This window comes from Robertmurraya sp. FSL R5-0851 (assembly GCF_038002965.1).
Taxonomy (GTDB): Bacteria; Bacillota; Bacilli; order Bacillales; family Cytobacillaceae; genus Robertmurraya_A; species Robertmurraya_A beringensis.
Genome location: NZ_JBBOOE010000001.1, coordinates 3973128 through 4088470, shown reverse-complemented (window position 1 = coordinate 4088470; position 115343 = coordinate 3973128). Strand labels below are relative to the sequence as shown.

Genomic DNA, 115343 nt, shown 5'->3' with positions numbered 1-115343 from the left:
GGAGAACTTTTCTTATCAAATTGATTCTACCAAAGGGATAGGGACAAAAATCCAGCTGTGTATTAAGGATAGTGGAGGTGACCCGAGATGCTGAAGGTACTCATCACAGATGACGAAAAGCAAGTGCGAATGGGGCTTCGGATGAAGATTGATTGGGAAGAAGAGGGATTTGAAATCATTGGAGAAGCATCTAATGGAAAAGAAGCCTTAGAATGGTTGCGAACGATGAAAACAGACGTTGTCATCACTGATATGAGAATGCCAATTATGGATGGTCTTGAATTGGCAAAATGCTGCTTTGAAGAATTTCCACAGGTGAAAGTGATCGTGCTGTCTGGATACTCTGATTTTGAATACGTCAGAGGTTCCATGCAAAAGGGAGTAAAGGATTATTTATTAAAACCTGTTGCTCCCGATGAACTAGAAGAAGCTTTAAGAAAAATTCGCAAAGAAACAGAAGAAGAGAAGAAAAAGCAGGCAGAAGCTGCCCAAATGAGACATCTCGCCATGAGCCACCTCCAAGAAGTACAAGAACAATATTTGCTTTACCTAGTAAAGGAAGAGTGGACGAAGTCATCAATGGTTAAAGAAAGACTTCGCCAACTTCATTTAGAAGATATGGCAAGTGATAGCAGAGAATTCCGTTTTATAACAGTTGAAATCAGAGATAAAAACGAGCAAGCCCTTCGTTTAAAAGAATTATGGCTCCCTTTTCAAATGATGTGCAAAGAAATCGCACAGAATGAGAAGGGATTGTATCCGTTTTATGATCCTAGTTATGCGAATATGATTCATTTTTTAAAGGTTATAGACAAGGAACAGGATACGCTTCCAAGCCTGGTCCGAGATATTCAGAAAAATGTACAAAATCTACTTCAATTAGAGACCGTGATTGGCTTGGGCAGTGTGGTTGAGGGGGTAGCTAACCTGAAAAATGGGTATATTTCTAGTTTACTAGCTTGGAGCAAGAGCCAATTAGGTCCTCGTTCTCAGATTATAGATGCGTCTCATCTACAGGAAGACGATTTTGAATTTTCGTCAGATATGGAAAGAAAACTGATGAATGCGGTAGAAACGGCCAATTTAGGATTATTTAAGGCAAATCTAGAGACTCTTTTAGGAAGAAACGAAGCTCAGTCCATTATGGCCTTCTCCTTCCTCTCGAACCGGGTACTATTTTTATTAGGATCAGCTGCCCGTAAATATGATATGGAAACAAGCGACGTTCAGAGCATGATGTGGGGTTGTCAGCAAAGTATTTGGGAATTGAATTCTTTCCCTAAAGTGATTGAACAGCTGACAGAGTTAGGTCAACTGATTATTGAAAAAGTAAGAACGGCTCGATTTTCGAATGGAAAATTGATTATTGAGGGTGTTCGTCAGTACTTGGATCAGCATTATGCCAATGAAATCTCTCTTACCTTTTTATCAGAAATGTTTCATATTAATAGCGCTCATTTGTCAGAAACCTTTAAACATCAAGTGGGACAAAATTTTAGCGATTATCTTCTGAATGTAAGAATGGAAAAAGCAAAGGAATTTTTGAAGGACAAGCAGCTTAAGATCATTGATGTGGCCAATTTGGTTGGTTATTCGAACTCTGGTTACTTTAGTACGGTTTTTAAAAAGCATTTTCAGCAAACACCTGCAGATTTTCGTCAGTCATACGAAGAAAAAATAGGAAGGATATGAACAGATGGAAAAACGGATGGTTTACCTTCTATCTTTCGTTATTTTTCTTGCCCTGTTGTTCATTATTCTTTTCCTCCTCCAACCGGATGGAAAAGAAGAGAAAGAGGCACAACCAAAGGCTGGGCAAAAGACCTTGCTAACGTTTTGGAGAAACAGAGGAAATGATGCAGAAAATAAAGCTTATGAAGAATTAGTTTCTTCCTTTGAAAAGGCGAATCCGGATATCGATATTCAGATGAAAACCATTCCTTACAGCGACTATGAAGTGAGACTCCGGACAGAAATTGCAACAGGAACTCCTCCCGATATAATGGCAATAGATAGCCCAACACTTGCCCTTTATGCTAATGCAGGATCGCTCTTATCTATTGATACGTACATGAAAAGTGAGGGAAATATTGAGGACTTCCCAAAGTCTACTTTAAGAGGGTTAAGCTATAATGACCAAATCTATTTAGCCCCCATTGCTGAATCGAGCATTGCTCTCTTTTATAATAAGCATGTTCTGAAAGAAGCAGGGGTTCCTTTCCCATCACCCAATCCGGATGAACCATTAACTTGGGACGAAGTGATTGAGATAGCCAAAAAAGTAACCAATCCGGAAAAAGGGATCATGGGCATTGATCCTGGCCAAGGATTTGGAGAAGGAGAAGCACCTGCCTACTTTAAAATGCCCTTCTTGTGGCAGTTTGGAGCTGATGTGTTGAGTCCAGATGCAACAACAGCAAGTGGATATTTGGATTCAGAGAAGGCAATTGAGGCACTGCAATTATACCAGGATTTCTATCATGAGCAAGGAGTTGCTTCAGTAGAAATGGGAACAGATGACTTTATTAAAGGAAAGCTCGCGATGAGTGTATTAGGATCGTGGACACTTAAGGACTTTGAAAGAAATGCAGATTTTACTCTTGGGGAGGATTTTGGAGTTGCACCATTACCGAAGGGTCCGTATCAGGTGTCTCCTAATGGAGGGTGGGCACTTGGAATCTCGTCGCAGTCCAAATATCCGAACGAAGCATGGAAGTTTATTAAGTACGTAACTGGATACGAGGGAATGAAGAAATATGTCACGATTACAAGTGATCTACCGGCCAGATACTCCGTAGTAAAAGATATCCCGGAACTGAATCAGTATCCATTAAATATTTTTATTGAGCAAACGCTTAGGCACTCACAAAATCGTCCAGTCACTCCAGCCTATCCAGTCGTAAGCAATGCGATTCGAGTTTTATTTGAAGACATTGGTATCGGAGGGAAGGATGTTCATACCTCCGCCAAAGAGGCTGTCGAAAAGATTAATGCAGGGATACAGGAATTTCAGAAACCATAACAGAGGGATCCTCTAGCTATATAAGCTAGGGGATTTTTTCATCTTTGAAAACGATTCCATGTGCCGAAAATTTTAAACATGGAATTCCGAAGAACTCAAAATATCGTCTTTCCTCCTCCTGTTATAGTTAAACCAAGAAAGAAAGCTTGGGCTTGGTGAATGTCATCATAAACAGAAAATGTAACCCCTTACTTTCTTAGGTCTTTAGTAGAAAACTAGATGGGAGGTTATGAAAATGCAGGAATTAATAAAAGCGGAAGCAGGCAAAGAGGCTGTGATGCCCAATCAGGCGGAGAAAAGGGTAACGAAACTAAGCAAGAAATTACATTATATCCGAGAAAACTATTTTCTCTATTTGTTAATTGCGCCCGCTATTATTCTCACGATCATTTTTAAATATATTCCTATGTACGGTGCGATCATTGCTTTTAAAGATTTTAGTACGATCAAAGGAATACTGGGTAGCGAATGGGTTGGCATTGAAAACTTTACAAAGTTTTTGTCCTCACCAAACTTTGGAACGATTTTTATGAGCACACTGAAACTCAGCTTTTATGGGCTAATCCTTGGATTTCCCATACCCATCATCCTCGCGCTTATGTTGAATCAAGTACGACGTGCGGCTATTAAAAAGAATGTTCAGCTTGTCCTGTACGCACCTAATTTTATCTCTGTCGTTGTTATTGTGGGGATGCTTTTTATCTTTTTATCACCAACAGGTCCTATCAATCAGGTGGTCACGATGTTGACAGGGGAGCCGATTGGGTTCTTGTCTGACCCGGATTATTTTAGAAGTATCTATATCCTATCTGGAATCTGGCAAGCGGCCGGCTGGTCATCCATTATTTATGTAGCGGCGCTAGCAAATGTGGATCCTGAATTGCATAATGCTGCTACCCTAGATGGAGCCAATATTATACAAAGAATGATTCATATCGATTTGCCAACCTTAAAGCCATTGATGGCTGTAACGTTCATCTTAGGTGCAGGGGGAATCATGGCGATTGGATTTGAAAAAGCGTATTTGATGCAAACATCGATGAACCTACCAACTTCTGAAATTCTTCCAACCTATGTTTACAAAGTGGGTTTACAAGCAGGCGATTATGCTTACTCAGCAGCAGTTGGGTTATTTAACTCAATCATAAACGTTATCCTTCTAGTTGTTGTGAACTATATCGTAAAGAAACTGAATGAAGGCGAAGGATTATATTAATCAGAAAGGAGTTAGACCAATGAATATCAAGTATACGCGGATGGACCGGATGATATTAACCTTAAATAATATCTTTCTCTTTCTAGCAGTGTTAGTCGTATTGGTTCCTTTAGTGTATGTGGTATTAGCCTCATTTATGGATCCAACTGTTCTATTAAATAAAGGAATCTCTTTTAATCTCTCGGATTGGAGTTTGAAAGGCTATAAGCTCATTCTTGGAAATGATGCCATGCTAAAAGGCTTTATCAATTCGGTTCTGTATTCGGTTGGCTTTGCGGTTGTTACCGTTGTGGTGTCACTGTTTGCAGCCTATCCACTTTCAGTTAACGGATTTGTCGGAAAAAACTTCTTTATGACGATGTTTATCATCACGATGTTTTTTAGCGGTGGATTGATACCAACCTACCTGCTTGTAAAAGACTTAGGGATGTTAAATACGATTTGGGCGATCATTCTTCCAGGTGCCATCAATGTGTGGAATATCATCCTTGCAAGAACGTATTTCAAGGGAATTCCATACGAGCTGCATGAAGCAGCGAAGGTAGATGGGGCTTCTGATTTTCTTATCTTCTTTAAAATTGTACTGCCACTATCCAAACCGATTATTTTCGTTTTAGCCATGTACGCATTCGTAGGACAGTGGAATTCGTACTTTGATGCGATGATTTACTTGGATGACCCCAATCTTCATCCATTGCAGCTTGTATTACGTTCCATATTGATCCAAAACTCAACAGATCCTGGAATGATTAGCGATCAGTTGGCGATGGCTGAACTGAAAAAGCTGTCAGAAATGATTAAATACTCATCAATTGTCATTTCGAGTCTACCGCTTATTGTGATGTATCCATTCTTCCAAAAGTACTTTGAAAAAGGTGTTATGGTCGGTTCATTAAAATAATGAGCCACTAACTATAAAGAATAATGAAAATGCTTACAAATATTCTTAGGAGGTCAATTTTATGAAAAAAGGAAAAAAGATTGCAGCTGCTACCTTAGCTACCCTATTAATAGCTTCTGGATGTAGCAATAAAGGTAGTGAAACCGCATCGAAAGAGTATAACTTAGAGGATGTGAGCTTTCCACTTAAAGAAAAAGTCACACTAAGCTTTATGACCCAAAGCTCACCACTTGCTCCAAAGGATCCGAATGAAAAAGTAATTTATCAACGCCTAGAAGAAGAAACAGGTGTGAATATTAAGTGGAAAAACTACACGTCCGATGTGTTTGTTGAAAAAAGAAATCTTGCGATGGCGAGTGGAGATTTACCAGATGCCATCATTGACGCAGGATATGGAGACTATGATCTTTTAAAACTAGCAAAAGACGGTGCTATTGTACCGGTTGAAGATTTAATTGAGAAGTATATGCCGAATTTGCAAAAGGTTCTTGAAGCAGCACCTGAGTATAAAGCAATGATGACGGCACCAGATGGTCATATATATTCTTTCCCTTGGATCGAAGAGCTTGGTTCTGGAAAAGAAAGCATTCACTCTGTAGATGACCTCCCATGGATTAACGTTGAATGGCTAAACAAATTAGGCCTACAAATGCCAACCACAACAGAAGAGTTAAAAGAAGTATTAATTGCTTTTAAAACACAGGACCCAAATGGAAATGGAAAAGCCGATGAAATTCCGATGTCATTTATTAATAAGCCAGGTGGGGAAGACTTAGCTTTCTTGTTTGGATCTTTCGGCCTTGGTGAGAACTGGGATCATACGGTTGTAACAAACGATGGGGAAGTGGCCTTTACTGCTTCCGATGAAGGGTATAAGGAAGGAATCAAATTTTTAAATGAGTTATACGCAGAAGGGTTAATTGATATTGAAGCGTTTGAGCAAGATTGGAATACGTACATCGCCAAAGGAAAAGACAATCGCTATGGACTTTACTTCACATGGGATAAAGCAAATATTACAGGTATGAACGATAAATACGATGTGATGAAACCACTTGCTGGTCCAGATGGGAATGTGAACGTGGCAAGAACAAATGGTATGGGCTTTGACCGCGGAAGAATGGTGATTACGAGTGCCAATAAAAATCTTGAATTAACAGCGAAGTGGATTGATGAGCTTTATGATCCGATTCAGTCTGTACAAAATAACTGGGGAACATACGGAGATGATAAGCAACAGAACATCTTTGAGTACGACGAAGCAGCGAATATGCTGAAGCATTTACCTTTAGAGGGTACGGCACCAGTAGAGTTAAGACAAAAGACAAATATCGGTGGACCGTTAGCTATTCTTGATGAGTACTACGGTACGGTAACAACAAAGCCAGATGATGCTGCATGGAGATTAGGTTTGTTGAAGGACGTTATGGTTCCACATATGCAAGCCGAAAATATTTATCCAAGAGTGTTCTTCTCAATCGAAGACCTGGATCGTCTAACGGCAATTGAAACAGATCTGTTCGCTTTCGTCATGAGAAAACGGGCAGAGTGGATTCAAAACGGAAAAGTGGAAAAAGAATGGGATAGCTACTTAAAAGAGCTTGACCGACTAGGCTTACAAGATTGGCTAGAAATTAAGCAAGCAGGTTATGACAGAAATCAGTAATGTGCTGAAAATAGGAGCGAGGCTGTAACCTTTTACAGCCTTCTTCTACTTATATTTATAAAAAAAGGAGCGGAAAAAGCATGATTAAAACACGATATAAAGAAAAGCACAGACCTCAATATCATTATTCCCCTGAAGAAAAGTGGATGAATGACCCAAATGGAATGGTGTTCTTTGAAGGAGAATACCATTTGTTCTATCAACATCATCCGTTTGGTACAACATGGGGACCGATGCACTGGGGGCATGCAGTGAGTAAAGATTTGGTTCATTGGGAGCAGCTTCCCATTGCGCTGCATCCGGATGAGCATGGAACGATTTTTTCTGGAAGTGCCGTGGTCGACTGGAATGATACGACGGGCTTCTTTGATGGAAAAGCAGGATTAGTAGCTATTTATACGAGCCATGACACGTATCCGGATTCTGAGAGACCAAGACAACGCCAAAGCCTGGCATACAGCAAGGATAACGGACGAACATGGATAAAATACGAAGGAAATCCCGTGCTTTCAGACGAGGAGATTACTGATTACCGAGATCCAAAGGTATTTTGGCATCCGGAGTCCAACAAATGGGTGATGATTTTAGCAACTGGTCAAACAGTCACCCTGTATACCTCTTGTAATTTAATAGAGTGGGAGTTTGCTAGTGAGTTTGGACATCAAGCAGGGTCACATGATGGAGTGTGGGAATGCCCGGACTTATTCGAACTGCCTGTAGATGGTGACCAAAGCAATACGCGATGGGTCATGCTTGTTAGCATTGGCGATGATCCAGCTTTTCTAGAAGGTTCCCGAACACAATACTTCATTGGACAATTCGATGGAAAGACATTCGTGAATGAACATGGTGATAATACGACTCTTTGGCTTGATTTTGGCAGAGATAACTATGCAGGAGTGAGCTGGTCGGATGTACCTGAGGATGATGGTAGAAGAATTTATATCGGCTGGATGAGCAACTGGCGGTATGCAAACTTACTCCCAACCGAGGGGTGGCGTAGTGCGATGACATTGCCAAGAGAACTTTTCCTCACCACTACTGAATCGGGAGTGCGTGTGGTGCAGAAAGTTGTATCAGAGATTCAAGTATTACGAAATGAGAGTGAAGTTATTGAGGAAGTATTACTTGAACCGAACAACCCCTTTCATTGTGATTTGCTTAGTAGCTTAATGGAAGTGAAGATCTCCTTTGAAAAAAGAGATTCTACTTCGTTTGGAGTGATCTTTGAAAATTCGATTCAGGAAAAAGTCATCATTCAGTATGATGCGGTAGTCGAAAAGCTAACGGTGGACCGGGTGAATGCAGGAATCAAGCATTTCTCTGAATCATTTGCTGCGATACAGGAGGCAATTGTAAAAACAGAGAACAACCAACTACACTTGCAAATTTGGCTAGACACATCTTCCGTAGAGGTATTTGCCAATGATGGAAAGGCTGTTTGCACAAGTCTAGTCTATCCGAATCAACCATATAACAAGATGGTCATTTTTTCAAAGGATGGAATCACCAAAATCTCTTCAGTAGAACTTGCTGAGCTTTCCTCCATTTGGGAGAAATGATGTAAATCGAAAATTAGAGAATGTTGAAAAGGTAGGTTGATGATGTATGACAACCAATTTATCGGTGTTTTGTATCGGGGAATTATTGATTGATTTTTTCTGTACAGATGTGGACGTGGACTTAATAGACGGAAAACATTTCGAAAAGCAGGCTGGTGGTGCACCGGCTAATGTTTGTGCAGCGATCGTGAAGTTAGGGGGAAAAGCTCAGTTTTCTGGCAAGGTAGGAAATGACCCATTTGGATATTTTTTAAAGCAAACGTTAGAGAATGTTCATATAGATACTTCCTTACTTTTATTCGATCAAGCTCATCCAACAACACAGGCGTTTGTTTCCTTAAAGGCAGATGGCGAAAGAGATTTTATTTTTAACCGAGGAGCAGATGCGTTTGTAACAGAGGACGAATTGGATAAAGAGAGCATCATGAAAAATCAAATTCTTCACTTCGGTTCCGCCACTGCCCTGTTAAATGAACCATTCCGATCTACGTATATAGGTCTGATGAGGGACGCAAAGGAAAGAGGAAAGTTTCTATCGTTCGATCCAAACTATAGGTCCTCTTTATGGAGAGGAAGAGTGGCCGATTTTAAGGAGTGGTCAAAGCAAGGAATGTCTATTGCTGACTTTGTAAAAGTGAGTGAGGAAGAATTAAGAATTCTCTCAGAGCTAGACGATGTAAAGGAAGGGATTACGGGTTTGCATCAAATGGGAGTGAAAGTTTTGGCAGTCACCTTAGGGACAGAGGGAACAATGATCTCCAATGGACAAAAGTGTGAGATGGTTCCTAGCATAAAAGTCACTTCCGTTGATTCAACGGGAGCAGGAGATGCTTTTGTAGGAGCAACTCTCTGTCAGTTGTCTAGTTTTGAGAATCCTAAACAGGTTTTAGAAGACTTTGAGCAATTTAAACATGTGATTTCTTTCAGCAATATGGTTGGTGCATTGGTTTGTACCAAGGTCGGAGCTATATCAGCCTTGCCGACCGAGGACGAAGTGAAGGGTTTGATGAGTGAGAAGCAGAAAAAATTCATTTATTTGTAAGAGAGGGGAAAGGATGAAACCAACTTTCATAAAAAAGGCTTCTGTATTTTTTGTAACTGTACTTCTTGCTTCCTTAGTAGGAACTTTTACTATTCACCCTACGGCAGGATGGGCAACCGAATCGAAGGAGGATGCAACCATTTTAGAAAGTGGATTACAAGCCAATACGAATCTAACAGGCTGGCAAGTGAAAGGAAAAGGGACATTAGAAGACACACAACAGGGATTATTGCTGACCTCAGAACCCAATGAGAATGTAATGGCTATCTCAAGTGTTACTTCTCAAGATTTTATTTATGAAGCAGATATAAAAGTTATGGATATGAACGCAGACGCGACGTTAGTTTTTCGTTCCAATGAAGATGGTTGGGACTCCTATATGCTCCAAATTGTGCCGAATGCGGGAATGATTCGACTCCGGGATGCACGTGACGAAACAAGATTAAAAGAAGAATATCCAGTCACACTGCAAGAGGGGGGAATCTATCATCTGAAGGTGAAGGTGGTAGAAGACAATATCAAAGTATATTGGGGTAATAAATATGAGCCCGTTATTGATGTGAACAATGCCTCCTATGAGAAGGGGTTTCTTGGACTGAATGTCTGGGATGGTTCAGCATTGTTTCAAAATGTAAAGGTGAGTGAGCTTTCTACTAATCTAGGTTCTTCTCTTGTTAAGGAAGGGCCCTGGGAACCATCTATTTATGGCTTAAAAGGAAGTGCTGTTGATGGTATAAAAGCGAAAAATGTTTTTCATACAAGTGAAAGTGACTTTGTTCTTGAAGGAAATATTTCCTTTGCTGAGCAACAATCAGAAGCAGCACTCACCTTTCGAACAAATGAACAAGGAACAGAGGGATATGAGGCTGTACTATTTAAGGCAGGAAACACGGTTAAAGCACAATTGAAGAAGATGGATGGTACGATTCTGAAAACCTCTGAAATGGCGTATCCTTCCCAAGAAGGGAGCAAACATCATCTAGAGGTTATTGCGAACGGTGATCAAATCGAGCTGTATGTGGATGGATATTCAGAGTCAGCTGTAACTATTTCAGATAAAACCTATTCAACGGGAATGGTAGGGTTCACGGTAACCTCTGGATCTGCTGCCTTCCAAGATGTGTATGTGGTTCCAACAACAAACTATTATAAAGAAAAATATCGTCCAGATTATCATTATACTCCAGCTCGTGGTTCGGTTAGTGACCCGAATGGGCTTGTTTATTACGAAGGTGAATATCATTTATTTCACCAAGATGGAGGGACTTGGGCTCATGCCGTAAGTACAGATTTGGTGAACTGGAAACGCCTTCCTATTGCGTTACCGTGGAATGATCACGGTCATGTTTGGTCAGGTTCAGCTATTGCGGATACGAGTAATGCTTCCGGTCTTTTCACTCATACGGGTGGAAAAGGGCTAATTGCTTACTACACTTCATTTAATCCGGATGGATGGAATGGAAACCAACGAATTGGTCTAGCGTATAGCACGGATCAGGGGCGAACTTGGAAGTATTCAACGGAACACCCGATTGTCATTGAAAATCCAGGTAAGAATGGGGACGACCCAGGTGGCTGGGACTTCCGTGATCCGAAGGTGGTACGTGATGAAGCCAATAATCGGTGGGTGATGGTTGTATCAGGAGGAGATCATATTCGCTTCTTTACGTCCACCAATTTAATAGATTGGACACTTACGGATAATTTCGGATATGGAGATTATGTTCGTGGTGGTGTGTGGGAATGCCCTGATCTGTTTGAGCTTCAGGTAGAAGGAACAGGAGAGAAAAAGTGGGTTCTTATGATCAGCACGGGAGCAAATCCAAAGACGCAAGGGTCTGATGCAGAATATTTTATCGGACATTTAACGACTGATGGAAAATTCGTCAATGACAATACGGCAGGAAAGGTGCTCAAAACAGATTACGGGAAAGAGTTTTACGCATCCATGTCCTTTGCCAATATGCCAGATAACCGTCGTGTGATGATGGCGTGGATGACAAACTGGGATTATCCATTTGCTTTCCCAACGACCGGTTGGAAGGGGGAGCTGTCGATTCCGAGGGAAGTCAGACTAGTGAATACGGAGGAAGGAATCAGACTTGCACAAGCTCCAATTAAGGAACTGCAGTCCATTCGAAACACTATCTTTGAGACGCAGAACAAAGTTATCCATCCAACCAATGCATCGAACCTGTTAAAAGGACTTTCTTCAGGATCATTTGAGATTGAAGCGGAAATTGAAATACCAACTAATAGCCCTACAACCGAATTTGGTTTTCAAGTTCGTGAAGGTGTGGAAGAAAAAACAGTTGTGGGATACAAAACAGGGGAAAACCTAATGTTTGTTAATCGTGCAGAGTCAGGAGAGACGGATTTCTCTAGCTCATTTTCTACTTTACACGAAGCACCTTTAAAGCCTGAAAAAAAGCGCATCAAACTAAATATTTTTGTAGATGATTCATCCATTGAAGTATTTGCAAATGATGGAAAAGTTGTTTTTTCTGATGTTATTTTTCCTGATCCATCCAGTCGTAGCATGAGCTTTTACACGAAGGGTGGAGAAGTGAATGTACTCTCCTTAAAAGTCCATTCTTTAACTAACACTTGGACGGAAGACAATCCGGGGACTGCAAAAATTTTCATGGATACGAAACAAAGAGAGATGAGCAAGGGGGATGAACTTATCTTATTCGCATCCATGGAGTCTGGAAAAGGAAAAGGTGCGCAGCCAATTAAATGGAAATCTAGCAACCCGAACGTAGTAAAGATTGCCTCCTCAACTAACTCGAAGGTAGTACTTAAAGCCGGTGGGAAAGGAGAAGCGTTTATTACCGCCTTTACCCCAAATGGAAAAACTTCTGAAAGTGTTATTGTGAGGGTATTTGAAGGGGAGTTTTATACGAATCTATCAGGATGGAAGACAGATATCTCTGCTTCCAAATGGACCGTCACAGAAAACGGTATTCGTGGAACGTATACAAGTGATGCCAATTATGTCGCTAGTGAATCGGCTGGAGACTTTACGTATGAAGCTGATATGATGCTGGGTGAATCAGGTGGAGCGGGGTCCATTTTGTTCAGGGCTAGTGAAGACGGAAGAAGCGGATACTACTTCAATCTTGATCCGAATATGAAAGCTTTTCGTCTTTTTTACAAAATAGATGGTCGCTTTGAAGATCGTATGGTCATAGGGAGAGTTCCTGCCTTTATTCAATCTGGAAAAACGTATAAGGTAAAAATTGAAGCAAAAGGCCCTCACATTCTGATCACAGTAGATGGACAAAAAATCATAGATATAAAGGATGGCACCTTTGCAGAAGGACATTTTGGTGTCAATGTATTTGGAGGTCAAGCTTCTTATCAGAATGTGAAAGTTAGCCAAATATCAGAGGCAAACTTAATGAAAACAAGCTTTACAAATAAAGCAACAAATCAAGCCATATATACAGCTTCGTCTCAAAATGGAGAGCCAGTGACTGTATCCGACTCAGATAATGCAACAAATTGGGAGTTGGTTCCAACTGGTGATGAGTATGATTCGTACTCGATCCGAACCGAGGGAGGCAAAGCACTTGATTATGATACCGGCCAAAATAAAATACAGCTATATCATTATCTCGGCTATAATAATCAGCGTTGGATCATTTCAAAAAATGATAACGGTACATGGAGAATTACTTCTGTTCATAACGCAAAGGCACTTGAAGTATCAAAAGAGGGACAGTTGATCCTCAATGATTGGAACCCTGAAGAAGAGGCTCAGCAGTGGATCAGTTCTACTGGGATAAAGTAATAAATCAATAGTATGAATGAAACCGACCTCTTTTCGTAAAGTAGGTCGGTTTTTGTTGGTACATATTTGTTTAGTTTTGATGTCTAAAAGAATTTATAAAAAAAACATTGAAAACGGTTGCGTAATTTAGTATTCTACATGTACAGATATTTCCGAAACGTTTTGGAGGATTGTATGACTACAACAATTAAAGATATAGCAAAAGCAGCTGGAGTATCTGTCACTACAGTTTCCAGAGCATTAAATGGTTATTCGGATGTTAGTGAGAAGACAAGGAAAAAAATTATGACTCTAGCAAAGGAGCTAAATTACAGTCCTAATACTCTCGCTAGGGGACTTGTAATGAATGTCTCCAAAACAATTGGTTTATTAGTATCCGGTTTGAATCGGGAAAGCGAAAAGGACCAGATTATTTTTTCTATCCTATCAGGAATCAACTCTTCTGCGTCAGAAAGTGACTATGATTTAGTGGTTTTTAACACGAATTCTTCCAAGCAACGTGAAAAGACATACACCCAACTTTGTAGAGAAAGAAGGGTAGATGGAGTCATCATTCAAGGAATTAAAACAGACGATCCGTATCTGTTGGAAGTTGTTGAAAGTGATATTCCTTGTGTTTTGGTTGATATTCCTGTTCACTCAGAAAATGTTGGTTATGTTACAACTGATAATGTGGCAGGTGCTAAAAAGGCTGTTGAGCATCTGATCGAGCTTGGCCATCGAAATATCGCTATGGTTAATGGGCACAGTAAAGCTTTTGTTAGCAAAAAACGCTTAGAAGGCTATAAATTGGCATTAGAGGAGTCCAATATCCCAGTTAAGGAAGAGTGGATTTATGATGGGAAGTTTGAAGAACATTCGGCCTCAGTCGTAGCGAAGGAACTTCTAACGAAACATCCAGATATTAGTGCTATATTTTGTGCAAGTGATTTGATGGCATTAGGCGTCATTACGTCAGCGAAAGAATTGGGATTGCGAGTACCAGAGGATGTTTCAATTATGGGATACGATGATATCTTACTTGCTTCTTATGCGACACCGCCTTTAACAACGATTTCTCAAAATTTCTATCAGTTAGGCTTTCAAGCAGGGCAGCTATTAATTAGTATGCTTGATGGAAAATCAGACCCACAGGTTATAACGCTAGGAACGAAACTCATTGTAAGAGAATCAACGATAACAAAAAGCTTCTAGGGGTGGAGTTTTTTGTCCCTATTATCCGAAACGTTTCGGATGAATTATTATTACACAAAATCCGAAACGTTTTGGAAAAATGATGAACATCATAAAGGAGGTCACCATGGATTACCGAGTGATTAAAGAGGACGATTTATTTTTACTAACAGATGAAAAAGGTGATATTCCAGTCGATCACATGTATGGGCTAGGACTGTATACGAAGGACACTCGTTTTCTTAGTAAGCTAAAGTTATTTATTAATGGAGAAGAGCCCATCCTTCTAGCATCAGAGGCTGAGGAAAATTATTTGGCTAAAATCATGTTAACCAACCCACATATAGAAAAAGATGGGGAACTCATACTGTGGCGAGAATCTGTAGAAATTGAAAGAACTCGCTTCATTTCTAAAGGTATTCTTTATGAGACGATTCGTTTGAAAAATTATTTTCCTAAATCTATAGAATTCGATTTATCAGTCGAACTTGATGTCGATTTTAAAGACATGTTTATTGTGAGAGGCTTTCAAACAGGTAAGGTGGGAAAGAGGATTGGCCAGAAAGTGGAAGATCATTCAATGACTTTTTCTTATATGGGAGCAGATGATATTGAACGCCACACAAAAGTCTCCTGGGACAAAACAGCAAAGGAAGTTGATCAAGTTGGGCGTGTAACCTTCCACTTTAACCTAGAGCATGAACAAGAGGAAACGTTACAGTTAATCATTCTTCCAGAAGTGGGGTCACCGTCTAATACACAATTTCTTACAAAGGAAGAAGCCTTGCTACAGTTAAAAGATTCCTATCGTAAGTGGGAAGAGGCTACGACTAAAGTTGAGACAGATTATGTTCCCCTTCAAAAGTTAATTGATCGTGGTATCGGAGATCTTCGGGTTTTGCTTACAGACTTAGGGTACGGCTTATTTCCTGTTGCGGGTCTTCCTTGGTTCGGTGTTCCGTTTGGACGTGATAGTTTAATTGCTGCCCTACAAATGCTTTCTTTTAACCCTGAGATAGCGAAAGGAACACTTCGGACCCTGGCACAATATCAAGGTGCAAAATTAGACCCTTGGAGAGATGAGCAGCCAGGAAAAATCATGCATGAAATCCGATTTGGGGAATTAGCCAACACCAACCAAATTCCATTTACTCCATATTACGGTACCATTGATGCAACACCATTATTCCTTATTCTATTAACGGAATATGTAAACTGGACAGGTGATTTTGAGTTTGTAGAGGAAATGCAGAAAGTGATTGAAAACGCTTTAATTTGGATTGATGAGTATGGAGACCGAGATGGTGATCTATTCGTGGAATATCATCAAGAATCAAGTAAGGGAATTGCGAATCAAGGTTGGAAAGATTCTGGGGACTCCATCGTCCACCGGGATGGAGAGTATGCAAAGACGCCCATTGCTCTTGCTGAAGTACAGGGCTATGTTTACCAAGCAAAGATGGGAATTGCAAATCTTTATGAATCTACCGGTAAAGTGGATATTGCTGCCACTCTTCGAGAACAGGCTCACCAGCTAAAAACAAAGTTTGATCAAGAGTTTTGGATGGAAGATGTAGGTTTCTATGCGATTGCACTAGATGAGAATAAAAAGCAGGTTGGTACGATTACCTCCAACCCAGGACATGTGTTACAAGCAGGGATGATGGATGAAGATCGATCAAAAGCTGTTGTAGATACACTCGTTTCCGAGAAGATGTTTTCAGGATATGGAATCCGTACAATGGGTGAGGGGGAAGCAGGGTATAACCCGATTAGCTATCATGATGGAAGTGTGTGGCCACACGATAACAGCATGATTCTCCTTGGTATGAGTAAAACAGGTTATCAAGAACAAGCCAATAAGGTAATCGATGGGTTAATTTCAGCATCCAACTACTTTGAATATGAACGCCTGCCAGAGCTGTTCTGTGGTTATTCTGACTCATTAGGGAAACCAGTGAAATATCCAGTGGCTTGCTCACCACAAGCATGGGCAGCAGGTACACCACTTGTATTTGTACAAACGCTATTAGGTTTGTTTCCAGATGGTATTAAAAAGGAGATTACTATTTCTCCTAAACTATTAAGCGGGATGAATACTCTAACGGCGAAAAACATTCGTGTTGGAGGAGGAATTCTATCTCTACAGGTTACGAGAAGACAGGACGAAGAATACGAGATTGTTATATTGGAAAATTCATCAGGGTACCAAGCTGTCTGTAAATAGACGTTGATTTTTATTTATTGTCCCTTCAAGGGATTCCTTTTTATTAATAAAAACCTAGATTGAAAGGAGATTTTAAAATGAAATCAAAAAAATGGCTTTCAGCAATTGGTGTTACTTCTTTATTATTGGCAGGGGTATTATCTGGATGTAGTAGCGATGATGCTTCTAGTAAGGAAGGGAATGGGTCTACAGAGGATGGAGAAAAAATCGAGGTTAGCCTTGCTGGTTGGGGTGGAAATCCAACAGAGGAAAAACTATTAAAGCAGACTCTTGAGGATTTTGAAAAGAAACATCCAGATATTGATGTGAAGTACGAAGTGATTTCAGAGCAGTACATGGATGTGATGAAAACACGTTTGGTAGGTGGAGAGGCAGCGGATGTGTTCTATTTAGATGCCTTTGAAGCACCGGCCCTTATTGAAACAGGTGTCATTCAACCGCTTGATGAGTTTATTACAGAAGATTTTGATGTAGAAGATTTTGAGAAACCATTGGCAGAAGCATTCGTGGTTGATGGAAAAACGTATGGTTTCCCAAAAGATTACTCTACTTTGGCCTTATTTTACAACAAAAAGATGTTAGCAGATGCAGGTGTGGAAGTTCCTAAAACGATGGAAGAATTCCGTGAAGCTGCAAAGAAGTTAACTAAAGATGGTGTCTATGGATTCGGAGTTGCTCCTGAATTAGCTCGTATGTATTGGTTAGCAGAGTCCAAAGGGGGAGAAGTGGTAAAGGATAACAAAGCGAACTTTGCTTCCTCTGAGGTGGTTGAAGGCCTTCAGCCAATTATTGAAATGCATAATGTGGATAAAACAGCTGTGGAGCCAAAAGAAGTGGGAGTAAACTGGGGGGGAGAAATATTCGGACAAGAAAAAGCAGCTATGGTTATTGAAGGAAACTGGGCCATTCCATTCCTTGCAGATACTTTCCCTGATGTAGAGTATGGAACAGCTGAACTTCCAGCGGTGGATGGTAAGAAATCGACGATGGCGTACTCTGTTGCTTACGTTATGAATGCTCAATCTGAGAAAAAAGAGGCTGCTTGGAAGCTTATTTCTTACCTCACTGGTAAGGAAGGAATGAAGACTTGGACGAGTAAAGGATATGCTCTTCCAACACGTAAGTCTGTGGCAGCTGAGCTAGGCTATGATAAGGATGAACTTCGTACAGCTCTAGTTGAAGGTGCTTCTTATGCTACTGTTTGGTCAAAAGGTACCAATTTGCCAATTATTATGAACAACTTCAATAATCAGTTCTTAAGTGCGTTCCTAGGTCAGGCTGATCTTGCTGATGCATTGAAGGAAGCAGAAAAACAAGCAAATAGTGAAATTGATGCTAAGTAAGTAAAACAAGTTTCATAGAGGAAGGAGAGTCTTCCTTCCTCTACATTTATAAGTCTGTAGAATTCGTTCTGTTTATGTGCACAAACATAGGTGGAACGAGTTCTGACAGCCAGAACATTCATTTTAAGAAGAAGAAAAGGAGTGGAGTGGGAATGACCAAGATGTTTTCCAGAAAAGCTCTCCGCGAAACAGGACAGGGTTATACCTTTATGTTTCCTGCTTTAATTGTGTTAGGACTTTTTATCATCGGACCAATCTTTTATACTATTTTTCTATCATTTCATAAGGTTCAATTATTAGGAAATGCCACGTTTGATTTTGTTGCATTTGATAATTTTATACGAATCCTGGAGGATACACGGGCAAAAATTGCACTTTGGAACACATTTAAGTACGTTGTCATTGTTGTTCCGTGCCAGACATTTTTAGCGCTAGTATTAGCTGCAACATTAAATGCAGGATTAAAAGGTCAAACATTCTTTCGAATTGTCTACTTTTTACCTACCCTAACATCATCTGCTGTACTTACTTTAATCTTCATGTGGATGTATAACAAAGATGGGTTAATTAATAATATCTTGGATTTCATTGGTCTTCCAACCTATAATTTCTTAGGAGACCCAGCTATTGCCTTGAATGCAATCATGTTTATGAATATATGGTCTACTGCGCCATTTTTTATGGTGATATACTTAGCAGCTCTTCAAGATATTCCAGAATCACTATATGAAGCAGCTAAACTAGATGGAGCCAATGTGCTCCAAAGGTTTTGGAAAATTACCGTTCCTAACTTAAGACCTGTAACATCCTTTGTTGTTATTATGGGCATCATCGGAACGTTTCAGTTATTTGATCAATCGTATATTTTCTCCGCCGGCTCTGGTGGACCGGACAATTCAACTTTAACCGTGGTACTTCTAGTGTACCAATATGCCTTTAAGACGCTCGGAACGATGGGGTACGCAGCAGCGTTAGCATTCCTGTTGGCATTTGTTATTCTAATAGCTACTTTGCTACAACGTAAATTTTCAAAAGAGCGGATTAACCCCCGAATTTTGGACAATAACTCTCTTATTCTTTCATTTCCTCAGTTTTTTATTTTATAGATTTCTTTCATTATTCTTCAAAAAGGCCATGTTGCTTGACATGGAGCCTCTGCGGGCATGATTCTCCTGCCAAGAAGCCAGCTGTTTTACAACATTGGCATCGCCGAACGAGGCTATCATGCCCGCCACTCCAAATCAAGCTGATGCTTTGAATGAATACATCCATTACACCCGAACCTCCTTGATCACCAATGAATCTTGTTTTTGATAGAATTCCTTTGGTGACAAATCTAGTATACTAGAATGCATACGTCTCTCGTTGTAGAACTCCATAAAATTCATGACTTCTTGATATGCTTCTGTGTAGGTTTCAAACTGCCATCTGGATAGGCAATCGTCCTCAAAAATGCGATGGAAAGACTCAATATGAGCATTCATATTTGGTGTTCTTGGTGGAATTCTTTCGTGCTCAATTTTGGAATCTTCACAAAACTTTTCAAAAGTATGGGAAATAAACTGCGGTCCATTGTCTGTTCGGATTACAGGTTTTTCCAATTCATCATATTGTTGGCGTTTTAATAATGCCCTTTTCAGTGTCTGTTTGACATCATCTCCAGTGCAGCTTAATCCCATATGATAGGTAATGATGCCCCTGTCATAAACATCGATGATGGACATGACAAAGAAAAAGCGATCCTCACCTTCGATAAAGCCATATTTAATGTCAGCTTCCCATAGCTGATTAGATCTTGTAATAATGCGATTTCTTGCTAGTTTCCTAGGGTATGAGACTTTCTTTTGGCGCTGTGGGCGTAAGATGCCCAATTCTTTACAAATCCGGTATACTTTTTTCTTGTTAATTTTAAGTTTGTATTTTCGCCTTAAGACCTTAGTGAGTTTGCGATAACCATAGTTATAGCAATCACCGGCAATCTCTTCTAGTAGAAATTCTTTAATCTGTTCGTCTGATATCTTTTGACCGTCCTCTTGGATCGAATAACCTGGTGCTGGACGTCCCTCACTTACTTTTTTCTCCTCAACACGATAATTCTTTTGATAGTAGTATGTGGATCGAGGAATACCTATGATTTTAAGCACCTTTGAAATCGAGTAGCCTTTTTGAATCCATTTGTTAGCTACTTCATGCTTTTCAGCAAGTGAGGGTTTTTCTTTTTTATAAGATCCCTCAGGATCGCTATTTCAAGGTCTTTTTCACCTAATAACATTTTAAGTTTTTCATTTTCTTTGGATAATTCTTTGGAGTCTATATCTGGCAGCACAGCCACATCTACTTCACCAAATTTACCATCTTTGTATTCACGAACCCAGCGACTAACCATATTGGGATTCAGATCATACCGGCGAGCTACAAGGGTATTCTTCCCTGTGTCTTGGGCTTCCTTGATGACTTGTAATTTAAATTCTTTAGAATGTTTTATTCGTTTCATGATGTCAGCCTCCTTGGTACATTAAGCAGTATAATAAATATTACTCTTATTGTCCAAGTTCATTTTGGGGCTTATGAGATGAGCTGTCTGAACGTTTACATCCATTTGGATTCTTTCGCTGTCATCGATCCTATATCGTCAATTTACAAAAAGTACGTGAAGTGATTACTTGGACCAGAAATAGCTACAGTCTCATTCTTGAGGATTCTGAGAAAAGCTCTGTTCCACTATCTAAAGGAAAGTTAAATGAGTTGAAAAATATTATCGGATTTTAACCTTCTATTCCTGTTTAAAAACGGTTTATTGAACTAAAAATATGATCAATTCACCCGAAATTTGATTCCATTCATCCATACTTACACTCCTTTCACCTTGATATTACTGCATTGGTTTAATATTGTAGCTAAACTTGAATCAAGAAAGCGAAAACGTGAGAAGGAGTAATGGAAATGGAAAATGTTATTGTAGTGAAAGAACTTGTTAAATCATTTGAAAACAAGATGGCTTTAAAAAATGTAAATTTTGAAGTAAAAAAAGGAGAAACAATTGGTTTCTTAGGACCAAGTGGTTCTGGTAAAACGACAACGATTAAAATTTTAACAGCCCAACTTCATCCAACAGCTGGAGAGGTTATGGTGTTCGGTCAACCAATCGATAAATTAAAAGATCCAGCTTACATGAAGAGAATCGGAATCTTAACGGATAATAGTGGTCTTTATGATCGACTTAGTATCTACGATAACCTTGCATTATATTGTGATTTATATGAGGTGGACAAAAGCAGAATCAGCGAGGTTCTTGAATCAGTTAATCTAATACAAGATATGAAGAAACGAGTTCAAAACCTATCAAAAGGGATGAAACAACGGGTTACATTGGCAAGAGCTATCTTACATAAACCAGATCTTCTCTTTTTAGACGAACCAACTTCTGCCTTAGATCCAGTTAATACAAAGCATATTCATGCGGGCTTAAAAAAATTAAATAAAGAAGGGACCACCATTTTTCTAACAACCCATGATATGCAGGAGGCAGAAGACCTTTGTGATCGAGTCGCGTTCTTGAATAACGGAGAGATCATGCTACTTGATACACCTCGAAATGTAAGAGCGCAACAAGAAAATTCAACAATTTCCCTTTTATTAAAAGGAAATCGTACAGTGGTTGTTGAGAAAGACGAAGAAGGAGCAAAGGAAATCTACCAATATATGAAAGATGGGCAGATTTTGACGATTCATTCCAATGAGCCGACACTTGGAGATATTTTCGTACAATTAACAGGGAGGAACCTATAATGACATTTTCATTTAAACGAGTAAATGCAATTTTTATAAAGGACTGGAAAGACCTACAAAGGAATTCCTATGTAATTTTCACATTAGCAATCCCTTTAGTTTTTGCGGCATGGTTAGGGAGAATGGGTGAAGAAAATACAGTTTTTAGTACATATCCAATCAATCTTTCTCTTATTATAGCAGGTGCTTTTATTCAAGCTGCAATGGTTGCAGAGGAAAAAGAGAAAAATACATTAAGGGGATTGTTGTTATCGCCTGCCAGTACAGCTGAAATTTTTGTAGGAAAAAGTACATTATCTGCTGTCATGTCCATTGTTGTCATTATTGGATCGATCTTTTTATCAGACTACAAGGTTCCATCCCCACCGTTATTTATAGTAAGTGTTCTATTAGGTTTGGTTTTTTATCTTGCAACTGGAACCATTCTTGGCTTGCTTTCCAGAACAGTGATGGAAACGAGTATTATTGGAATGCCCGTATTGGTGATATTTGGAATGGGTTCTATGTTTAAATCAATGGTGGAAAATAAAACTCTTTTAACGATCATTGATTATTTACCAAATGAGCAACTAAACGCTATTTGGTTTGGTCTAAGCAGCGGAGAAGGATTTAACGGAATTATTGAAAATTTACTTGTGCTGTTGGTGTGGGTAACTATATCAATAGTTATTACAATAGTTATTTATAGAAAACGTAGGATTGATTAAACACAAACTTAGAGTAAGCAATTTCTCAGCAACAAAACAAAAACAGGTAGGAGGAAAAAGAGATAATGAAATTAAGAAGCGTTTTAATGACTGTCGTAGGAGTCCTAATTGGAGTTGCTCTCATTATGGTTTTCAAAAGCTTATAAGGGATGAACGGGTATGGTATTTGAAATATCATAGCTCTAATAAAGCGAAGAAAAAGCCTAAGTTCTCAGGTACTGGGAAATTAGGCTTCTAAAAATTGAAGCCACCTTAACGTTGTAAATCCGCATTTTCCTGACGCTACCCCTAAATGAGATGAAACTAAGATTATTTTCTCGTCACCTCATTAGCTACCTCTTCTAAAACGTAAACATTTACTAGAGAAAGGACTTCCGAAGGCCTACCTGCCAAAAGTATTTCAGTAATAAATTACTATTAAGAGAGAACATAAGCGTGATAGAATAGAAGACGGTAGGTGCCCATCTTCATCTTTCCAAGAAAGGAGGATGGGCTAAGTGAAAAAATCAATATCCAAAAAGAAAAAAACTTCCTTACAGGAAGCCACTGTTTACAACACACGTGCCCAAGGCACAGCTGCCATTTTGACAGCCATAATGCCTTGGGTAATGCTAATTACTTTTTTAGCATTTATCGTGTTTGCACCACAACTTGGAGTTGACCTTAAATCTCTCCAACCTGAATTTATAGCACCAATCATTGCTTCTTTTTTGAAGCAATAACCTAAAACATATTATAAGGATTTATTACCCGAAATATACGAGCCGTAAAGCCATGAAGTACGTTTTGCGTGGACTAGTCACCCACAAAAGGCTGGAAAAGTGGTATGCCCCTGCCAACGAATACACCACTCAAAAAGATGGGAGTATATGAGGCGAACGATCCTCCCTAATATGTTATGGAAAAACGAAAAAAGCCCTCTAGTCAGGAGGACTTTTTTCTTTATTGGTATCTTAGACAATGATACCAACAAGAACACTAGGTAAAACGTGTTCTTCCTAAGTAGGGCTCCGGCAAGAGCTTCTACTTTACTTGTTGGTGGGAATCGAACCCATTTGCCGCCCAACATTCTTGATAATTTGAGCTTTGATTTTCGATGGGGTTCCGGCCCATACGAAATTCGTAACGATGTAATTGCTATACGCGAAGACGACACCACTCGGCTTCGTGAGAAAATCTATATCCACTTTTAGTATAGCACTCGAACGTAAATTGTAAACCATAAAACATATGACATTTGATACCAATAACTTTCGACAAAACGGAACCGTAAAAATATCACCAAGAAAAGCTATGCATTTCAGCATAGCTTTTCTTGGTGATATTGGACTGATTTGTACAAAAAATTAACGAGAGGAGAAGCTACATTTTATTTTTGGTTCCATTCCAACTTAAATTGCCATTAAAATTTTATAATGAATGAGCAAAAGACTTCAGCCTACATGTACTAAAATAGTATTGTGCTGGTAGATTTCATAAGGAGTTTTCAATTAAATCTAAAAGTAAAAGAAGGCAGGGCTTAATTTTGACCTTGCCCTTAATTATAAGATATGAAAAACAATAGTCCTATAAAACGAACCCCGCTATTTTTATACCTTTCAGTCTAATTCATCTAAAACAAACTCAGGAATTTCACTTTTTACAATGCTTTTTATAAAATTTTTATATGGTTTTGATACCAATTTAACGTGTATATCTGTTTTTATAATTTTAAAGTTTTCCCTATCGGAAAGTTTTTCAGATAAAGACATTTGTGCGATAAATTTTTTTGTATATTTAATTACATTATCATATTTTCTATTATCTTTATCAATTAAATATATAAAGTTTTTTTGTTCATTTGTTTCAAAATCAATGTAAATTACAGCGTATCCTATTACTTCTATAGTTCTTCCGTCCCAATATTCATCGAAATTATCCGAATCATTTACTCCTTGAATAAAAAAGAATTCAATATTGCTATTTAAAAATAAACGACTAAATGAATAACATTCGTGTTCTAACATAGTAATTCCTCCTTATATTCAATTAATACTAAAAATAGTAATTTATACCTTTTTTTACCAATATTTGTTGGTTATTCCAATTAATTCTGCTAGAATCATATTATACCAAAAAATGGGAGGTTTAGTAATGAAGAAATTTTTAAGCTTTTTTCTTGCACTAACACTAGTTTTTTCTTTCTCTGTAGTATTATCACCCCAGACAACACATGCTGCTACTGATTATTGTAACACTGGTAATTATCTCGGAGCCTCATATGGATACGGTAATGTTAAAGTAATAAATGGAAATAAAAGTAATGGGGCCTGTCATATTCAGTACTACCATTTGGCTGCTCCAGGTAAAGGATCAGCATCGTTGATGGTCAAAGTAAAAGCCAATTTAGTCGGGATTTAAGCCGTTCAGAAATGGCAACGATTGCTGGAGCAGTTGTTTCTGGTGGAACAAATACTAAATTATCTAATGGTAATTACAAGGCAGAAGCTTTCAATATAAGTGTAAACCAGTATGTTAGAGTAATATATTACAATAAGGTAGAAAATGGTACAACATATAAAATGGTTGTGACTATGTATCCATATAAATAAACAAAAGGATCTTCACTTGAAGATCCTTTTTTCAAACCATTCTTTTAAACTCCGTCCACCTGTTCAATAAAATCATGCCGATGATTCCTAACGTATGTTTTTATTAATTTTGCCTTTGACTCATCTTGTTCCTTAATTTATCCAATAGATTATTTTCTCTCAAATGATGGTATAGTAGTTTATTTACTATTTCATTTAACCTATCATAGCCTTCATTCTCTATAAATAGTTTTAAAAACTCCGAATTTTCTTCACTTAACCTTAATTGGAAATGTCCTAACATTTGATTTGTCTCGAAAATTTCTTCTATCTTCTCATGCCAGATTGTCAAACAATCTGGACAAAATTCCAAATCTCTAAATTCTTCTATATTAGCACAAATATAATCAGTTTCATTTGTCTTTAAAAAAACTTCTCCACACAAGGATTTATCGTGTCTTTCTGTAACTTTACCATCATATCTATGCCAATGATTATTATATTTTAACATCTCATATATTCGACCTTCTACCGGAGTAATTTTAACCATTCTATCTAAAATAACTTGCTGAAACACTTAATCACTTCCCCTTATTGAACTTCCCTCTGATTTTTCAGAACTATTTTCCTTTAATTGTTTTACTAGTCTATAAAAAGTTGTTTTTGATACGTTAGCTTTTTTCATTGCCTCTACAGCAGTAATTTCATTATTGTTCCATTGTTTATAAGCTAATTCAAATTCCGGAGTAATAACGGCTTTTGGACGGCCTAAATGTTTCCCTTTCGCTTTTGCTGCTTCTATACCTTCAGCTTGTCTAATTTTAATATCCAACCGTTCCTTTTCCGCAAAAGCAGCTAATACGGTCAAGATTACACGCTGAATGGCCTGTTTAATAATATCATCCTGTTCATTGGAAGTATTGATCATTGGCTCCTTAATAAACTTTAACTCTACCCCATTTTCTACAAACCACTCATATTCTTTTAAAGTTTCATTCATAGATCTTCCCATTCGTGTAATGGAATCAAAAACTATTTCATCGCCTTCACGAACCAACTGTTTCAATAGTTGGTATTTTGGCCGTTCAAAATTTTTACCACTCATTTTTTCTATAAATACATCTCTTTCTTCAATGCCTTCTTTTTTCATCGTTTCAACTTGTCGTGCCTCGTTTTGATCCTTATCAGAAACACGTATATATGCAAATCGTTTTTTGGCCAAATTTGATCCCTACCTTTACCGTTATATTGTAATTATACACAATTTCGTTTCTAAAGGTATGTCGTATATTAGATACGTTCCAAAAGTAAAAATACCACCTTTAGAAAATATGAAAAACTATATTTTTAATAGGGTTAAAAAGGTACACCTTTTGAAACGATAACTGTTAAAGAAATTAATTGAAAAAAATTGATTCCAAAAAAAAAGAGTTTATACCTGTATAACTCCGCGACTTCAAAAACACATTCGTAGTATCTAGTGATGAAAAAATTTTTTTTAGCCGAAAACCTGTATTTTAACTCGTTCAAACACTTTATCAGGGATAAGTATGTCCCAAGATGAAAAATCAATTGTATTATCAAGTGACCAAATGTCCGAATTGAAAATTGGATGCGTCATAATTATTAGATCACTACTTAAAAATTCTTCCGATTTTCTTCTTATGTAGGTAGAAAGGTGAAATCCAATGATCGTTCTCGCCATCGTAATTGGTAGTTAGAACAGGTTACTACCTCTCTACCAGAATTTTTTTAAATAATTGCCTTATAAGGTACAAGGAGTTTTATAAAATCTCCAAAAAGAATAAACAGAAAGGGTGGTAATATGAGTTATATGATGTTGAATATTGAGTTAAAGAAAACAAAGAAAGGCTTTAGTTTGAAGGTTTCAACCAATATATTTTTATTGGCTCCAATGATTATGTTAATAGGGAATGTAAGTTTAGCTCCTATCATTCAAATTCTGCTTCAAGCATACGAAATATGGGGAAAATGATTTCCCCGTATTTCCGGGGTGGTTGACCATTACAACCATGAATGTTCCTTACAATACTTCCACTCTATTACCATGTTAAGGCTTTTTGTCGAAAATATAGGAGGATCTTTTCATACTACGATCTTTTTCCTCTTTGTGTAAATGAGTCAGGTAAATTGAAGACGGTATTTTTTTAAAAGTCACTTTTCCCATTAAGATATTGGAATAGGTATATTATTCAAATTAATGGATAACCATAATCCTAAACGGAGGTAATAAGATGAAAACACTAAAAAAGATTTCAATTTGTTTATCGTTACTATTTTTTACTTTATGTAACACTGGTTATGCTAATGGAAGTGATAAAGTCCATTCAAAAAAACCTATGACAGTAGAGGAAATATATGAAGTAGAGGGATATACCACCTTTAAAGAGGCAACCAAGGAATTTGAAGAAAGATTTAAATCAAAAATAGAACTTCCTAAAAGTATCCCTTTTAAAGTTAAATATAAGTACGGAAAGTTCGAAGAAAAAAATTCAAAAGTAACGTATGAGTATTCAGGTGAGGATTTTTCAGGTGATTTTCTCAGTGTTGTAGTTACTTTAAAGACATTAGGTAAGTTTAAAGGAGGATACACTTTTCATACAAAAAATGGTACAGAAGTATACATTAATGAAAATCCTCATCCGGACCTACATACAATGCTGTCCTTTAAAAAGGGGAACCTTTATTATTATATAGTTTTGCACTTCCATAACAAAGACCTTGAAAAAGAGAAAATACTTGAAATAGCTAATTCATTAAGTATATAAAAAATATGTTAAAGAAATGTTAGCATTTATCAACCACCGTAAAAATACAATTTTTTCATTACAAATAAAGGACAGTGTTTACCTGTCCTTTATACTATATTTTATTCTTTTAACCAACCAAAAGCGTACGATCTTCCTTGTGATGAGTCTCCACTTTGAAGTACAACAGCATAGTTACCAGATTCACTTACTGGGAAGTAGAAAGTTTTATCCCCACCAAAGGGTACAATTTGACTTGCAACTTTTGTCAATGGGCTAGTTCTCCAGAGGTTAACCGATACTTGAAATTGACCTAGGGTAGAATAATTATTTTTTGCCCCATAGGTAATTACACTGCCCTTAGAAAAATATAAACTAGTAGTACTTGCAGCCTGGTCTCCCCGTTCCAAATATACACCACGGCATTGTAATACCCCAGTAGTACAATCAGTTGTACGTGCAGCATGTGAATTAATTGGAGCTATACACAGAGTTAAACCTAATAAAACTGAAGAAATTAGTAACTTAATTGAAAACTTTTTTCCGAAAACCATCATAACTCCCGACCTCCAACTTATCAGTTTATACAAATTATAGATTATTATTACATTTTATTCCATGTGCATATTTTCTAGCATACAAAATGATCATAAAGACTTAGAGGTGTGACGATAAATATCATTCTATTATCCTAGTTATTATTTGGAGAGATAGTAAAGATATTCTCTTAAAGAAAAGTGGGCCTGAGCTAAGAATACCATCATTCGTATAGTTCGCTTAATATAAAAAAGCCTTGTTATATAAAAGAATGTAGCGAGGCTTAATAATTTTATTTAGTTTTGAAACGAATATTGAACAAAACAAAAGCCGAGTATTCCTTAGCTTAGGAAAACTCGGCTTTTTTATGTCGAAATTTACTTAGAGTATGTTTTACGCTTTTTGTTGGTAGGACCCCTACAAGGAGTTAAGAACAATTTTTAATAAAAACATAATATTTCTTCGTTTAACCTATTGTAATTATATTAAAATAATTCAGAATATTATATACAATATAATCTAAATATAGTAATATTATCAACATCATCAAAGATTTAACATAAAATCCATTTGATGGGAGGTGATTTAAATGTCGGTAGATATGCAAAAAGTTGTATCTCGCTTGCAAACAGATTTAAACTTTGCAGCAGAATTCCTTGATAATTCTGTTGAGGCACTTAAAAGTTACAATCTTCTGTCGCATGAGTATAGTGCATTAGTAAGCCGAAACTCAATTGATCTCCAAAAATTAGGATTTGAACAGAGTGTGGTTTCTGCAGCACTTTCAGGTGCTCATAGTTCTACTTGTCCTAAATAGTAAGGTGGATTAGGGATGCTGAAATATTGGGCATCTCTAATTTTAATAAAAGGAGACTAAAAATGGATATAAGTGAATTTATTAAACCATCAATGCTACTCCCTTCTATTAGTCCTAATAAAGATTTGATAGCTTTTTATTATGACGAAAGTGGAGTCTTTGAACTCTATATATATAATTTGAAAAATAAAGTAATAAAAAAAATATCCTCAGGACATGTACCTACAAACCCAGAATATCCTCCTTGTTGGTGTACTTCAAATAATGTAATCTACCTTTTCAATGATGAAACTTCAGTATTGTACTCTTTTGACATACTTCAATTGACAGTTCAAGAAGAATTAAGTAGTCCATATAATTTTTTTCCGATTGATGTAAATGATAGTGGAACAATTCTAATGCTTATGGGGTATGTAACAAATCGGGTGAATTTATGGACCTTCAACTTAATTGAAAAAAAATTAAGACAAATAACAAATTCAGTGTTACCTATATCAAATGGGAAATTTATGAAGGGTATGGATGGTTGGATTATATACACAGCTAGTCTAAATAATAATCACGGACAAGGTATATTGATCTATAGCCTAACTGAGGAACGAGATTATCTTTTATATTCTTCTGAAAAAAATTCCAGTGAATTGTTTATAGACTTTTCTCAGGATAATAAAAGTATAATTTTTAATAGTTCAGGTGGAGAATATGTATTCCCAGGCATTCTAGATTTAGAAAGTGGGAACGTTAAATTATTTAATAATTTAGAATTAGATTTAAGTGGTGTTTGCATGAGCAGAAATTTTTTAATATCTGTTTCTACAAATAAAGCAACATCAGAGATTGTTTTAATAAATATTGAAAATGGCGAACTAAGACGACCTAACATCCCAGTAGGTGTTATTCATTGGATAGCTCTCACTAATGAAGAACATGATTTATTAATAAGTATGTCAACTGTCGACAATCCTCCTAAACTATTCAATTATAACCTAATTGAAAACTCAATTGTTGAATTGGTAGAAAACAAAAACTTAGTAATACACAATAATAGGGTAAATAAGGAGCATATCTATTATGAATCCCTTGATGGGCTTAAAATACCAGCAATAGTAAACTACAATTCAAACGAAGTGGCAAATGCACCAGCAGTTCTAATGTTACATGGTGGTCCACATTCACAATGGCTTATGAACTATAATCCTTTGGTTAACTATTTAGTTAATTTAAACATTATTGTTTTACAGTTAAATGTTAGAGGAAGTACAGGATATGGTTCAAGTTTTAAACACGCTCTTATGAAGTGGGGTTCAGATGATGTCTTTGATGTATTTCATGGTTATGATTACTTATTAAAAAATTGGAAAGTTAACAAGAATAGTATCTTTGTTTTAGGGTACAGCTACGGGGCATATTTGGCTATGAAAACTGCACTCCAATACCCTAGCTTATGGAAAGGTGTCATAAATTGGGCTGGATTCATAGATCTAGAAAGAATGTATAGAACATCTGGCGCTAGAATATTATTAGAAAAAATATCTGATACAGATAAATTAGAAGAGTTGAGTGCAATTAAAGATATTAAGCATTTAGAAACTCCTCTTCTTATAATACACGGTGCAAAAGATAACCATTGTCCTATAGAGCAAGCATATATTCTTAAGGAAGAACTAGAAAAATACAATAAAATTTTCTACTATGAAGAATTTAGGACTCTAGGTCACTATTTTTATTCTGAATTTAATGGATTAGAAATTTATAAAAAAATTGGAGAATTCATAAAGGAGAGGTTAAATGAGGAATGAGAGCTGTCTACATGAAGTAGAAATGAAACAGAAACTAAATAATTTTACAAAGAACTATAATCAAAATTCTTCTTTAACCCCTAGTGATTGGTTAAGATATTACGACTTCATAGTTTCTTCATTTCAGGTGCCCCAAGGTATACGACCAACTGTTTCAGAATTAGCATCTCTGTTTAGGAATTTAGGGATTGAAAAACCTGGTTCCTTAGCAATGATTTATGCACACGGTTTATATATACTTGCACGTTCAAATAACCTTGAAATTTTTAAAGGGGGATTTAACTATTAAATGGTTATGAATGAATATAGTTTACTTGAACTAGAGACAATATTTAATAATTTTATTAATGATTTTAATTTAGAACGAAGTACCGACACTATTTGGTTATATCCAAAAGATATAAGATTTGATTATTTACCTAGCCAAGGATTTAAACTACATATATCCGCAACAATTATAAACTGCATAGATATAGCTCAAATTGTACTTCCCTACTTTCATGAATACAATATCCCTTACAAGATAATTTCAAGTATAGAAGAACTTCTTATGTTGAACAGAGGATTATATGGTTATTCACAAATTGGGAAGTTTATAACAGTTTACCCCGAAGACCCAGGAATGGCTATAAACCTTTCTACTATTCTTGATCAAAGGACTAAAGTTTTTAGTGGGCCAAAAATTCCATCAGACAAACCATGTTTTCCTCAAAGCCTTATATTCTATCGATATGGTGAAATAAGAGGAAATGAAGAAAACAGAAAGATACCGAAGAATCACTTAGTAATGCCAAATGGAAGCCTTGTCGAAGACACAAGGAGTAGTGGCCTTGCTGTTCCTGATTGGGTAATAAATCCATTTGAGAAATATGAAGAAAATAGTATTGACCAATTACCCAAAAATTATGTTGTTATAGAAGTTTTGAGAAAGCGTGGTAAAGGTGGCGTTTATAGAGTTATTGATTTGTCTACAGATGATAAAAAGGTAAAAATTTTAAAAGAGGGACTCTTCCAAGGAGAAGTCGAAGTTACTGGGACAGATGCTAGAACTCGATTACAATGGGAAGTGAAATTATTGGATAAACTCTCCAAATCAAACAATATATTTCCACATGTCTACGAAACTTTTTATATGAATGATAATTTTTATGTTGTAATGGAAGATAAAGGTCATAAGTCTTTAAAACAATTAGTTAAAGAAAATAAAAATTTTGAAATAAAAGATATTTTAAATTTAATGATTACCATAACGGAACAACTTGTTAAACTTCATGCTGATGGAATAATTCTAAGGGACTTGTCATTGGACAATATAGTTCTAAATGATAAAGGAGAATGTTTTGTAATAGACCTTGAATTCGCCTATAAAAAAACAGAAGGTCCCCCTTTGATAGCAGTGGGAACACCAGGTTTCTGTCCTAAAAGGATCTACAGTTTAAAACAAACAGTTGTCCCACCAGATTTAAGTCACGATATTTATGCTATTGGTTCTATGATTCATATCCTTATAATGCCGTCTAAATATATGGAATTCTTAGAATTGAGTTTAGATTCAGTAATAGATAAGAAGATTATATTAGAAGCATGGAATAGAGGAGTTCTTCCTCCTTTCATCCCTAGTAAATTAAAAAACCTAATATCTAAAAGTACCTCTGAGGATCATGAGTATAGGTATCATAACACCGAAACTTTTCTTAGTGATTTAATTGATATCAGAAAGGAGTTGGTATAGTTGAATAAAAATCAGTGGGTTATTCAAACTAATAATTTAGGTAAACAATATAATAGTGAGAATTGGGCAATTAGGGGAATAAATATTACTTTAAAAAAAGGTGAATTTGTTGCTCTTATCGGTTCTAACGGAGCAGGTAAATCAACCTTTATTCACAGTATATGCGGTTTATTGGAGCCTACTGTAGGGGAAGTTTACTATAACTCTGAACAAATAGACAACAAGAATCCTTTTTACAATATTGGTTGGAGCAGTCAAAGACAAGTTATAGATTGGTATCTTTCAGTCTATGATAATGTCTTTTTAGGAGCAAGATTAGCTGGATATTCAAAAGCAGCTGCCCATGAAAAGACATTAGAGAGCCTAGAACTAGTTGGCCTAAAAGAGTATACTTATCGGCAACCTGATGCTTTATCGGGTGGTCAACAACAAAGGGTTCAGATAGCCCGTTCTCTTGTTCATAATCCCTTTGTAATAATATTAGATGAGCCTACAACTGGGTTAGATGCAGAATCCTCTGAAAAATTATTGAGTTATCTTCATCTAAGGTCTCGCGAGGGTGCTCTTGTTGTAGTTTCTTCTCACGACTTAGCTCTTTTGGAAACATATTGTGATAGAGTACTCCTACTATCAGATGGAACGATACTAGCTTCAGAAAATAAAGAGGAATTTCTGACCCGCTTTGCTGGTGAAGAAATCATTTGTATAGATTATGAGGGAGAAATAAATAAAATTTTATTGGATACCATTAAGGCAAATTGCATTAGTATTATAGCTAATTATCCATTAGAAATTAAAGTTAGGAGAGGATTTTCGATAGGCGATATTATTTCTATCTTAGAAGGTCATGTCCGGGTTATTGATGTTAAAAGAAACCTTCCTGGTTTAAGAGAAGCATATTTGTCCTTTACTAAAAAGAAGGGAGTTGTGTAAAAATGAAAACCGAAAAAAATATGAATACCACTTTAAACTTGATACCAGATAGAGTCAGAAAGTCTAATAGTTTTATGTTTTCAAAATTACTAGTAATAGCTGAAATTGAATTTAAAGCTTATATTAATAACATTAAATCAAGTTATGGACAACTCTTAGAACCAATTATTTACATGGTTTTTCTTATGGCAGGTTTAAGAGGTATTAATCAATATGTTACTATTGAAGATGGATCACAAGTTGATTTTATGCAGTTTGCCCTTCCTGGAATACTAGCTATGATGATAATTAAATTTATGGCACATACAATTTATCGCTCTACAATTGATAAGAGATGGGGGTTGCTTGCCCTCAAATTTATAAATGGTGTTTCTCCTCTAACATATATTCTGGGTATGACAATTTATCCAGCAATTATGTTTCTAGTTCAAGGAACAGTAGTAAGCTTATTACTATTACTATATGGTATTACATTCTCAGTTTGGAATTATATTCTTATGATGGTAATAGGTTTATTCTGTATTAGTTTTTGGTGTTCCTTAGGAATTGTAATAACAACACGAATTGATAATTATCAACAAAGAGACATGCTTGTTGGATTATTAATACTTCCTTTAATTATGACTGCACCTAATTTTTATTCTTTGTATACAGCACCAACATATAGTCAGGTTGTAGCTTATTTTAATCCAGTTACATATCAAGTGTCTGCTATGAGAAGTATTTTTTTAGAATCTCCATCATTATTAATGATAAGTATTTCTATTATAATTTCTTTGATTATGGTTTTTGTTGCATCTTTCTTAATTAGAAATGCCGAATTAATTAGTAACGAAAGATGAATTCATACCATAATATATTCGTCAAATTGATTGTACTTATTAATTAGTAAGATGAAAATATATTAATAAGATTGATGCTCATTAATTAGTAGGGTGATACTATGAAAAAAATAGATATAGCAAAGAATTTATTAATAAGTAATAAAGACATGTTAAGCTGCCCAAAATGTCATAGTAACATGTTTATTAAGAATCCTTATAGCTTAATATGTCAAAATAACCATTGTTTCGATTTATCTAAACGTGGTTATGTGAATTTTCTACTAGGTTCAGTTAAAGTAAACTATAATAAAGAGATGCTGAATTCCAGATATATAGTGTCTCAATATGGGTTCTTTAACCCAATTATAGATAAAATAACTCAACTCATAAGGAAAAAAATAAATACTAGCAAAAATTCACAGGTTAGAATCTTAGATGCAGGATGCGGAGAAGGATACCACTTATCAAGCATTATAAAAAATTTAAAAAGTGGTGGTAATTATAACTTACAAGGAATTGGAATTGATATCTCCAAAGATGGTATTTCCATTGCTTCTTCACACAGCAAGGAAATTATATGGTGTGTTGGAGATCTAGCAAATACTCCATATAAAAATGGTCAATTCGACATTATTACTAATATCTTTTCACCATCTAATTATTTTGAATTTAACAGGATTCTCAGAGACGATGGACTGGTAATTAAAGTAGTACCAGGGTCCAATTATCTAATAGAGTTACGAAATGGTTTTTATCAAGGTGAGAAGGATAACTATTCTAACGAAAATGTACTCCAAAAATTCAAAGAAAATTTCCATGTGCTATATAGTGAACATATACATCATAAAACATATGTAGAAAAAAAATATATCAAAGATTTCATTAAAATGACCCCCCTGTCTTGGGGGAGCTCTAACGAAAGCATAGTTCAATTTCTAAACCAGGATTCCTTGAAGTTGTCTGTTGACTTCATAATTCTTGTTGGTATAAAACAATCTAAAGATCAGCCTGAAAACAAGCAATTCCTTGAATATTATAAATCTGAATACCATCATTCGTAGAGTTCGCATAATATACAAAAAAAGCCTTGTTACATAAAAGAATGTAGCAAGGCTTTTTTTATTTAATTTAGTCCAACATTTTTATGAATGTAAATATCTTTTTCTTTTCAATACTTTCGATAAATATATCAATTTCTTCATATAGTTCAATACTAACATCTAAAAAGGACATATAGTCTTTAACTAATTCTGATAATAATTCTTCTTTATTGTTATCCTTATCTTTTATATAAATCCCTTGGATAATTGAAAAATCATCATTGTATAAGAGATAAACAGAACTAATTAAATCGTAAGCCCCCAATCAAACAACGCATATAAACCTGCAGCTCCTCTTGGTACGATACATGTATCAATTAAAGGAGGTGCTTTTTCTTATGCCAAAACAAAAATTAACGATCGTCCCCGTTTCACTCCACGCTGAAAATAAAGATTTCGTTACACCCACTTCTCCAACTCCATCAAATAGCGTTTGCACGATCAAAACGGCAAACGTTGAAATATCCTTCTTCAACGGCGTAGATGAGCGCATCATTCAGGCCGTTATGAGGGAGTTGAAGAGCAATGAAGCATGATTATACAAGCGTGAAAAATATCTATATCATTTGTGGGAGAACCGATATGCGAAGAGGTATTGACGGATTGGCCACACTGATTCAGGATTCTTTCGAACTGGATCCGTACAGTGATTCGATTTTCTTATTTTCCGGGTGGAGTAAAGATCGCTATAAATGTTTGTACTTCGACGGTGATGGCTTTGCCATGCTTTATAAACGTTTGGATAAAGGTAAACTGCAATGGCCTAAGGACGAAAATGAAGTACGCAAACTTTCTCAGCAGGAGGTTCGATGGCTCCTTGAGGGATTATCCTTACAGCAGCCAAAGGCGATCCAACCATCATCAAAAGGTGTATTCTAAATTCAGTAAGCTACCAATTTTATCTTTATTCTACTGTTCGAGCTGGTTATAATAAAAAAGACCGAAACTGAACGAATAGTGGTGAATGATATGGCGAACGCTTCTTCTACGAATGAAAAATTAATCCAACTGCTCGAAGAGCAATTGGCTCATTCGAATCAACAAAACAAAAACTTATCAAAACAAATTGAAGCGTTAACCGAGCAAGTTCGCCATTTAACTAAGCTTTTATATGGATCAAAAACCGAACAATCGAAGTACAATACACCGGATGGGCAAGTGTCACTATTTGAAGATGATCCGTCTTTTAATGATCCTGAGCCCCCAGGAGAACAAAGCCAACAGACGATTTCTTACACTGTTGTACGAAATATTCAAAAGAAAAAACGAAATGATTCATTACATGATGACATCGAAGTAGAAACAATTCACTATTATCCTGAAAACACGCTATGTGACTGTTGCCAGGGACAAATGATTGAAATTGGCAGTACAATTGTACGAGAAGAGGCAGAATTTATTCCCGCAAAAATGAAGAAAATTCAACACGTTGAACACGCTCTTGGATGTATAGACTGTAAAGGCGATACATTTCACAAGGCGCAAATAAAACGTGGTAAAGCACCACAGCCTCCTATTCAACGAAGCATCGCAAGTCCTAGCGTACTTGCCAAAGTAATATATGATAAATTTTCACAATACCTACCACTTTACCGTCAGGTAAAGGAATGGGACCGTTATGGCCTGAATACCAATGACAAGAACCTTTCCAATTGGGTCATTCGTGCATCACACGATTGGTTAATGCCTATTTACGAACGAATGAAGCGAGTGATGATGGCTAAATCTCTATTGCATGTTGACGAAACTTATAGCCAAATCATCAACCGATCTGACGGAAAATCTGGTCAAACCAATGCCTATAACTGGGTTTATCGAAGTGTTCCATGCCAAGGTCCTCCAATAACGCTCTTTCAAAGTGCTTTATCACGGGCTCGATCTGTACTTGAGAGTTTCATAGAAGGTTTTTCTGGAACAATTATTTGTGATGGTTATTCTGCCTATGACAAGTTGGAAGGTGTTTCCTTCGCAAATTGTTTTGCGCATGTTCGTCGTTATTGGTTCAAAGCTGACAGCAAAAATGGCCAAACGGGTGTAAGCTTTTGTGATGATTTATATAGACTCGAAAGGAAATTTAAACATTTGTCTCCGAGTAAGCGCAGAAAACAACGCCAAAAATACTCGAAACCAATTGTTGATAAATTCCTTGAATGGGTTGAAACGTCACCGTTCTTCGGAAAAAATGCCCTCGCGAAGGCAGCTGAATACACATTGAACAGGGCAAATGGACTCAGAGCATTCTTGAATGATGGGCGCATCGAAATCGATAATTATCCAGCCGAAAACGCCATCCGACCAAACGTTATAGGTCGAAAAAACTGGTTATTTTCGGTCAGCGAAGCTGGTGCTCGAGCGAATGCCATCTGTTTGAGTATCGCAGAAACAGCCAAAAGTAACGGTGTTGATTTCTATGAATACATAAAGAAACTATTAACGGATCTACCAAATCTCAACATCCATCAAAATCCTGAGATTTTAGATCGATATATGCCCTGGTCAAAAATGATTCAGGCAGAATGTAGAATATATATGAAATAAGCCGTAATTCGATTAAAAAAATCGGAATTTACGGCTATTTGTAATGCGTACCGGTAGGTGCGCATTTTTTATAATTCGGGCTTACATTAAATCTTTACTTTCTTTAAAATACCTTATGTTTTCCTTTTCAAAAATTTCATTTATTTGTTTTTCAAATGAACCAACAAATCTCTCTAACTGATCATCGGTCATAGTTCCAAAATAATTAATAAGATCATTTTTAAAGATTTCTCTTTCCTCATTAGTAGCAATGCTTCTATATGATGAAAGCAATATTGGAATATCAAAGATATTATAAGCTATAAAATTAGATAAAGGCAGTCTTCTTTCTATATTTCTAATCTCTTTAAAATTATCTAATTGAGACAAAATTACCAAATGTCTATAGAACATAAATAATAAAATTCTTCTTAATTCAGCATAGCCTTCAAAATTCTTCTTTTTATCAACTGAATCAATTTCATAATTGCCTTCTTTTAAAAAAGTCGAGAAAATCCCTAATGAGAAATTGTACTTTTTTAAAATTAAGCTACTTGTTTTTGTTGGATTTCCATTTGTTTTCTAATACGGTCTACAGCTAATTTTGAAGCATTGTAAACAAGTGTGACAAAATCAAAATGAAGTTTTGCTTTTTTTCCCTTTCGATGACGGACATTACCTAATTGGAAAAATTCTTTCAAATACGCATTTACCCGTTCAACAGCTGTTCTTTCTGCGAAAAGGGTTTTCCATTTTTCTGAACCTCGTGCTGGTGCTGTGTATTTTCTGAGGTCTGTTTCGATTCTGACTTTATAGACTTTTTGACATAACGAGTCTTTTGCTAAAGGACAATCTTTACACTCTTTTGGCCGAACAAATTTTAAAGATTTATATGTCTTGTCATAGCTATCATAGCGGTACGAGTGCTCTCTGACGCAAGTAGGAGCGAAATGTTGATCATAACCAACTATTTCACCTTCACCACGTTTGTTATAAGCGATAATGGAGTGAGCATCCATCCGAAAAAGTTGTTGATAGATTGGAACAAAATCATAGCCTGCATCCATGGAGCCATACTGAATAGAAAGCGGAAGTTGTTGAATACCCTTTAAAAGAGGTATCGCAGCCTTGCCATCATTCAAGTTACCAGAACTCATAATGGATTGAAGAATATATTGACTCTTCGAGCCAACCGCAAGGTGGGCTTTGTATCCATACCAGAACTCGTTTTTTCCTTCGCTGTTTTTCTTAATCCCCCATGCGGGTTCTACAGGCATTTCTGAGCGGAGCTCTTCTAGGGAAACATCAAGTTGGGCGGAAATAGGCTTTTCGTAAAGAGTCATATTCAGCTGTTCTTCGAGTTTTTGTTGATCAAATTGTTCTTTTTCTTCTTTCTTTTTACGGCCACGCTTTTTCGGTTCTGGTTTTGGTTTTTTTTCTTGGGCAGGTGCATGATCCCTTGCTTCAAAATGTGTGGCATCAATCGCTATGTTTTCATCATTAACAAAACCTTCTTCAATGGCATGAAGAAGAATGGATTCCTTAGTTTTCTCAATGGCGTTTGTTTCTGATAGCTTCTCAATTAAACGGGAATATGAAGCTTCAGAAGGAATCTGATCCGAAACTAAAAATCCGCATTCAAGACGAAAGATAAAATCATGTTTAAGTCTTTTAATAAGATCCTTGATTGTAGGAATACGCTCGATAAATCTAGCCACCAAAGAATAGATCATCGCAGAGTAATTCAACTCTGTTGGAGCACCTAACCAGGATTTTTTTGAGACGGCAAAAACAGCAGTGTCCATGTCAATAGTTGAGAAAATGGCATTATATCGTTGGGTAGGTTCTAGATCGAATAAATCTTGAATGCTAAATAGGCTTCCTTGTCTTATAATAGGCATAGGGAGTCTTCCTCCAGTCGTTAGAGTTGGTTTGGTCACTTACTCATTTCGACATTTGGGGAGGTACTCCTTTTTTAGTATCTAAAAAACCTTGAGCCCGTAGGGCTCATAATTATGAAATTCATTCATTAACAGGAGATTGTGTCTTTTTATTTCTTCTTAACCGAATAGCAGCTGCACTAACTCCTAAACTTAATAATGAACCCCATATCCAGCCCTTACCATTCCTTTTCTTCCCGAACAATGCCATTAAAGGGTTTCTTCTTAATTGAAAAAATGACGTAATCCACTTATTCATTTTACCCCCACCTTCTTTTGATTTATAAAGCTTCGTTTTCAATATTAGAATTCTCCTAATAAACATAAGCATCCTGATAAAAATTTGGGTTCTATTGTATAAAACTTCCTATAAAAAACACCGAAAATATACCACACAAGCAGATAAATTTTCGATTAGGATGAGGAACCTTATAAAGAAAACCCTTAACTATTAAATGGATTACATTCCAGTTTTGGCCTCTTCACCTAAGGAGGGTTCAAACATATAATAATAATGAGGTGCTTACTATGTGTGTTTCTAATCATGCATTTGAATTACAGGCGTATAAACTGAGTGAACAAATAATTAAGCATACCATTTATCAACCTGTTAAAGTCATTTATTTTGGGGAGAAAGAGGCAGAGGCAAACCAAATTAGTGCAATCGAGCTAATTACAAAAATTATTTTGCAGGACAACGAAGGGCAGGTTTACGAGGTTGAACCGAGCGAAAATGGGGTAAGGTTTGCCAAGGGCGAGATCACCTATCAAGAGTATTTAAGTCGAGAAAAGAAGGATATAAGGAATCTAATTACTTACTCTTCTGCTTCCATTGGCTTCCTATTTATTATGAGTTGGGCATTGGTTGGATATTTTCTTTAAAAACCATAAAAAAGACATGACAGAGTTGTCATGTCTTTTTTGCAGTATGCCTAATGCTCTTCTTCAGCAGCCATTGCATCAGCCTTCGTTTTATGAATGGTTCCAAAAGGATGCTGTGGAGGAGCGTAGATCGAGTAAAGTTTAAGTGGTGTATTCCCCGTATTGATAACATTATGCCATGTAGCTGCTGGGATCATAATAGCAAAATCATCAGCTACTTTTCTCTCAAAGTCTAACTTATCCTTCTGGGCCCCCATTCGAACAATCCCTTCACCTTCTTCAACCCTTAGAAACTGATCGAGATGAGGATGTATTTCTAAGCCAATGTCCTCTCCCACATTAATGCTCATTAAGGTTACCTGTAAATGAGTTCCTGTCCAAAGGGCAGTTCGAAAGGTTTCGTTTTGCTTGGTGGCTTCATTAATATCCACAACAAAAGGTTTTCCTCCATAATCCGTTACACGAGGGGAGAGTTCTTCACTTAAAAACCTGAGACTCTCAGCATTCTCTTGTTCTCCCGTTAATGCCCATAAAAATACATTTTGTATCATTGGATGTTGAATAAGCGAAAAACCTTTTTGATATTCTTCATATCCCTTTACTTCAGCTTCATACGCCTTTTGCAGTCCATCTCTGTAGTCATCAAACGAGATTTGTTCGAGTTCGTATACTGGAACAGTCCCAGTAAGTTGAATATAAAGATAGTTTAACTGAGTCAGTTGAGCTTTTTTTCTTTCTAATGCAGACAAAATATCATTCTGATGCATTTCATTTGGAGCTACATGAACTAACTGTCTGTATCGCTCAATGGCTTCTGCTTCTCTTTTTATTCCATTAAGCAGGACATCAAATACTGGTTGAACATTCTCCTCATGAGTTCTATTCATATAATTGGAAGAATAAGTCGAAGTATTTGCCCAATACGGATATGAATACGGATTTGAAACATAATACATGTTGGTCATTCCCTCCAGAATTTTATAAACCATCATATGCCTCTAGGTAAAAAATGTACTTTGATTTACAGAATTAACATAGTTGACACAATCACTAAATCATTGAACCAAAGCAATCTATGTTATATTCAAGATATAGTTTTTAGAGATATGGTACATGGAGGAGGATTGAATATGAAATTTATTGTAGAGAAAGAATGGGTTCTTAAGAATCTGAATCAGAGGGATGTAAGAATGATCGATTGCCGATTTGCACTTGCTAACCCTGAATTAGGAAAGCTAGAATACGATCAAAATCATATTTCAGGAGCCGTTTATTTTGATTTAGAAAAGGACCTTTCAGGACAAGTGGGTATTCATGGTGGAAGACACCCTCTGCCTGACATAAATGAATTAAAAGAGAAACTTGAAATGGCAAGTATTGATCAGGATACAACTCTTGTCGCTTATGATAACGGTGAAGGAGCCTATGCAGCTAGGTTTTGGTGGATGTTATCTTATCTTGGACATAAAAAAGTATATGTACTTGATGGAGGGTATAAAAATTGGACAAAAGCCAATTATCCAACTACAGCTGATGTACCTGTTTTTGAAAAATTGGATTTCCAAATCGACCTACAGCCTGATTTATTGGCTGACATAAAAGAGGTGCAAGAAGTCGTATCTGGAAGTTATCCAAACATCGTATTAATTGACTCACGCGAGAACAAAAGATACTTAGGAATTGAAGAGCCAATTGATAAGAAGAAAGGCCATATTCCAGGCGCTATTAATAAGCCTTGGATGGAAGGACTTCATGAGGGGTATTACCATTCAGTAGAAAATCAAAAAGAGAGATTTTCAGATATTGATCCTGATAAGGAACTGATCGTTTATTGTGGGTCGGGAGTAACTGCCGTTCCGAACTTCCTAGCATTAAAAGAAGCCGGCTTTGAACATGTGAAACTGTATCTAGGAAGCTTTAGCGACTGGATTTCTTATGAAGACAATGAAATAAAATGAATGTGAAAAGCCTGACTGAATAAGAATAGGGAAATGACTCGTTATTGGTATATAAAAAAGGAAAACTCGTCATAGTATGAGCGAGTTTCTTTATTAAGGTTACAAGCACCTAATTTAGTAACCAGTAAAAGAAAATAAGCGGAGCTTTTCCGGTTAGATTCAGAATGGGCCGCGTTCTGGGGTAAAATAAGCGGAGTTTTTCCGATTAAGCAAAGCAAACTCTTCCATTTTTCAATTTTTTAAGTCAATAGCCGGAATTTCTCCGTTTATTTAAGATTTTTTTATCATAATTATTAAGTTAAGCGGAATTTCTCCGTCTATTTTGTCAAAGTTAATGGCATTTTGTAGGAACCTCCCAAAAACGGAAGATTGTATAAAAGTAATATTAAAGCCGTAAAAGCAATTGCCCAGTTCAGTTTATACTGGGCTTTTCCTTTCAGAAAAACGGACGTTAACCCCTCTGGATTAACGTCCTAATTTATTATTTTCCACCTGTAAATGAGATCCCTTTAATAAAGTAACGGTTAAAGAAGGCATATAACAATAATACTGGTAGCGTAAATACCATGGAAGCTGCCATGATATAATTCCAATAGCTAACAAATTGTCCTTTGAAGGTATTCAAGCCTAGTGGTAGGGTAAACATTTCAATATCAGTAATAACGATGAGTGGTCTCATAAAATCGTTCCAAAATCCCATAAAAATAAAGATCGATTGAGCAGCTAGTGCTGGCTTTGCTAGTGGTAATACCACTCTAAAAAATGTCCCGAACTTACTTAAGCCATCTATTTCGGCTGCTTCTTCCAACTCCTTCGGAAAGTTAATAAAGAACTGTCTCATCATAAAAATATAGGTTGCATTGATCATGCCAGGTACAATCATTCCTTGGTAAGAATTTAACCAGCCTAATTCTTTTAAAATTAAATAGTTTGGAATCATCGTTACTTGTGCAGGAATCATAAGTACCCCTAGAATAATGATGAACAACGCTTTTTTACCTGGAAATGTTAGACGAGCTAGTGCGTATCCAGCCATGGAGTTGAATATTAGGTTTAAAAAAGTCCCTACTCCAGCAATAAATAAGCTATTAAACATCCATCTTGGAAAATGCTCTTGTTCAATAAAAATTTGTTTATAGTTTTCTAGAGTAAAGTTTTTCGGGATAAAAGACATCGATCCAGAAACGATCTCTTGTAGTGTTTTAAAAGATGAAGATAGTGCCCACAAAAAAGGCACTAGAGTTGTTACTGCATAAAGGCATAAAATCATATATAAAATCGTCTTTCCAACCTTATTTTTCTTCATTAACCTTCCTCCTCTTCTTAGTATAGTGATTCCTCTCTCATAAGCCCCAAAATGAACTTGGACAATAAGAGTAATATTTATTATACTGCTTAATGTACCAAGGAGGCTGACATCATGAAACGAATAAAACATTCTAAAGAATTTAAATTACAAGTCATCAAGGAAGCCCAAGACACAGGGAAGAATACCCTTGTAGCTCGCCGGTATGATCTGAATCCCAATATGGTTAGTCGCTGGGTTCGTGAATACAAAGATGGTAAATTTGGTGAAGTAGATGTGGCTGTGCTGCCAGATATAGACTCCAAAGAATTATCCAAAGAAAATGAAAAACTTAAAATGTTATTAGGTGAAAAAGACCTTGAAATAGCGATCCTGAGGGATCTTATAAAAAAGAAAAACCCTCACTTGCTGAAAAGCATGAAGTAGCTAACAAATGGATTCAAAAAGGCTACTCGATTTCAAAGGTGCTTAAAATCATAGGTATTCCTCGATCCACATACTACTATCAAAAGAATTATCGTGTTGAGGAGAAAAAAGTAAGTGAGGGACGTCCAGCACCAGGTTATTCGATCCAAGAGGACGGTCAAAAGATATCAGACGAACAGATTAAAGAATTTCTACTAGAAGAGATTGCCGGTGATTGCTATAACTATGGTTATCGCAAACTCACTAAGGTCTTAAGGCGAAAATACAAACTTAAAATTAACAAGAAAAAAGTATACCGGATTTGTAAAGAATTGGGCATCTTACGCCCACAGCGCCAAAAGAAAGTCTCATACCCTAGGAAACTAGCAAGAAATCGCATTATTACAAGATCTAATCAGCTATGGGAAGCTGACATTAAATATGGCTTTATCGAAGGTGAGGATCGCTTTTTCTTTGTCATGTCCATCATCGATGTTTATGACAGGGGCATCATTACCTATCATATGGGATTAAGCTGCACTGGAGATGATGTCAAACAGACACTGAAAAGGGCATTATTAAAACGCCAACAATATGACGAATTGGAAAAACCTGTAATCCGAACAGACAATGGACCGCAGTTTATTTCCCATACTTTTGAAAAGTTTTGTGAAGATTCCAAAATTGAGCACGAAAGAATTCCACCAAGAACACCAAATATGAATGCTCATATTGAGTCTTTCCATCGCATTTTTGAGGACGATTGCCTATCCAGATGGCAGTTTGAAACCTACACAGAAGCATATCAAGAAGTCATGAATTTTATGGAGTTCTACAACGAGAGACGTATGCATTCTAGTATACTAGATTTGTCACCAAAGGAATTCTATCAAAAACAAGATTCATTGGTGATCAAGGAGGTTCGGGTGTAATGGATGTATTCATTCAAAGCATCAGCTTGATTTGGAGTGGCGGGCATGATAGCCTCGTTCGGCGATGCCAATGTTGTAAAACAGCTGGCTTCTTGGCAGGAGAATCATGCCCGCAGAGGCTCCATGTCAAGCAACATGGCCTTTTTGAAGAATAATGAAAGAAATCTATAAAATAAAAAACTGAGGAAATGAAAGAATAAGAGAGTTATTGTCCAAAATTCGGGGGTTAATCCGTCATTCAATGTAATGGAACAAGGAAACACTTCTCCATCTACATGCAGGTGTGAAATTCCCTCATTACTCTCAACGAAGACAATCTCCGTGGGATCAAATAGGATAATTTTTTCATTTACTTTTGCTGGAATTTTTTCAAACCGTAATGGTCTGTGAATTGCTGTCACTTTTGGAGTTATTTCGCACTCATTTTAAGTGCTATTTTGCACTATATATATATATAAAAAGGTCCGATTTCCCAGCATTAAAATTGGGAAATCAGACCTTTTTTGTTACTTTACAAACGCACCCGATTACGGAAAATTGAAGAACTTCAAAGTTGCAAAATAGTTCCTCAGTTATTTTGCTAAAGCCCTTGTTAGTTGAACACCACGCTATTCTTTTAAGGCACTTCCTGAGACATTGACTCTCTTTGATACAAAGAAATACACGAATACATAAACAAATAAACTTCCAATTACAAGATAGTATATTTTAGCAGTAGAAGTATAAATGAACATAGCGAAATATAGAATAAATAATTGTGCATATAATACAACCAAGACAAACTTTAAGAAAGAATCATTTATCTGGGTTTTAGAAATAGGGTAAAGTAATACACTTTGTTTAATTTCATGTTGTAAAGGAATTACTTGATATCCAGTCATAAATAAAATTAGGAGATTAAAAATCCAACCACTTGTTGGTATAGCATAATTAACAAATATGCCAATTAAAGTTAGTCTTAAATAAAGGTAAAAGTAATCATTATATCTTACAAACAAGTGTGAGTATAAATATACGAATGTGCTACTTTGACTATATGGGATACACCTTTTCAGAATCATAGTGAGCAAACGTCTATTCCGAAAAGAACGTTTAAGATTAGGAACATCCATGAAAATATTAATAAATTTAAAGTTTCTTAATAAGGCACTTTCTTCTTCAACTATTAGCCACTGCCAATTCAGATTTCTTTTTTTTCCACTAGTGTTGCATGAATAATATTTAAATTTTCAGTTTAATTATTTTCCTTATTTGGAGCCAAAAAAGGAAATACCCATACAAAGGTGGCTCTATCCATTTGGAAATTATTTTACAATTAGACTGAGGTGACACCGACAGTTTGGCTGATTAAGGAACAGCCTTTCCTTCTATTTTTCGAATCCAGATCGTAGCCGGCTTCCACAATGCTGCCTTTAAATATCGGCTAATCTGCAGAATTTTCCTCTTGCTGTCCGTCTCGATCTGCGCGAGAACATTGAGACAATAGACGATTAACGCGATGAACACCTGATTCTGTATCGCCCACTCGCTTTGGCCGTAGAACTTTTTGATGTTTAAGTGCTGCTTGATCCATTTGAAAAAAAGTTCAATGGCCCAGCGGGCCTTGTACATCTCTGAAATTTCTTCTGCGCTCAAATCAAAACGGTTTGTGATGAGGTGAAGCAGATTCCCTTTTGAATCAGCCACTTTTAGAAGACGGAAGTAATTCTCTGTACGGTTTTGTGTGCTTCCGAGCAACACCATTTGATCAGACAAAACAGATGAATCATCAGGTAATGGAAAATCACTGACTTCTCGGATCACAGCGTTTTTGCGTAGTCTAGAGAGAAAAAAGTATCCATCATCCGTCATACGGTCAAAGCGCTCGTAGTCCAGATATCCTCTGTCAAACACATACATGCATTCTTTGTCATCGACCAGAACCTCCAACTGACCTCGGTCATGTTCACTGGCTTTGGTGATGACGGCTTTTTCCGGATAGGAAGATCCCTTTTCCATGAAGACAAGACGAAGATGTAACTTTACGCCTGCTTTAGTTTTCCGAAATTTTGCCCACCGATGATTCGTCAAATTAAGTGGCAATGTACTCGAATCAATGATTTTCAAAGGCATAACCAGTTTTGTATAGTGGGTTTTGGCGTGAATCCGCCCCACTAAATCGAGGAAAAGAAGTTGAAACAGATCTGGATTTAAGCTGTTTAACCGTCGAGATAACTGAGAAATACTGATCGAATCTAGTTCAATTCCCTTTTGAAGCTGTTCGTCAAAAAGACAATCACCAAGAGCGTGCAGGCTCTCGACTTCAACTAGCTGCGCAAAGAGCAGCAGTTTCAGGAAGGACTCTGTCCTTAACTTTTTTGTATAATAGTCTAATTTCTTGATTTTCACCTGATCTTCAATTAATTGAAGATTCATGGCTGAAAACCATTGCCCAAATGAAGTTTTTCGTGTAATCTTGTCCATGCGTGTGTCCTTTTTAGTGGATTTGGACGGGTTACCACCTGACTTATCCATTATAAAGGACTTTTTCTTTGCACAAAATAAAATTAGTGAAGATTTTGAGTCTTTTTAATATTGAAATTAAATTAGTGCAACACTAGTGTTTTTTTTCCTATAAAATAAATTAAATAGACGAAATTTATACTCATTAAAACAAGCTCAAAAACCCAGTCATTTTTAAACAAAAAGTAACACATTAAATATATTGAAAAAAACCTATTTAACCTATGTAACACAAATTGTACATGGTTCTTTAACCATTGTTCAGTCCACTTCATTAAAATGTTATAAGAAACAATCCCCACTATTAAAAAGAAGACTGGAAGACTTATATTAGTTTTGTGTAAAAATAGGGATAATAAAATGGTAATCAAACTAAGCGATTTAATAAAATCAATAACAAAACTATATACAAGTGATTTAATAAAATACGACTTTAATTTCCATTCTAATGGCAACAAAAAGACTATATCTGCCCTTTTAATAAATGTACGAACTTTTGTCTGCATTAAAATGAAGGTTACAAATAGTGATAAGATTACTTCAACAGATATTTGAGGAGGTATCCACTGAAGAAATAAATTAAAATAATAAATAAAGATACTACTAATAATCAGAAAAAAATAAACAACATTCGCACCAATTATTGAATAGTATCTGAACATCTTTCTATAAAATTCCTGAACCCTTAACCCCCATAATGTTTTTATATCCATTAATACACCCATACTTTCATTGAATAATATCCTAATGGCACTATATGTATAATTCAATTAGCTAATTTTTCTTGTTGTACAATTGCACCGGTAAGTTTGAGTACATTGTTTCACAACTTACACAAAAATTAACATAAATATCCATTTTAATTTAGAAATGTTATTCCTTTAAGGCCCAGATTGCAGAACAAAATTAAAAAGCGCCCTTTAATCAAAATGATAACATGTTAATATTTTACAAGCTAGATACATGTTACAAAACTCGTCCTTTTCTGAACACGCTCCTTTTTAATTCATAAGGGGCGTTTTTTACTGTTTGTAATGTAACAAAACTCCGTCCATCAATCTATGTTCATTAACCTTATATTTAGTATCTTATGTTACAATGAAATCAAAGGAAAAATGAAGAAAGAGTGATTTTGGTGTTAATTGGATATGCACGTGTGTCAACAGGATTACAAAATTTGGATTTACAATCAGATGCTTTAACGCAACATGGTTGTACAAAAATTTTTCACGATAAAATGAGTGGAACAAAAAGACAACGCCCCGGTTTAGAAGAAGTTCTTAAGTATGCACGTAAAGGGGATACAATTGTCGTTTGGCGATTGGATCGACTAGGACGCAACATGCAAGATTTGATTCAAATTGTGAACAGCTTAAATGAACGGGAGATTGGCTTTCATAGTCTGCAAGAAAACATAACAATGGACAAAAGCAATGCTACGGGGCAATTAATGTTTCATTTGTTCGCAGCATTTGCAGAATTTGAACGTAATTTGATCGAAGAGCGCTCTGCTGCGGGACGAGCAGCTGCCAAAGCACGCGGGCGTCTAGGTGGACGCCCTGAAAAGTATGGAGCTAAAGATATTGAAATGATGAAGGCTTTAATTGAAAGTGGCACCCCGATTAAAGATGTTGCGGAAAAGTGGGGTGTGTCTCGCACAACGATTTATCGCTATTTGGAACGACAATAAATCGGAAAGGTTGATGCCTATGCAAAATGAACAGCTTCCATTAACAGCTTATTCGGAAGAACAACGGCAAGCAGCAGTAGAAAAGTATAAAATTATCTCACCCTATCTTATCAATGAAAAAACATTAACTGTCATTACAGAGGAAACCGGCATTGCAAAAAGAACGCTACAATACTGGATTCGGGACTATAAACAATTGGGCTTAAAAGGTTTAATTCGAAAAACAAGAAGCGACGATGGCAAAATACATTTGGAGCCAGAAATTGTCGTGTTAGTTGAACAATTGATATTGAAGAACAAAAGGAATTCATTAACGTCAATTCATCGAATGATCTGTGAGCAATGTCAGAAAAAAGGCTGGCAAGAACCAAGTTATTATCAAGTATATAAGATATCACAGTCCCTTTCGCCAAGCTTAAAGAAGTTAGCGCATGACGGTCAAAAAGCATACAACAATCAATATGATTTAATTCATCGAAGAGAAGCAAACTACCCCAACGAAATTTGGCAAGCTGACCATACCCCTTTAGACATTATAGTTTTAAATGAAAAAGGAAAACCAGAAAGACCTTGGCTAACAATCATTTTAGATGATTATAGCCGAGCAGTCGCTGGGTATTACTTATCTTTTGAAAACCCCTCTGCTATACATACATCTTTGGTATTACACCAAGCAATATGGAGAAAAAGTAATCCTGATTGGCAAATATGCGGTATCCCAGAGAAATTTTATACAGATCATGGAAGCGATTTTACATCCAACCATATGGAACAAGTAGCAATTGATTTAAAAATTAATCTAGTCTTTTCTGCAGTCGGTGTTCCAAGAGGGCGTGGGAAAATAGAGAGATTTTTTTTAACCATTAATCAATTATTTCTACAAGATTTACCCGGTTATTTGGGAAATCAGACTAGCACTTCACTTCTTACCATTAAAGAACTAGATGAAAGATTACAAAATTTCATTATAAGTAACTATCACCATAGGATTCATGGCACAACAAAAAAAGAGCCTATACATGCATGGAATAATTCCGGATTCCTCCCCAATATGCCCGAAAGTTTAGAAAGTCTTGATTTATTATTGTTAAACGTAGCAAAACCAAGGAAGGTGCATTCTGATGGGATTCACTTCCAGGGACTAAGATATATTGATACAAACCTTGCTGCATACGTTGGTGAATCAGTCATTATTCGTTACGATCCAAGGGATATTGCAGAGATTCGAGTGTTCTATCAAGATAAATACTTATGTACGGCTATTGCTCCTGAAATCTCCGATTATACAGTAGATTTAAAGGATATTGTTTCAGCACGAAGTAAAATAAGGAAGAATCTAAAGAAACAACTTGATTCTGGAAAAACTGTTGCAGAAGAAATTGCCTTGTCTAAGCAAAAGGATTTGGAGGAAAAGCCTAATAAATCTAATTCCAAAAAGTCAAAACTTAAGAGGTATTTCAATGAATAAAACACAAAAGTTTATTGAAACAAAAGAATATAAAAGGTTTGCCGAGTTCTGTGACGCTTGTATAAAATACAAGTACATAGGCATTTGTTATGGATTACCCGGTGTTGGAAAAACATTGTCCTCAAGGTATTATTCAAATTGGGATTCCATCGAAAAACAAATAGCTTATAAAACCGCAAAAGAAATTGGCGTAGACGCAAATGAAGAAATACTTGAAGCCAAAACAATCTTTTATACAGCCCCAGCAGTGCGAGCGACCAAAATGACTGAACAGATTAATCTTATTCAGGGTAGAATGAATATGGCAAGAACTATGTACAAAGTAATCACTTTGGGAGAAGAAGAAAAGTATTCCACTAATGATTATGAAGACATTGACTTGATTATTGTTGATGAAATTGACCGTTTAAAAATGCAAAATTTAGAACAACTTAGGGATATTTATGATAGGAATGATATAGCAATGATACTAATTGGGATGCCCGGCATTGAAAAACGACTAGCTCGGTACCCCCAACTTTACTCTAGAATTGGATTCGCTCATGAATTTGATAAACTTAGTAAAGATGAAACCCATCATATCTTGGAATATAAATGGGGAGAGTTAGGACTTTCAATAAAACTTGAAGACTTTTCCGATTATGAAGCAATAACCAGTATAATAAAAATTACCGGCGGGAACTTCAGGCTCATACAGAGACTGTTCACTCAGATTGAAAGAATACTTGAAATTAATAAGCTTGAAACAATAACAACAGAAGTTGTTGAAGCCGCACGGGATAGCTTGGTAATCGGGGTCAAGTAAATATAAAAAGCCAGCTTCCGGTTGTTCCGCAATCGGGCCATTTAATTGAGCAACATCCTTAAAGAAAATTGGATATATATGTTAAAAGTTTAGGGAAGATTGTGAAGGTTTCAACTTAATGTAACGACGCAGGAAGTGAAAGAAAGAGATGTTCATTACAACATCTCTTTTTGCTTACGCACCTATCTCCTCTGCGTGCTTCATCATTTCTTCATCTATGATTTCAATTAATTCTGGACTAGTATACATAAGTAAAACAACTTCTCTGGAGTCATCCTCAATATGAATTTCAGCTTCAATACGTATCTCAGATTTATCTCCTTTATAAATAACATCAAAGGTACCAATCTCTTTTATTTCGTTATCCTTATTCATTTTTTCTATTTGAGCTTCAATAGTAGTGATTTCCTCAGCAGTAAAACCTGAATCCAATACCGAAGATGATAATCTATTTAAAAAGGGTTGTATCTCTTCAAGGTCAAAATTCATTCCAGCTGCTAATGGTGCTTCATCCTTGATTATATTTTCCTTTTTGTTAAACATATAGATAGTACCTACAACTAAAAGTATTATAATAAGAACAACAATAAAGATTTTAATATGCACTCACACCTTTCCATTTTTCATTATAAAGCAACATTTAATTTCTACTCACTATGAAAATAATTCCAAGTTATTCAGATAGAAATAGGAACAGGTGAAAGGATACTTCTTTCACTATATAGGGTTGCTTCTTCAATAAGAAAACGTAAATAATCTTCCAAAATACCAGCTAATAGGAGCTTTTTGTTTATTCAAGAAAAGGGCGCGTTTGTGAAGTAACAAAAAGGTCCGATTTCCCAATTTTAATGCTGGGAAATCGGACCTTTTTATATTTATATATAGTGCAAAATAGCACTTAAAATGAGTGCAAAATAACTCCAAAAGTGACACAAAAGGTCTTGGTTTGAAATAAAACAGCTTAATCAAAGTATGGAGAAATAACGTAATCCCAGCAGATAGCCCCGCGTTATAAACTGCTTTTCTGAGAGGACCATTTTTAAACCACATAAAAATTAACATAAAGACAAAGACATATCGAGTCTTATTTGATACAAATATCATTAAAAAATCTAAGAGAGAAAAACGACCTGAGTATTGATTAATTAACTTGAATAATTTTTCGTTCACTTTGGGTTCTCCTTACACTATTAATAGGTAATAAAATGCCCCTCCTATGTAAGAAATATGTGGGAACTTCTTTTACTGCTACTATAAAAAAATACAAGGACCTGATAACCGAGTCCTTGTAACATAATACTATTGCAATCCTCTATGATAATAATTCATTTCCGCAAGTTCTGAAATATACTGGTAGTTGTCAATCATATTCTGAATCATTTCCGATTCGGAGGGTGTTAAATCTGGGTCTTCTAATCTTCTTTGTAAACCCTCAATTTTCAAAGCGATGTCGTGTTTGAGTTCATCATAATTCATTCGAACCACCCTTTCTTTCTGTTAAAAGATTATCCTCACTTTTTTATATTACAAAAGAAAAAGGGAAGATCGATGCAGATTTTTTTTCAATTACGTGAACAATTATAATCTCGCAGCACACATCAAAAAAAGTACCGCATCAACGTGCGCGGTACCTTTTAAGCAGATTAAAAAGAAGGTGTAACTTCATTACATTGCGAATGGAACTGCTTCATCCAAGAGATTAGTTCCTCTTGTTTCATTGGTTTTGCAAAATAGAAGCCCTGAATGGTTGGGCTCTTGGGCAGGGAGGTTAAATAGTTGAATTGCTTCACATTTTCTACCCCTTCAACGACGGTTTCAATGTCCAATGAATGACAGAGAGAGACAATAGCGGTAATAATCGCAGATTCTTTTTTAGACTCTGGTACACCGTCTACAAAGGATTTATCAATTTTTAACGTGGAAATGGGTAATCTTTTTAAATACGACAATGAGGAAACACCTGTACCGAAGTCATCAAGAGCTACAGAAAACCCTTGTTTTCGTATGTCTCCAACTGCCCGTATCGCATTTTTAATATCACTTACCACGCTCGTTTCGGTGATTTCTAGTTCGATATTTTTTGCCAAAATATCATATTTATCCACACAATGATTAAGAGTTTTTAACAGTCTAGCTGATGTGATATAGGTGCCAGGGATATTAACAGCTACGTGTAATACAGGATGACCGTCTTTATTCCACTGATCGAGCTGCTGACATACTTTATCAATGACCCAATCAGTCACATTAAACATTTTTCCACTTTTCTCCAATGCAGGAATAAACAGACCGGGTGATAGAAAGCCATGAACCGGGTGATTCCATCGAATGAGTGCTTCGACACCTGAGATTTCCTGAGAAGAGGCATTAATTTTTGGTTGATACACTAGATACAAATGATCTTTCTCCATAGCCAAATCAATATCAGACAAGAGGCGCTGTTCAAAGTTATACGTATGGATCTTCGGATCATACTCAACGATTTGATTATTATACTCAATTGACGGGTGATGCAGGACTGCAACCGCATTAGCATAAAGCTGGCTTGCGGTTTCATTGTTTTCCTTAACAGCTATTGCACAGACGGTATTAACAAGAACAGTATGGTCATCGAACTGTAAAGGAACTTTTAAAATAGAAGAAACTCTCTCTAATGTTAATTTGAGTCTTTCATTTGATTCTTCCTTACAAATAAAAGCAAATCGGTTGCCTTCTACTCTGTACACCTCTAAAGAAGTGGAATTTAACTGCAATAGTAACTGACTTACTTCAGTAAGAATTCTATCTCCAAATTTGTATCCATATCCAATATTCCATTTTTCTAGATCATGAATATGAAGAACAGCTACTGTATTAGCATGTAATAGTTGATGAATGGTCCTTTCAAACTGACGTCGGTTCGGAAGCTTCGTTAATGGATCAAAAAAGTTCATTCGGTAATCAACGTATCGATCCAATGCGCCAGATAAACTAGATAGAATAAGCAAAACGGAAGTTCCAATGGTAACCGCAAGCACTAGAATCCATGTATGATTTTCATGAGAGTGGTTTGTAGAAATCACTGTGTTAGCATCTACATAAAAAACAACAGAAGCCATCCCGGTATAGTACATACTAGAAATCGCTAAGCCCATGATTAAGCTTGTCACGATTTTGATCAATCTACGGTCCATCAAACGTTGCAATGAAGAGAAAATGTAAAGTGCAACGAAGGAAACAGTCATTGCTATCACAATGGATCCTGTAAATATCCCAGGCCTATAGGCATGATGAACCTCCATTTTCATTGCGGCCATGCCCATATAATGCATCGTTGATATGCCCAATCCCATAACGACTCCAGAAATAATAAAGGCAAAGATGCTCTTTTTCTGGCGATTAGCTATATAAAAGGCTAAAAGCGATGCGATTAAGGCAGGGCAAATTGAAAGGAGCGTTACAAAAGGGTCGTATTGCATATCAAATGGAAGATTAATTGCACCCATCCCAATAAAATGCATGGACCAAATGCCAAAGCCCATGGCTACGGAAGCTAATCCAATCCAAATAAAACGATGAAAGAAGCTATTTTGTTGAATTCTTTCATTCAAAGAAAGTGCGGTATAAGAGGCACTACAGGCAATAATTATAGATAATATGACAAGTGAAAAGTTATACTCACTTTCAAGAATGAAAATGGAGTCTGGTACGGTAAACATGGGGTTCTCCTTTGTTGTGAAGTTCTATCTCTGTACAAAGAGACATGGTGTATCATTTATATCGGTTATTTATAATAATTATAAAGGTGATGGAAGGAATTTCTTTTTTATGTAGAAATCAATAATCGATGTATGTTGGTGAATATATACAACCGCATCCTCTTAAAGGGGATTTTTTTTATGGTTGGAAATTATGCAGAATCGAATAATCTATGCAGTACCATTGGAAGGATTACGTCACGGTCGAAGGAAATTGTCTTCTTTTCGCCACTTCATGAGTTGGCACGGCTCTTGCATCTCTCAAATGTAAATTGAAAAATGAGGTGTAATCATGGCTGACTCAATCGTGGAGTCGAAAAATCAAATGGTAGAAAGAAAGGAAGGAATTCAAGACAATCCCTTGATAGAATTTCATTCGATCTTAAAAGAAGCGATAGATATTCTAAACTATCCTGACGAAGTGTTTGAGCTTTTAAAAGAACCATTGCGTTTTCTTGAGGTGAAAATCCCTGTTCGCATGGATGATCACACGACCAAGATTTTTCGAGGATTTCGTGCTCAGCATAATGATGCGACAGGTCCTACAAAAGGTGGCATTCGATTTCATACAGACGTTACACCAGAAGAGGTGAAAGCCTTAGCTGGTTGGATGAGCATGAAATGTGGAATTACAGGTCTTCCTTATGGAGGGGCAAAAGGGGGAATTGTGTGTGATCCTCGAACAATGAGCTTACAAGAGCTGGAACGGTTAAGCCGGGGCTATGTGAGAGCGATCAGCCAAATCGTCGGACCAACAAAGGATATTCCAGCGCCCGACGTATACACGAACTCACAGATTATGGCTTGGATGCTTGATGAATACAACTTTATTCGGGAGTTTGATAATCCAGGATTTATTACCGGAAAGCCTGTTGCTTTAGGAGGATCAAAAGGACGCGAAACGGCTACATCAAAAGGATTACTATATACACTTCAAAAGGTGTTAGAAGTAAAGAACCTTCCCATAAAAGATTTAAAAATTATCATTCAAGGCTTTGGGAATGTAGGAAGTCATTTGGCATTGTACTTGTATGAGTTAGGAGCGAAGATCGTCGGGATCTCTGATGTGCTAGGTGGCATCTATGATGAAAAGGGCTTAGACATCCCGTATTTAATGGATAGTCGTGATTCCTTTGGAGTAGTAACGAATTTATTTAAGAAAACAATCTCAAATCAAGAATTATTAGAAAAAGAGTGTGACGTCCTTGTTCCGGCAGCCCTTGGTGGTCAGATTACGAAACGTAATGCTGAAAAGATAAAATGTCAAATTGTACTTGAAGCAGCGAATGGACCGACCACCAAGGAAGCGATAAACATACTTGAGGAAAAGGAGATCCTTGTGGTGCCAGACATATTAGCAAATTCAGGAGGAGTGATTGTCTCTTATTTTGAATGGTGCCAAAACAATCAAGGATATTATTGGTCGGAGCGAGAGGTCGATGAAAAACTAAAAGAAAAAATGGAAACCAGCTTTGAGCAAATCCTCCATGTGAGTAAAAAGTATCGTACAAACTTAAAGGTAGCTGCTTATATCGTGGGAATCCAGGCTTTAGCAGAAACGTCACAGCTTCGTGGCTGGATCAAAATATGAGAGGGGTTGGCCGGAATGGTTGAGGTGTTATTAGAAGAAAGAGAAACGCAACCCATCCATTATTATTGCTTATCGATTGGATCGCACCGCTATGATTTTACGATTATTTATTCACATCAGTTTTTTGATAAAGCAATGGTTGTTTCTATGCAAGCGGGGAAGTGGGCGTTAATGTGCCAAGAGGATATTGACAATGAAGAGCATTGGGCTGAAAGATTAGCAATTGTTGATGTAGATATCGAGGATTGTAAGACTTTTTTTAAGATGGTGCTTAACCATAAAAGTGTATCTGATCAATATTAATCTAGGAGGGAGAGGCATGAATCACGAATTTGTTGTAAGTGCTGTTAGTGGGAAGGTAGAAGAAGTAGCGATTGAGGTTCATTCAAGAATTTATGAATGGGAAAAGTTATTTACGATTCGAACGGAAAATGGACATCTAGAAACAGTGAGCGTGGGTCTTAGTGGAGAAATCATTTCTATAGAAGTAAAAGCAGGTGACTCTATTATACCTGGCATGGTCCTAGCCTTTATTAAAGATGATTTGATTCCAACAGGGAGTGACTAATGTGTGTGGAGATGGCTGATCCATCTCCTTTTTCTTACTTATCCGAAAATTTGAAAATTAATATTTTTGCAGTATATAATTGAAAGAAAAGGATAGAAGGAGGGGGACGTTTGTTTACTTTAGAAAAAGATAAGATAAGACCCATCATCTCCATTGATTTAAATGACGATGAAGAACAATGGGAAGCATGTCTTAAACAGCATAATGAGCCCATTCTTTTTCTTAAAAAGGATGAGGAGATCATCTCCTATATTCAAATGAAAGATATTCCTCTTAGCGAAACTAGCAGTCTATCAAACATTTTTCAAGCAAAAGCAGTTCCCATGACCAACGTGTCCAAGTTAAATAACACGATTTCTGTTCCTGTTCTTTTTCAAATTATCGGCGAACCGTTTGCCCTTGTGATTGATGATCAAGGGAAGCCATCAGGTTATGTCAAACGGGAGGATGTTCTTGCACTATTATTCAAGCAAGAGCCGCATGGAAGTGTCGATTTACTAAAGGTGATATTAACCTCTATTCCAATGGGAATATTCGTTGTTGATCGAGAAAAGAAGATAATAAACTTTAATGAGTCAGGCCTGCGGATGACGAAGCTAACTTCAGAGGATGTTTCCGGAAAACCAGCTGACTCCATTTTCCACGGGGAGCATATTCACCAAGTATTTGCAGCAGGTCAAACGATATTAAATCAAATTCAGATCACTGATACCATGGGTGTTCTAGTGGATTATAGTCCGATTTTCGATTTTCATAATGAAGTAGAAGGAATTATTATTATCGTTCAAGATTTGCCGATGGTTGAGGATATGGCCATGGAAATTGAACATATCAAAAATTTGAATAAAGATTTAAATGCCATTTTATCAACGATTTATGACGAAATTTTAGTAGTAAACCATAAAGGGGAGCTGCTTCGATATAGTGAGACGTTTCTTTCCGATTTTTGGGGAGTGGAGTTAAAGGAGTTAACTGGGAAGAATCTTCTGGAGCTTGAAGGGGAAGGTCTATTCACACCGTCTGTTACCCGGTTAGTGTTGGAACAGAAGAAAAAGGTATCAATCGTTCAGGAAACAAAGAGAAATAAGCGAATTTTAGCGGTAGGTAACCCGATATTTGATGAAAATGGCAATATTGATCGTATCATTATTGCTTCAAGGGATATTACAGAGACAACAAAGTTAAAATCTGAATTACGAGAAGTGAAAAAGCAATCGGACCAATATAAGCAGGAGCTTGAAAGGATTAAAAATAAAGATCGCTTCTTTAACCGACTCATTTACTGTAGTCCCAATATGGAACAAATTATGGAGCATGTGACGAAGATTTCTCATTTTTCCTCTACGGTTCTCATTACGGGAGAATCAGGTGTAGGAAAGGAATTGATTGCGCAAGCCATTCATCAAAGTGGAAGCCGCGCAAACCAACCGTTTCTAAAGCTTAATTGTGGGGCAATTCCTGAGAATCTATTAGAAAGCGAGTTGTTTGGGTACAGCAAAGGGTCGTTTACTGGTGCTGATAAAAATGGGAAAGAGGGTTATTTTCAAAAAGCTGACCAAGGTATTTTATTTTTAGATGAAATTGGCGAAATGCCCGTTAGCCTTCAAGTAAAATTGTTACGTGTTCTTCAGGAACAAGAAGTCGTTCCAATTGGAAGTACAACTCCGATACCGATCAATGTACAAATTGTTGCAGCAACAAACAAAAAGCTAGAAAAAATGGTTCAAGAAGGAACCTTTCGTGAGGACTTATATTATCGTTTGAATGTCATTCCTATTCATGTCCCGCCTTTACGCGAACGTACAAAAGATATACCACTGTTAGCGTATCATTTTCTTCAAAGGCTGAATGAAAAATACAATAAAAACTATCATTTTACACCAGACGCATTGAATTTACTTGAAGTATACTCATGGCCAGGAAATATTCGAGAGCTTCAAAATATGATTGAACGATTAGCGGTGTCGGCTGATCATCCAGCTCTAGATGCTGATTTTGTGAATCAATTTTTATCCTTTACTAGTAATTTTAATAAAGAGAAACCAGTTTTCACGAATGTCATGCCGCTTCAGGAAGCACAAGACTATATTGAGGAGCAATTAGTAATGTTAGCGATGAAGCAATATAAAACCACCACAAAAGCAGCAAAAGCACTCGGCATCAGCCAGTCCTCCGTTAGTAGAAAGTATCAAAAAATCATGAATGATAGACAAGCCAAATATGGAGAAGTCTCCTTTTAAATTGAGTGGTGCAGGCAATTGTCTGTGCCATTTTTTATATAGAAAAAGAAGTTATGCAAAATTAGCTAGGGTTATGCAAAAATGCATAACTTTTTTTATTGGGTCCTTGTAAACAAAGAGATAAGTGTTGGCACGGTTCTTGCATTACTTATAAAAAAGGAGGATTGATTAACATGCATGCATTAAGGATGTATATCAATGGCGAATGGAGAGAATCACAAAATAAAGAAACACGTGACATTTATAATCCAGCAACGGGTGAAGTGATTGCACAAGCAGCGGAAGGAACAATCGAGGATGTAAAAGAAGCCATTCAGATCGCAAAGTCCACCTTTGAAAGTGGAATATGGTCACAAACTCCTCCAGCTGAACGAGCAGCTTACTTATTTAAAATTGCAGAAAAAATGGAGGAGCGAGCAGAGGAGTTAGCCGAACTAGAAACATTAGACAATGGAAAACCATTAAGGGAAGCTAGCTTTGATGTGGCGGATGCCGCTGCATGCTTCCGTTATTATGCGGGTTTAATTACAAAGCCTAATGGTGAGACCTACCCCGTCTCCGATCCGGTGCAAGGGATCGTTGTCCGTGAGCCAGTTGGTGTTTGTGGGTTAATCGTTCCGTGGAATTATCCTTTATTATTAAGTGTTTGGAAACTAGCGCCAGCACTTGCCGCAGGAAATTCGGTGGTTTATAAACCGTCCGAAGTGACTCCAATAACTCCAACAAGATTATTTGAAATTTTTGAAGAAGTAGGTTTGCCAAAAGGTGTTGCCAATATGGTGATGGGATCTGGTGTGGTTGTTGGAAATGCAATTGCAGAGAGCGAGGACGTTGACCTTGTTTCTTTTACAGGTGGTACAAAGACAGGGAAACAAATTATGAAGGTAGCAGCAAACAGCCTTAAGAAATTATCTTTGGAGCTTGGAGGGAAATCACCCAATATTGTGTTTGCTGATGCTGACTTTGAAACAGCGGTCGATTACGCATTATTTGGTATCTACGCAGGGGCAGGACAAATTTGTGCAGCAGGTTCTCGTATTTTAGTAGAAGAAGAGATTTACGAGAAATTTGTTTCTCGCTTTGTTGAACGTGCGAATCAAATCAAGGTGGGACCAGGAAATGATCAAGAAGTAGAAATGGGTCCTTTAGTAAGCAAAGAGCATTTGGAAAGAGTTTTATCCTATATAGAGATTGGAAAGAACGAAGGAGCTCGATTGGTTTGTGGGGGCAAGCGAATCGAAAAAGAGGGTTTACAGGACGGGTACTTTGTAGAGCCCACTGTCTTTGTTGATGCAAACTTAAGTATGAGAATTGTTCAGGAAGAAATCTTTGGTCCAGTCGTTGTAATTGAAAAATTCAAAGATGAGAAGGAAGCCATTGCGTTAGCGAATGGAACCCAATATGGATTAGCTGGAGCTGTTTTTACGAAAGATGGAGCAAAGGCACTTCGTGTTGTAAAACAATTAAGAGCAGGAATTACCTGGATTAATACCTTCCATAATACGTACAACGAGGCGCCTTGGGGCGGATATAAGAAAAGTGGGTTTGGTCGAGCACTTGGAAAGTATGGTCTAGAAACATTCCAAGAGATTAAGCAGATTAATATAAATTTACAAGTCGAACCAATCGGTTGGTTTTCAAAATAAAACGTGAATAGGAGAGATCATATGAGTACAAATATTGAGAGGAAACAAGAGGAAGTAAAGGAAAAGAATGTACATCAGTACATTAAACAGGTGTTAGAAATGATAGAAAAAGAGGAGATCACAGAGGCGGAGGCCAACTGGATTTCAAAGGAAACGATTCAGCATTTTCGTGACCATGTGAATCCAGGCTTCCTTGATTACCGAAAAACCGTTACGGAGGGAGGACTATCGGCAGCGGTTGAATGGTCAGATAAAGATTCATGTTTTAAGGATGTAAATGGCAAGGAATACATTGACTGTCTTGGTGGCTTTGGTATTTACAATGTCGGTCATCGTAATGAAAAAGTCGTGAAGGCGGTTAGCGATCAATTAAAGCGTCAAGCTCTTCACAGCCAAGACTTATTAGATCCACTACGTGCGATGTTAGCAAAAATTTTAGCAGATATTACTCCAGGAGATTTAAAATATTCTTTCTTTACCAATAGTGGAACGGAAAGTGTGGAGGCAGCATTAAAACTAGCCAAAATGTATAGTGACAGAACGACCTTTATTTCAACTACTCGTGCTTTCCATGGGAAAAGTCTCGGGGCGCTTTCAGGTACAGCAAAAGGAGTGTTCCGTAAACCATTCTTACCTTTGATACCAGGCTTCCGCCATGTACCGTTTGGTGACATGGATATGATGAGAAAAACATTTGAAACCTGTGCACTTGTTGGAGAAGATGTTGCTGCGGTATTGTTAGAGCCAATTCAAGGGGAAGGTGGAATTATTCTACCACCTGAAGGTTACCTTCAACAGGTTCGTGAGCTATGCGACCAATATGATGCATTACTAATATTCGATGAAGTACAGACGGGCATGGGGCGTACAGGTAAAATGTTCGCATCGGACTTGTATCAAGTCGTTCCTGATATTCTTTGTCTAGCGAAAGCCTTTGGTGGTGGTGTGATGCCAGCAGGTGCCATCGTTGCAAAAGAAAAGGTGTTTAAAAGCTGGTTTGATAATCCGTTCATGCATACAACAACATTTGGTGGAAACCCACTTGCCTGTGCGGCTGCCATTGCAACGATTGACGTTCTGTTAGAAGAGAACTTACCAGCTCGTGCTGCAGAGGTTGGAGAATATTTCTTGCATGGATTAATAGAAGCTGCCGAAGGTCATGAAGATCTTGTAATGGAAATTCGAGGCCAAGGTTTGATGATCGGAATTGAATTTGAACGTGATGAAATTGGATGGGAAGTCTCGAAAGGAATGTTTGAACGAGGAATTCTTGTTGCAGGAACTCTAGTAAACTCGAAAACGATTCGAATTGAGCCTCCACTTACGATTAAATATGACGAAGTAAATACAGTTATACAAACCTTTAAAGAAGTACTACAAACCATTCGTTAAAAAATTTTAGATGTGGAAAAGGAGGGGTGCCTCCTTTTTCCATTAAGGAAGGTGTCGGATCTATGAAACAATTTGTTCAAATCAAAACGTCCATCCCAGGACCACGATCAAAGGAATTATTAGATAGAAGGAAAAGAGTTGTTCCACAAGGTATTAGTAATAATTGTGCTGCATTTGTTCATAAGGCGGAAGGAGCCTTGGTGGAGGATATTGATGGCAATATTTTTATCGACTTTGCTGGTGCTATAGGAACAATCAATGTTGGTCATTCCCACCCGAAGGTTGTTCAGGCTATAAAGGATCAAGCGGATCACTTTGTTCATACCGGATTTAATGTCATGATGTATGAATCTTATATCGAGTTGGCGGAAAAATTAACAACGCTCGCCCCCGGCAGTTTTCCAAAACAAGCGGCTTTTTTTAACAGTGGGGCAGAAGCGGTTGAAAATGCTGTGAAGATTGCTCGAAAGTATACGAAAAGACAAGGAATTGTGTCGTTTACGAGAGGGTTTCATGGACGAACGTTAATGACGATGACGATGACAAGTAAAGTAAAACCTTATAAATATGGATTTGGACCATTTGCTCCTGAGGTATATAAAGCTCCTTATCCATATGATTATCGGAAGCCAAATGGAATGGATGAAAAACAGTATACTGAATATATCATCCAACAGTTTGAGCAATTCCTTCTTGCAGAGGTCGCTCCAGAAACGATTGCGGCAGTAGTCATGGAGCCGGTGCAGGGAGAAGGAGGCTTTATCGTTCCCAATCGGGAATTTGTGCAGCGTGTTTATACTATTTGTAAAGAACACGGAATATTATTTATTGCAGATGAAATTCAAACCGGCTTTGGGCGTACCGGCCGCTACTTTGCCATTGAACATTTTGGCGTAGAGCCAGATCTACTAACAATCTCAAAGTCTATGGCAGCTGGGGTTCCAATTAGCGGAGTGATTGGCCGAGAAGAGATTATGAATGTAAGTCAGCCAGGAGAAATTGGTGGAACGTATGCGGGGAGTCCTCTAGGGTGCCAAGCTGCTCTTGCTGTCCTAGAAATAATAGAAGAAGAGCAATTGAATGCAAGAGCGGAACGGATTGGAAGAACAGTAATGAACAAGTTTCAACAATGGTCCGATCGATTTGAACAGGTCGATGGCATCCGTGGGTTAGGAGCGATGTGTGCGTTTGAGATTGTAAAGGATAAAACCTCTAAACAGCCAGATAAAGAACTGATTGGTAGCATTATTCGAGAGGCTACTAATAGAGGATTGCTGTTACTCAGCGCAGGGATATTTGGCAATGTGATAAGACTATTAATGCCTTTAACGATTTCTGATGATCAACTTCATGAAGGATTGTTGATCTTAGAAGAATCTTTAGAAGCTGTTTTATCACCCCAATATATATAAAGAGAGGGTAAGCAGATGAGTTCGAATATCGCTTTTCAAAAAAAGCAGTTATACAAAATGTATATTAATGGCCAATGGATCGGGGATGAGTGTGAGACATTCATCAATGTTATGAACCCCGCAACCAATGAAGTGATCGGGATGATTCCTAATGGAGGGACGCCCGAAGCAAAGGCTGCTGTAGATGCCGCCCATCTAGCGTTTAAAACTTGGTCTAAAAAAACGGCAGAAGAACGTAGTCAGTTACTCATGAAATGGTTCCATCTCATTGATGAGCATAAAGTGGAAATTGGTACAGTGATGACGATGGAGCAAGGAAAGCCTGTCCACGAGGCAATCGGTGAAGTGAATTATGCCAATAGTTTTCTCTCTTGGTATGCGGAAGAAGGAAAGAGAATCTATGGAGAAACCATTCCGGCCACACATCCAAATAAACGGATTTTAATTAGGAAAGAACCTGTTGGGGTTGTTGCAGCGATTACTCCATGGAATTTTCCAGCGGCCATGATCACGAGAAAGGTAGCCCCTGCTCTTGCTGCTGGCTGTACGGTGGTGGTGAAGCCCGCTCAGCAAACACCTCTAACCGCTCTGAAACTAGCAGAGTTAGCAGAAAAAGCAGGCATTCCAGCTGGTGTGTTTAACGTAGTAACTGGAAAATCAAAAGAAATTGGTGATGCTTGGTTAAAGGATCCACGCGTTCGTAAGCTTACCTTTACGGGTTCCACTGAAGTGGGGAAGATACTTATGAGAGGTGCTGCTGATACGGTGAAGAAGATTTCGCTAGAATTAGGCGGAAATGCACCTTTTATTGTCATGGACGATGCAGATCTAGAAAAAGCAGCCAAAGGACTACTAGCTTCGAAGTTTCGTAATGCCGGCCAAACATGTATTTGTACGAATCGTATTTACGTCCAAGAAAGAATCCTAGAGCCATTTGTCGAGCTTTTTAAAAAGGAACTAAGCAAGCTGAAAATCGGGAACGGTATGGAAGAAGGAATTGATATAGGGCCGCTTATTGACCAACCAGCGGTAAATAAAGTAAATGAAATTCTTGACGATGCGATTCATAAAGGCGGAAAGATTGTGTATCAAGGAGATAAGTATGAGGGGAAAGAAGGATTTTTCTTTCCACCGACGATTCTTACAAATGTGAATGATCAAATGATGTGTGTGGAAGAAGAAATCTTTGGACCACTAGCAGCGATTGCTACTTTTCAAACTGAAGAAGAAGTGATTGAAAGAGCCAATAATACCGTTTACGGCTTAGCAGCTTATGTGTTCACTGAAAATTTAAGTCGAGCTTTCCGAATAAGTGAAGAACTTGAATACGGAATTATCGGCTTAAATGATGGACTTCCATCAACGGCACAAGCGCCATTTGGAGGTTATAAAGAAAGTGGTTTAGGTCGAGAAGGGGGCCATCACGGACTAGAAGAGTTTCTAGAAGTAAAATATATTTCAATTGGACTAAATATATAAAGCATGAACAAAAACCTGGATTCCATTTGGAACCAGGTTTTTTCATGCTGATATGTACATTATGCAAAATTGAATGGATTATGCAGAAATGATTTCTAAGTAGGCAGGAAAAAGTAGTAGGATTACAGAAAATTGAGAATATTAAATCTGGCACGAAATTTGCAATAAGAAAATAGGAATCTATTTTTTATTGAAAGAGGGATGATAATGAAAGAAAAGAAACAGCCTTCACTAGCAGTTGCTTTGATCCCGATCGGAGCCATGATTGTATTTTTATTTACAGGCATTTTCATGTTTGAAGCAGATCCTCATATTCCACTCTTGCTCAGCGCCACTGTGGCATCAGTCGTATCAATTTATTTAGGATATACTTGGCGAGAGCTTGAACAAGGTGTTATTAAAGCTGTCTCTCTTGCATTACAAGCGTTACTTATTTTAATGATTATTGGAACGATTATCGGAACATGGCTCGCAGGCGGAATTGTTCCGACTATGATTTATTATGGATTAGATATTTTATCTCCCACCTATTTTCTCCCTGCTGCTGCCATCATTTGTAGCGTAGTTGCGATTGCTTCGGGGAATGCATGGACAGCGGCTGGTACAATAGGGATTGCCATTATGGGAGTGGGAATTGGATTAGGAATGAATCCTGCTATGGTGGCTGGTGCTGTCAGTTATCATTTACTTTTTTATAGGCCTTACATTCAAAGGAAAAGGATCTGGAGTGAGTGATATTGCTACGCTTCAACAAGAATTATCGGATATTTTCATTATCAGCCCCTGGTTACTTCTTATTCCAGTTATTGTTCTTGGGATCATTGCTTTGAAAACACCGGCAATCCCCGGTCTTGTCATAGGGTCGATTCTAGGTGGGGTTGTTGCCATCATAGTTCAGGGAGAAACAATTGGCAGTGTTTTATCTATTATGGTTTACGGTTTTGAAATGGAGACCGGAAATGAAGTGTTAGATAACTTGCTTAACAATGGTGGAACGGAAGCGATGATGTACACCGTATCTCTTGTTATGATTGCGATGAGCTTTGGGGGGATGATTTTAGAAACGAGTGGAATCATGAATACGATTGTGACAAGCCTGTTAAAAATGGCCAAATCAACAGGCAGTTTAATTACAACAACGGTAGCAATCTGTGTTACAGCTAATATCGTCGCTTGTGATCAGTACTTATCGATTCTACTTCCTGGAAGAATGTACTTAACCGCCTACCGTAAGCGTGAACTCCATCCAAAGAACTTATCTCGAACGCTAGAAGATGCGGGGACAATGACCTCTCCACTTGTTCCTTGGAATACATGTGGTGCATTTATGACCGCCACTCTTGGAGTATCTACCTTTCAATATGCACCGTATGCATTGCTTTGTATTATCAGCCCGATTATAGCCATTATTTACGCATATACAGGATTTACAATTGAGAAGCTTCCGAAAGACAATAGAATGGAAGAGCAGGTTACAGAAAATAATGAAGTAAGCGTAATGTTATAATGAAGAAAACTGTGGATGGCTGTCTACAGTTTTTTCTATGTGTGAGCGTTCGAATAAAGTGGATAATAAGGTACGGTAAGATAAAACTATAATCCGGAAGCGTTTAACTTTTCATTTAAGACAATCTTTATTAAAATTAACAATGAAAAACAATTTCTTCCAAGGTTATCAAGTAAATCTTTCGAAAAAGGAGAATGAATATGAACTTTGTAACGTTGAACAACGGATTAAAAATGCCACAGCTAGGTTTCGGTGTCTGGCAAGTAAAAGATGATGAGGCTACAGCGGCTGTAACTGCTGCAATTGAAGCGGGTTACCGTTCCATCGATACTGCAATGATCTATGGAAACGAAGAGGGTGTCGGAAAAGCGATTAAAGAATCCAACGTACCTCGCGAAGAATTATTCATTACAACGAAAGTTTGGAATAGTGACCAAGGTTACGAAAGCACCATACAAGCTTTTGATTTAAGTCTAGAGAAATTAGGTCTTGATTATATTGATTTATACTTGATTCACTGGCCAACACCAGAGTACGATACATATGTTGAGACGTTTAAGGCGATGGAAAAGCTATATCATGAAGGCAAAGTAAAAGCCATTGGTGTATGTAACTTTGAAATTGAGCATTTAGAAAGACTTCTTAACGAATGTGAAGTTAAGCCAGTCCTAAATCAAATCGAATGTCATCCATATTTAGCACAAAATGAATTGAAAGAGTTTTGCGCTAAGCATGATATCTTTGTAGAAGCGTGGAGCCCCCTTGATCAAGGGGGAGAAGTGCTAAAAGATGATGTGATTATTAACTTAGCTGAATCACATAGAAAGACGCCTGCTCAAGTTGTTTTAAGATGGCATTTACAAAATAATTCAATCGTTATACCTAAGTCTGTTACACCTTCTAGAATTCAAGAAAACATTGATGTATTTGATTTTGAGCTTTCCTCACAGGAAATGGATCAAATCAATGGAATCAATCGTAACCGACGCAAAGGTCCAAATCCAAACGAGTTTAACAAAAGATAATAACGGGTAACGACTGTTCCGTTTTTCGGGTGTTTTATTTTTAAAGACATAAGAAAAGACTTTATGCATTGGCATATGTCTTTTCTTTATTTATCAAGGTTTCTATGACATTCCATTAACTTTGATTCCCACGTACAGGAATTAAAAGGGCACGCGCTTATCTGTTGGGCGATCATGTTATGCACCGGAGCTGATAAATAGACGGAGGAATTCCGCTTAATTAGTAAATACGATAAAAAATAGCTCAAATAGACGGAGGAATTCCGGCTATTGACTTGAAAAACATAAAAATGGGGAGTTTTGCTATCCATAAGCGGAAAATCTCCACTAGCATTGCATATGTATCCACAGGCAAAAAATTACCCCCTATTAATTGATTAATAGGGGGCTATTTTTATGGACGAAAGCAAAAAAGTCTCCTAAACTAGAAGTTGAACCCACGTTATCCGTGACTGCTACTAAAGGAGACTTTCATGGATAACATTATATCAAATCAGACCGTATTTAGTAAATGCCTATCATTCTTGCCTTTTGAAACATTTAAGGGTTCGTTCTTAGACAACGGCGTAAAAAAACTGACCACCGCTAATTTAATGAGGATTTGTGTCACCATGCAACTGGGAAATTGGAAATCCTACGAGGAAACAGAAGAGCGTATTCGTGCCATGGAAGGTACAGAGGAACTGTTTGGCCTTACCAGTATTAGTGCTTCTCAACTATGTCGTCGAGTCAATGCTTTACCTTCAATCCTACCACGGCAGTTATTTCTTGCCGCTGTTACCCAATTGAATAAGCTAACAAGTAAAGGAAAAGGGATCCCTTCTTTGGGTCGTCTTCATCTCGTAGATTCTTCTTCCCTGCTTCTTGGGCCCACACTAGGAAACTGGACGTATTTTACAAAACATAGTAATTGCGTGAAGCTACATACTCGGATTGTCGTAACGGACCCCGGCACAGCTTATCCAGACATGGTCATTCCTTCTACAGGTAATGTGGATGATCGTGAAGTCATGCTTGAGCTCGTGATAGATCCTCATGCGACCCATGTGATGGACCGTGGCTATGTGGATTACAAAAAAATGGACCATTGGGTGGAAAACCGGATTCCATTCGCCATGCGTATCCAAGCTGGGCATAAGGCGAACATGATAAAATCCTATGAAGTTCCTGATGACAGTAGGGTTAAGCTAGATGCCTTAGTCGTCATGGGGAGTAGCTTCAGATCCATGGAACAGCCCCTTCGTCTTGTTGAATTCACAGATGAAGAGGGGAAAGAGTACCGTGTCGTAACCAATCGTTGGGATTTAAAAGCCGAAGAAGTAACCGAATTGTACCGGCACCGTTGGATCATTGAACTGTTTTTCAAGTGGATGAAACAACATCTACGTCTAGTTAAACTACAAAGTACCCAACCCCAAGGAATTTGGAATCAGATTTTCTTTGCAATGACGGCGTACTGTCTCACTTTATATGTGAGGTTAGTTGAGAAAACTAAGAAGACCACCTGGAAAGTACTCACCCTTATCCGCATCCATGCCGAAAGGACGTGGAAAAGTTTTCTTGATGAGTTACACCGTTTACCTGAAAGAACATCGAAAGGAAGACAAAAGAGCCAGCACCCGCCAAATGAAATAGAACTTTATGATGCAGGTGTGGCCATTGTAAAACAAGTGGGGGTAAGTACTAGCTCGATGGCAAAATATAAGACACCAAGAAAATAATATCCAATTTTTGGATAACTGGGTTCAATTACAACCCCATTGACTTTTTAGCTCTGGGACAAGAAATCCAACTGGTAAAATTATACTCAAATTACATATAAAGTAACCCTGGCATACTCTTGTGGATAATTTTGCAATGCTAGTGGAAAATCTCCCCTTATTTACCCCAAAAACGGGCTCCATCTTGCGTCTAACCGGAAAAACTCCGCTTATTCAATGGTGGTTTTACTTTTCCATATATCAATAAGACCTAAAGGAGCGATCGTTTTTATTTATAAAAAACTCTTGCATTATTTATAGGTATTTTGTAAGATAAGAATCCGTCCTCATTACTAGTGTATTAGTTAATGAGGATGTTTAAAAAATATTTGAAAACAGAAGTTGACTTCTGCGAATCAAGATGATATAGTAATACATGTAGCCGACAACAACGACTTGAAATTAACTTTTGAAAAAAGTTTTTTTCGTAGAAGTTGACAACGGTGAAAAGATATAGTAAGATGATCAAGTGCTTAATTGAACCTTGAAAACTGAACAAGACAACAACAAACGTCAACGTTAATTCTAAGTTTTAACTTTTTAAGAGCTAATCTTACTCTTTATTGGAGAGTTTGATCCTGGCTCAGGACGAACGCTGGCGGCGTGCCTAATACATGCAAGTCGAGCGGATCTTTGGGAGCTTGCTCCCAAAGATTAGCGGCGGACGGGTGAGTAACACGTGGGCAACCTGCCTATGAGACTGGGATAACTCCGGGAAACCGGGGCTAATACCGGATAATTCTTTTCTACACATGTAGAAAAGCTGAAAGATGGTTTCGGCTATCACTCATAGATGGGCCCGCGGCGCATTAGCTAGTTGGTGAGGTAACGGCTCACCAAGGCGACGATGCGTAGCCGACCTGAGAGGGTGATCGGCCACACTGGGACTGAGACACGGCCCAGACTCCTACGGGAGGCAGCAGTAGGGAATCTTCCGCAATGGACGAAAGTCTGACGGAGCAACGCCGCGTGAGTGATGAAGGTTTTCGGATCGTAAAACTCTGTTGTTAGGGAAGAACAAGTACCGGAGTAACTGCCGGTACCTTGACGGTACCTAACCAGAAAGCCACGGCTAACTACGTGCCAGCAGCCGCGGTAATACGTAGGTGGCAAGCGTTGTCCGGAATTATTGGGCGTAAAGCGCGCGCAGGTGGTCTCTTAAGTCTGATGTGAAAGCCCCCGGCTCAACCGGGGAGGGTCATTGGAAACTGGGAGACTTGAGTGCAGGAGAGAAGAGTGGAATTCCACGTGTAGCGGTGAAATGCGTAGAGATGTGGAGGAACACCAGTGGCGAAGGCGACTCTTTGGCCTGTAACTGACACTGAGGCGCGAAAGCGTGGGGAGCAAACAGGATTAGATACCCTGGTAGTCCACGCCGTAAACGATGAGTGCTAAGTGTTAGAGGGTTTCCGCCCTTTAGTGCTGCAGCAAACGCATTAAGCACTCCGCCTGGGGAGTACGGCCGCAAGGCTGAAACTCAAAGGAATTGACGGGGGCCCGCACAAGCGGTGGAGCATGTGGTTTAATTCGAAGCAACGCGAAGAACCTTACCAGGTCTTGACATCCTCTGACACTCCTAGAGATAGGACGTTCCCCTTCGGGGGACAGAGTGACAGGTGGTGCATGGTTGTCGTCAGCTCGTGTCGTGAGATGTTGGGTTAAGTCCCGCAACGAGCGCAACCCTTGATCTTAGTTGCCAGCATTTAGTTGGGCACTCTAAGGTGACTGCCGGTGACAAACCGGAGGAAGGTGGGGATGACGTCAAATCATCATGCCCCTTATGACCTGGGCTACACACGTGCTACAATGGGTGGTACAAAGGGCAGCAAAGCGGCGACGCCAGAGCCAATCCCATAAAACCACTCTCAGTTCGGATTGTAGGCTGCAACTCGCCTACATGAAGCTGGAATCGCTAGTAATCGCGGATCAGCATGCCGCGGTGAATACGTTCCCGGGCCTTGTACACACCGCCCGTCACACCACGAGAGTTTGTAACACCCGAAGTCGGTGGGGTAACTCGCAAGAGAGCCAGCCGCCTAAGGTGGGACAGATGATTGGGGTGAAGTCGTAACAAGGTAGCCGTATCGGAAGGTGCGGCTGGATCACCTCCTTTCTAAGGAAAATGCTTGCGTAAGCAAGACATAATACAGACGTGACGTCTTGTTCTTGTTCAGTTTTGATGGTTTAATAAGGTTTTTTGCGACAGCAAAATAACCATCCTTATTTGCGAAAGCAAAAATAACCATCCATCAAGTTGTTCTTTGAAAACTAGATAAAGTAAAAAAGTCAAGAAAGAAATCGAGTATCGCCATTTTAGGTTTTCTCTCTTAAATGAGTAGAAACAAATTAACCATAGGTTAAGTTAGAAAGGGCGCACGGTGGATGCCTTGGCACTAGGAGCCGATGAAGGACGGTACTAACACCGATATGCTTCGGGGAGCTGTAAGTAAGCTTTGATCCGGAGATTTCCGAATGGGGAAACCCTCTATCCGTAATGGGATAGAATCTTTACCTGAATACATAGGGTATTGAAGGCAGACCCGGGGAACTGAAACATCTAAGTACCCGGAGGAATAGAAAGCAAACGCGATTCCCTGAGTAGCGGCGAGCGAAACGGGATTAGCCCAAACCAAGAGGCTTGCCTCTTGGGGTTGTAGGACACTCTATACGGAGTTACAAAGGAATGAAGTAGACGAATCGATCTGGAAAGGTCAGTCATAGAAGGTAACAACCCTGTAGTTGAAACTTCGTTCCCTCTTGAGTGGATCCTGAGTACGGCGGAACACGTGAAATTCCGTCGGAAGCAGGGAGGACCATCTCCCAAGGCTAAATACTACCTAGTGACCGATAGTGAACCAGTACCGTGAGGGAAAGGTGAAAAGCACCCCGGAAGGGGAGTGAAAGAGATCCTGAAACCGTGTGCCTACAAGTAGTTAGAGCCCTGTGTATTTTTCCTTTGGATAAATACCGGGTGATAGCGTGCCTTTTGTAGAATGAACCGGCGAGTTACGATTACATGCGAGGTTAAGTTGATAAGACGGAGCCGTAGCGAAAGCGAGTCTGAATAGGGCGCTTTAGTATGTGGTCGTAGACCCGAAACCAGGTGATCTACCCATGTCCAGGGTGAAGTCCAGGTAACACTGGATGGAGGCCCGAACCCACGCACGTTGAAAAGTGCGGGGATGAGGTGTGGGTAGCGGAGAAATTCCAATCGAACTTGGAGATAGCTGGTTCTCTCCGAAATAGCTTTAGGGCTAGCCTCATGTAGTAAGAGTCTTGGAGGTAGAGCACTGTTTGGACTAGGGGCCCTCATCGGGTTACCGAATTCAGACAAACTCCGAATGCCAAAGACTTATCCATGGGAGTCAGACTGCGAGTGATAAGATCCGTAGTCGAAAGGGAAACAGCCCAGACCACCAGCTAAGGTCCCAAAGTATACGTTAAGTGGCAAAGGATGTGGAGTTGCTTAGACAACCAGGATGTTGGCTTAGAAGCAGCCACCATTTAAAGAGTGCGTAATAGCTCACTGGTCGAGTGACTCCGCGCCGAAAATGTAACGGGGCTAAACGTATCACCGAAGCTGTGGATTGACATCTTAGATGTCAGTGGTAGGAGAGCGTTCTAAGGGCGTTGAAGCTAGACCGTAAGGACTGGTGGAGCGCTTAGAAGTGAGAATGCCGGTATGAGTAGCGAAAGATGGGTGAGAATCCCATCCACCGAATGCCTAAGGTTTCCTGAGGAAGGCTCGTCCGCTCAGGGTTAGTCGGGACCTAAGCCGAGGCCGAAAGGCGTAGGCGATGGACAACAGGTTGATATTCCTGTACCACCAAATTACCGTTTGAGTGATGGGGGGACGCAGGAGGATAGGGTAAGCGCGCTGTTGGATATGCGCGTCCAAGCAGTTAGGCTGATCACGAGGCAAATCCCGTGATCAAAAGGCTCGAGCTGTGATGGCGAGGGAAATATAGTACCGAAGTTCCTGATTCCACACTGCCAAGAAAAGCCTCTAGCGAGGTAACAGGTGCCCGTACCGCAAACCGACACAGGTAGGCGAGGAGAGAATCCTAAGGTGAGCGAGAGAACTCTCGTTAAGGAACTCGGCAAAATGACCCCGTAACTTCGGGAGAAGGGGTGCTCTTCAGGGTGAATAGCCCAGAAGAGCCGCAGTGAATAGGCCCAGGCGACTGTTTAGCAAAAACACAGGTCTCTGCGAAGCCGCAAGGCGAAGTATAGGGGCTGACGCCTGCCCGGTGCTGGAAGGTTAAGAGGAGGGGTTAGCTCACGCGAAGCTCTGAATCGAAGCCCCAGTAAACGGCGGCCGTAACTATAACGGTCCTAAGGTAGCGAAATTCCTTGTCGGGTAAGTTCCGACCCGCACGAAAGGCGTAACGATCTGGGCACTGTCTCAACGAGAGACTCGGTGAAATTATAGTACCTGTGAAGATGCAGGTTACCCGCGACAGGACGGAAAGACCCCGTGGAGCTTTACTGTAGCCTGATATTGAATTTTGGTACAGCTTGTACAGGATAGGTAGGAGCCTGAGAAGCCGGAGCGCTAGCTTCGGTGGAGGCGTCGGTGGGATACTACTCTGGCTGTATTGAAATTCTAACCCTCACCCCTAAATCGGGGTGGGAGACAGTGTCAGGTGGGCAGTTTGACTGGGGCGGTCGCCTCCTAAAAAGTAACGGAGGCGCCCAAAGGTTCCCTCAGAATGGTTGGAAATCATTCGTAGAGTGTAAAGGCACAAGGGAGCTTGACTGCGAGACCTACAAGTCGAGCAGGGACGAAAGTCGGGCTTAGTGATCCGGTGGTTCCGCATGGAAGGGCCATCGCTCAACGGATAAAAGCTACCCCGGGGATAACAGGCTTATCTCCCCCAAGAGTCCACATCGACGGGGAGGTTTGGCACCTCGATGTCGGCTCATCGCATCCTGGGGCTGTAGTCGGTCCCAAGGGTTGGGCTGTTCGCCCATTAAAGCGGTACGCGAGCTGGGTTCAGAACGTCGTGAGACAGTTCGGTCCCTATCCGTCGTGGGCGTAGGAAATTTGAGAGGAGCTGTCCTTAGTACGAGAGGACCGGGATGGACGCACCGCTGGTGTACCAGTTGTCTTGCCAAAGGCATCGCTGGGTAGCTATGTGCGGAAGGGATAAGTGCTGAAAGCATCTAAGCATGAAGCCCCCCTCAAGATGAGATTTCCCATAGCGTAAGCTAGTAAGATCCCTGAAAGATGATCAGGTTGATAGGTCAGAGGTGGAAGCGCGGTGACGTGTGGAGCTGACTGATACTAATCGATCGAGGACTTAACCAAGATGCGGAAACGGCTTGGTCAGGGACGACAGGCATAAGATGAAGACCGTAAGAGGTCCTGACCTCTGAAGGGCTTTAGCTTATGACCCCGAGTCCCTAGCCGTTGGAGCTCGTTTTCCGCGAAGTAGATACTCGAATTTTTGACTTTGACTCTTTATCTAGTTTTGAAGGAACAACCTTCAATTAAATAGTCTGGTGGCGATAGCGAAAAGGTCACACCCGTTCCCATACCGAACACGGAAGTTAAGCTTTTCAGCGCCAATGGTAGTTGAGGGTTTCCCTCTGTGAGAGTAGGACGTCGCCAGGCACCTGACAAAAGAGAGTAGTCATTTTGACTACTCTCTTTTGTCATATATAAGAAAACACATTTAATTCCTTAAAATGATAAAAATCATATATATGATATAAGCAGCAGCTAGAATGATTCCTTCAATTTTTCCAATTCGAGAGTTGGACCTTGAGAAAATAAGAAGTACTACTGTTAAGATGATCATAAGTACTACATCAACAACGATTTTTGGATCAACTGCTAACGGAGAAATAACTGATGCAGCTCCGAGAACAAATAGGATGTTAAAGATATTACTTCCAACAATGTTTCCAAGTGCAATTTCGCTTTGTTTTTTTAAGGCTGCTGTTACAGAAGTAATAAGTTCCGGTAATGATGTTCCAACTGCAACGATAGTTAATCCAACTAATGTTTCACTCATCCCAAAGGAGTAAGCAATTTTAGTTGAACTGTTAACCGTTAAATCACCACCAAAAATAATGGCTGCTAGTCCTCCGAGTGTAAATAAAATGTTCTTTCCCCAAGAAGGTTCCTCAACTGCTGCACTTTCTTGCTTTATTTTATCTCGACTATGTCTAGCCACCTCAAAGATATAGTACAAGAAGATAGCGAAGAAAAGTAAGAAGATAAATCCGTCCCCTCTTGTAATAAAATTAGAGCTTAACGATTGAAGACTGATATCACTTATTAAGATTAAAAGGGAAGTACTTGCTAATAAAGTAAAGGGAATTTCTTTCCGAATGGTTTCACTTTCAACTTTTAATGGAGACAAAAGTGCGGTTAAGCCTACAACAAAAGTAATGTTGAAAATATTACTTCCGACTACGTTCCCAATAGCCACTCCAGCATTTTCCTCAAGGGCTGCAACAATACTCACGGTCGCTTCCGGTGAGCTTGTTCCAAATGCGACAATAGTTAGACCAATTAATAAAGGAGAAACGTGAAGTGCCTGTGCGATTTTTGATGCACCATCAACAAAGAAGTCTGCCCCTTTGATCAATAATGCAAAACCGATAATTAATAATAGATACGTTATCATTTTCACCCTCTTTTTAAAATAGATATAAGAATATTATATTACATAAATTTAGTATTACTCAATTAGATGTCTAGAAAAAAGGTACCAGATGTAAACACATGATAATTTTGGGTAGTTCTGGCTCTGTTTATCCTCCATCTCAACTTATTTATCTAATTATTAAACAAAAAATACTTCAAATCAGTTTTTTTCCACGCTTGTCCTATGATGCTTGTCCATGCAACTTTGAGATTAATTAATATATTAATCATGAGAAAACTATAAGGAGGAATTTGTAATGGGTAATGTTTGGTTTCCAGGACGTGGGAGAAACAATGAAGAAAACAGGGGGGCGAATAGTAACAGTAAAAGTAAAAGTCGTTCTGACAGCGAAAGCAGATCTAATTCAAATGTAGAATTTGATTCTGACATCGATAATGAATTAAGAACAGATGTACAAAACGAAAATGATGTACAAAATGTGGATAAAAATACGAACATTGCTAAAATCAATAATTCAGGAAATGCAAGAATTGATCTGAACATTGACGTTGACTCTGATTCTAATGCGCGTGTTCGCTCACGTTCAAGAGCGAATGCAGATTCAGAACAAGATCAAGATCAAGACAACAATCAAGATGTTGAACAGGATGTAGAACAAGATTAATTGTAAAATACGACAAGATTGGAAACGCCAATCTTGTCTATTTTATAGACTCTCGGAATAACTAAGTCATTTTTATGGGATTTGTAAAAAAATAACTGGAAATTAGCTTCGATTCGATGAAAATTCCTTTTTTTCATTTCCTTTTTCAAAAAAATGCATACCAAATAAGCCTTGCTTATAAAATTTTTAAAAATGATTAAGCAGACTTTTTAAAAATGACATTTTCGAGATTCAGCTTTTCTTTTTTAACGTCGTACCAAGCATCAATATGTTGGCACATCATAATGGCATAAGTCCGAATGTACCACATTTTCGTGGAACGATGACGACCTAATTCTAAATGATAATCAACCTTTTCACGTTTGTTCGACCGTTCTACAGATGTACGACGCTTATAAGTTAGCTTCCACTTTTCAGACGTTCTCGGAGTCTTAGTAAACAACCGAAGGTTGTCCTTCCGGAATGTATGAAATGTTCGACCGTATTTAGCTTTAGAACAGGGATTCTCACAAGTAATTTTTGTGCCGCATGCGAGTGGACATCTCCATTTCTGCCGGTTTTTGGATTTATCAAAACCATTGGGCTTCATTTTTAACCCTGCAGAACAAATTGGTGTCCCTTCGGGAGATATTTGTATATCGCTTTCAGTGCTGAAATTTTTCTTGGTTCGAACATTCAGATCAATGAAAGGCTCGATATTATAATGATCTAGCAATTCATAAATAGGTTCCGCATCATGAGCAGCATCCAAGAGAATCTTACCAATTGTGCCCAAGGTAGTGCGTTGCGAAAATTCAATAGAACTGGCAACAAGACTGACAGAATCATGCCGGGAAGCTGGTTGAAGTCTTGGATACAAGGGTAGGTCGTATCGACTGTCGCTAGTGGATAACATGTAGAGATGGTATCCGTTGAAGTAGCGTTCCCGTGAACTGTCCCACCCTGAGTCGATGTCAGGTTGGGAATAATGACGAGGATGGTTACAATTCGTTAGTCCTTGGGCACTGCATTCACAAGTACGCTTGCTTCTTGGAAATCTAGCCGTTTCAATCGGGGTACCGTCTCCGACAACCCCTAGAGCGTCCAAGTCTCCGAGTAAGCCTAGGTTCGCTGATACATGGAGAAATTGAGATTGAAATAATTCAAATAATCGATCGCTTGGCAGCACTTTTTTCTTAGCATCATAACGAAAAAAACGATCGATTAACTTTCTAACTATACCTGGACTTGATGGGGACGCTTTTTCGCCTTTCTTGGGTTTCTTCTTTTTCTTTTTTTGGCGTTTCGGTTTGATATTGGGTTTTATATTAGCGTTATCCCTTCCCCATAAACGGTGGAAAAAATCGTAGAAAGTCCCTATACCAGGAACTTTCCCCGGTTCAAAGCCACTCATGATGGCATAGAAAGGCACTCGATACAATTCATCAACCCATTCAGTAATACTGAGAGTTGGTTTAGCCAAAAGAAGCAAAAGGTAAGAGCGCATCATAGAAGACGGATCACGAGGCTCCGGACCTTTATTCGAATAAGAGCTCCGAAGCCACGAGGTAATCTGAGAAAGGTCAGTGATCCATAACTTGTAAATAATGGGCCAATCATTATTTACAATAGTAAGGACGTTACCAGAGTAATGCTTTCTTAATTGTTCTAAAACGAAGTTTTGGTAATCTTCATGACTAACGACAGTTGGCTTCACCTCAACACCCCAATTCACGGTTTATAAGGAAATAAATCCCTTCGCCGGCGATTATTGTGGTGTTTTCAAAAAGTCAAGTATTTTCGACAAAAAAATCAACAAAATTTCACTGAGGAATTTCCAATTCTTCTTATAAAACGTGAAACATCCCCCTACTAAAAGTAGGAGGAATCAAATAAAAATGGTACAAGAAAATCCTTGTACCATCTAACTCGGCGAATGCCGAGAGTCTATTTTTTACAAAGGAGGGTAGACAATGATTGAAAATCCGGAACGGAATAGCAAGAAGAATGTCTACCAGTTTCGTAATAATGGGAGTTCCGATTTAGATAGTAATCAGGCTAGCATTGGACATAGTGGTAATTCGGATGTCGATGTACATGTGAATATAGAGGTAGATACAAGGCCAATTGCTTACGCCGTATTATGTTCCCTTCTTGCAACAAAAAAACTGTCCCAATTAGAATTTGATACAGCAGTAAAAAAATTGGAGGAGCTTACTGATGGTGGCAGTAAGAAAAGAAAAACCATAAATGATCATTCAAATCCCCGTGAACAGGTTCGTAAAAAGGGAGCTTCACAATTACGATTGTTTGGACCTAACGTCTTCTAGCTATCTAATTAGTTTAATGAAATGATAAGAACTGTAGAGGATGTCTCTACGGTTTTTTATGCATTAACCGTCTCTTGATTAACCGGAATATAATTCCAAGTTGATTGTTTTTGGTTCTTAACATTATTTGCTATTCTTAGTTTAACAGAAAAAACGCTCAGAGCTTTCCCTCCGAACGTCTTCTCTATTAAGTATTTAAGCCTCTAATCACTGCATAGGAGGGGTTTCATTGTAGTGCTTCTTCCTTCCCAACTCATATACGAGTCGAGCAGTTTCTTCTAATATATAGATTACGGGAATTTGTGTGGTTACATTTGAGTGATCTACAAATTCTTCAGAGACATAATAAGAAATATTGACATCTGCTAATTTCGCGATTGTGGATTGACGATTGTTGGTAATACTTATTATTTTGCTTCCTTTTTCTTTTAACTGGTGGATATGAGAAATGGTGTAGTTCCCTTCACCTGAAACAGAAAGGGCAATAGTGATGCTATTATTCAAGTTTGCATGAATTGGCATAAATGGATCTTTAATGTACATAGAGAACTTACCTAAGCTTGAAAAATATCTTGCTCCGTACTCGGCAAGAATCCCTGAACTACCTATCCCGATAAAAATAACACTATCGGCTTCGGCAATTACCTCTGCAGCTTCTTCTAATTTCGAAGTGAATTTTTCATTTTGCGTTCGTTCAAAAAACTCTGCTAATACATGCTGGCTGCTTTTTATGCTTGGCTCGTTTTTTTCATCAATTAATAGCTTGAGTTTTACTTTAAACTCGGAAAACCCTTCGCAATTTAATTTCCTGCAAAAACGCATGATCGTTGAGGTGGATACATGGGTTTCATCAGCGAGATCGCGGATTCGCATGTAGACCACTTTCTCTTTATTTTGTGTTATGTAGTTGTAAAGTAGCATCTCTAGTTCGTTGAATGTTGCAATTACTTCATTCGTAAACAAAGCCTTCTCTCCCTTACATGTTCCCGCTTTTTTTCACTTTTATTATTATACACTAACAGAGAAACACAGTGTTATTTTTATGGAACAAATGCCTTTTCATGTGAAACAAATCAAACGCTTCCAAAACTATATCCAAAAGTTCAATTCCCCTCTAAAATAGGTGTTAGTTAATCAGTACTTATTAGGAGGATGAACAATGAGTAAAGGTATTAAGATCGTCACAATTGGCGGAGGTTCAAGTTACACTCCAGAATTAATCGAAGGATTTATTAAAAGATATGAAGAGCTACCGGTTAGAGAACTTTGGTTAGTTGATATAGAAGCTGGGAAAGAAAAGTTAGAAATCGTAGGAAATCTTGCTAAGCGTATGGTTGCTAAAGCAGGTGTTCCAATGGAAATTCATCTTACTCTAGATAGAAGAGAAGCTTTAAAAGGTGCAGATTTCGTAACGACTCAATTCCGTGTAGGTCTACTTGACGCTCGTGCGAAAGACGAAAGAATTCCTTTAAAGTATAACGTAATTGGTCAAGAAACAAACGGTCCTGGTGGACTATTCAAAGGTCTTCGTACGATTCCTATCATCCTTGATATTTGTAAGGATATTGAAGAGCTTTGCCCGAACGCATGGTTAATCAACTTCACAAATCCAGCTGGTATGGTAACAGAAGCTGTTCTACGCCACAGCAATATTAAAAAAGTAGTTGGATTATGTAATGTTCCAATCGGTATGAGAATGGGAATTGCAAAAGCATTGAAAGTTGAGCCTGAGCGCGTACATGTTGACTTTGCTGGTCTAAACCACATGGTGTATGGACTAAATGTATACCTTGACGGTGTAAGTGTAATGGATCAAGTAATTGAAGCAATGGCTGATCCAGAAAATGCAATGACAATGAAGAACATTTCAGGTCTATCATGGGAGCCTGACTTCATCAAGGGTGTAGGGGTTATTCCATGTGGATACCACCGTTATTACTACAAAACAGGTGAAATGCTTGAAGAAGAACATGAAAAAGCAGCAGCAGAAGGTACACGTGCAGAAGTAGTTCAAGCTCTTGAAAAAGATCTATTCGAGCTTTACAAAGATCCTAACCTAGACATCAAGCCACCACAATTAGAAAAGCGTGGAGGAGCATACTATAGTGATGCTGCATGTAACTTAATCAACTCAATCTATAATGACAAGCGTGATATCCAACCAGTAAACACTCGTAACAACGGAGCGATCGCTAGCATTGAAGATGACTCAGCTGTAGAAGTAAACTGTATCATTACAAAAGAAGGTCCTAAGCCAATCGCTGTAGGAGATCTTCCAGTAGCAGTAAGAGGACTTGTACAACAAATCAAGTCTTTCGAAAGAGTGGCAGCAGAAGCAGCAGTAACAGGAGACTACAAGAAAGCCGTTCTTGCATTAACGATTAACCCGCTTGTGCAATCTGATAAGCTTGCTAAGCAAATCGTTGATGAAATGTTAGAAGCTCACAAAGAGCATTTACCACAATTCTTCAAGAAAGTTGAAGCATAAAAGCACGATATGAAATGCTCTGGGGCATATCGTTCCAGAGCTTTTCCTATGGAAAAAATTAATTTACCTCTTTCTACACCGGAGAAGAACGGATGAGAGTAGGTTATGGAGGAACATTGTGATGTTAAAGAAAACATCCTTCTTTTTTATGGGGTTAGTGATTGCGTGTTTAGGAGTAGGTTTAATTATTAAGTCCGGTGTAGGGGCAGGGCCTTGGGACGCATTTTTTGTAGGTATTGTGAATAAATTAGGCCTTACCGTTGGAATTTGGGTTATGCTTATCCAGGCCTTTTATTTAGTGTTTAATTCCATCTTAGCAAAGAAACGAATACAGTTTGAATCAGTGATTACGGTATTTTTATGGGGAATAATTATTGATTTTCAAATGGGTGTTACTTTAAAGAATGTCCAACTTGATGAGGCTGTATGGACCATGCAATGGGGTGCCTTCCTAGCTGGAATCGTTCTTACGGGAATTGGAATCGGAATCTACTTGACCTCTAAATTTCCAACCATGCCATATGATGGCACGATGCTTATTATAAGTGAGCGATTTCATATTACGCTAAATGTATCTCGAACGATTTTAGAGGGGATTGGCTTAGCTTTTGCGTGGATTGTTGGTGGTCCGATTGGTTTAGGAACTGTGATTATTATGTTGATGATTGGGCCACTCATTCAAATCTGTACGCGCTACTCAACTCTCATCTATGAAAAAATATAATTAGATTGCTAGGAGCTCCTACTTTGTTAGGGCTCCTTTTCTTATGTGCGGTAATTGTTGTCGAAACCAGAGTGATAAACCATATCTACTGTTCTCAAATTCTACAAACATTCTCATAAATTCTGCATATCCTCCGATTACATTTTAGCTAAGTACTCATTCAATACTATCGGAGGTAACATTCTATATGAAAAAATGGAAACTCGCTCTTACAGTCATACTGTTCCTATTTTTTTTCACCAACCATTCAGCGGCACTTGCACATGAAGGGGAGGAACAAGAATCAGATAACTACTTAAAGGACTTCTCTTCTAACGAGCATGATCATTTAGACACCGAAGTGGAAGTAACGGACTCTCATAACTCTCATGATTCCCACAAACCTGAAGACTCTTCAAATCAACTAGATACCCATGATGACTCCAACTCCCATAACGAAGAGGGTGCACACGGTACGTTCACCGGAGAAGAGAGCGGTCCTAACTACATCGTATTATCGAGTTTTGCATCAGTAAATGCCAGCTTCCTTCTAATTGGTATTTGGAACAAGGTTAGAAAGAGAGGAAACAATCATGGCATTAACTAGTAAAAAGTCATCTTTCGACTTATTGTCGATTCCGATCATAAAGAAGTTTATCAAAAGCAAATGGTATCCAGGCATATTTCAATGGATGGTGTTAGTTTTCTTCTCTGTTATCGTGTTTGAGTTAGTGGCAGGGACGGTGAATCCACATCGTAACTTTGGAACAACGATGACGTGGGTGTTATGGTGGCCGATTATTCCGATCTTATTTATAGCCATGGGTCGATTTTGGTGCGCCATCTGTCCATTTGGAAAACTGAGTGATATCATTCGAAAAATGGTAGGTAGTGAGAGGCCCATGCCGAAGTTTTTACGAAAATATGGGATATGGTTGATCGACTTATTCTTCATTGCCATTACGTATAGCGATCATGTTTGGGGAATTGTGGAGTCACCTCGTGGATCAGGGTATTTGCTGCTATTACTCGTCACAATGGTGGTTGTCACATCCGTTTTTTATGAGAGAAGAACGTTTTGTAAAACGCTTTGCTTTCTAGGAGGATTAGCTGGAAATTACTCTCGAGCAGGGGTGTTAGAACTAAGAGGAACAGCGGAAATTTGTAGAACGTGCAAGACGCAAAGCTGCTTTAAAGGGAGTGAACAAGCGGAAGGGTGTCCGATGTTTCAGTTCGTTCGAACAATGGATTCGAGTGCGGAATGCAATATTTGTGGAAACTGTGTGAAAAATTGCCCGAATGATTCCATCAAGTTACAGGTACGTGTTCCAACAAAAGAGCTTTGGAGTCTCAAAAATCCAAAGCTTGAGCATGCCTCACTGGCAGCTGTTATCATGGGGATTGTCTTTGTACAGAACATTACGATGCTTGAAATATGGGGACAAATTCTCGAAACCATATCTATTGTAACGGGTACCTCTAATTATGTTGTCAATTTTACGATTGCCTTCATTATCTCAATGGCGCTTCCGATTCTACTATTATTAGGTGCAGCCAAGCTAGCAACCTTGCTAGGGATGCCGAATACGATAAAGAAAAATTTTATCCTTTTTGGTTATGCTTTTATTCCACTTGATCTTGCCGGACATCTTGGACATAATTTGTTTCATATCATCACAGAAGGAAAAGCGATCTGGTTTAATTCACTTGCCCTTCTCGGGAATGAGGTTACAAGTAGCGAGTTAAGTTTGGCCTCGACATCGACAGTACAAATGCTCCAATATTTCATCATTACTATCGGATTAGTAGGATCTTCTTACACGGCATACAAGATGGGGAAAAAGGCTAGTTTTAAAGCTATGTTGCCTTACTATGGATTAATGTTGTTACTAGCGATCATCAATATTTATTTATTCTCACTCCCAATGAGTCATCGCGTATAAAAAAATAGAGCTGCTGAGAAATCGGCAGCTGTTTTTATTTGGTATAAAAATTGGTCTAGACAACTATATGTATAGAGTGATATGATAATCATGCAAAAAGGTCACAAAAGAAAGAAGGTAGAGAGGATGAGTTCTTCTCGTTCACCCCTTTTATTAAAAGGGATGAGAGTTTTTTCAGAAAAGGGAATTATTGAAAGCGGTTATATTAAGACTTGTAATCAGAAAATAGTAGAAGTAGGATCACTCGAGATGCTACCTGACGAAAGTGGATTTGAAGTGATTGAACTTCCTCCTCACTTTAATCTTCTGCCTGGCTTTATCGATGTGCATATTCACGGAGCCAACGGTGCGGATGTAATGGATGCTACCGAGGATGCCTTATATACGATGGCAAATTCTCTTCCACGTGAAGGAACAACAAGCTTCTTGGCCACAACCATGACACAGTCTCATGAAAAAATTGAGAGTGCCATAGAAGCCGCTGGTAAATATATCAGAAAAAATCAAGCAACACCCCAAGCAGAGATTCTAGGTATCCATCTCGAAGGGCCATTTGTGAATCCTGATAAAGCGGGAGCGCAGCCAATGGAACATATGATGCATCCAAATACCGAGCTGTTTCAAAAATGGCAAACCCTTTCAAGAGATACGATAAAGCTTGTTACCCTTGCGTCCGAGCTTCCTGGTGGATTGGAGCTTATCAAATATTTAAGTGACCAACATATTATTGCCTCTATTGGTCATTCAGATGCAACCTTTGAAGAAGTAAAGCAAGCAGTAGAAGCAGGTTCCACTCATGCTACCCATCTTTTTAATCAAATGAGAGGGTTGCATCATCGGGAGCCTGGTGTAGCCGGTGCTGCACTTTTATTAGAAGAGTTAAAGGCTGAGTTGATTGTGGATGGTATTCATGTTCACCCAGAAATGGTCCGTTTTGCATTTCAGCAAAAGAAAAAGGATGGTCTAATCTTAATCACAGATTCGATGAGAGCAAAGTGCCTGAAAAATGGCGTGTACGAACTCGGTGGTCAAGACGTGTATGTGAACAATGAAATGGCGACGCTTTCAGATGGAACGCTTGCAGGCAGTATATTAGAAACCAAACGTGCTGTGAAAAATATGATTAAATACACAAATTGTACGCTTGAGGATGTTGTGCATATGGCATCGATTAACCCTGCCAAGCAATTAAACGTATACGACAGAAAAGGAAGCATTACTGTTGGAAAGGATGCCGACTTGGTTATTTTAGATGGAAACCTGGAAGTGGAATTGACAGTTTGCCGTGGATCCTTTGCATTCCAGAGAAAGGAATAGATGATGAAACTAATTGATGTAAAAAACTATGAGCATATGTGTGAACTAGCTGCAAGCTATATCAGTAAAAAGGTTCAAGGTAATCCAAACATTAGGCTTGGATTAGCAACAGGGGGAACACCTCTAGGGACGTATGAAAAGCTGATTGAGGATTATAAGCATGGAAATACATCTTACAAACAAGTTGTCAGCTTTAACTTGGACGAATATATTGGGTTAACAGGACAGAATCCAAATAGCTACCGTTTTTATATGAATGATCATTTTTTTAACCATATTGATATTGATCTGGAAAATACCTTTGTGCCAAACGGAACGGCGGTAGATCTTGAGCAAGAGTGTCAAAACTACGACCAGCAAATTCTAGCAAAAGGCGGAATCGACCTTCAGTTATTAGGAATCGGATCAAACGGTCATATTGGTTTTAATGAGCCGGGTGCTTCTTTTGGGTCGCATACGCATGTGGTGGAGTTAGCCGAGTCAACGAGAGAAGCAAACTCCATTTATTTTGAAAAAATGGAGGACGTCCCGAAAAAGGCTGTCACCATGGGAATTGCTTCAATCATGAAGAGCAAGGAAATTCTTTTACTAGTGTCAGGTGAGCATAAGCATGATGCGTTAGCCAAGCTATTAACGGGAGATTTGACCGAGGAGTTTCCAGCTTCCATTTTAAAGCAACATCCTTCTGTCACTATTATGGCGGATGAAGCTGCCATTGGGAATTTAAAGAAAAAGGAAGTTACGTATGATTAATAAAAACTCGCCTATTCCCATCTATTATCAGCTGGAGGAGCTGATAAAGGATCAAATTGAAAAAGGAGATTTGAAGCCTGGTGATTCCCTTCCGCCGGAGCGGGAATATGCGGAGACCTACCAAATTAGTCGAATGACCGTTCGCCAAGCATTCACAAAGCTAGTGAATGACGGGTACTTATATCGACTCCAGGGGAAGGGGACCTTTGTTGCAGAAAGAAAGGTAGAACAAGGTTTACAAGGGCTAACAAGCTTTACCGAAGATATGAGAGCCAGGGGCTTGGAACCAGGTAGTCAGCTTATCAATTTCGAAGTCATTCCAGCACCTGTTCGTATCGCAAAATCTCTAGCGATTGATGAAAGTAGTCCTGTGTACGAAATCAAACGAATCCGTCTCGCTGACCAAGTGCCAATGGCGCTTGAAACTACCTATATATCCGTAGACAAGGTAAAGGGCCTGACAAAAGAGATTGTGAATCGATCATTGTATGAGTATATCGAGGGTACGTTAGGCTTCCGAATAGATCATGCAAGACAAATCATTGAATCATCGGTGGCGAATCAAATTGAATCAGAGTTTTTAAGCATTAAAGAAGGTGCACCAATTATGCTGATTCAGAGAAACACATACCTTGAAGATGAAACGCCTATTGAAGTGGTAAAGTCCTCTTACCGTGCCGATCGCTACAAGTTTATGATCGACATGAAGAGATAGAAGGGGAGGTGGGAGAACATGATGAAAGAGTATTTTCAAAAATTGAGAGACTTACTCGATGAGGTCGAAAATGAGGAACAGGGGAAAATGAGGGAAGCGGCTCATGAGATTGTTCGTTGTATACAAAATGGTGGCATCATTCATGTGTTCGGTTCTGGACACTCCCATATGCTCGCAGAAGAGCTCTTTTACCGTGCTGGTGGACTCGCACCGATCAGTCCGATTCTCATAGAGGATTTGATGTTGCATAGAGGAGCGGTTGAATCATCCAACCTTGAAAAAAAGAGTGGTCTAGCAAAAGAACATCTATCTTCTAGCAATATTCTAGCAGGTGATATCGTCATTGTGGCTTCTACTTCTGGAAGAAATCCCGTTCCGATTGAAGTGGCTGAAATTGCCAGAGAGAGGGGCGCGTATGTCATTGCAATTACTTCCCCTCGTTATGCGGAAACACAAGCTTCTAGGCATGAAAGTGGAAAGTACTTGTTTGAGATGGCTCATTTGATTATTGATAATCACATAGAGATTGGAGACACCCTTTTGCAGCATCCTAAGAGTGCAAGTGGGTTTAGCTCCGGTTCTTCTATTATCGGTATGACGATCGTGAATGCGATCATGGCTGAAACCATTCAGCTGATGCTTGAAGAGGGGAAAGAACCACCCGTGTTTTTGAGCAATAATGCCAACAATGCGGGTTCCCATAATCAACAATTAGTTGATCGCTACAAAGAAAGAATCCCTATGTTAGTAACAAACTTATATAAATAACTTTTTGAGGAGAAAGAGGAGGGAAACGAAATGGTGATGAAGTATTTACAAAAAATTGGTCGTTCACTTATGCTTCCTGTGGCCGTTTTACCAGCAGCAGCCATTCTGATGGGGATTGGTTATTGGATAGATCCATCTGGCTGGGGAGCAGGTAGTCCAGTCGCGGCGTTCCTGATTAAAGCAGGAGGATCCATTATTGATAATATGGCGATTCTCTTCGCGGTCGGAGTTGCCCTAGGAATGTCCAAGGATAAAGATGGATCTGCAGCCCTAAGTGGTCTCGTTGCGTATTTGGTGGTTACCACCTTACTTTCAACGAACGCTGTAGCAATGCTTCAAGGGATTGATCCAGAAGATGTAAATGCGGCATTTGGAAAAATTGGCAATCAATTTATTGGTATTTTATCAGGGTTAGTCGCAGCATTCGCATACAATCGTTTTAGTCATGTAAAGCTGCCAGATGCCCTTGCCTTTTTTAGTGGAAAACGTCTCGTACCAATTATGACGGCTGTGTCTATGTTAGTGGTATCATTAGTTCTTTTCTTTGCATGGCCAGTTATATTCACTGGATTGGTTTCATTTGGTACAGCATTCAGTAAGCTTGATTTTATCGGAGCAGGGTTGTATGGATTCTTTAACCGTTTATTAATTCCAACAGGGTTACACCACGCACTCAATTCTGTATTCTGGTTTGATGTAGCTGGCATTAACGATATCGGTAACTTCTGGTCTGGAAATGGAACAAAAGGAACAACAGGTATGTACCAAGCTGGTTTCTTCCCTGTCATGATGTTTGGTTTACCGGCAGCAGCACTTGCCATGTATCATTCAGCAAAAACGGCTCGTAAAAAGCAAGTGGCTTCCTTAATGCTTGCGGCAGGATTTGCTTCATTCTTTACGGGGGTAACAGAACCGTTAGAATTTGCCTTCATGTTCGTGGCACCCATGTTATATGTCGTTCACGCCGTGTTAACAGGAATTTCTTTAGCAGTGGCAGCCTTTTTCCACTGGACAGCTGGATTTGGCTTTAGTGCAGGTTTCGTAGACTTTGTTTTAAGTTCAAGATTGCCACTCGCTAACCAACCATATATGCTTCTTGTGCAAGGTTTATTATTTGCCGTTATTTATTATTTCTTGTTCCGTTTCCTAATTAAAAAGTTCAATTTAATGACTCCTGGTCGTGAAGAAGAAACAGAGGAATCAGGAGAAGCTGCTTCAACTGGTCGTGACAAGTTCGCACAAATGGCAGCTGTGATTTATGAAGGTTTAGGTGGAGATGTTAACGTCACGTCTGTAGACAATTGCGTCACTCGTCTCCGCGTAGAGGTAAAGGATATGGGAGCTGTTGACCAAGCGAAAATCAAATCAACTGGCATTCCAGGAATCAATATTGTTGGGCAAAACAGTATTCAGGTCATCGTCGGAACACAAGTGCAGTTTGTTGCTGATGAGGTCGAAAAAATTCGTAAGAACAAGTAATTGGTAAACTAACTTAAATAAATATGCTTTTGAAAACTGTAAACAGCGCGAATGTTTACAGTTTTTTTGGTTAAATTTTAGTAAAGTAGGTTTTTATCGTACATCTTAAAGAATGTTTGGTGGTATACTTAGGTGTATTTGAGGCGAGTGATAAAAGGTTTACCTATTTCTCGCAGGGGGATGGAGGTGCGCACGTGAGCGCAGAACAAAGGAAAAAATTAATTGTCCTTATGATTAATATGTTTATAGCCATTGGGAGCTTCGGTATTATAATCCCGATTTTACCTGCATATTTGCAATCGATTGGACAGGGAGGAACAGCAGCCGGTCTAATGATAGCGATTTTTGCTGGAGCACAGCTTATTTTCTCACCGATTGCCGGAAAATGGACGGATCAATACGGTCGAAGAAAAATGATTATTTATGGACTAGTAGGATTAACGGCATCAATGTTTATTTTTTATGCTGTTGACACCATTTGGTGGTTATATTTTTCACGGGTAATTGGTGGAATTGGGGCAGCCCTCCTTGTACCTGCTATATTTGCTTATGTGGCAGACATTACAACGATGGAGCAGCGTGCCAAAGGAAACAGTTTGATCTCAGCTGCTATGTCACTTGGAATTGTAATTGGACCGGGGATCGGTGGCTTTTTAACAGATTACGGATTAAAAGTACCGTTCCTAATCTCAGCGATTGTTTCGCTAGTAGCAGTTATATTTTCAATCATTGTTTTAAAAGAAAGCCAACAGGAACAAGCAGAAGGAGTTCATTATGATGATGAGTCGATGGTGAAGAAGCTTGTTCGATCAGTGAAAATGCCTTATTTTATTCCTTTAGTGATTACCCTTGTAATGAGCTTTGGGTTAATGGCTTATGAATCCGTACTAGGATTGTTTGTTGATAATGAGTTCGGTGCTACTCCTCAAGAAATTGCCTTGATGATAACAGCGACAGGAATCATCAGTACCATTGTTCAATTGTTTGTGGTTGATCGATTAGTGGTAAACCTTGGGGAAGAGAAAGTCCTAAATATCTTTTTAGGAGTTGCTACAGTAGGATTTCTGTTATCCATCTTTGCTTCAAGTTATGTGCTGTTCTTTGGTATTACTTTAATCATTTTCTTAGCAACATCTATTCTACGCCCTGTGTTAAACACCCTTATTTCAAAGCTTGCTGGACATGAACAAGGTTTTGCCATGGGGATGAACAATGCGTATATGAGTATCGGGAATATTCTTGGGCCAACGCTTGCTGGGCTACTTTATGATGTGAATATCATTTATCCATTTGTATTAGGGTTAATATTATTATTGTTCACATTGATGACCACAATGATTTGGGTGAAACGCTCACCGAAACAACCGAAACTGGGTACACCTGAAAAGGTTTAAAACCATGAGGTATTAAATTAAGATTTCAACTCGCTTCCCTGTTGGTGATGCGAGTTTTTTCGTGTTTTAAAACAGATAATGAAAGTGATTAGGAAAGTGGAAATAAGTGAACGATGAAGAAGTACTTCTTCTAAGAATAATTGTATATACATTTATCGGTATATGTTTATAATTATAGTGATAGAGGTAAAGGTGGTCGCATGGGCCATTTTTTCTAGGAAACATGTAAGAGAAGATATGGCGGTGAACAGAATGATTAAATATCAACAAATATCAGATGAAATGAGAAAAAGACTGTTAGATGAATATTATCCAACCGATCAGCCGATTCCTGATGAGATATCGTTAGCTAAACAGTTCGGTTGCAGCCGGATGACGATGAAACGAGCGTTAGATATTTTAGTAATGGAAGGGTATTTATATAGAAAGCGTGGTCACGGGACATTTATCGTTAAGTCAGCTATTCAAAAAAATAAAGTGAATGTTGTTGGAAATGACACGCTAGGATTGTCGCATTTGTTAAAAGGAAAAGGGCAAGAGATTAAAAGTAAGGTATTACAATTTGAGGTGAAGTTTCCGACACAAGAAATCGCGTCTCACCTTTCCATTGATTTAGATACACCCATATATGATATTATCCGTCTTAGGATTGTGGAAAATGAACCGTACGTTATTGAGCAAACCTATATGCCAACCACTATCATCCCAGGAATCAATGAAAAAATATTACATTCATCCATATATAACTACATCACAACCACGTTAGAGCTAACCATTGCAGGTACTCATAAAAAAATAAGAGCTTGTAAACCGAATCAAATGGATCAAACTCATCTTGATTGTCGAGAAGATGATCCCATCTTAGAAGTAGAGCAGGTCGTTTATTTAAATAACGGAATGCCGTTTGAGTACTCGTTTTCAAGACATCGTTATGACAAGTTTGAATTTACAACCGTTAATATTAGACGATAGTTCTGGAAGGGAGAGACGGAAATTGAAGCCGACGGTTTATATTACAAGGAAAGTCCCTGATGAGATCATTCAAAGGATAGAAGAGCATTGCGTGATTCGAATGTGGGAGAAAGAAGATATGGCTGTACCAAGAGATGAGTTAGAAAAAGAAATACAGGAAGTAGATGGTCTATTTTGCTTGTTAACCGACAGTATTGATCACTCTCTATTGGAAAAGGCGAAAAGATTAAAGGTAATCAGTAATATGGCGGTAGGCTATAACAATATAGATATTGAAGCAGCAAAGTTAAAAGGAATTACAGTTACTAATACACCTGGAGTATTAACAGAAACAACCGCTGATTTAACATTTGCATTATTAATGGCAACCGCACGTAGATTAATAGAGTCCTCGAGGTATTTGAGTAATGGGGAGTGGCAAACATGGTCTCCTATGCAATTGACTGGTCAAGATGTGTACGGGGCAACAATAGGTATTATTGGCATGGGGAGAATTGGAGCGGCTTTGGTAAAAAGAGCACAAGGCTTTGACATGAAAATCCTCTATCATAATCGGTCTCGAAAGTTGGACTTAGAAAAAAATTTCTCCATGACGTATGTTGAATTGGATCAGTTATTAAAGGAATCTGATTATGTATGTATCATGACTCCTTATACTCCAGATACAAAGAATTTAATTGGAGCAAAAGAATTAGCTTTAATGAAAAGCAATGCCATTTTAATCAATACTGCACGCGGTGGAATTGTAAATGAGGATGCCTTGTATAGTGCTTTACAGTCAGGTCAGATTTGGGCTGCTGGATTGGATGTATTTGAGGAAGAACCCGTTGCGCTGAATCATCCGTTATTAACATTGCCAAATGTAGTGACTCTTCCTCATATAGGGAGCGCGAGCATCAAAACACGACTTCAAATGGCCCATCTAGCAACAGATAATTTATTATTAGCATTAAATAATCAAACACCGAAGCATGTAGTTGTATAAAAGTTATAGCTTCATAGTCCAACAGAAGGATTGATGATATGAAAAAAAATGTGATTACGGCAACAAAGGAAAAGGTTTTATTTATTTGGAGAATTCCATCCTTAAAAGTCCTATTCTTAATTAACACCATCCTTGGTTTTTCAACCTCCTTCTTTATTCCTTACTCATCTCTTTTCGGAATTGATGAAGTCGGAATGAGTAACGCAGCATTTGGTATTTTTATGACCGTGCTGGCGTTAGGTGGGGTAACCATCAGCAGTTCATTGGCAAAGTTATCAGATACAAAGCTTAGTCGGAGATACTTGCTGATCCTCACAACCTTCGCTGGAGTGATTGGGTATATATTATTTGCTTACTTACGAAATTATTTTGCTTTGTCTGTAACCGCCTTCTTTCTATTAGGGGCATCAGCAGCTGCTGTTCCTCAATTATGGGCATATGCAAGAGATGCTTTAAAAGAGGCTGCTATCCCAGCGGAGGATACTCCGTTTATTATGAATATCTTTCGAATGTTTTTTGCCTTGGCTTGGACAGTGGGACCTGCTCTCGGGGCATGGCTCTTAATATTGGTTGACTTCAAAGGGTTGTTTTTATTCGTAGCTGCTGGGTACTTGCTTGCTTTTCTAACAGTTGTGTTTTTATTAAAGGAAGTATCAAAACAGAAAATTGTGAACCAAGAGGCATTGTCGGTAAAAAAATCGATCATCAAACCGCATATTTTTGCCAATCTAGCTGCGGCACTATTGCTTTCGACCGCTACTTCTATTCATATGTTAAATGTACCTCAATTTGTTACGAAGGTACTTCATGGAACGGAAATGGATGTTGGTTTGATTTTTAGTGTGCCACCGATTTTTGAGGTTCCAATGATGATTGGGCTTGGTTTACTAGCTACAAGGATGGATGTTGCACTGCTTGTGAAAATTGGATTTGTTACTGCCTTTACGTATTTTCTCTTATTTAATTTTGTTACCGAGCCTTGGCAAATCTATCCCTTGCAAATCTTAAGTGCCGCACAGGTTTCCATTACGTCTGGGATTGCTATTTCGTATTTTCAGGATTTTATGCCAGAAGCACCGGGTACGGCAACGACTCTTTACATGAACACGACACAGATTGGATCTACGGTAGGGTATTTGTTGTTCGGTCTTATTTCAGAGTTCATCAATTATGACCATATGATTGCGGTCTATACTCTTTCTGCAGGCTTGGCATGTGTATTTATCGTTCTTTATGGAAAAGAAAGAAGAATTCAAACTACAGCACAAACAAATGCACCAGGTTTATAAAAAATAATGTTAATTTAAAAGAGAACGAATAGAAGAAATCTGAAAAAGTTAATGCCTGAAAGCCTGTTGCACCCATCCTAACGATCGGGGCAGCAGGCTTTTTTCATAAATAGAATGTAATGGGGAAAAGTAGGGAAAGAAACGTTGAACGCTGGAAGGGTGTATTCAAAGTGGGATTAATGGAATACAGAAAACTTGATCGTCCGTTGCAAATTCTTCTGTTAGGAGTATTGCTTGCCCACTTAGGGTCCTATCTTGTGATGCCAATGCTTCCTATTATACTAACCACTGAAACAGAACTAACCTTGGTACAAATTGGGACAATCTTAGCAACGATAGCGATTGCTTTTCAATTTGGAAGTATTACAGGAGGAGTACTTGCGGATCGAATAGGGAGACGTTTTATCATCGGCTTGGGTGCCTTGATTACGGCAGGTGGAGTGATGTGCTTTGGCATATTTTCCGATTACCTGTTTCTTCTTGGTTCGGCAGCTATCATGGGTCTTGGAAATGGATTGAATGCTCCCTCCACGAAGGCAGCGATTGCAGCATTCGCTTCTTCAAGTGGAAACCAAACAACTGCCTTTTCTCTTCGTGGGATTGCGGCCAATGTAGGGACAGGTACCAGTGGATTTGTGATTTTTTTCCTTTTAGCTGAAGCCTCAAGAACCATCTTTTTTATCGCAGCTGCTATTTATGTAGGGCTGGCTTTAGTGAGTTGGCTCTTACTTCCGAAAAATTGTGGTGACATTCCATGTCCATCACTGCCATTAGGAGCATATGGAGAAGCGATAAAGCATCGGCCATTTATCATTTTTAGTGTGGTGACCGTTCTGATATGGGCACTTTATGCACAGTTCTCACTTGCACTGCCACTACGGGCAACGGTGGTACTAGATAATCCGAAAAATATCTCTTTAATTTGGACGGTCAACAGTTTTATCGTTATCACCCTGCAAGGCTTGATCACCAAGCGGTTTATTACAAAAATGAATCCGATCTCGGCATTAGGAGTGGGCGTACTATTTGTTTCGGCAGGGATATCCATGTTATTTTTCTCAAATGGGTTTGTCCTATTTATTGTTAGTGGAGCCATCTTTGTGATTGGGGAAATGATGATTTTGCCCACGGTAGACAGTACGATTTCTCAACTTTCCAAACCAGAGCTCATCAGTTTATTTTTTGCGTTATCAAATGTGGTGTATGGATTGGGGGAAGCAGGAGGAAAAACAATAGGTGGGCGCCTGTTGGATGTAGGTGGTGTAAACAATGCCTTTCCTTCGATCGTCTTTGCGATTGCCGGACTTGTTATCTTTTTTCTAGTGATGATGTTAAAAAGGTGGGGACCGTTAACCGAGTCTTTAACAAGGGCAGCAAAGGATCCGAGAAGGCCGGAGGAGGCTCCTAGGATTTCAGCAGAACCAGCGCAGAATCGAACCCATCCGCTACACCGCTTTGAACCTGAAATCTTTTTCCGAAAAAAACCTACATCGGAATAATCGGTAGGAGGACAACGAAACTGTCCTCTTTTTTCATTATTTTTATTCTTGTCACAACTTCCATTCCATTTCATATGTTATTATATTCAAAAGAATGTTTGAATGAAATGGGGAAGTGTAATGGCGAAAGAGGATGTATGTGAGGTCACCTGTTTTGATGAGGAGAAGGTTACAAAAGTAAAAAATGAGCTTAGTATGCAAAACACGATGGAGGTCTCGAAGCTTTTTAAAGCATTAGCGGATGACACGCGTGTAAAAATTGCTTATTCGCTAAGTGTAGAAGAGGAGCTTTGCGTATGCGATGTGGCTAATATTGTTGGTTGCACCGTAGCTACTGCTTCGCATCATCTCCGTCTCCTTCGAAACCTGGGTCTTGCCACCTACCGAAAAGAAGGAAAGCTGGTTTACTATTCCTTAGACGATGAGCATGTCAAACAACTCGTTAACATTGCCTTTACTCATCAAAAGGAGGTGGCATTACGTGGATAATTCAACTGGATTGACGAATAGTAAGCAAGTGTACCGCGTTCAAGGGCTTTCCTGAGCCAGCTGTGCCAAAAAGTTCGAAACGAACGTAAAGCACCTGGATGGTGTTTTTGATGCGAATATAAACTTTGGTGCTGCCAAACTGACTGTATTTGGTGAGGCAACAGTAGAAGATATAGAAAAAGCCGGTGCATTTGACGGTATTAAGGTTCAACCTGAAAAGGCTCGTATTCAAGAAGTGAAGGAGCCTTTTTTAAAAAAATATGCAATGGTTTTGGCTTCCTTTATGCTTTTGCTTATAGGATGGATTTCTGGTGAGATTAGTGGAGAAGAATCACCTATTTCGATGGTAGCTTATGCGTCCTCCATGATCTTAGGAGGTTATCGCCTTTTCCGGACAGGATTCAAAAATCTCTTCCGCCTCGAGTTTGATATGAAAACACTCATGACCATAGCTGTTATTGGAGCTGCCATTATCGGTGAATGGGGCGAAGGGGCAACAGTTGTGATCTTGTTTGCAATTAGTGAAGTGCTTGAATCGTACTCGATGGATAAAGCTCGCCAATCGATTCGCTCACTGATGGATATTGCTCCAAAAGAAGCTATGATACGGCGTGGCACGAAAGAAATGATTGTTAATGTAGAAGACATCCAAATAAATGATGTTCTACTTGTAAAGCCAGGCCAAAAATTAGCGATGGATGGGATCATCGTAAAAGGCCTGTCATCCATCAATCAGGCAGCCATTACTGGGGAGTCTGTACCTGTTGCAAAGGGAGTAAACGATGAAGTTTACGCCGGGACCCTAAATGAAGAAGGTTTCCTTGAGGTAAAGGTAACAAAACATGTGGAAGATACGACGATTGCGAAAATCATCCATTTGGTTGAAGAAGCGCAAGCGGAAAGAGCTCCATCACAGGCATTTGTTGACCGCTTTGCAAAGTATTACACACCCATTATTATGTTATTCGCTCTTGGAGTTACAGTTGTTCCGCCGTTATTGTTCGGCGCTGAGTGGAATGAGTGGGTATATCAAGGGTTGGCTGTGTTAGTGGTTGGTTGTCCATGTGCTTTAGTTATTTCCACACCTGTTGCTATCGTAACAGCCATTGGAAATGCAGCAAAAAGAGGCGTTTTAATTAAAGGTGGTATTCATTTAGAGGAAATGGGAGCCATAAAGGCGATTGCGTTTGATAAAACCGGTACATTAACTAAGGGCATCCCGGTCGTCACCGACTATGAAACCGCTCCGAATATTCCTGCCAACGAGACTTTTGCCATTATAGCAGCACTAGAAAAGGTCTCTCAGCATCCACTTGCCACGGCTATTTTAAAAAAGGCTGATCAATGGGAATTGAATTACGACCATTTAGAACTGGAGGATTTTACATCTGTCACGGGAAAAGGGATCGTTGGGAAAATTGCTGGAACGAAGTATTATGTGGGAAGTCCAAGTTTTATTCATGAACAGTTGGAGGGTGGCTTGGCAACAGTTTTTCGTGAAAAAATTACTGTGCTCGAGGAACAAGGAAAAACAGTGATGGCTGTTAGTTCATCCCAACAGTTCCTAGCATTAGTGGCAGTGGCCGATGAGATTCGAGAAGAAACAAAATACGTGGTACAACAGCTTCACTCACTCGGACTGCAAAAGACTATTATGCTTACAGGAGACAATGAAGGTACGGCAAAGGCAATTGGACAAAAGGCAGGAGTAAACGAGGTAAAAGCGAATCTTCTTCCTCAAGAAAAGCTCTCTTTTATTAAAGAATTGCGTGCTACTTATCAGCGGGTGGCTATGGTTGGTGATGGTGTAAATGATGCACCAGCCTTAGCAGCTTCCTCCGTTGGCATTGCGATGGGAGGAGCAGGAACTGATACGGCCCTAGAAACAGCGGATATTGCGCTTATGGCTGATGATTTGAGAAAGCTTCCATTCACGGTGAAGTTAAGTAGAAAGGCATTAACTATCATTAAACAGAATATCACCTTTTCACTTGGTATCAAGCTATTGGCGTTATTACTCGTGGTTCCAGGTTGGCTAACATTATGGATTGCCATCTTTGCGGATATGGGAGCCACGCTAATTGTGACGCTGAACAGCCTTCGATTGCTGCGGGTAAAAGATGAATCATAGGGCTTCCTTATGGGGAGCCTTTTCTTATAGAATCCTGTTCAAAAATTATCCATATATTTCTTTTATTTTTAATTTACATACTATACAGGGGTATGCTATTATTAACTCATAAAAGGAGGGAGTCATATGAATCAAGATGATTCTTTGCTATATGAAGAGGAAATCTGCCATAGCAGTGATCGAAAAAGTCACCATTCAGATAAAGTGAAAGGCAATCTTGTCACACGACTAAATCGCATTGAAGGTCAAATTCGAGGGATCAAGGGATTAATTGAAAAAGACACCTATTGTGATGATGTTATTACACAAATCTCCGCCACTCAATCGGCTTTAAATAGTGTTGCGAAAATATTGCTTGAGGGTCATCTAAAGGGCTGTGTCGTAGATCGACTACAAGAAGGCGACATGGAAGTTTTAGATGAAGTATTGGTTACCATTCAAAAATTAATGAAAAAATAAGGAGTTGTTAATGATGGAAAAAGTTACATTACAAGTAGAAGGTATGTCATGTGGACACTGCGTAAAAGCAGTAGAAGGTAGTGTTGGGGAATTAGCTGGAGTATCAGCTGTAAAGGTTAATCTAGAAAATAAATCTGTTGCTGTAGAGTTTGATGCTGACAAAGTATCATTGGATACAATCAAAGAAACAATTGATGATCAAGGTTATGATGTAAAGTAAATAGAAAAGCGGAGCTAGACAAAAAGACAGCGTGCTAGAAATAGCACGTTCTCTTTTCAAAAAAAACATACCCTATATAGGTATAAGGAGTTTTTCATATGAGTGAAAAAGTACTAGAAAACCAATTTCAAATTTCCGGTATGACTTGTGCTGCATGTTCTACTCGCATTGAAAAAGGTCTGAAAAAAATGGACGGAGTTACGGATGCCAATGTAAATTTAGCTCTCGAAAAAGCGACGGTAAAGTTTGATGCCTCTGTGACAGGACCAGCTAACATTCAAGAGAAAATTCGTGCGCTTGGATATGACGTGATTACTGAAAAAGCCGAGCTAAATGTGACTGGCATGACATGTGCAGCATGTTCCACACGTATTGAAAAAGGGTTAAACAAACTTGACGGTGTCGTCGGTGCCAACGTGAACCTCGCTCTAGAAAAAGCAGCTGTTGAATACAATCCAGCGGCTGTGTCTGTTACGGATTTGATTCAAAAAATAGAAAAGCTTGGATACGGGGCAACTGTAAAATCCGACGAAAATGAAAAGGAATCAGTCGACCATCGTTTACAGGAAATCCAAAAGCAGCAAAGAAAGTTTCTCTTCTCTTTAATCTTATCTCTTCCACTTTTGTGGGCAATGGCCGGGCATTTTTCATTTACCTCCTTTTTATATGTTCCCGAAGCGTTTATGAATCCATGGGTACAAATGGCATTAGCGACACCTGTCCAATTTTTCATCGGTAAGCAGTTTTATGTGGGTGCCTATAAAGCACTTCGTAACAAAAGTGCGAACATGGATGTGCTCGTGGCACTAGGAACATCTGCTGCATATTTCTACAGTATGTATCTTGCCATTGGAACGATTGGCCACAACGGACACGGAGTCGGATTGTATTTTGAAACAAGTGCGGTATTAATCACATTAATCATATTAGGAAAATTGTTTGAAGTGAAAGCAAAAGGGCGATCCTCGGAAGCAATTAAAAAGCTCATGGGGCTTCAAGCAAAAACAGCTCTTGTTGTTCGTGATGGAGCGGAAGTAGAAATTCCGTTAGAGCAGGTAGTAGCTGGCGATGTGTTGCTGGTTAAGCCTGGGGAAAAGATTCCAGTGGATGGCGTTATTTTAGAAGGACAGTCTGCCCTTGATGAGAGCATGCTGACAGGTGAAAGTGTTCCAGTTGATAAAACAGTTGGTGATCTGGTTATTGGAGCCACTCTGAATAAAAATGGATTCTTAAAGGTGCAAGCAACGAAAGTCGGGAAGGACACAGCTCTTGCGCAAATTATTAAGGTGGTAGAAGAAGCGCAAGGATCAAAAGCGCCGATTCAACGCTTGGCGGATTCGATTTCAGGCATTTTTGTCCCTATCGTAGTCGGTATTGCCGTTCTAACCTTCCTTGTTTGGTTTTTCTGGGTCGCACCAGGGGACTTCCCAGAAGCATTAGAAAAGTTAATTGCCGTGTTAGTGATTGCTTGTCCTTGTGCACTTGGGCTCGCTACACCAACTTCAATCATGGCAGGATCCGGTCGTGCAGCAGAATACGGTATTCTTTTTAAAGGCGGAGAGCACTTAGAAATGACGCACCGTATTCAAACGGTCATTCTTGATAAAACAGGTACGATTACCAATGGAAAGCCGGTATTAACGGATGTAGTAACTACCATGAATGAAGACGAATTCTTATCTTTGGTCGGTTCGGCTGAGAAGCAATCTGAGCATCCTCTTGCGCAAGCGATTGTGGAAGGAATTAAGGAAAAAGGAAGTGCGCTCGTCGATGTGTCACAATTTGAAGCAATACCTGGTTTCGGAATTAAGGCCATGGTGGCTGAAAAAAATGTGTTAGTCGGTACACGCCGTTTGATGAAGAAATACGAAATTGATGTATCAGAATCCGTTCTCGAAAAGATGGTCTCTTTTGAGAAAGAAGGGAAAACCGCGATGCTAGTAGCGGTTGATGGTGCTTTTGCTGGTATCGTTGCCGTTGCTGATACAATTAAAGAAACGTCACGTTCAGCCATTGCACGCTTGAAGGATATGGGACTTGAAGTCATCATGATTACTGGTGACAATGAGCAAACGGCTCAAGCAATCGCAAAAGAAGCAGGAGTGGATCGCGTCATTGCTGAAGTGCTTCCAGAAGGAAAGGCTGAGGAAGTGAAAAAGTTGCAGGAAGCTGGAAAGAAAGTGGCGATGGTTGGCGATGGAATCAATGATGCTCCAGCTTTGGCAATTGCTGATATTGGTATGGCGATTGGAACAGGTACCGATGTGGCGATGGAGGCTGCGGACATTACGCTCATCAGAGGTGACTTAAACAGCATTGCAGATGCCATCTTTATGAGCAAAAAGACGATCACAAATATCAAGCAAAATCTATTTTGGGCATTCGCCTACAACACATTAGGCATTCCAATTGCCGCACTTGGCTTCTTAGCTCCATGGCTTGCTGGAGCAGCCATGGCCTTCAGCTCCGTTTCAGTTGTGTTAAATGCATTACGGTTACAGCGAATGAAGCTTTAAAAATAAAGAGTGTGTGCTCCGACAACCGTCGGGGCATTTTTATTTGGTTTGGCACTTACGGCACTTTGTGGAAGGAAGTAGAGGGTCCTCAGGTCATAAAGTAACTTTTATGACGTGTGAGGCTAAGGAAAAGGAAGGGGAGAAGTTATAAAGTGAATGTTATGACCTCTGAAGCATGAAAAAGGAAGAGCATCTGTTATAAAAAATATAAATAGTGGAGTCTAGCTTGTGATTCCCGTGAACGCAGAAATCACAAGCTAGCGGTAACCAAAGAGGCAGTTAGATTCCCATGAACGTAGAAATCACAAGCCAGCTGTAACCAAAGAGGCAGTTAGATTCCCGTGAACGCAGAAATCACAAGCTAACGGTAACCAAAGAGGCAGTTAGATTCCCGTAAACGCAGAAATCGCAAGCCAGCGGTAACCAAAGAGGCAGTTAGATTCCCATGAACGTAGAAATCACAAGCCAGCGGTAACCAAAGAGGCAGTTAGATTCCCATAAACGCAGAAATCACAAGCCAGCGGTAACCAAAGAGGCAGTTAGATTCCCATAAACGCAGAAATCACAAGCCAGCGGTAACCAAAGAGGCAGTTAGATTCCCGTGAACGCAGAAATCACAAGCCAACGGTAACCAAAGTGACTGTTTGTTTCCCTCTAACCAAAGAAAATGGTCCCAGTGGTAACCAACCCTACCTATCAAAGCTATTAACAAAAGCCAGCCACCAAAACCCATCCCCTCAAGACAGATAAGTAGAACAAAAAAACTGAGAGGGTTAGCCACTTGAGCTAACCCTCTGAGTTTTTTATTTACTGATGGCTACACGATACTCGTTTGTTAGATTTTCAAAGATTTTTTTCACAGGAAGTATCTCTTTAATTTCATGAACTCTGGCTCCTGCAAACACAAGACCATTTTCGACATCGCCAGCCATTGATTTTAAAAGGGAGTCAAGGGTACAAAATCTATACGAGCAATTTTTCAAGCAATCCATGCATTTCGTAATTTTTAGCTTTTCAGAAGTAGTGATTAAGTCTGTAAAGTGATTTGCAATCGCACGACCGTGAAGACCAACTGTTGTTTTAACGAGCAGTGTATCTTCCTTCGTCGCTTCGACGTATTTCTGCTTAAAGGAAAGTGGGGCATCACATTCCTCGCTCGCAACAAACCGAGTTCCCATTTGTACTCCTGAAGCTCCCATGCTGATCGCTTTAGCAATGTCTGCTCCTGTCATGATTCCTCCCGCTGCAATAACCGGGATCGATACAGCCTCCACCACTTCAGGAAGAATCTCAAATAATGGACGTTCGGTCCCGAGGTGGCCACCCGCTTCATGTCCTTCAACCACAACTGCGGCAGCACCAAGGCGCTCTGACATTTTCGCTAGCTTCGCAGAAGACACTATAGAAAGAACGGGAATACCCGCTTTCTTGCCCCATGCATACATATCCCGTGAAATCCCTGCACCTGAAATAATAAAATCGACCTTTTCTTCAAGTGCCGCCTTCATTTTCTCAGCAAAGTCATTCATTGCAAATAACACATTAACACCAATATATCCTGCATCCTTTTTCACAAGCGCTTTAGCTTGACGAATATGGTTTCTCATTTCTTCAACGGAAATCCCTGTGCCCGAAATTATGCCAATTCCACCTGCATTTGCAACAGCAGAGGCAAGCTTGCTAAGGGAAATGCCTACACCCATGCCACCTTGTATGATGGGAGCTTTCGGAAGCATATGTCCAATTTTTAACTGAGGAAAATTCATGATCATCACCCATTTCTTTTAATCTCCATTAGATTCTAGCATGTAGTATGGGAGAAGGATGTGATATATATTACTAGGTACTAAAATTTGATAATAATAGTTGGTAACATTTTGTGAACATTGAATAAAAAAAACTCCATTTGAATAAAAAACCCCTTGTTCTGTTAGACAAGGGGATCAACAAATGTTTCCAGTGATAGAATTGCGGTTAATATATCGTCTGAAGTAAAGTCTTTCTCCAAGTAATGAATGGACTCACTAGAAGCTACCGTTCTCTCGGCAATTGCTTTGAGTTTTTCGAGATTATCGCGGTTCAGCTCTAGATCTCTTAATTGTATTGGAAGCTCTAAAGCTCTGTAAAAAGGAAGAAGGGAGGCAACCTCTTCTAAATTTTCCTCGAGCACTAGCTGAACAAGTATACCGTACGCTACTTTTTCACCGTGCAATAGATGATGGGTTTCATGAGCTACCGTTAATCCATTATGAACCGAGTGGGCAGCAGCAATTCTCCCGTACCGGTCTCCGAAACCGCCAACCATGCCACCAGCCACAATGATCGTTTCAATAACTTGAAGAAAAGCAGGTGAAGAAGTTTTTGCTTCCATCGCGTTCAGTGCAGTTTGACTATGTTCAAGTAAAACAATCTGGCAAAGCCTCGCACTTTGATGGGCGATTTTTACAGGCAACGGAAGATCTTGTAAGTCGCGTACTAACACATCAGCTTCGTACCATTTGGCCAATGTGTCTGCAATCCCTGCTCGAACATACTTAATTGGTGAATGAAGAATGATACGCGGTTCTATTAAGACGATTAATGTACTTTTCGGAAAAATGGTGTAATGCGTGAATTCGCCTTCTTCTGTATAAAACACACTTAACGGAGTCCAAGCAGCGCAGGTGGAGGCAAGAGTTGGGATAAGAATGGCTTCTTTGTTTGTTTCATTTGCCACTGCCTTTGCCAGATCAAGTACTTTTCCTCCGCCTATACCTATGATGGCGTCGATGTTTGTGTCATTGGCTATCGTTGAGATTCGCTGTACCTCTCGTAGTGAGCATTCTCCATGATAGGGAACAAAGGTTAGCTTTACATCTTGCATATTTGGAAAATAGGATGATGCTGCTTTCCAAGATTGTTCTCCGTGAATTACTAAGCAATGATTAATTGAATTCAAGAGAAGTAGATTTTCAAGGTCATCAAACGAACCCTCATGACATGCATAATAAGAGGGAGCTCCACGCACTTCAAGTTTTTTCAATGTATTCATTCCTTTCTAGTAAAAACAACGCCGGGTAAGGGCGTTGTTTTTTATGTTTATCAATTAGCGATTTACCATCCATTCTGGTTTACCAAAGCCTTGGAAGTCCTCGTCGATGATGGTTTCAAATTCTTCTGATTCAACAACTTCTTTCAGATCTTTTGCAAATTGGCTGTCAATATTCTTTGTATCTACCGCCACACGGTTACGGTATTGATCTGGCATATTTTCAAGCTGTAATGCGTCTAATAAGTCCATTTTTGCTGCTAAAGCGAAGTTTCCTGGTACTGCAGCAAGGTCCACGCTGTCAACCGCACGTGGAAGCTGAGCTGCTTCAATTGGTTGGAATACTAGATTTTTTACGTTCTTTTCTACGTCTTTTTCTGAAACCGTTAATGGGTCAGCATCTGCGTTTAATGAGATTAACCCAAGATCTTCTAAAATTAAGAAAGCACGTGCTGCATTTGTTGGGTCATTTGGGATAGCAATATCAGCTCCATCCGAAATTTCATCTACAGAAGTAAACGTCTTAGAGTAGATCCCCATTGGTGCAGTTGGTACGGAAATAACGTCAGATAGTTCAATCTTATTTTCTTTTGCGAAGTTTTCCATGTAGATTTTGTGCTGGAATAGGTTTGCGTCAATGTCTCCCTTGGAAAGAGCGAGATTTGGTTGAACATAGTCACTGAATTCAACTACTTCTACTTCATAGCCTTTTTCCTCTAATAAAGGCTTAATTGCGTTTGAAACCATGTCACTGTATGGACCAGACGTTGCTCCAATTTTCACTTCTTTTTTCTCAGTCGCCTTTTCCTCAGAAGAAGATGCCTCCTCAGAACTTCCACCGCAAGCTGCAAGCACGGCGATTGCAATTAAAACTACAAAACTCAAAAATAACTTTCTCATCGTAAATACTCCCCCAATAATTTTTATGGTGTCTGTCACCCTTCGTGGACAGTTGGTGCGTTTTTGTCCTTCTGGGATGGACAGTGGTTAAATGTGATTTATTTTTTATTTACTGCCTTTGCAAGTCGGTCACCGAAAAATTGGATGAGCTGGACTAAGCAAATTAAGATGATAACGGTGGTAATCATGACGGTATTGTCGTAGCGGTAGTACCCAAAGCGGATGGCAAGGTCTCCGACACCGCCTCCACCGACGATTCCCGCCATGGCGGAGTAAGCAACTAAGCTAATAATCGTAATGGTCACACCTTGGATGATCCCTGGCTTTGCCTCTGGAAGAAGAACTTCTTTGATGATCATCCACGGAGAAGCCCCGACAGCAACCGCTGCTTCAATCACTCCTTTGTCGATCTCTCGCAGTGACTGTTCTACCAATCTAGCAAAGAAAGGAATGGCAGCGACCGAGAGTGAGACGGATGCTGCTGTTGGTCCAATTGTTGAACCAGCAATCAAATCTGCTAAAGGCAAAAGTGCAATGAGCAGGATGATAAACGGAATCGAACGGATCATGTTCACTAAAAATCCAACAATTTGATTAAATAGGGAATTCTCTAAAAACAATCCGCGGTCGGTAACAAACAACAGTACTCCTACTGGCAATCCGATAATCATAGCTACTGCAATTGATATACCGACCATATAAATCGTTTCAAAAAAGGCTTTGTTCAAATCAGGTAGTAATTCTATCAAGCTATCAAGCGGCATCTCGGATCACCTCCAAGCTTTCTGTGCGAGATGTGATGTATTGTATTGCTTTTTCTACTTCGGCAATATCACCTGTGAGTTCCATAATGAAGATTCCAAGTGGAGTTTCTTTTATGTACTCGATCTTGCCGTGTAAAATATTGCCCTTTACTTGGAACTTCTGAAGCGCGTCTGAAATTACTGATTCCTCTGCAATTGCCCCGCGGAAATGAATCTTTACAATTTTTCCTTTGCTTGAAGTTAGCAAGTGATCTGGTAAATCAAATTGAAGAATGGTATTAATGAATTCTTTCGTCAGTTCATTCGTTGGATTTGAGAACAAATCATAGACATGACCTTCCTCAACAATTCGCCCGTCCTGCATAACTGCCATTCGATCACAAATCTCTTTTACAACTTCCATCTCATGTGTGATCAGTACAATCGTTAATCCTAGCTCCTGGTTAATCTTTTTTAACAAAGATAAAATCGATTTCGTCGTGCTTGGGTCCAGGGCAGAGGTGGCTTCATCACAAAGCAGAACGGAAGGGTTATTTGCTAAAGCTCTCGCAATTCCTACACGTTGCTTTTGTCCACCGCTTAGCTGAGAGGGATACACATCACGCTTATCTGACAAGCCGACCATTTCAAGTAGATCGGTGACTCGATTATCAATTTCTGCTTTTGATTTATGTGCAGCCTTTAAGGCAAAAGCTACGTTTTCAAAAACCGTCTTTGAGCTTACGAGATAGAAGTGTTGAAAGATCATCCCAATTTTTTGACGAGCAGTCCGAAGCTCCTTTTTCCCAAGTGTGGTAAGGGATACCCCATCGATTTTAATTTCCCCTGAGGTCGGAGCCTCTAATAAATTCAAGCAACGTAGTAATGAACTTTTCCCAGCACCGCTATAACCAACGATTCCAAAGATTTCCCCTTTGTTCACCGTTAATGACACATGGTCCACACCCGTTACTTCACCTTTTTTTGTTTGGTAGACTTTCACCAAGTCTGTTACTTCGATCATTTATGTCACCCCTTAAGCTATGAAAATACAAAAATGCCTCTTTCCAATCAGAAAGAGGCATCGTTATATATACGACTTATCTTTCAGAATGGAATCATTCTGTAGGAAGTGGCACCGTTCCATGAAATGGAGGTTGCCGGACGTCATAGGGCCTAATCCCTCGGTCACTCTTGATAAGTAAAAGGTCTTATTAATTTGTTACATGAATCATAAATCTAATAGGGGAGAAGTGTCAACAGCTGTTTTTGGTAGAAGGAAGTAGAGGGAGCGCTTACATAACTGAGGCTGTAAGTGGAAAAAAATTTTAAAAAATAAAACACCCATCACAAAAAAAGTGAATGGGTGCCAAATTAATATTAGATTTTCATAACTCCACCGGTGCTAGCAGATGTTACAAGCTTCGAATAACGAGCTAGATAACCCTTTTTCACCTTAGGTTCAAAGCCTTTCCAGTTTGCTTTACGCTCTGCCCATTCTTCGTCAGAAAGAACAACATCCATGGAACGAGCGTCAACATCGATGATAATCTGATCTCCATTTTGGATAAACGCTAATGGTCCACCTTCTGCAGCTTCTGGTGATGCGTGTCCGATAGACAATCCACGTGAAGCACCAGAGAAGCGGCCATCTGTTACAAGAGCAACCTTTGCACCAAGTCCCATTCCCATGATTTGAGAAGTTGGGGCTAGCATTTCAGGCATACCAGGTCCACCTTTTGGTCCTTCATAACGGATTACTACAACGTCGCCTTCTTTCACTTTTCCGTTTGCAATGCCGTGAAGAGCTTCGTCTTGTGAATCAAACACAACAGCAGGTCCTTCATGGCGGTTTCCACCCGTGATTCCACCTGTTTTAATGATGGCACCATCTGGAGCAAGGTTTCCGAATAATACAGCAAGTCCACCCTTTTCACTAAATGGATTATCAATGGAATGAATCACATCATAATTCTTAACATCACAGCCAGCGATATTTTCACCAAGTGTTTTCCCTGTAACGGTTAATGTATCCAGGTGAAGGGCGCCTTCTTTCTTGGATAATTCGTTTAGAACCGCAGAAACTCCGCCTGCTTCATGCAAGTCTTCAATAAACACGTCAGAAGCTGGAGCAAGCTTTGACAAGTGAGGAACACGAGCCGCTACTTCATTGATTCTTCCGATTGGATAATCGATTTCTGCTTCATGAGCTAATGCTAAAGTATGAAGTACAGTATTGGAAGATCCACCTAATGCCATATCAAGGGCAAACGCGTTATCGATTGCTTTTTCTGTAACGATATCACGAGGCTTAATATCCTTTTCAATCAGTTCCATTAACTGTGTTGCTGATTTCCTAACGAAATCTCTACGCTCAGGCGCTACAGCTAAAATCGTTCCATTACCAGGAAGAGCCAATCCAAGCGCTTCTGCTAAACAGTTCATCGAGTTTGCTGTGAACATACCTGAACAAGATCCACATGTCGGACAGCCAAACTGTTCTAATTCTAATAGTCCCTTGTCATCAAGTTTTCCAGCTTGGTATGCACCAACGCCTTCGAATACAGAAGAAAGTGAGATCTTTTTGCCATCGCTAGTTACTCCAGCCTTCATTGGTCCACCGCTTACAAAAACAGTAGGGATATTTAAACGAAGTGATGCCATTAACATACCAGGAGTAATCTTGTCACAGTTCGGGATACAAACCATTCCATCAAACCAGTGAGCAGCGACAACCGTTTCAACCGAGTCAGCAATGATTTCACGGCTTGGTAGCGAGTAGCGCATGCCGATATGACCCATTGCAATTCCATCATCGACACCGATTGTGTTCATTTCAAATGGAACTCCACCTGCTTCACGGATAGCGTCTTTGACAATTTTCCCGAACTCTTGTAAGTGCACATGTCCTGGCACGATATCAATGTAGGAGTTAACTACTGCGATAAATGGCTTACCAAAATCCTCTTCTTTTACCCCAGCCGCACGCAAAAGGCTTCGGTGTGGTGCACGATCAAATCCCTTTTTTATCATATTACTTCTTAATTCTGCCAAAATAATTCCCTCCCAATCTATTAAAAACCAATGGTGTTAATGTTTTAAATTATTAAAAAATTTTAACAAATAGAAGGAGAATTGTAAAGAAAGATGACAAAAGATTCATTTGGTAGATTTTAAAAGTTGTCTTCATTTGTCCTATTTTGTCGCTTTTAATATTTTTATGGTGGCAGTGAATGGCGGTTCCGATTTGTCACAATGAAAAAAATATGTCAGCGATTGCCTTGTCATTCCTTTGTTACAAGATTAGTATTAAGATATGAAAAGTAAATATGAGCAAGAATAGGTGTACTTCTTTTTAGAAGTCTAGGGAAGTTGGTGAAAGTCCAACGCGGTCCCGCCACTGTAAATGGGAGCATACTGTAAAAACCACTGTGCAATAAGGAATTGCATGGGAAGGTGCAGAAAGCAATGACCATCAGCCAGGAAACCTGACTATATCTTGACACCGTGTACCTACGAGGATAGGTGGTGTGGTCGGTTTCTTACATAAGGAAGAAGCTTATTCCAACATCTCCATTTCAATGTGGAGATGTTTTTTATTTTGTTAGGGGGGGGGAACCATGTTTCTTCAACATTTATTGGCCATGACGATTGCTTATTTTATTGATTTACTTCTCGGTGATCCGATCGATTGGCCACATCCGGTGAAATGGATCGGAACGCTGATTTACAAGTTCGAGAAAAAGTGGAATAAAGGGACGCGGAAAAAATGGAAGGGAGTGGCTATGGTAGTTACGCTTCTCCTGCTCGTTGTGGGAATTACGCTCCTGATTACGATGCTAGCTTATCAAGTTCATCTCATGGTCGGCATTGTGGTTGAAGCGGTGATCATCTGGACGACGATTGCTCAAAAAAGCTTAAAGGAGGCAGCGTTGACGGTGTACGGTCCGTTAAAAAAGGGGGATCTCGTTGAAGCTCGCCATAAGCTATCGTTTATCGTTGGCCGTGATACGGATCAACTTGATGAACAGGGGGTGGTTCGCGCGACGATTGAAACGGTCGCAGAAAACACAAGTGACGGAGTAACTGCTCCCTTATTTTGGGCATTTCTCGGTGGTGCCCCTCTAGCGATGCTGTACCGTGCAGTCAATACTTGCGATTCGATGGTTGGATATAAAAATGATAAATACATGGAGTTTGGCTGGGCGTCGGCGAAGCTTGATGATTGGTTAAATTTGATACCGAGTCGCCTAACCTCCGTTTGTATGCTCTTAAGCAATAAGCCGGTCCGATCCTCGGTAAAGGAGTCAGCGAAAATTGTCCTTCGTGATGCGAAGAAACATCCAAGCCCAAACAGTGGATGGGGAGAAGCTGCTGTGGCTGCCTTACTTGGGATTCAGCTCGGAGGAATCAACTATTACAAGGGTATTCGCTCCGATCGAGCCAAAATGGGAGAATCTTATTTTCCTGTCACTGCGGAGCATATTTTGCAAGCCAACGGTATTTTAACTCGAACGGTACTCACATTTTTACTTTTATTATGGATTGGAGGGATGATCGTTGAAGTGGCCTATGCACGGAGCTAATCCACAATTTTTATATAAAGCACTACATCTCGACATGCCTGAAACAGTGATTGATTTTAGCGCCAATATTAATCCGCTCGGTCCACCGGCTACAGTAAAGGGCAGGTGGAATGAGCTGTTTCCTCTTGTATCTGATTATCCGGATCCAACGGCAGGAAGGCTAACAGGTTTGCTTTCAAAGCAAGAAGGAGTAAGAAAAGAGCAAATCTTAGTGGGGAACGGCGGGGCGGAGCTTATTTCTTTGGTCGGACGACTGCTCACTGGTAAAAAAGTGCTCATCGTACAACCAGCCTTTTCCGAATACGAAGAAGCGTGCCGAGTGAATCAATGTGAGGTACGCTACCACTTGATGGATGTAGACAGCTGGGAATTACGCTTAGATGAATTACTAGTGAGCTTACGAGAAGTAGACGCTGTATTTCTGTGCAATCCAAACAATCCAACGGGAATGTTTTTTCCGAAACATACGATTGAGATTCTTGCCCGTGAATGTGCCCGATACGGAACCTTGCTTATCGTCGACGAAGCCTTTTACGACTTTATTGAAGAGTACGAATCTATCGTTTCCTGTCTCCAACATTGCGAGAACATGATCATTCTTCGTTCCATGACCAAAATGTTCAGCATTCCAGGAATCCGCTTAGGATACTTAATGGCCAATGAAGCCCTGCTAGCAAAAATTAGGGAAAGCAAACCGCATTGGAGTGTGAATGCGATAGCTATGAAGGTGGGGGAATGGTGTTTGTCAGAAAGTGACTATATAGAACAAACCATTCAATTGATAAAAAAGGAGCGGGAGAGGCTACAGGCTTTTTATCGTGATCAGGAATTCTCTTATTCTCCTTCAAACGTAAATTTTTATTTGCTAAAAGATACGAAAGTCTCCGATCCATTTCCGTTTTTCCGTTTTTTGATGGAAAAGGGGATGATTCCACGGCATACGATGAATTTCCCAGGACTTGACGGAAAGTGGCTACGATTGGCGATTAAGGGAGCAAACGAGCATGAAAGGTTATTAGAGGTGATGAGTGCATGGCGGAGGCTGGACAGCTGATATTTATTAGTGGTGGGGTTAGAAGTGGAAAAAGCAGTTTTGCTGAGAAAACAGCCATGGAGCTAACAAAGAAAACTCAAGGAAATCTCCACTATATTGCTTCAGGAGTTGCTTTTGATGAGGAAATGAAGGACCGAATTAAAAGGCATCAACAGCAAAGAAATGAAGGCGAGCACCAGTGGGTAACTTGGGAGGAACCCTATTTTTTACATAACCTCTCCACTGTTTTTCAACCGAATGATATTGTGCTCTTTGACTGCTTAACGAATCTATTAAACAACCGTTTGTTTCAAACCGAGGAGAGGCTGATGGACCCGTCTTTTCATAAGGAAATCAGGATATCAATCATAGAGGGGATCCTTTCGGTACAGAAAAGTTGTCACACCCTCATCGTCGTTAGTAATGAAATCTTGAATGAACCGATTCACTCTAGTGACCTTGTTCTTGTGTATGCAAAGATCCTTGGAAGGTTAAATCAACAGGTCGTTGCAAGGGCAAAGGAAGCGTATCTCGTGGAAGCAGGAATTCCAATTTGCATGAAAAAGGAGGATGATGACGTTGTATTTCGTGATGGGAGGAGCATGTAACGGAAAAGCCGAGTGGGTACGTAGCCATTTTTGTTTGGGTCAGTATCCACGAGTAAGTTGGATAAAAGCTTATGAATGCTCATATTATGACTGGATTAGTGAAGATTCTACTGACTCCTTAGTGGTGGTTGAAGGAATCGAGTATTGGATCAGGGATTTATCGCTGCAACACGAATCAGATAAAGTAAGACAAATATGGAAAGAGACACTATTGAATTGGGATCAATGGGAAAAGGATGGTTGCAAGAGAAAACTCGTCATCATTGGGTCAGATATTACTAGAGGAATTGTACCTGTTGAAAAAGCAGATCGGAAATGGCGTGATGATGCAGGATGGACATTTCAGGATACGGTCCAACTATGTGATCGAGTGGATCATATTTGGTACGGAATTGGGCAACGCATGAAGTAATTGCAAATCAAAAGGAGGAAGAAAAAATGAAGGTGGAAAAAGTAACTTGGATGGCTGTGTTTATCGCTTTAACAGTTGTAGGTGGCATGTTGAAAATTCCAGCAATCATCGGAAGTGTCGCGCTTGATTCGTTTCCAGCAATCGTTGCTGCCGCGCTTTTAGGAGGAATCCCAGGGGCGATCGTCGGTGGAATAGGCCATATGGTATCAGCATTAATCGGAGGAATGCCTCTTGGACCTATGCATTTCTTAATCGCTATCGAAATGGCAATACTTACATGGATATTTGCTTATTTTTATCAAAAAGGCAGCAAGTGGACGGCGTCTATTTTATTCGTGCTAGGTAATACCTTTGCAGCTCCCCTCCCATTTATCTTTTTAATCTCAAAAGCATTTTATATTAGTCTGGTTCCCTCTTTACTCATTGCATCTATCTTTAATACCGTTTTAGCTGTGATCGTTGCTCCACGATTAGCTAGCATCATGAAACCAGCAGTAGCGGGGAAATTTCAAAAATGAGAGATGTTCAATTACTTAAAATGGGAAAAGAAACCCTTGTGGTAGCTTCTGATAATAGCGGGGCGATCGGGTTAAAGAAGCTCGATGCGGTACAGGTTCCTTACGATATCGTTGGTTATTATACTTTTCGTGTGGCAGCTATGGAATGCTACTCGGCGGGGGCTATTCCTGAAGCAGTGATTCTTCAAAACTTCTGCGGAGATGGATCTTGGGAAGAACTCGTAAAGGGAATTACGAAAGGTCTGCTTGAGCTAGATGTACCAAACGTTCCGATCAGTGGAAGCACCGAAAGTAACTTCTTGCTTGTTCAATCTGCCGTCGGATTAACGGTATTAGGAAATAGAACGAGCCATGCTCCTTTGAGTGCCATTCCCTTTCTTGAAAATACGAAAGTGGCGGTTATTGGTCTTCCTCTTGTTGGAAATGAAGTGATTGAGCAGGAAGCAGAAGTAGCTCCGTTACGATTAGTGAAGGAGCTCTCACAACTAGATGGCACTGTCTTATTGCCTGTGGGGTCCAAAGGGATCCTTTATGAATTGAATCGTCTTTTTTCAAACCGAACGTTTTTAAAAAGTGAGGTAAACTCTGTGGTTAATTTAGAAAAAACATCTGGTCCATCTACCTGCTTCCTGATTGCTTTTCCAGTTGATAAAGAGCATGAGGTGAAGGAACTCTCTGGTTATTACTATCATGAATTAACTTTTTAAATCGTAAAGGGAGTGACCATGATGATTGATTTATATATTGTTAGGCATGGACAAACCACATGGAATGTACAAAAGCGAATGCAAGGTAGATTGGATTCCGCCCTTACAAAAAAAGGAGTGGAGGATGCTAAACGATTAAGAGACTACTTAGCTACTACCCCATTTGATGAAGTGATCTCTTCTCCAAGTGGAAGGGCTTATACCACCGCGAAGCTTATCCGGCCAAATGAAACAAATATGAAAACAGACCCGAGGTTAATGGAAATTCACCTAGGAAAATGGCAGGGAAAAACGGATGACGAAATTTATCATGAGTTTCCATCAGAGTATGATCATTATTGGAATGCTCCAGAGCGATATTACAACGATGGAGGAGAAACCTTTACAGATGTGATGACAAGAGTGGAAGACTTTCTACAAGAAATAGAGAGAATGCACGGTGGCGGGAGAGTGCTAATGGTCACTCATGGAGTAACCATTATGGCATTCTTATCTATCGTGAAAAAGCATTCACTAAATAATTTTTGGTCTGCTCCTATCAGTGAGGGAACAAGTTTAACCTTGATACGGCTGGATAAAGGGGAAAGAAAACTCCTGGTTGAGGCGAGTGTAGAACATCTCTCACTAGTATCCGTTTATTAATCATATATGAAGTATTTGTGAAAAATTTATAGGCACTAGGATTTTAATAAGGAAATCCTGGTGCCGTTTTTATCGACGAGTAAATGGAATATGGAAGATATTCTTACAACTTGCTGTACTCAATTAAAGGAAAATGGAAGAATGGGTTAAGCGTTACAAGCGAAATT

The 115343-nt window shown here is 39.0% G+C and carries 105 protein-coding genes, 3 rRNA genes, 2 pseudogenes and 2 riboswitches (1 of these 112 only partly in view); of the genes and pseudogenes, 82 read left to right on the top strand and 28 right to left on the bottom strand.

Annotated elements, in window-relative coordinates; translation table 11 throughout:
- The 13 genes from MKX65_RS20920 to MKX65_RS20860 all read left to right on the top strand — a co-directional run.
- Positions 1–94 carry the final stretch of a cache domain-containing sensor histidine kinase gene (locus MKX65_RS20920; RefSeq protein WP_340905418.1) on the top strand. Its footprint begins 1685 nt before the window's first position, so 94 of the gene's 1779 nt are visible here — the last part of the coding sequence; its start codon lies off the left edge, out of view; its stop codon occupies positions 92–94.
- The gene (locus tag MKX65_RS20915; RefSeq protein ID WP_340905417.1) at positions 88–1692 is read left to right on the top strand and encodes a response regulator transcription factor; all 1605 of its coding nucleotides are present in this window, start codon (positions 88–90) and stop codon (positions 1690–1692) included. Before MKX65_RS20920 ends, MKX65_RS20915 begins: the two co-directional genes overlap by 7 nt.
- A gap of 4 nt (positions 1693–1696) precedes the next feature.
- Positions 1697–3022 carry an ABC transporter substrate-binding protein gene (locus tag MKX65_RS20910; RefSeq protein ID WP_340905416.1) on the top strand — a complete coding sequence of 442 codons (1326 nt, stop codon included), beginning with the start codon at positions 1697–1699 and terminating at the stop codon, positions 3020–3022.
- A gap of 235 nt (positions 3023–3257) precedes the next feature.
- Positions 3258–4238, top strand: coding sequence for an ABC transporter permease (locus tag MKX65_RS20905; protein ID WP_445677929.1), 981 nt, complete (start codon positions 3258–3260; stop codon positions 4236–4238).
- A gap of 19 nt (positions 4239–4257) precedes the next feature.
- Positions 4258–5139, top strand: a complete 882-nt coding sequence (locus MKX65_RS20900; protein WP_160548231.1) for a carbohydrate ABC transporter permease — start codon at positions 4258–4260, stop codon at positions 5137–5139.
- A gap of 61 nt (positions 5140–5200) precedes the next feature.
- Complete coding sequence (locus tag MKX65_RS20895) at positions 5201–6805, top strand: ABC transporter substrate-binding protein (RefSeq protein WP_340905414.1); 1605 nt, start codon at positions 5201–5203, stop codon at positions 6803–6805.
- Positions 6806–6885: 80 nt separating this feature from the next.
- Positions 6886–8367: a glycoside hydrolase family 32 protein gene (locus MKX65_RS20890; RefSeq protein ID WP_340905412.1), complete on the top strand. Its 1482-nt coding sequence runs from the start codon at positions 6886–6888 to the stop codon at positions 8365–8367.
- A 46-nt stretch (positions 8368–8413) separates the two neighbouring features.
- On the top strand, positions 8414–9409 hold the full coding sequence (locus tag MKX65_RS20885) for a carbohydrate kinase family protein (RefSeq protein WP_340905411.1): 996 nt from the start codon (positions 8414–8416) through the stop codon (positions 9407–9409).
- Between the two features lie 13 nt (positions 9410–9422).
- A complete protein-coding gene (locus tag MKX65_RS20880; protein WP_340905410.1) occupies positions 9423–13205 on the top strand; it encodes a GH32 C-terminal domain-containing protein in 3783 nt (1260 codons plus the stop codon).
- A gap of 174 nt (positions 13206–13379) precedes the next feature.
- Positions 13380–14399: a LacI family DNA-binding transcriptional regulator gene (locus MKX65_RS20875; RefSeq protein ID WP_340905409.1), complete on the top strand. Its 1020-nt coding sequence runs from the start codon at positions 13380–13382 to the stop codon at positions 14397–14399.
- Between the two features lie 106 nt (positions 14400–14505).
- On the top strand, positions 14506–16605 hold the full coding sequence (locus MKX65_RS20870) for an amylo-alpha-1,6-glucosidase (RefSeq protein WP_340905408.1): 2100 nt from the start codon (positions 14506–14508) through the stop codon (positions 16603–16605).
- A 77-nt stretch (positions 16606–16682) separates the two neighbouring features.
- Positions 16683–17948: an ABC transporter substrate-binding protein gene (locus MKX65_RS20865; protein WP_340905407.1), complete on the top strand. Its 1266-nt coding sequence runs from the start codon at positions 16683–16685 to the stop codon at positions 17946–17948.
- A 152-nt stretch (positions 17949–18100) separates the two neighbouring features.
- A complete protein-coding gene (locus MKX65_RS20860; RefSeq protein ID WP_340905406.1) occupies positions 18101–19054 on the top strand; it encodes a carbohydrate ABC transporter permease in 954 nt (317 codons plus the stop codon).
- Here the strand turns inward: MKX65_RS20860 and MKX65_RS20855 are convergent.
- Genes MKX65_RS20855 through MKX65_RS27165 form a run of 3 tightly spaced genes read right to left on the bottom strand, consistent with a single transcriptional unit; the run spans position 19049 to position 20442 of the window.
- A complete protein-coding gene (locus MKX65_RS20855) occupies positions 19049–19174 on the bottom strand; it encodes a hypothetical protein (RefSeq protein ID WP_263479876.1) in 126 nt (41 codons plus the stop codon). The two genes, MKX65_RS20860 and MKX65_RS20855, sit on opposite strands and share 6 nt — an antisense overlap.
- Before the next feature lie 45 nt (positions 19175–19219).
- Complete coding sequence (locus tag MKX65_RS20850; protein WP_040344397.1) at positions 19220–20119, bottom strand: IS3 family transposase; 900 nt, start codon at positions 20117–20119, stop codon at positions 19220–19222.
- Between the two features lie 11 nt (positions 20120–20130).
- The gene (locus tag MKX65_RS27165) at positions 20131–20442 is read right to left on the bottom strand and encodes a transposase (protein WP_016205489.1); all 312 of its coding nucleotides are present in this window, start codon (positions 20440–20442) and stop codon (positions 20131–20133) included.
- A 77-nt stretch (positions 20443–20519) separates the two neighbouring features.
- Between MKX65_RS27165 and MKX65_RS20845 the strand changes: the two are divergent.
- The 4 genes and pseudogenes from MKX65_RS20845 to MKX65_RS20830 form a co-directional block, all read left to right on the top strand.
- A pseudogene (locus tag MKX65_RS20845) lies at positions 20520–20717 on the top strand (LytTR family DNA-binding domain-containing protein); the annotation flags it as partial.
- Positions 20718–20891: 174 nt separating this feature from the next.
- The gene (locus MKX65_RS20840) at positions 20892–21737 is read left to right on the top strand and encodes an ABC transporter ATP-binding protein (protein WP_340905405.1); all 846 of its coding nucleotides are present in this window, start codon (positions 20892–20894) and stop codon (positions 21735–21737) included.
- On the top strand, positions 21737–22444 hold the full coding sequence (locus MKX65_RS20835; RefSeq protein WP_340905404.1) for an ABC transporter permease: 708 nt from the start codon (positions 21737–21739) through the stop codon (positions 22442–22444). Before MKX65_RS20840 ends, MKX65_RS20835 begins: the two co-directional genes overlap by 1 nt.
- Before the next feature lie 497 nt (positions 22445–22941).
- Entirely contained in the window at positions 22942–23166 is a 225-nt protein-coding gene (locus tag MKX65_RS20830; protein ID WP_340905403.1) for a hypothetical protein, read from the top strand.
- A gap of 876 nt (positions 23167–24042) precedes the next feature.
- Here MKX65_RS20830 and MKX65_RS20825 read toward each other — a convergent pair.
- Complete coding sequence (locus MKX65_RS20825) at positions 24043–24450, bottom strand: hypothetical protein (protein WP_340905402.1); 408 nt, start codon at positions 24448–24450, stop codon at positions 24043–24045.
- 127 nt (positions 24451–24577) lie between these two features.
- Between MKX65_RS20825 and MKX65_RS20820 the strand changes: the two genes are divergently transcribed.
- Both MKX65_RS20820 and MKX65_RS20815 read left to right on the top strand, forming a co-directional pair.
- Positions 24578–24844: a hypothetical protein gene (locus MKX65_RS20820; RefSeq protein ID WP_340905401.1), complete on the top strand. Its 267-nt coding sequence runs from the start codon at positions 24578–24580 to the stop codon at positions 24842–24844.
- 11 nt (positions 24845–24855) lie between these two features.
- Positions 24856–25035, top strand: coding sequence for a hypothetical protein (locus tag MKX65_RS20815; RefSeq protein WP_340905400.1), 180 nt, complete (start codon positions 24856–24858; stop codon positions 25033–25035).
- 103 nt (positions 25036–25138) lie between these two features.
- On the opposite strand, the gene MKX65_RS20810 is transcribed toward MKX65_RS20815, so the two are convergent.
- Both MKX65_RS20810 and MKX65_RS20805 read right to left on the bottom strand, forming a co-directional pair.
- Positions 25139–25591 (bottom strand): hypothetical protein, encoded by a 453-nt coding sequence (locus tag MKX65_RS20810; protein ID WP_340905399.1) that lies wholly within the window; start codon positions 25589–25591, stop codon positions 25139–25141.
- On the bottom strand, positions 25592–26236 hold the full coding sequence (locus tag MKX65_RS20805) for a recombinase family protein (RefSeq protein ID WP_340905398.1): 645 nt from the start codon (positions 26234–26236) through the stop codon (positions 25592–25594).
- A gap of 603 nt (positions 26237–26839) precedes the next feature.
- Here MKX65_RS20805 and MKX65_RS20800 point away from each other — a divergent pair.
- Together MKX65_RS20800 and MKX65_RS20795 are read left to right on the top strand one after the other, a co-directional pair.
- Positions 26840–27010 carry a hypothetical protein gene (locus MKX65_RS20800; protein WP_340905396.1) on the top strand — a complete coding sequence of 57 codons (171 nt, stop codon included), beginning with the start codon at positions 26840–26842 and terminating at the stop codon, positions 27008–27010.
- Between the two features lie 259 nt (positions 27011–27269).
- On the top strand, positions 27270–27803 hold the full coding sequence (locus MKX65_RS20795) for a hypothetical protein (protein ID WP_340905394.1): 534 nt from the start codon (positions 27270–27272) through the stop codon (positions 27801–27803).
- Between the two features lie 101 nt (positions 27804–27904).
- Here the strand turns inward: MKX65_RS20795 and MKX65_RS20790 are convergent, their stop codons facing one another.
- The gene (locus MKX65_RS20790; protein WP_340905393.1) at positions 27905–28339 is read right to left on the bottom strand and encodes a hypothetical protein; all 435 of its coding nucleotides are present in this window, start codon (positions 28337–28339) and stop codon (positions 27905–27907) included.
- A gap of 569 nt (positions 28340–28908) precedes the next feature.
- Between MKX65_RS20790 and MKX65_RS20785 the strand changes: the two genes are divergently transcribed.
- From MKX65_RS20785 to MKX65_RS20755, 7 genes are all read left to right on the top strand, one after another.
- Positions 28909–29136, top strand: a complete 228-nt coding sequence (locus MKX65_RS20785) for a hypothetical protein (RefSeq protein ID WP_340905391.1) — start codon at positions 28909–28911, stop codon at positions 29134–29136.
- Positions 29137–29198: 62 nt separating this feature from the next.
- The gene (locus tag MKX65_RS20780; RefSeq protein WP_340905389.1) at positions 29199–30935 is read left to right on the top strand and encodes a S9 family peptidase; all 1737 of its coding nucleotides are present in this window, start codon (positions 29199–29201) and stop codon (positions 30933–30935) included.
- Positions 30925–31224 (top strand): hypothetical protein, encoded by a 300-nt coding sequence (locus MKX65_RS20775; RefSeq protein ID WP_340905387.1) that lies wholly within the window; start codon positions 30925–30927, stop codon positions 31222–31224. Before MKX65_RS20780 ends, MKX65_RS20775 begins: the two co-directional genes overlap by 11 nt.
- The gene (locus tag MKX65_RS20770) at positions 31225–32667 is read left to right on the top strand and encodes a class III lanthionine synthetase LanKC N-terminal domain-containing protein (protein WP_340905386.1); all 1443 of its coding nucleotides are present in this window, start codon (positions 31225–31227) and stop codon (positions 32665–32667) included. It abuts the gene before it with no gap.
- Entirely contained in the window at positions 32668–33600 is a 933-nt protein-coding gene (locus MKX65_RS20765; RefSeq protein WP_340905384.1) for an ABC transporter ATP-binding protein, read from the top strand. It abuts the gene before it with no gap.
- Positions 33601–33602: 2 nt separating this feature from the next.
- Positions 33603–34442: an ABC transporter permease gene (locus MKX65_RS20760; RefSeq protein WP_251523244.1), complete on the top strand. Its 840-nt coding sequence runs from the start codon at positions 33603–33605 to the stop codon at positions 34440–34442.
- A 101-nt stretch (positions 34443–34543) separates the two neighbouring features.
- Positions 34544–35485, top strand: coding sequence for a methyltransferase domain-containing protein (locus MKX65_RS20755; protein ID WP_340905381.1), 942 nt, complete (start codon positions 34544–34546; stop codon positions 35483–35485).
- Between the two features lie 67 nt (positions 35486–35552).
- On the opposite strand, the gene MKX65_RS20750 is transcribed toward MKX65_RS20755, so the two are convergent.
- Positions 35553–35789, bottom strand: a complete 237-nt coding sequence (locus tag MKX65_RS20750) for a hypothetical protein (protein WP_340905380.1) — start codon at positions 35787–35789, stop codon at positions 35553–35555.
- A gap of 73 nt (positions 35790–35862) precedes the next feature.
- On the opposite strand from MKX65_RS20750, the gene MKX65_RS20745 reads away from it, so the two are divergent.
- The 3 genes from MKX65_RS20745 (at position 35863) to tnpC (ending at position 38062) form a co-directional block, all read left to right on the top strand.
- Positions 35863–36060, top strand: coding sequence for a hypothetical protein (locus MKX65_RS20745; RefSeq protein ID WP_340903957.1), 198 nt, complete (start codon positions 35863–35865; stop codon positions 36058–36060).
- Positions 36050–36403 carry an IS66 family insertion sequence element accessory protein TnpB gene (gene tnpB / locus MKX65_RS20740; protein WP_340903959.1) on the top strand — a complete coding sequence of 118 codons (354 nt, stop codon included), beginning with the start codon at positions 36050–36052 and terminating at the stop codon, positions 36401–36403. Before MKX65_RS20745 ends, tnpB begins: the two co-directional genes overlap by 11 nt.
- A gap of 90 nt (positions 36404–36493) precedes the next feature.
- Positions 36494–38062 carry an IS66 family transposase gene (gene tnpC / locus MKX65_RS20735; RefSeq protein ID WP_340905379.1) on the top strand — a complete coding sequence of 523 codons (1569 nt, stop codon included), beginning with the start codon at positions 36494–36496 and terminating at the stop codon, positions 38060–38062.
- 81 nt (positions 38063–38143) lie between these two features.
- Here the strand turns inward: tnpC and MKX65_RS20730 are convergent, their stop codons facing one another.
- From MKX65_RS20730 to MKX65_RS20720, 3 genes are all read right to left on the bottom strand, one after another.
- Complete coding sequence (locus MKX65_RS20730; RefSeq protein WP_340905377.1) at positions 38144–38431, bottom strand: hypothetical protein; 288 nt, start codon at positions 38429–38431, stop codon at positions 38144–38146.
- A gap of 155 nt (positions 38432–38586) precedes the next feature.
- Positions 38587–39942: a transposase gene (locus tag MKX65_RS20725; protein WP_340903269.1), complete on the bottom strand. Its 1356-nt coding sequence runs from the start codon at positions 39940–39942 to the stop codon at positions 38587–38589.
- A gap of 121 nt (positions 39943–40063) precedes the next feature.
- Positions 40064–40282 (bottom strand): hypothetical protein, encoded by a 219-nt coding sequence (locus MKX65_RS20720; RefSeq protein ID WP_340905375.1) that lies wholly within the window; start codon positions 40280–40282, stop codon positions 40064–40066.
- 227 nt (positions 40283–40509) lie between these two features.
- Between MKX65_RS20720 and MKX65_RS20715 the strand changes: the two genes are divergently transcribed.
- Positions 40510–40863, top strand: a complete 354-nt coding sequence (locus MKX65_RS20715) for a hypothetical protein (RefSeq protein ID WP_340905373.1) — start codon at positions 40510–40512, stop codon at positions 40861–40863.
- A gap of 50 nt (positions 40864–40913) precedes the next feature.
- Here MKX65_RS20715 and MKX65_RS20710 read toward each other — a convergent pair whose 3' ends face one another.
- Positions 40914–41819: a cupin domain-containing protein gene (locus MKX65_RS20710; RefSeq protein ID WP_340905371.1), complete on the bottom strand. Its 906-nt coding sequence runs from the start codon at positions 41817–41819 to the stop codon at positions 40914–40916.
- Between the two features lie 174 nt (positions 41820–41993).
- On the opposite strand from MKX65_RS20710, the gene MKX65_RS20705 reads away from it, so the two are divergent.
- Entirely contained in the window at positions 41994–42821 is an 828-nt protein-coding gene (locus tag MKX65_RS20705) for a sulfurtransferase (RefSeq protein WP_340905369.1), read from the top strand.
- Between the two features lie 481 nt (positions 42822–43302).
- Here the strand turns inward: MKX65_RS20705 and MKX65_RS20700 are convergent, their stop codons facing one another.
- Positions 43303–44127: a carbohydrate ABC transporter permease gene (locus MKX65_RS20700; RefSeq protein WP_340905367.1), complete on the bottom strand. Its 825-nt coding sequence runs from the start codon at positions 44125–44127 to the stop codon at positions 43303–43305.
- A 114-nt stretch (positions 44128–44241) separates the two neighbouring features.
- Here MKX65_RS20700 and MKX65_RS27160 point away from each other — a divergent pair, with 114 nt between their 5' ends.
- From MKX65_RS27160 to MKX65_RS20690, 3 genes are read left to right on the top strand one after another with little or no spacing between them, the layout of a single operon-like run.
- Entirely contained in the window at positions 44242–44553 is a 312-nt protein-coding gene (locus MKX65_RS27160; protein ID WP_016205489.1) for a transposase, read from the top strand.
- A gap of 11 nt (positions 44554–44564) precedes the next feature.
- On the top strand, positions 44565–45464 hold the full coding sequence (locus MKX65_RS20695) for an IS3 family transposase (RefSeq protein ID WP_040344397.1): 900 nt from the start codon (positions 44565–44567) through the stop codon (positions 45462–45464).
- A gap of 45 nt (positions 45465–45509) precedes the next feature.
- Positions 45510–45635, top strand: coding sequence for a hypothetical protein (locus MKX65_RS20690; protein ID WP_263479876.1), 126 nt, complete (start codon positions 45510–45512; stop codon positions 45633–45635).
- A gap of 437 nt (positions 45636–46072) precedes the next feature.
- Here MKX65_RS20690 and MKX65_RS27155 read toward each other — a convergent pair.
- From MKX65_RS27155 to MKX65_RS27150, 3 genes and pseudogenes are all read right to left on the bottom strand, one after another.
- A pseudogene (locus tag MKX65_RS27155) lies at positions 46073–46669 on the bottom strand (ABC transporter permease); the annotation flags it as partial.
- 142 nt (positions 46670–46811) lie between these two features.
- Positions 46812–47927 (bottom strand): IS4 family transposase, encoded by a 1116-nt coding sequence (locus MKX65_RS20685; protein WP_160549960.1) that lies wholly within the window; start codon positions 47925–47927, stop codon positions 46812–46814.
- A gap of 122 nt (positions 47928–48049) precedes the next feature.
- Complete coding sequence (locus MKX65_RS27150; RefSeq protein ID WP_445677928.1) at positions 48050–48679, bottom strand: ABC transporter permease; 630 nt, start codon at positions 48677–48679, stop codon at positions 48050–48052.
- Between the two features lie 422 nt (positions 48680–49101).
- On the opposite strand from MKX65_RS27150, the gene MKX65_RS20680 reads away from it, so the two are divergent.
- The 3 genes from MKX65_RS20680 to MKX65_RS20670 are packed head-to-tail and all read left to right on the top strand — an operon-like array spanning position 49102 to position 51929.
- Positions 49102–49656 carry a recombinase family protein gene (locus MKX65_RS20680; protein ID WP_076513872.1) on the top strand — a complete coding sequence of 185 codons (555 nt, stop codon included), beginning with the start codon at positions 49102–49104 and terminating at the stop codon, positions 49654–49656.
- Between the two features lie 19 nt (positions 49657–49675).
- Positions 49676–51124, top strand: a complete 1449-nt coding sequence (locus MKX65_RS20675; protein WP_076513870.1) for a Mu transposase C-terminal domain-containing protein — start codon at positions 49676–49678, stop codon at positions 51122–51124.
- Positions 51117–51929 (top strand): AAA family ATPase, encoded by an 813-nt coding sequence (locus MKX65_RS20670; protein WP_076513869.1) that lies wholly within the window; start codon positions 51117–51119, stop codon positions 51927–51929. The genes MKX65_RS20675 and MKX65_RS20670 overlap by 8 nt, the downstream gene beginning before the upstream one ends.
- Before the next feature lie 174 nt (positions 51930–52103).
- Here the strand turns inward: MKX65_RS20670 and MKX65_RS20665 are convergent, their stop codons facing one another.
- The 3 genes from MKX65_RS20665 to MKX65_RS20655 all read right to left on the bottom strand — a co-directional run bounded on the left by MKX65_RS20665 (position 52104) and on the right by MKX65_RS20655 (position 55627).
- The gene (locus MKX65_RS20665; protein ID WP_083686585.1) at positions 52104–52535 is read right to left on the bottom strand and encodes a hypothetical protein; all 432 of its coding nucleotides are present in this window, start codon (positions 52533–52535) and stop codon (positions 52104–52106) included.
- Positions 52536–53228: 693 nt separating this feature from the next.
- On the bottom strand, positions 53229–53405 hold the full coding sequence (locus MKX65_RS20660) for a DUF3896 family protein (protein WP_340905365.1): 177 nt from the start codon (positions 53403–53405) through the stop codon (positions 53229–53231).
- A 167-nt stretch (positions 53406–53572) separates the two neighbouring features.
- Positions 53573–55627 carry a bifunctional diguanylate cyclase/phosphodiesterase gene (locus MKX65_RS20655; RefSeq protein ID WP_340905361.1) on the bottom strand — a complete coding sequence of 685 codons (2055 nt, stop codon included), beginning with the start codon at positions 55625–55627 and terminating at the stop codon, positions 53573–53575.
- A gap of 331 nt (positions 55628–55958) precedes the next feature.
- Here MKX65_RS20655 and MKX65_RS20650 point away from each other — a divergent pair, with 331 nt between their 5' ends.
- From MKX65_RS20650 to rrf, 15 genes are all read left to right on the top strand, one after another.
- Positions 55959–57257: a Glu/Leu/Phe/Val family dehydrogenase gene (locus tag MKX65_RS20650; protein WP_445677927.1), complete on the top strand. Its 1299-nt coding sequence runs from the start codon at positions 55959–55961 to the stop codon at positions 57255–57257.
- Positions 57258–57272: 15 nt separating this feature from the next.
- Positions 57273–57560, top strand: a complete 288-nt coding sequence (locus tag MKX65_RS20645; RefSeq protein ID WP_340905359.1) for an SAV0927 family protein — start codon at positions 57273–57275, stop codon at positions 57558–57560.
- Between the two features lie 16 nt (positions 57561–57576).
- Positions 57577–57825: a hypothetical protein gene (locus MKX65_RS20640; protein WP_160548242.1), complete on the top strand. Its 249-nt coding sequence runs from the start codon at positions 57577–57579 to the stop codon at positions 57823–57825.
- Positions 57826–57935: 110 nt separating this feature from the next.
- Complete coding sequence (locus MKX65_RS20635) at positions 57936–60065, top strand: sigma 54-interacting transcriptional regulator (RefSeq protein ID WP_340905355.1); 2130 nt, start codon at positions 57936–57938, stop codon at positions 60063–60065.
- 173 nt (positions 60066–60238) lie between these two features.
- Entirely contained in the window at positions 60239–61711 is a 1473-nt protein-coding gene (locus MKX65_RS20630; protein WP_340905354.1) for an aldehyde dehydrogenase family protein, read from the top strand.
- Between the two features lie 21 nt (positions 61712–61732).
- Positions 61733–63103, top strand: a complete 1371-nt coding sequence (locus MKX65_RS20625; protein ID WP_340905351.1) for a putrescine aminotransferase — start codon at positions 61733–61735, stop codon at positions 63101–63103.
- A gap of 62 nt (positions 63104–63165) precedes the next feature.
- On the top strand, positions 63166–64515 hold the full coding sequence (gabT, locus tag MKX65_RS20620) for a 4-aminobutyrate--2-oxoglutarate transaminase (protein WP_340905349.1): 1350 nt from the start codon (positions 63166–63168) through the stop codon (positions 64513–64515).
- Positions 64516–64530: 15 nt separating this feature from the next.
- Entirely contained in the window at positions 64531–65994 is a 1464-nt protein-coding gene (locus MKX65_RS20615) for an NAD-dependent succinate-semialdehyde dehydrogenase (RefSeq protein ID WP_340905348.1), read from the top strand.
- A 207-nt stretch (positions 65995–66201) separates the two neighbouring features.
- Positions 66202–66729 carry a hypothetical protein gene (locus MKX65_RS20610; protein WP_340905347.1) on the top strand — a complete coding sequence of 176 codons (528 nt, stop codon included), beginning with the start codon at positions 66202–66204 and terminating at the stop codon, positions 66727–66729.
- Positions 66662–67501, top strand: coding sequence for a Na+/H+ antiporter NhaC family protein (locus MKX65_RS20605; RefSeq protein WP_340905346.1), 840 nt, complete (start codon positions 66662–66664; stop codon positions 67499–67501). Before MKX65_RS20610 ends, MKX65_RS20605 begins: the two co-directional genes overlap by 68 nt.
- 200 nt (positions 67502–67701) lie before the next feature.
- On the top strand, positions 67702–68526 hold the full coding sequence (locus tag MKX65_RS20600) for an aldo/keto reductase (RefSeq protein WP_340905344.1): 825 nt from the start codon (positions 67702–67704) through the stop codon (positions 68524–68526).
- Positions 68527–68999: 473 nt separating this feature from the next.
- Positions 69000–70247: an IS4 family transposase gene (locus MKX65_RS20595; protein ID WP_340901828.1), complete on the top strand. Its 1248-nt coding sequence runs from the start codon at positions 69000–69002 to the stop codon at positions 70245–70247.
- Between the two features lie 599 nt (positions 70248–70846).
- Positions 70847–72399: ribosomal RNA gene (locus tag MKX65_RS20590) — 16S ribosomal RNA — on the top strand.
- 242 nt (positions 72400–72641) lie between these two features.
- Positions 72642–75597, top strand: a 23S ribosomal RNA gene (locus MKX65_RS20585).
- 190 nt (positions 75598–75787) lie between these two features.
- Positions 75788–75903, top strand: a 5S ribosomal RNA gene (rrf, locus tag MKX65_RS20580).
- Together the 16S, 23S and 5S rRNA genes form the textbook arrangement of a ribosomal RNA operon.
- A gap of 61 nt (positions 75904–75964) precedes the next feature.
- On the opposite strand, the gene MKX65_RS20575 is transcribed toward rrf, so the two are convergent.
- Positions 75965–76921, bottom strand: a complete 957-nt coding sequence (locus MKX65_RS20575) for a calcium/sodium antiporter (RefSeq protein WP_340906347.1) — start codon at positions 76919–76921, stop codon at positions 75965–75967.
- A gap of 280 nt (positions 76922–77201) precedes the next feature.
- Between MKX65_RS20575 and MKX65_RS20570 the strand changes: the two genes are divergently transcribed.
- Positions 77202–77570 carry a hypothetical protein gene (locus MKX65_RS20570; protein ID WP_340905343.1) on the top strand — a complete coding sequence of 123 codons (369 nt, stop codon included), beginning with the start codon at positions 77202–77204 and terminating at the stop codon, positions 77568–77570.
- 196 nt (positions 77571–77766) lie between these two features.
- Here the strand turns inward: MKX65_RS20570 and MKX65_RS20565 are convergent, their stop codons facing one another.
- Positions 77767–79266, bottom strand: a complete 1500-nt coding sequence (locus tag MKX65_RS20565) for a transposase (RefSeq protein WP_340902990.1) — start codon at positions 79264–79266, stop codon at positions 77767–77769.
- 256 nt (positions 79267–79522) lie between these two features.
- Between MKX65_RS20565 and MKX65_RS20560 the strand changes: the two genes are divergently transcribed.
- Entirely contained in the window at positions 79523–79879 is a 357-nt protein-coding gene (locus MKX65_RS20560; RefSeq protein WP_340905342.1) for a hypothetical protein, read from the top strand.
- A gap of 207 nt (positions 79880–80086) precedes the next feature.
- On the opposite strand, the gene MKX65_RS20555 is transcribed toward MKX65_RS20560, so the two are convergent.
- On the bottom strand, positions 80087–80842 hold the full coding sequence (locus MKX65_RS20555) for a MurR/RpiR family transcriptional regulator (protein ID WP_340905341.1): 756 nt from the start codon (positions 80840–80842) through the stop codon (positions 80087–80089).
- Positions 80843–81038: 196 nt separating this feature from the next.
- Here MKX65_RS20555 and MKX65_RS20550 point away from each other — a divergent pair, with 196 nt between their 5' ends.
- From MKX65_RS20550 to MKX65_RS20460, 19 genes are all read left to right on the top strand, one after another.
- Positions 81039–82367 (top strand): 6-phospho-beta-glucosidase, encoded by a 1329-nt coding sequence (locus MKX65_RS20550; RefSeq protein WP_340905340.1) that lies wholly within the window; start codon positions 81039–81041, stop codon positions 82365–82367.
- A 121-nt stretch (positions 82368–82488) separates the two neighbouring features.
- Positions 82489–83091 (top strand): YczE/YyaS/YitT family protein, encoded by a 603-nt coding sequence (locus tag MKX65_RS20545; RefSeq protein ID WP_340905338.1) that lies wholly within the window; start codon positions 82489–82491, stop codon positions 83089–83091.
- A gap of 187 nt (positions 83092–83278) precedes the next feature.
- Positions 83279–83677 (top strand): hypothetical protein, encoded by a 399-nt coding sequence (locus MKX65_RS20540; protein WP_160549555.1) that lies wholly within the window; start codon positions 83279–83281, stop codon positions 83675–83677.
- Positions 83664–85013, top strand: a complete 1350-nt coding sequence (locus MKX65_RS20535) for a 4Fe-4S binding protein (protein WP_160549556.1) — start codon at positions 83664–83666, stop codon at positions 85011–85013. The genes MKX65_RS20540 and MKX65_RS20535 overlap by 14 nt, the downstream gene beginning before the upstream one ends.
- Before the next feature lie 126 nt (positions 85014–85139).
- Positions 85140–86330 carry an N-acetylglucosamine-6-phosphate deacetylase gene (nagA, locus tag MKX65_RS20530; protein ID WP_340905337.1) on the top strand — a complete coding sequence of 397 codons (1191 nt, stop codon included), beginning with the start codon at positions 85140–85142 and terminating at the stop codon, positions 86328–86330.
- Positions 86331–86333: 3 nt separating this feature from the next.
- Entirely contained in the window at positions 86334–87083 is a 750-nt protein-coding gene (nagB, locus tag MKX65_RS20525) for a glucosamine-6-phosphate deaminase (RefSeq protein WP_160549565.1), read from the top strand.
- Positions 87076–87798 (top strand): GntR family transcriptional regulator, encoded by a 723-nt coding sequence (locus tag MKX65_RS20520; protein ID WP_340905336.1) that lies wholly within the window; start codon positions 87076–87078, stop codon positions 87796–87798. The genes nagB and MKX65_RS20520 overlap by 8 nt, the downstream gene beginning before the upstream one ends.
- A gap of 18 nt (positions 87799–87816) precedes the next feature.
- Positions 87817–88566, top strand: coding sequence for an SIS domain-containing protein (locus MKX65_RS20515; RefSeq protein WP_340905334.1), 750 nt, complete (start codon positions 87817–87819; stop codon positions 88564–88566).
- Positions 88567–88599: 33 nt separating this feature from the next.
- Positions 88600–90045: an N-acetylglucosamine-specific PTS transporter subunit IIBC gene (gene nagE / locus MKX65_RS20510; RefSeq protein WP_340906345.1), complete on the top strand. Its 1446-nt coding sequence runs from the start codon at positions 88600–88602 to the stop codon at positions 90043–90045.
- Positions 90046–90239: 194 nt separating this feature from the next.
- Positions 90240–91439: an MFS transporter gene (locus MKX65_RS20505; protein WP_340905333.1), complete on the top strand. Its 1200-nt coding sequence runs from the start codon at positions 90240–90242 to the stop codon at positions 91437–91439.
- A 252-nt stretch (positions 91440–91691) separates the two neighbouring features.
- Complete coding sequence (locus MKX65_RS20500; RefSeq protein ID WP_160549561.1) at positions 91692–92411, top strand: UTRA domain-containing protein; 720 nt, start codon at positions 91692–91694, stop codon at positions 92409–92411.
- 22 nt (positions 92412–92433) lie between these two features.
- A complete protein-coding gene (locus MKX65_RS20495; protein ID WP_340905331.1) occupies positions 92434–93396 on the top strand; it encodes a 2-hydroxyacid dehydrogenase in 963 nt (320 codons plus the stop codon).
- 38 nt (positions 93397–93434) lie between these two features.
- Positions 93435–94685, top strand: a complete 1251-nt coding sequence (locus MKX65_RS20490) for a sugar efflux transporter (protein WP_340905329.1) — start codon at positions 93435–93437, stop codon at positions 94683–94685.
- 179 nt (positions 94686–94864) lie between these two features.
- The gene (locus tag MKX65_RS20485; protein WP_340905328.1) at positions 94865–96184 is read left to right on the top strand and encodes an MFS transporter; all 1320 of its coding nucleotides are present in this window, start codon (positions 94865–94867) and stop codon (positions 96182–96184) included.
- Between the two features lie 120 nt (positions 96185–96304).
- A complete protein-coding gene (locus MKX65_RS20480; protein ID WP_340905327.1) occupies positions 96305–96673 on the top strand; it encodes an ArsR/SmtB family transcription factor in 369 nt (122 codons plus the stop codon).
- Positions 96666–98804, top strand: a complete 2139-nt coding sequence (locus tag MKX65_RS20475; RefSeq protein WP_340905325.1) for a heavy metal translocating P-type ATPase — start codon at positions 96666–96668, stop codon at positions 98802–98804. Before MKX65_RS20480 ends, MKX65_RS20475 begins: the two co-directional genes overlap by 8 nt.
- Positions 98805–98930: 126 nt before the next feature.
- Entirely contained in the window at positions 98931–99263 is a 333-nt protein-coding gene (locus MKX65_RS20470) for a metal-sensing transcriptional repressor (protein WP_160546313.1), read from the top strand.
- Between the two features lie 13 nt (positions 99264–99276).
- Positions 99277–99483 carry a copper chaperone CopZ gene (gene copZ, locus MKX65_RS20465; RefSeq protein WP_160546330.1) on the top strand — a complete coding sequence of 69 codons (207 nt, stop codon included), beginning with the start codon at positions 99277–99279 and terminating at the stop codon, positions 99481–99483.
- Between the two features lie 98 nt (positions 99484–99581).
- Positions 99582–101999: a heavy metal translocating P-type ATPase gene (locus MKX65_RS20460; protein ID WP_340905324.1), complete on the top strand. Its 2418-nt coding sequence runs from the start codon at positions 99582–99584 to the stop codon at positions 101997–101999.
- 803 nt (positions 102000–102802) lie between these two features.
- Here MKX65_RS20460 and MKX65_RS20455 read toward each other — a convergent pair.
- From MKX65_RS20455 to ilvD, 6 genes are all read right to left on the bottom strand, one after another.
- Positions 102803–103765 carry a nitronate monooxygenase gene (locus MKX65_RS20455; RefSeq protein ID WP_160546311.1) on the bottom strand — a complete coding sequence of 321 codons (963 nt, stop codon included), beginning with the start codon at positions 103763–103765 and terminating at the stop codon, positions 102803–102805.
- Between the two features lie 164 nt (positions 103766–103929).
- Positions 103930–105030: an iron-containing alcohol dehydrogenase family protein gene (locus MKX65_RS20450; RefSeq protein ID WP_340905321.1), complete on the bottom strand. Its 1101-nt coding sequence runs from the start codon at positions 105028–105030 to the stop codon at positions 103930–103932.
- Positions 105031–105084: 54 nt separating this feature from the next.
- Positions 105085–105927, bottom strand: a complete 843-nt coding sequence (locus MKX65_RS20445; RefSeq protein WP_160546309.1) for a MetQ/NlpA family ABC transporter substrate-binding protein — start codon at positions 105925–105927, stop codon at positions 105085–105087.
- 98 nt (positions 105928–106025) lie between these two features.
- Positions 106026–106691, bottom strand: coding sequence for a methionine ABC transporter permease MetI (locus MKX65_RS20440; protein ID WP_160546308.1), 666 nt, complete (start codon positions 106689–106691; stop codon positions 106026–106028).
- Positions 106681–107694, bottom strand: coding sequence for an ATP-binding cassette domain-containing protein (locus tag MKX65_RS20435; protein WP_160546307.1), 1014 nt, complete (start codon positions 107692–107694; stop codon positions 106681–106683). The genes MKX65_RS20440 and MKX65_RS20435 overlap by 11 nt, the downstream gene beginning before the upstream one ends.
- 73 nt (positions 107695–107767) lie before the next feature.
- Positions 107768–107874: riboswitch (SAM riboswitch) on the bottom strand.
- Between the two features lie 176 nt (positions 107875–108050).
- The gene (gene ilvD / locus MKX65_RS20430; protein WP_160546306.1) at positions 108051–109724 is read right to left on the bottom strand and encodes a dihydroxy-acid dehydratase; all 1674 of its coding nucleotides are present in this window, start codon (positions 109722–109724) and stop codon (positions 108051–108053) included.
- Positions 109725–109994: 270 nt separating this feature from the next.
- Positions 109995–110180: riboswitch (cobalamin riboswitch) on the top strand.
- Positions 110181–110290: 110 nt separating this feature from the next.
- Between ilvD and cbiB the strand changes: the two genes are divergently transcribed.
- From cbiB to MKX65_RS20395, 7 genes are read left to right on the top strand one after another with little or no spacing between them, the layout of a single operon-like run.
- Positions 110291–111256, top strand: coding sequence for an adenosylcobinamide-phosphate synthase CbiB (gene cbiB / locus MKX65_RS20425; RefSeq protein WP_160546305.1), 966 nt, complete (start codon positions 110291–110293; stop codon positions 111254–111256).
- Positions 111231–112310: a threonine-phosphate decarboxylase CobD gene (cobD, locus tag MKX65_RS20420; RefSeq protein ID WP_160546304.1), complete on the top strand. Its 1080-nt coding sequence runs from the start codon at positions 111231–111233 to the stop codon at positions 112308–112310. The genes cbiB and cobD overlap by 26 nt, the downstream gene beginning before the upstream one ends.
- Complete coding sequence (locus MKX65_RS20415) at positions 112289–112897, top strand: bifunctional adenosylcobinamide kinase/adenosylcobinamide-phosphate guanylyltransferase (RefSeq protein WP_160546303.1); 609 nt, start codon at positions 112289–112291, stop codon at positions 112895–112897. The genes cobD and MKX65_RS20415 overlap by 22 nt, the downstream gene beginning before the upstream one ends.
- Positions 112878–113309 (top strand): bifunctional adenosylcobinamide kinase/adenosylcobinamide-phosphate guanylyltransferase, encoded by a 432-nt coding sequence (locus tag MKX65_RS20410; protein ID WP_340906344.1) that lies wholly within the window; start codon positions 112878–112880, stop codon positions 113307–113309. The genes MKX65_RS20415 and MKX65_RS20410 overlap by 20 nt, the downstream gene beginning before the upstream one ends.
- A gap of 26 nt (positions 113310–113335) precedes the next feature.
- Positions 113336–113827, top strand: a complete 492-nt coding sequence (locus MKX65_RS20405; RefSeq protein ID WP_160546301.1) for an ECF transporter S component — start codon at positions 113336–113338, stop codon at positions 113825–113827.
- Positions 113824–114534, top strand: coding sequence for an ATP-binding protein (locus MKX65_RS20400; protein ID WP_160546300.1), 711 nt, complete (start codon positions 113824–113826; stop codon positions 114532–114534). The genes MKX65_RS20405 and MKX65_RS20400 overlap by 4 nt, the downstream gene beginning before the upstream one ends.
- A gap of 21 nt (positions 114535–114555) precedes the next feature.
- Positions 114556–115176 (top strand): histidine phosphatase family protein, encoded by a 621-nt coding sequence (locus MKX65_RS20395; RefSeq protein ID WP_160546299.1) that lies wholly within the window; start codon positions 114556–114558, stop codon positions 115174–115176.
- Positions 115177–115343: the final 167 nt, after the last annotated feature.

What these genes read in the sequence shown, in the direction of transcription:
- MKX65_RS20915 (WP_340905417.1), top strand. Translation starts at nt 88, where the DNA reads ATGCTGAAGGTACTCATCACAGATGACGAAAAGCAAGTGCGAATGGGG.
- MKX65_RS20910 (WP_340905416.1), top strand. Translation starts at nt 1,697, where the DNA reads ATGGAAAAACGGATGGTTTACCTTCTATCTTTCGTTATTTTTCTTGCC.
- MKX65_RS20905 (WP_445677929.1), top strand. Translation starts at nt 3,258, where the DNA reads ATGCAGGAATTAATAAAAGCGGAAGCAGGCAAAGAGGCTGTGATGCCC.
- MKX65_RS20900 (WP_160548231.1), top strand. Translation starts at nt 4,258, where the DNA reads ATGAATATCAAGTATACGCGGATGGACCGGATGATATTAACCTTAAAT.
- MKX65_RS20895 (WP_340905414.1), top strand. Translation starts at nt 5,201, where the DNA reads ATGAAAAAAGGAAAAAAGATTGCAGCTGCTACCTTAGCTACCCTATTA.
- MKX65_RS20890 (WP_340905412.1), top strand. Translation starts at nt 6,886, where the DNA reads ATGATTAAAACACGATATAAAGAAAAGCACAGACCTCAATATCATTAT.
- MKX65_RS20885 (WP_340905411.1), top strand. Translation starts at nt 8,414, where the DNA reads ATGACAACCAATTTATCGGTGTTTTGTATCGGGGAATTATTGATTGAT.
- MKX65_RS20880 (WP_340905410.1), top strand. Translation starts at nt 9,423, where the DNA reads ATGAAACCAACTTTCATAAAAAAGGCTTCTGTATTTTTTGTAACTGTA.
- MKX65_RS20875 (WP_340905409.1), top strand. Translation starts at nt 13,380, where the DNA reads ATGACTACAACAATTAAAGATATAGCAAAAGCAGCTGGAGTATCTGTC.
- MKX65_RS20870 (WP_340905408.1), top strand. Translation starts at nt 14,506, where the DNA reads ATGGATTACCGAGTGATTAAAGAGGACGATTTATTTTTACTAACAGAT.
- MKX65_RS20865 (WP_340905407.1), top strand. Translation starts at nt 16,683, where the DNA reads ATGAAATCAAAAAAATGGCTTTCAGCAATTGGTGTTACTTCTTTATTA.
- MKX65_RS20860 (WP_340905406.1), top strand. Translation starts at nt 18,101, where the DNA reads ATGACCAAGATGTTTTCCAGAAAAGCTCTCCGCGAAACAGGACAGGGT.
- MKX65_RS20855 (WP_263479876.1), bottom strand. Translation starts at nt 19,174, where the DNA reads ATGATAGCCTCGTTCGGCGATGCCAATGTTGTAAAACAGCTGGCTTCT.
- MKX65_RS27165 (WP_016205489.1), bottom strand. Translation starts at nt 20,442, where the DNA reads ATGAAACGAATAAAACATTCTAAAGAATTTAAATTACAAGTCATCAAG.
- MKX65_RS20840 (WP_340905405.1), top strand. Translation starts at nt 20,892, where the DNA reads ATGGAAAATGTTATTGTAGTGAAAGAACTTGTTAAATCATTTGAAAAC.
- MKX65_RS20835 (WP_340905404.1), top strand. Translation starts at nt 21,737, where the DNA reads ATGACATTTTCATTTAAACGAGTAAATGCAATTTTTATAAAGGACTGG.
- MKX65_RS20825 (WP_340905402.1), bottom strand. Translation starts at nt 24,450, where the DNA reads ATGTTAGAACACGAATGTTATTCATTTAGTCGTTTATTTTTAAATAGC.
- MKX65_RS20820 (WP_340905401.1), top strand. Translation starts at nt 24,578, where the DNA reads ATGAAGAAATTTTTAAGCTTTTTTCTTGCACTAACACTAGTTTTTTCT.
- MKX65_RS20815 (WP_340905400.1), top strand. Translation starts at nt 24,856, where the DNA reads ATGGCAACGATTGCTGGAGCAGTTGTTTCTGGTGGAACAAATACTAAA.
- MKX65_RS20800 (WP_340905396.1), top strand. Translation starts at nt 26,840, where the DNA reads ATGAGTTATATGATGTTGAATATTGAGTTAAAGAAAACAAAGAAAGGC.
- MKX65_RS20795 (WP_340905394.1), top strand. Translation starts at nt 27,270, where the DNA reads ATGAAAACACTAAAAAAGATTTCAATTTGTTTATCGTTACTATTTTTT.
- MKX65_RS20790 (WP_340905393.1), bottom strand. Translation starts at nt 28,339, where the DNA reads ATGATGGTTTTCGGAAAAAAGTTTTCAATTAAGTTACTAATTTCTTCA.
- MKX65_RS20785 (WP_340905391.1), top strand. Translation starts at nt 28,909, where the DNA reads ATGTCGGTAGATATGCAAAAAGTTGTATCTCGCTTGCAAACAGATTTA.
- MKX65_RS20780 (WP_340905389.1), top strand. Translation starts at nt 29,199, where the DNA reads ATGGATATAAGTGAATTTATTAAACCATCAATGCTACTCCCTTCTATT.
- MKX65_RS20775 (WP_340905387.1), top strand. Translation starts at nt 30,925, where the DNA reads ATGAGGAATGAGAGCTGTCTACATGAAGTAGAAATGAAACAGAAACTA.
- MKX65_RS20770 (WP_340905386.1), top strand. Translation starts at nt 31,225, where the DNA reads ATGGTTATGAATGAATATAGTTTACTTGAACTAGAGACAATATTTAAT.
- MKX65_RS20760 (WP_251523244.1), top strand. Translation starts at nt 33,603, where the DNA reads ATGAAAACCGAAAAAAATATGAATACCACTTTAAACTTGATACCAGAT.
- MKX65_RS20755 (WP_340905381.1), top strand. Translation starts at nt 34,544, where the DNA reads ATGAAAAAAATAGATATAGCAAAGAATTTATTAATAAGTAATAAAGAC.
- MKX65_RS20745 (WP_340903957.1), top strand. Translation starts at nt 35,863, where the DNA reads ATGCCAAAACAAAAATTAACGATCGTCCCCGTTTCACTCCACGCTGAA.
- tnpB (WP_340903959.1), top strand. Translation starts at nt 36,050, where the DNA reads ATGAAGCATGATTATACAAGCGTGAAAAATATCTATATCATTTGTGGG.
- tnpC (WP_340905379.1), top strand. Translation starts at nt 36,494, where the DNA reads ATGGCGAACGCTTCTTCTACGAATGAAAAATTAATCCAACTGCTCGAA.
- MKX65_RS20725 (WP_340903269.1), bottom strand. Translation starts at nt 39,942, where the DNA reads ATGCCTATTATAAGACAAGGAAGCCTATTTAGCATTCAAGATTTATTC.
- MKX65_RS20715 (WP_340905373.1), top strand. Translation starts at nt 40,510, where the DNA reads ATGTGTGTTTCTAATCATGCATTTGAATTACAGGCGTATAAACTGAGT.
- MKX65_RS20710 (WP_340905371.1), bottom strand. Translation starts at nt 41,819, where the DNA reads ATGTATTATGTTTCAAATCCGTATTCATATCCGTATTGGGCAAATACT.
- MKX65_RS20705 (WP_340905369.1), top strand. Translation starts at nt 41,994, where the DNA reads ATGAAATTTATTGTAGAGAAAGAATGGGTTCTTAAGAATCTGAATCAG.
- MKX65_RS20700 (WP_340905367.1), bottom strand. Translation starts at nt 44,127, where the DNA reads ATGAAGAAAAATAAGGTTGGAAAGACGATTTTATATATGATTTTATGC.
- MKX65_RS27160 (WP_016205489.1), top strand. Translation starts at nt 44,242, where the DNA reads ATGAAACGAATAAAACATTCTAAAGAATTTAAATTACAAGTCATCAAG.
- MKX65_RS20690 (WP_263479876.1), top strand. Translation starts at nt 45,510, where the DNA reads ATGATAGCCTCGTTCGGCGATGCCAATGTTGTAAAACAGCTGGCTTCT.
- MKX65_RS20685 (WP_160549960.1), bottom strand. Translation starts at nt 47,927, where the DNA reads ATGGACAAGATTACACGAAAAACTTCATTTGGGCAATGGTTTTCAGCC.
- MKX65_RS27150 (WP_445677928.1), bottom strand. Translation starts at nt 48,679, where the DNA reads ATGGATATAAAAACATTATGGGGGTTAAGGGTTCAGGAATTTTATAGA.
- MKX65_RS20675 (WP_076513870.1), top strand. Translation starts at nt 49,676, where the DNA reads ATGCAAAATGAACAGCTTCCATTAACAGCTTATTCGGAAGAACAACGG.
- MKX65_RS20670 (WP_076513869.1), top strand. Translation starts at nt 51,117, where the DNA reads ATGAATAAAACACAAAAGTTTATTGAAACAAAAGAATATAAAAGGTTT.
- MKX65_RS20660 (WP_340905365.1), bottom strand. Translation starts at nt 53,405, where the DNA reads ATGAATTATGATGAACTCAAACACGACATCGCTTTGAAAATTGAGGGT.
- MKX65_RS20655 (WP_340905361.1), bottom strand. Translation starts at nt 55,627, where the DNA reads ATGTTTACCGTACCAGACTCCATTTTCATTCTTGAAAGTGAGTATAAC.
- MKX65_RS20650 (WP_445677927.1), top strand. Translation starts at nt 55,959, where the DNA reads ATGGCTGACTCAATCGTGGAGTCGAAAAATCAAATGGTAGAAAGAAAG.
- MKX65_RS20645 (WP_340905359.1), top strand. Translation starts at nt 57,273, where the DNA reads ATGGTTGAGGTGTTATTAGAAGAAAGAGAAACGCAACCCATCCATTAT.
- MKX65_RS20640 (WP_160548242.1), top strand. Translation starts at nt 57,577, where the DNA reads ATGAATCACGAATTTGTTGTAAGTGCTGTTAGTGGGAAGGTAGAAGAA.
- MKX65_RS20630 (WP_340905354.1), top strand. Translation starts at nt 60,239, where the DNA reads ATGCATGCATTAAGGATGTATATCAATGGCGAATGGAGAGAATCACAA.
- MKX65_RS20625 (WP_340905351.1), top strand. Translation starts at nt 61,733, where the DNA reads ATGAGTACAAATATTGAGAGGAAACAAGAGGAAGTAAAGGAAAAGAAT.
- gabT (WP_340905349.1), top strand. Translation starts at nt 63,166, where the DNA reads ATGAAACAATTTGTTCAAATCAAAACGTCCATCCCAGGACCACGATCA.
- MKX65_RS20615 (WP_340905348.1), top strand. Translation starts at nt 64,531, where the DNA reads ATGAGTTCGAATATCGCTTTTCAAAAAAAGCAGTTATACAAAATGTAT.
- MKX65_RS20610 (WP_340905347.1), top strand. Translation starts at nt 66,202, where the DNA reads ATGAAAGAAAAGAAACAGCCTTCACTAGCAGTTGCTTTGATCCCGATC.
- MKX65_RS20600 (WP_340905344.1), top strand. Translation starts at nt 67,702, where the DNA reads ATGAACTTTGTAACGTTGAACAACGGATTAAAAATGCCACAGCTAGGT.
- MKX65_RS20595 (WP_340901828.1), top strand. Translation starts at nt 69,000, where the DNA reads ATGGATAACATTATATCAAATCAGACCGTATTTAGTAAATGCCTATCA.
- MKX65_RS20570 (WP_340905343.1), top strand. Translation starts at nt 77,202, where the DNA reads ATGGGTAATGTTTGGTTTCCAGGACGTGGGAGAAACAATGAAGAAAAC.
- MKX65_RS20560 (WP_340905342.1), top strand. Translation starts at nt 79,523, where the DNA reads ATGATTGAAAATCCGGAACGGAATAGCAAGAAGAATGTCTACCAGTTT.
- MKX65_RS20550 (WP_340905340.1), top strand. Translation starts at nt 81,039, where the DNA reads ATGAGTAAAGGTATTAAGATCGTCACAATTGGCGGAGGTTCAAGTTAC.
- MKX65_RS20545 (WP_340905338.1), top strand. Translation starts at nt 82,489, where the DNA reads ATGTTAAAGAAAACATCCTTCTTTTTTATGGGGTTAGTGATTGCGTGT.
- MKX65_RS20540 (WP_160549555.1), top strand. Translation starts at nt 83,279, where the DNA reads ATGAAAAAATGGAAACTCGCTCTTACAGTCATACTGTTCCTATTTTTT.
- MKX65_RS20535 (WP_160549556.1), top strand. Translation starts at nt 83,664, where the DNA reads ATGGCATTAACTAGTAAAAAGTCATCTTTCGACTTATTGTCGATTCCG.
- nagA (WP_340905337.1), top strand. Translation starts at nt 85,140, where the DNA reads ATGAGTTCTTCTCGTTCACCCCTTTTATTAAAAGGGATGAGAGTTTTT.
- nagB (WP_160549565.1), top strand. Translation starts at nt 86,334, where the DNA reads ATGAAACTAATTGATGTAAAAAACTATGAGCATATGTGTGAACTAGCT.
- MKX65_RS20520 (WP_340905336.1), top strand. Translation starts at nt 87,076, where the DNA reads ATGATTAATAAAAACTCGCCTATTCCCATCTATTATCAGCTGGAGGAG.
- MKX65_RS20515 (WP_340905334.1), top strand. Translation starts at nt 87,817, where the DNA reads ATGATGAAAGAGTATTTTCAAAAATTGAGAGACTTACTCGATGAGGTC.
- MKX65_RS20500 (WP_160549561.1), top strand. Translation starts at nt 91,692, where the DNA reads ATGATTAAATATCAACAAATATCAGATGAAATGAGAAAAAGACTGTTA.
- MKX65_RS20490 (WP_340905329.1), top strand. Translation starts at nt 93,435, where the DNA reads ATGAAAAAAAATGTGATTACGGCAACAAAGGAAAAGGTTTTATTTATT.
- MKX65_RS20485 (WP_340905328.1), top strand. Translation starts at nt 94,865, where the DNA reads ATGGAATACAGAAAACTTGATCGTCCGTTGCAAATTCTTCTGTTAGGA.
- MKX65_RS20480 (WP_340905327.1), top strand. Translation starts at nt 96,305, where the DNA reads ATGGCGAAAGAGGATGTATGTGAGGTCACCTGTTTTGATGAGGAGAAG.
- MKX65_RS20470 (WP_160546313.1), top strand. Translation starts at nt 98,931, where the DNA reads ATGAATCAAGATGATTCTTTGCTATATGAAGAGGAAATCTGCCATAGC.
- copZ (WP_160546330.1), top strand. Translation starts at nt 99,277, where the DNA reads ATGGAAAAAGTTACATTACAAGTAGAAGGTATGTCATGTGGACACTGC.
- MKX65_RS20460 (WP_340905324.1), top strand. Translation starts at nt 99,582, where the DNA reads ATGAGTGAAAAAGTACTAGAAAACCAATTTCAAATTTCCGGTATGACT.
- MKX65_RS20455 (WP_160546311.1), bottom strand. Translation starts at nt 103,765, where the DNA reads ATGAATTTTCCTCAGTTAAAAATTGGACATATGCTTCCGAAAGCTCCC.
- MKX65_RS20450 (WP_340905321.1), bottom strand. Translation starts at nt 105,030, where the DNA reads ATGAATACATTGAAAAAACTTGAAGTGCGTGGAGCTCCCTCTTATTAT.
- MKX65_RS20445 (WP_160546309.1), bottom strand. Translation starts at nt 105,927, where the DNA reads ATGAGAAAGTTATTTTTGAGTTTTGTAGTTTTAATTGCAATCGCCGTG.
- MKX65_RS20440 (WP_160546308.1), bottom strand. Translation starts at nt 106,691, where the DNA reads ATGCCGCTTGATAGCTTGATAGAATTACTACCTGATTTGAACAAAGCC.
- MKX65_RS20435 (WP_160546307.1), bottom strand. Translation starts at nt 107,694, where the DNA reads ATGATCGAAGTAACAGACTTGGTGAAAGTCTACCAAACAAAAAAAGGT.
- cbiB (WP_160546305.1), top strand. Translation starts at nt 110,291, where the DNA reads ATGTTTCTTCAACATTTATTGGCCATGACGATTGCTTATTTTATTGAT.
- MKX65_RS20415 (WP_160546303.1), top strand. Translation starts at nt 112,289, where the DNA reads ATGGCGGAGGCTGGACAGCTGATATTTATTAGTGGTGGGGTTAGAAGT.
- MKX65_RS20405 (WP_160546301.1), top strand. Translation starts at nt 113,336, where the DNA reads ATGAAGGTGGAAAAAGTAACTTGGATGGCTGTGTTTATCGCTTTAACA.
- MKX65_RS20400 (WP_160546300.1), top strand. Translation starts at nt 113,824, where the DNA reads ATGAGAGATGTTCAATTACTTAAAATGGGAAAAGAAACCCTTGTGGTA.
- MKX65_RS20395 (WP_160546299.1), top strand. Translation starts at nt 114,556, where the DNA reads ATGATTGATTTATATATTGTTAGGCATGGACAAACCACATGGAATGTA.